General features: G+C 58.8%; 104 protein-coding genes, 2 tRNA genes and 1 pseudogene (1 of these 107 running past the window's edge). 54 read left to right on the top strand and 53 right to left on the bottom strand.

The features are described 5' to 3' along the window. Window positions 1–667, bottom strand: the 5' portion of a protein-coding gene (gene miaA, locus BMY36_RS05300; RefSeq protein ID WP_050519130.1) for a tRNA (adenosine(37)-N6)-dimethylallyltransferase MiaA. 221 nt of this gene lie to the left of the window's left edge; 667 of the gene's 888 nt are visible here — the first part of the coding sequence; the start codon lies at window positions 665–667; its stop codon lies beyond the left edge, outside the window. A 206-nt stretch (window positions 668–873) separates the two neighbouring features. Here miaA and pyrH point away from each other — a divergent pair, with 206 nt between their 5' ends. The 13 genes from pyrH to lpxB all read left to right on the top strand — a co-directional run bounded on the left by pyrH (window position 874) and on the right by lpxB (window position 13,019). Continuing rightward, on the top strand, window positions 874–1,611 hold the full coding sequence (pyrH, locus tag BMY36_RS05295; protein ID WP_082224791.1) for a UMP kinase: 738 nt from the start codon (window positions 874–876) through the stop codon (window positions 1,609–1,611). Between the two features lie 69 nt (window positions 1,612–1,680). Continuing rightward, entirely contained in the window at window positions 1,681–2,244 is a 564-nt protein-coding gene (gene frr / locus BMY36_RS05290) for a ribosome recycling factor (protein WP_050519098.1), read from the top strand. Between the two features lie 32 nt (window positions 2,245–2,276). Continuing rightward, window positions 2,277–3,002 carry a polyprenyl diphosphate synthase gene (gene uppS / locus BMY36_RS05285; protein ID WP_050519097.1) on the top strand — a complete coding sequence of 242 codons (726 nt, stop codon included), beginning with the start codon at window positions 2,277–2,279 and terminating at the stop codon, window positions 3,000–3,002. Further along, on the top strand, window positions 2,999–3,832 hold the full coding sequence (locus BMY36_RS05280) for a phosphatidate cytidylyltransferase (protein WP_050519096.1): 834 nt from the start codon (window positions 2,999–3,001) through the stop codon (window positions 3,830–3,832). The genes uppS and BMY36_RS05280 overlap by 4 nt, the downstream gene beginning before the upstream one ends. Before the next feature lie 3 nt (window positions 3,833–3,835). Continuing rightward, window positions 3,836–5,020: a 1-deoxy-D-xylulose-5-phosphate reductoisomerase gene (gene dxr, locus BMY36_RS05275; RefSeq protein ID WP_050519095.1), complete on the top strand. Its 1,185-nt coding sequence runs from the start codon at window positions 3,836–3,838 to the stop codon at window positions 5,018–5,020. Window positions 5,021–5,055: 35 nt separating this feature from the next. Further along, a complete protein-coding gene (gene rseP, locus BMY36_RS05270; RefSeq protein WP_050519094.1) occupies window positions 5,056–6,405 on the top strand; it encodes an RIP metalloprotease RseP in 1,350 nt (449 codons plus the stop codon). 157 nt (window positions 6,406–6,562) lie between these two features. Continuing rightward, window positions 6,563–6,700: a hypothetical protein gene (locus tag BMY36_RS19835; RefSeq protein ID WP_175469251.1), complete on the top strand. Its 138-nt coding sequence runs from the start codon at window positions 6,563–6,565 to the stop codon at window positions 6,698–6,700. Window positions 6,701–6,833: 133 nt separating this feature from the next. Beyond that, window positions 6,834–9,191: an outer membrane protein assembly factor BamA gene (gene bamA, locus BMY36_RS05265; protein ID WP_082224790.1), complete on the top strand. Its 2,358-nt coding sequence runs from the start codon at window positions 6,834–6,836 to the stop codon at window positions 9,189–9,191. Beyond that, a complete protein-coding gene (locus BMY36_RS05260) occupies window positions 9,191–9,760 on the top strand; it encodes an OmpH/Skp family outer membrane protein (RefSeq protein ID WP_050519093.1) in 570 nt (189 codons plus the stop codon). Before bamA ends, BMY36_RS05260 begins: the two co-directional genes overlap by 1 nt. 73 nt (window positions 9,761–9,833) lie before the next feature. Beyond that, window positions 9,834–10,304, top strand: coding sequence for a 3-hydroxyacyl-ACP dehydratase FabZ (gene fabZ / locus BMY36_RS05255; protein ID WP_050519092.1), 471 nt, complete (start codon window positions 9,834–9,836; stop codon window positions 10,302–10,304). Further along, a complete protein-coding gene (lpxA, locus tag BMY36_RS05250) occupies window positions 10,301–11,086 on the top strand; it encodes an acyl-ACP--UDP-N-acetylglucosamine O-acyltransferase (RefSeq protein ID WP_050519091.1) in 786 nt (261 codons plus the stop codon). Before fabZ ends, lpxA begins: the two co-directional genes overlap by 4 nt. Then, window positions 11,083–11,901, top strand: a complete 819-nt coding sequence (locus BMY36_RS05245) for an LpxI family protein (RefSeq protein ID WP_050519090.1) — start codon at window positions 11,083–11,085, stop codon at window positions 11,899–11,901. Before lpxA ends, BMY36_RS05245 begins: the two co-directional genes overlap by 4 nt. After that, complete coding sequence (gene lpxB, locus BMY36_RS05240) at window positions 11,898–13,019, top strand: lipid-A-disaccharide synthase (protein ID WP_050519089.1); 1,122 nt, start codon at window positions 11,898–11,900, stop codon at window positions 13,017–13,019. The genes BMY36_RS05245 and lpxB overlap by 4 nt, the downstream gene beginning before the upstream one ends. 140 nt (window positions 13,020–13,159) lie before the next feature. Here lpxB and mnmA read toward each other — a convergent pair whose 3' ends face one another. Next, a complete protein-coding gene (gene mnmA / locus BMY36_RS05235; RefSeq protein ID WP_050519088.1) occupies window positions 13,160–14,296 on the bottom strand; it encodes a tRNA 2-thiouridine(34) synthase MnmA in 1,137 nt (378 codons plus the stop codon). A 120-nt stretch (window positions 14,297–14,416) separates the two neighbouring features. Between mnmA and sciP the strand changes: the two genes are divergently transcribed. From sciP to BMY36_RS20730, 5 genes are all read left to right on the top strand, one after another. Continuing rightward, the gene (gene sciP / locus BMY36_RS05230; RefSeq protein WP_050519087.1) at window positions 14,417–14,695 is read left to right on the top strand and encodes a CtrA inhibitor SciP; all 279 of its coding nucleotides are present in this window, start codon (window positions 14,417–14,419) and stop codon (window positions 14,693–14,695) included. Between the two features lie 95 nt (window positions 14,696–14,790). Continuing rightward, window positions 14,791–15,504 (top strand): response regulator transcription factor CtrA, encoded by a 714-nt coding sequence (ctrA, locus tag BMY36_RS05225; protein ID WP_050519127.1) that lies wholly within the window; start codon window positions 14,791–14,793, stop codon window positions 15,502–15,504. Between the two features lie 76 nt (window positions 15,505–15,580). Then, window positions 15,581–17,692, top strand: coding sequence for an NAD-dependent DNA ligase LigA (gene ligA / locus BMY36_RS05220; protein WP_050519086.1), 2,112 nt, complete (start codon window positions 15,581–15,583; stop codon window positions 17,690–17,692). Further along, entirely contained in the window at window positions 17,689–19,776 is a 2,088-nt protein-coding gene (gene recG, locus BMY36_RS05215) for an ATP-dependent DNA helicase RecG (RefSeq protein ID WP_050519085.1), read from the top strand. The genes ligA and recG overlap by 4 nt, the downstream gene beginning before the upstream one ends. A gap of 87 nt (window positions 19,777–19,863) precedes the next feature. Beyond that, window positions 19,864–19,986, top strand: a complete 123-nt coding sequence (locus BMY36_RS20730; RefSeq protein WP_269430823.1) for a hypothetical protein — start codon at window positions 19,864–19,866, stop codon at window positions 19,984–19,986. Between the two features lie 143 nt (window positions 19,987–20,129). Here the strand turns inward: BMY36_RS20730 and BMY36_RS05210 are convergent, their stop codons facing one another. Then, complete coding sequence (locus BMY36_RS05210; protein WP_050519084.1) at window positions 20,130–20,561, bottom strand: iron-sulfur cluster assembly scaffold protein; 432 nt, start codon at window positions 20,559–20,561, stop codon at window positions 20,130–20,132. A 112-nt stretch (window positions 20,562–20,673) separates the two neighbouring features. Between BMY36_RS05210 and hisI the strand changes: the two genes are divergently transcribed. Continuing rightward, window positions 20,674–21,036 (top strand): phosphoribosyl-AMP cyclohydrolase, encoded by a 363-nt coding sequence (gene hisI / locus BMY36_RS05205; RefSeq protein WP_050519083.1) that lies wholly within the window; start codon window positions 20,674–20,676, stop codon window positions 21,034–21,036. Here the strand turns inward: hisI and gluQRS are convergent. The 7 genes from gluQRS to rocF form a co-directional block, all read right to left on the bottom strand. Continuing rightward, entirely contained in the window at window positions 21,031–21,870 is an 840-nt protein-coding gene (gluQRS, locus tag BMY36_RS05200) for a tRNA glutamyl-Q(34) synthetase GluQRS (protein WP_050519082.1), read from the bottom strand. The two genes, hisI and gluQRS, sit on opposite strands and share 6 nt — an antisense overlap. Beyond that, window positions 21,858–23,186: a methylenetetrahydrofolate--tRNA-(uracil(54)-C(5))-methyltransferase (FADH(2)-oxidizing) TrmFO gene (gene trmFO, locus BMY36_RS05195; protein ID WP_050519081.1), complete on the bottom strand. Its 1,329-nt coding sequence runs from the start codon at window positions 23,184–23,186 to the stop codon at window positions 21,858–21,860. The genes gluQRS and trmFO overlap by 13 nt, the downstream gene beginning before the upstream one ends. Window positions 23,187–23,213: 27 nt before the next feature. Beyond that, entirely contained in the window at window positions 23,214–23,564 is a 351-nt protein-coding gene (locus tag BMY36_RS05190) for a DUF6614 family protein (RefSeq protein ID WP_050519080.1), read from the bottom strand. 42 nt (window positions 23,565–23,606) lie between these two features. Then, window positions 23,607–23,921 (bottom strand): hypothetical protein, encoded by a 315-nt coding sequence (locus BMY36_RS05185; RefSeq protein ID WP_050519079.1) that lies wholly within the window; start codon window positions 23,919–23,921, stop codon window positions 23,607–23,609. Further along, window positions 23,918–26,647, bottom strand: coding sequence for a DNA gyrase subunit A (gene gyrA / locus BMY36_RS05180; protein ID WP_175469253.1), 2,730 nt, complete (start codon window positions 26,645–26,647; stop codon window positions 23,918–23,920). The genes BMY36_RS05185 and gyrA overlap by 4 nt, the downstream gene beginning before the upstream one ends. Window positions 26,648–26,775: 128 nt before the next feature. Further along, the gene (locus BMY36_RS05175) at window positions 26,776–27,819 is read right to left on the bottom strand and encodes an ornithine cyclodeaminase (protein ID WP_050519126.1); all 1,044 of its coding nucleotides are present in this window, start codon (window positions 27,817–27,819) and stop codon (window positions 26,776–26,778) included. A gap of 15 nt (window positions 27,820–27,834) precedes the next feature. After that, window positions 27,835–28,761: an arginase gene (rocF, locus tag BMY36_RS05170; RefSeq protein WP_082224795.1), complete on the bottom strand. Its 927-nt coding sequence runs from the start codon at window positions 28,759–28,761 to the stop codon at window positions 27,835–27,837. 113 nt (window positions 28,762–28,874) lie between these two features. Here rocF and BMY36_RS05165 point away from each other — a divergent pair, with 113 nt between their 5' ends. The 4 genes from BMY36_RS05165 (at window position 28,875) to BMY36_RS05150 (ending at window position 32,728) form a co-directional block, all read left to right on the top strand. After that, window positions 28,875–29,315: an Lrp/AsnC family transcriptional regulator gene (locus tag BMY36_RS05165; RefSeq protein ID WP_050519076.1), complete on the top strand. Its 441-nt coding sequence runs from the start codon at window positions 28,875–28,877 to the stop codon at window positions 29,313–29,315. A 122-nt stretch (window positions 29,316–29,437) separates the two neighbouring features. After that, a complete protein-coding gene (locus BMY36_RS05160) occupies window positions 29,438–31,414 on the top strand; it encodes a heme lyase CcmF/NrfE family subunit (RefSeq protein ID WP_050519075.1) in 1,977 nt (658 codons plus the stop codon). After that, on the top strand, window positions 31,414–31,881 hold the full coding sequence (locus BMY36_RS05155; protein ID WP_050519125.1) for a cytochrome c-type biogenesis protein: 468 nt from the start codon (window positions 31,414–31,416) through the stop codon (window positions 31,879–31,881). Before BMY36_RS05160 ends, BMY36_RS05155 begins: the two co-directional genes overlap by 1 nt. Before the next feature lie 70 nt (window positions 31,882–31,951). Continuing rightward, entirely contained in the window at window positions 31,952–32,728 is a 777-nt protein-coding gene (locus tag BMY36_RS05150; RefSeq protein WP_050519074.1) for an enoyl-CoA hydratase-related protein, read from the top strand. 54 nt (window positions 32,729–32,782) lie between these two features. Here BMY36_RS05150 and ilvN read toward each other — a convergent pair whose 3' ends face one another. From ilvN to BMY36_RS05130, 4 genes are all read right to left on the bottom strand, one after another. Further along, the gene (ilvN, locus tag BMY36_RS05145) at window positions 32,783–33,343 is read right to left on the bottom strand and encodes an acetolactate synthase small subunit (RefSeq protein ID WP_050519073.1); all 561 of its coding nucleotides are present in this window, start codon (window positions 33,341–33,343) and stop codon (window positions 32,783–32,785) included. An 89-nt stretch (window positions 33,344–33,432) separates the two neighbouring features. Beyond that, complete coding sequence (locus BMY36_RS05140) at window positions 33,433–35,184, bottom strand: acetolactate synthase 3 large subunit (RefSeq protein WP_050519072.1); 1,752 nt, start codon at window positions 35,182–35,184, stop codon at window positions 33,433–33,435. A gap of 376 nt (window positions 35,185–35,560) precedes the next feature. Further along, the gene (locus BMY36_RS05135; protein ID WP_050519071.1) at window positions 35,561–36,214 is read right to left on the bottom strand and encodes a response regulator transcription factor; all 654 of its coding nucleotides are present in this window, start codon (window positions 36,212–36,214) and stop codon (window positions 35,561–35,563) included. Further along, window positions 36,211–37,548 carry a cache domain-containing protein gene (locus BMY36_RS05130; protein WP_082224794.1) on the bottom strand — a complete coding sequence of 446 codons (1,338 nt, stop codon included), beginning with the start codon at window positions 37,546–37,548 and terminating at the stop codon, window positions 36,211–36,213. Before BMY36_RS05130 ends, BMY36_RS05135 begins: the two co-directional genes overlap by 4 nt. A 341-nt stretch (window positions 37,549–37,889) precedes the next feature. On the opposite strand from BMY36_RS05130, the gene BMY36_RS05125 reads away from it, so the two are divergent. The 3 genes from BMY36_RS05125 (at window position 37,890) to BMY36_RS05115 (ending at window position 42,389) form a co-directional block, all read left to right on the top strand. After that, the gene (locus BMY36_RS05125; protein WP_050519070.1) at window positions 37,890–38,978 is read left to right on the top strand and encodes a TRAP transporter substrate-binding protein; all 1,089 of its coding nucleotides are present in this window, start codon (window positions 37,890–37,892) and stop codon (window positions 38,976–38,978) included. A 94-nt stretch (window positions 38,979–39,072) separates the two neighbouring features. Beyond that, window positions 39,073–40,020 (top strand): TRAP transporter small permease subunit, encoded by a 948-nt coding sequence (locus BMY36_RS05120; protein ID WP_050519069.1) that lies wholly within the window; start codon window positions 39,073–39,075, stop codon window positions 40,018–40,020. Window positions 40,021–40,034: 14 nt separating this feature from the next. Then, window positions 40,035–42,389 (top strand): TRAP transporter large permease, encoded by a 2,355-nt coding sequence (locus BMY36_RS05115; RefSeq protein ID WP_050519068.1) that lies wholly within the window; start codon window positions 40,035–40,037, stop codon window positions 42,387–42,389. 81 nt (window positions 42,390–42,470) lie between these two features. Here the strand turns inward: BMY36_RS05115 and BMY36_RS05110 are convergent, their stop codons facing one another. The 4 genes from BMY36_RS05110 to BMY36_RS05095 all read right to left on the bottom strand — a co-directional run bounded on the left by BMY36_RS05110 (window position 42,471) and on the right by BMY36_RS05095 (window position 46,180). Beyond that, window positions 42,471–44,063 (bottom strand): FMN-binding glutamate synthase family protein, encoded by a 1,593-nt coding sequence (locus tag BMY36_RS05110; protein WP_050519123.1) that lies wholly within the window; start codon window positions 44,061–44,063, stop codon window positions 42,471–42,473. A 123-nt stretch (window positions 44,064–44,186) separates the two neighbouring features. Further along, entirely contained in the window at window positions 44,187–45,053 is an 867-nt protein-coding gene (locus BMY36_RS05105; RefSeq protein WP_050519067.1) for an arginyltransferase, read from the bottom strand. A gap of 156 nt (window positions 45,054–45,209) precedes the next feature. Further along, complete coding sequence (locus tag BMY36_RS05100; RefSeq protein WP_050519066.1) at window positions 45,210–45,656, bottom strand: RDD family protein; 447 nt, start codon at window positions 45,654–45,656, stop codon at window positions 45,210–45,212. A 68-nt stretch (window positions 45,657–45,724) separates the two neighbouring features. Continuing rightward, window positions 45,725–46,180, bottom strand: coding sequence for a DUF2852 domain-containing protein (locus BMY36_RS05095; RefSeq protein WP_082224793.1), 456 nt, complete (start codon window positions 46,178–46,180; stop codon window positions 45,725–45,727). A 239-nt stretch (window positions 46,181–46,419) separates the two neighbouring features. Between BMY36_RS05095 and BMY36_RS05090 the strand changes: the two genes are divergently transcribed. Further along, window positions 46,420–49,221: a bifunctional [glutamate--ammonia ligase]-adenylyl-L-tyrosine phosphorylase/[glutamate--ammonia-ligase] adenylyltransferase gene (locus BMY36_RS05090; RefSeq protein WP_050519065.1), complete on the top strand. Its 2,802-nt coding sequence runs from the start codon at window positions 46,420–46,422 to the stop codon at window positions 49,219–49,221. After that, window positions 49,221–49,505, top strand: coding sequence for a hypothetical protein (locus BMY36_RS05085; RefSeq protein WP_050519064.1), 285 nt, complete (start codon window positions 49,221–49,223; stop codon window positions 49,503–49,505). The genes BMY36_RS05090 and BMY36_RS05085 overlap by 1 nt, the downstream gene beginning before the upstream one ends. Here BMY36_RS05085 and eda read toward each other — a convergent pair. After that, window positions 49,502–50,140 (bottom strand): bifunctional 4-hydroxy-2-oxoglutarate aldolase/2-dehydro-3-deoxy-phosphogluconate aldolase, encoded by a 639-nt coding sequence (gene eda / locus BMY36_RS05080; RefSeq protein WP_050519063.1) that lies wholly within the window; start codon window positions 50,138–50,140, stop codon window positions 49,502–49,504. The two genes, BMY36_RS05085 and eda, sit on opposite strands and share 4 nt — an antisense overlap. A 40-nt stretch (window positions 50,141–50,180) precedes the next feature. Then, window positions 50,181–51,983, bottom strand: coding sequence for a phosphogluconate dehydratase (gene edd / locus BMY36_RS05075; protein WP_050519062.1), 1,803 nt, complete (start codon window positions 51,981–51,983; stop codon window positions 50,181–50,183). Window positions 51,984–52,213: 230 nt separating this feature from the next. On the opposite strand from edd, the gene BMY36_RS05070 reads away from it, so the two are divergent. The 3 genes from BMY36_RS05070 to BMY36_RS05060 are packed head-to-tail and all read left to right on the top strand — an operon-like array spanning window position 52,214 to window position 54,726. Continuing rightward, on the top strand, window positions 52,214–52,885 hold the full coding sequence (locus BMY36_RS05070) for a DUF6778 family protein (RefSeq protein ID WP_050519061.1): 672 nt from the start codon (window positions 52,214–52,216) through the stop codon (window positions 52,883–52,885). Between the two features lie 59 nt (window positions 52,886–52,944). Further along, window positions 52,945–54,180: an RSP_2647 family RNA methyltransferase gene (locus tag BMY36_RS05065; RefSeq protein WP_050519060.1), complete on the top strand. Its 1,236-nt coding sequence runs from the start codon at window positions 52,945–52,947 to the stop codon at window positions 54,178–54,180. Between the two features lie 6 nt (window positions 54,181–54,186). After that, window positions 54,187–54,726 carry an RSP_2648 family PIN domain-containing protein gene (locus BMY36_RS05060; protein WP_050519059.1) on the top strand — a complete coding sequence of 180 codons (540 nt, stop codon included), beginning with the start codon at window positions 54,187–54,189 and terminating at the stop codon, window positions 54,724–54,726. A 41-nt stretch (window positions 54,727–54,767) separates the two neighbouring features. Here BMY36_RS05060 and BMY36_RS05055 read toward each other — a convergent pair. Continuing rightward, a tRNA-Cys gene (locus BMY36_RS05055) sits at window positions 54,768–54,841 on the bottom strand. A gap of 88 nt (window positions 54,842–54,929) precedes the next feature. Further along, complete coding sequence (locus BMY36_RS05050) at window positions 54,930–55,568, bottom strand: J domain-containing protein (protein ID WP_050519058.1); 639 nt, start codon at window positions 55,566–55,568, stop codon at window positions 54,930–54,932. A 72-nt stretch (window positions 55,569–55,640) separates the two neighbouring features. On the opposite strand from BMY36_RS05050, the gene BMY36_RS05045 reads away from it, so the two are divergent. Beyond that, window positions 55,641–55,895, top strand: a complete 255-nt coding sequence (locus BMY36_RS05045) for a BolA family protein (protein ID WP_050519057.1) — start codon at window positions 55,641–55,643, stop codon at window positions 55,893–55,895. Window positions 55,896–56,092: 197 nt separating this feature from the next. Here the strand turns inward: BMY36_RS05045 and BMY36_RS05040 are convergent, their stop codons facing one another. The 4 genes from BMY36_RS05040 to BMY36_RS05025 all read right to left on the bottom strand — a co-directional run bounded on the left by BMY36_RS05040 (window position 56,093) and on the right by BMY36_RS05025 (window position 60,266). Further along, complete coding sequence (locus BMY36_RS05040; protein ID WP_050519056.1) at window positions 56,093–58,240, bottom strand: malate synthase G; 2,148 nt, start codon at window positions 58,238–58,240, stop codon at window positions 56,093–56,095. Between the two features lie 122 nt (window positions 58,241–58,362). Next, on the bottom strand, window positions 58,363–58,512 hold the full coding sequence (locus BMY36_RS05035; RefSeq protein WP_074818461.1) for a DUF2256 domain-containing protein: 150 nt from the start codon (window positions 58,510–58,512) through the stop codon (window positions 58,363–58,365). Beyond that, a complete protein-coding gene (locus BMY36_RS05030) occupies window positions 58,512–60,029 on the bottom strand; it encodes an FAD-binding domain-containing protein (protein ID WP_050519055.1) in 1,518 nt (505 codons plus the stop codon). Before BMY36_RS05030 ends, BMY36_RS05035 begins: the two co-directional genes overlap by 1 nt. Before the next feature lie 42 nt (window positions 60,030–60,071). Continuing rightward, the gene (locus tag BMY36_RS05025; RefSeq protein WP_050519054.1) at window positions 60,072–60,266 is read right to left on the bottom strand and encodes a hypothetical protein; all 195 of its coding nucleotides are present in this window, start codon (window positions 60,264–60,266) and stop codon (window positions 60,072–60,074) included. Between the two features lie 104 nt (window positions 60,267–60,370). On the opposite strand from BMY36_RS05025, the gene pepN reads away from it, so the two are divergent. From pepN to BMY36_RS05010, 3 genes are all read left to right on the top strand, one after another. Then, on the top strand, window positions 60,371–62,923 hold the full coding sequence (gene pepN / locus BMY36_RS05020; RefSeq protein ID WP_074818459.1) for an aminopeptidase N: 2,553 nt from the start codon (window positions 60,371–60,373) through the stop codon (window positions 62,921–62,923). A 67-nt stretch (window positions 62,924–62,990) separates the two neighbouring features. Next, the gene (gene gatB / locus BMY36_RS05015; RefSeq protein ID WP_050519049.1) at window positions 62,991–64,526 is read left to right on the top strand and encodes an Asp-tRNA(Asn)/Glu-tRNA(Gln) amidotransferase subunit GatB; all 1,536 of its coding nucleotides are present in this window, start codon (window positions 62,991–62,993) and stop codon (window positions 64,524–64,526) included. Window positions 64,527–64,664: 138 nt separating this feature from the next. Then, on the top strand, window positions 64,665–65,042 hold the full coding sequence (locus BMY36_RS05010; RefSeq protein ID WP_050519048.1) for a DUF4177 domain-containing protein: 378 nt from the start codon (window positions 64,665–64,667) through the stop codon (window positions 65,040–65,042). Here BMY36_RS05010 and BMY36_RS05005 read toward each other — a convergent pair whose 3' ends face one another. From BMY36_RS05005 to BMY36_RS04995, 3 genes are all read right to left on the bottom strand, one after another. After that, window positions 65,043–66,143: a pyridoxal phosphate-dependent aminotransferase gene (locus tag BMY36_RS05005; RefSeq protein WP_050519047.1), complete on the bottom strand. Its 1,101-nt coding sequence runs from the start codon at window positions 66,141–66,143 to the stop codon at window positions 65,043–65,045. A gap of 100 nt (window positions 66,144–66,243) precedes the next feature. After that, window positions 66,244–69,282 (bottom strand): valine--tRNA ligase, encoded by a 3,039-nt coding sequence (locus BMY36_RS05000; protein WP_050519046.1) that lies wholly within the window; start codon window positions 69,280–69,282, stop codon window positions 66,244–66,246. 83 nt (window positions 69,283–69,365) lie between these two features. After that, window positions 69,366–69,797 (bottom strand): Lrp/AsnC family transcriptional regulator, encoded by a 432-nt coding sequence (locus BMY36_RS04995; protein ID WP_050519045.1) that lies wholly within the window; start codon window positions 69,795–69,797, stop codon window positions 69,366–69,368. Between the two features lie 136 nt (window positions 69,798–69,933). On the opposite strand from BMY36_RS04995, the gene BMY36_RS04990 reads away from it, so the two are divergent. From BMY36_RS04990 to BMY36_RS04980, 3 genes are all read left to right on the top strand, one after another. Beyond that, a complete protein-coding gene (locus tag BMY36_RS04990; RefSeq protein WP_050519044.1) occupies window positions 69,934–71,079 on the top strand; it encodes a type III PLP-dependent enzyme in 1,146 nt (381 codons plus the stop codon). A 93-nt stretch (window positions 71,080–71,172) separates the two neighbouring features. Next, the gene (locus tag BMY36_RS04985; protein WP_050519043.1) at window positions 71,173–73,482 is read left to right on the top strand and encodes a xanthine dehydrogenase family protein molybdopterin-binding subunit; all 2,310 of its coding nucleotides are present in this window, start codon (window positions 71,173–71,175) and stop codon (window positions 73,480–73,482) included. Further along, window positions 73,469–74,554: a T6SS phospholipase effector Tle1-like catalytic domain-containing protein gene (locus tag BMY36_RS04980; protein ID WP_050519042.1), complete on the top strand. Its 1,086-nt coding sequence runs from the start codon at window positions 73,469–73,471 to the stop codon at window positions 74,552–74,554. Before BMY36_RS04985 ends, BMY36_RS04980 begins: the two co-directional genes overlap by 14 nt. A gap of 51 nt (window positions 74,555–74,605) precedes the next feature. Here BMY36_RS04980 and gltA read toward each other — a convergent pair whose 3' ends face one another. Next, a complete protein-coding gene (gene gltA, locus BMY36_RS04975) occupies window positions 74,606–75,901 on the bottom strand; it encodes a citrate synthase (RefSeq protein WP_050519041.1) in 1,296 nt (431 codons plus the stop codon). A gap of 104 nt (window positions 75,902–76,005) precedes the next feature. Next, window positions 76,006–77,409: a glutamate--tRNA ligase gene (gene gltX, locus BMY36_RS04970; RefSeq protein WP_050519040.1), complete on the bottom strand. Its 1,404-nt coding sequence runs from the start codon at window positions 77,407–77,409 to the stop codon at window positions 76,006–76,008. 76 nt (window positions 77,410–77,485) lie between these two features. Between gltX and BMY36_RS04965 the strand changes: the two genes are divergently transcribed. Continuing rightward, window positions 77,486–79,579, top strand: a complete 2,094-nt coding sequence (locus BMY36_RS04965; RefSeq protein ID WP_231579679.1) for a ComEC/Rec2 family competence protein — start codon at window positions 77,486–77,488, stop codon at window positions 79,577–79,579. Here the strand turns inward: BMY36_RS04965 and lexA are convergent. From lexA to BMY36_RS04935, 6 genes are all read right to left on the bottom strand, one after another. Continuing rightward, window positions 79,576–80,277, bottom strand: coding sequence for a transcriptional repressor LexA (gene lexA, locus BMY36_RS04960; RefSeq protein ID WP_050519039.1), 702 nt, complete (start codon window positions 80,275–80,277; stop codon window positions 79,576–79,578). The two genes, BMY36_RS04965 and lexA, sit on opposite strands and share 4 nt — an antisense overlap. Before the next feature lie 69 nt (window positions 80,278–80,346). Next, window positions 80,347–81,525, bottom strand: coding sequence for a molybdopterin molybdotransferase MoeA (locus BMY36_RS04955; RefSeq protein WP_050519038.1), 1,179 nt, complete (start codon window positions 81,523–81,525; stop codon window positions 80,347–80,349). Further along, window positions 81,522–82,013 (bottom strand): cyclic pyranopterin monophosphate synthase MoaC, encoded by a 492-nt coding sequence (moaC, locus tag BMY36_RS04950; protein ID WP_050519037.1) that lies wholly within the window; start codon window positions 82,011–82,013, stop codon window positions 81,522–81,524. Before moaC ends, BMY36_RS04955 begins: the two co-directional genes overlap by 4 nt. Then, complete coding sequence (trpC, locus tag BMY36_RS04945; RefSeq protein WP_050519036.1) at window positions 82,013–82,825, bottom strand: indole-3-glycerol phosphate synthase TrpC; 813 nt, start codon at window positions 82,823–82,825, stop codon at window positions 82,013–82,015. Before trpC ends, moaC begins: the two co-directional genes overlap by 1 nt. Next, window positions 82,822–83,856 (bottom strand): anthranilate phosphoribosyltransferase, encoded by a 1,035-nt coding sequence (trpD, locus tag BMY36_RS04940; protein ID WP_050519035.1) that lies wholly within the window; start codon window positions 83,854–83,856, stop codon window positions 82,822–82,824. Before trpD ends, trpC begins: the two co-directional genes overlap by 4 nt. After that, entirely contained in the window at window positions 83,853–84,434 is a 582-nt protein-coding gene (locus BMY36_RS04935) for an anthranilate synthase component II (protein WP_050519034.1), read from the bottom strand. The genes trpD and BMY36_RS04935 overlap by 4 nt, the downstream gene beginning before the upstream one ends. A gap of 145 nt (window positions 84,435–84,579) precedes the next feature. On the opposite strand from BMY36_RS04935, the gene BMY36_RS04930 reads away from it, so the two are divergent. Next, the gene (locus tag BMY36_RS04930; RefSeq protein WP_050519033.1) at window positions 84,580–86,076 is read left to right on the top strand and encodes a polysaccharide deacteylase family 2 protein; all 1,497 of its coding nucleotides are present in this window, start codon (window positions 84,580–84,582) and stop codon (window positions 86,074–86,076) included. Between the two features lie 24 nt (window positions 86,077–86,100). Here BMY36_RS04930 and trpE read toward each other — a convergent pair whose 3' ends face one another. The 7 genes from trpE to fabI all read right to left on the bottom strand — a co-directional run bounded on the left by trpE (window position 86,101) and on the right by fabI (window position 93,409). Beyond that, the gene (gene trpE, locus BMY36_RS04925) at window positions 86,101–87,609 is read right to left on the bottom strand and encodes an anthranilate synthase component I (protein WP_074818456.1); all 1,509 of its coding nucleotides are present in this window, start codon (window positions 87,607–87,609) and stop codon (window positions 86,101–86,103) included. A 9-nt stretch (window positions 87,610–87,618) separates the two neighbouring features. Continuing rightward, window positions 87,619–89,481 (bottom strand): peptidylprolyl isomerase, encoded by a 1,863-nt coding sequence (locus tag BMY36_RS04920; RefSeq protein ID WP_050519032.1) that lies wholly within the window; start codon window positions 89,479–89,481, stop codon window positions 87,619–87,621. A gap of 141 nt (window positions 89,482–89,622) precedes the next feature. After that, complete coding sequence (locus BMY36_RS04915) at window positions 89,623–90,801, bottom strand: aminotransferase (protein WP_050519031.1); 1,179 nt, start codon at window positions 90,799–90,801, stop codon at window positions 89,623–89,625. 22 nt (window positions 90,802–90,823) lie between these two features. Further along, window positions 90,824–91,327, bottom strand: a complete 504-nt coding sequence (gene gpt, locus BMY36_RS04910) for a xanthine phosphoribosyltransferase (protein WP_050519030.1) — start codon at window positions 91,325–91,327, stop codon at window positions 90,824–90,826. Between the two features lie 24 nt (window positions 91,328–91,351). Then, window positions 91,352–91,966 (bottom strand): LysE family translocator, encoded by a 615-nt coding sequence (locus BMY36_RS04905; RefSeq protein ID WP_050519029.1) that lies wholly within the window; start codon window positions 91,964–91,966, stop codon window positions 91,352–91,354. A gap of 10 nt (window positions 91,967–91,976) precedes the next feature. Beyond that, entirely contained in the window at window positions 91,977–92,582 is a 606-nt protein-coding gene (locus BMY36_RS04900; RefSeq protein ID WP_050519028.1) for a LysE family translocator, read from the bottom strand. Next, window positions 92,579–93,409 (bottom strand): enoyl-ACP reductase FabI, encoded by an 831-nt coding sequence (gene fabI, locus BMY36_RS04895; RefSeq protein ID WP_050519027.1) that lies wholly within the window; start codon window positions 93,407–93,409, stop codon window positions 92,579–92,581. Before fabI ends, BMY36_RS04900 begins: the two co-directional genes overlap by 4 nt. A gap of 146 nt (window positions 93,410–93,555) precedes the next feature. Here fabI and pdxH point away from each other — a divergent pair, with 146 nt between their 5' ends. The 7 genes from pdxH (at window position 93,556) to tdh (ending at window position 98,394) form a co-directional block, all read left to right on the top strand. Beyond that, window positions 93,556–94,158, top strand: a complete 603-nt coding sequence (pdxH, locus tag BMY36_RS04890; protein ID WP_050519052.1) for a pyridoxamine 5'-phosphate oxidase — start codon at window positions 93,556–93,558, stop codon at window positions 94,156–94,158. Window positions 94,159–94,273: 115 nt separating this feature from the next. Then, the gene (locus tag BMY36_RS04885; RefSeq protein WP_050519026.1) at window positions 94,274–94,810 is read left to right on the top strand and encodes a cold-shock protein; all 537 of its coding nucleotides are present in this window, start codon (window positions 94,274–94,276) and stop codon (window positions 94,808–94,810) included. Further along, window positions 94,807–95,280: a DUF192 domain-containing protein gene (locus tag BMY36_RS04880; RefSeq protein WP_050519025.1), complete on the top strand. Its 474-nt coding sequence runs from the start codon at window positions 94,807–94,809 to the stop codon at window positions 95,278–95,280. The genes BMY36_RS04885 and BMY36_RS04880 overlap by 4 nt, the downstream gene beginning before the upstream one ends. Window positions 95,281–95,352: 72 nt before the next feature. Next, window positions 95,353–95,429: transfer RNA gene (locus BMY36_RS04875), tRNA-Pro, on the top strand. 81 nt (window positions 95,430–95,510) lie between these two features. After that, the gene (locus tag BMY36_RS04870) at window positions 95,511–96,068 is read left to right on the top strand and encodes a type II toxin-antitoxin system RelB family anti-toxin (protein ID WP_050519024.1); all 558 of its coding nucleotides are present in this window, start codon (window positions 95,511–95,513) and stop codon (window positions 96,066–96,068) included. Window positions 96,069–96,175: 107 nt separating this feature from the next. Then, a complete protein-coding gene (locus BMY36_RS04865; protein WP_050519023.1) occupies window positions 96,176–97,357 on the top strand; it encodes a glycine C-acetyltransferase in 1,182 nt (393 codons plus the stop codon). A gap of 11 nt (window positions 97,358–97,368) precedes the next feature. Then, on the top strand, window positions 97,369–98,394 hold the full coding sequence (gene tdh / locus BMY36_RS04860) for an L-threonine 3-dehydrogenase, zinc-binding type (RefSeq protein ID WP_139193940.1): 1,026 nt from the start codon (window positions 97,369–97,371) through the stop codon (window positions 98,392–98,394). Here tdh and BMY36_RS04855 read toward each other — a convergent pair. The 3 genes from BMY36_RS04855 to mazG form a co-directional block, all read right to left on the bottom strand. Continuing rightward, on the bottom strand, window positions 98,391–99,332 hold the full coding sequence (locus BMY36_RS04855; RefSeq protein ID WP_050519021.1) for a nucleoside hydrolase: 942 nt from the start codon (window positions 99,330–99,332) through the stop codon (window positions 98,391–98,393). The genes tdh and BMY36_RS04855 overlap by 4 nt on opposite strands. 119 nt (window positions 99,333–99,451) lie before the next feature. Continuing rightward, window positions 99,452–100,459 (bottom strand): Fe(3+) ABC transporter substrate-binding protein, encoded by a 1,008-nt coding sequence (locus BMY36_RS04850; RefSeq protein ID WP_050519020.1) that lies wholly within the window; start codon window positions 100,457–100,459, stop codon window positions 99,452–99,454. Window positions 100,460–100,579: 120 nt separating this feature from the next. Beyond that, a complete protein-coding gene (gene mazG / locus BMY36_RS04845; protein WP_050519019.1) occupies window positions 100,580–101,437 on the bottom strand; it encodes a nucleoside triphosphate pyrophosphohydrolase in 858 nt (285 codons plus the stop codon). Between the two features lie 63 nt (window positions 101,438–101,500). On the opposite strand from mazG, the gene BMY36_RS04840 reads away from it, so the two are divergent. The 6 genes from BMY36_RS04840 to BMY36_RS04815 all read left to right on the top strand — a co-directional run bounded on the left by BMY36_RS04840 (window position 101,501) and on the right by BMY36_RS04815 (window position 107,278). After that, window positions 101,501–102,664: a M20 aminoacylase family protein gene (locus BMY36_RS04840; protein WP_050519018.1), complete on the top strand. Its 1,164-nt coding sequence runs from the start codon at window positions 101,501–101,503 to the stop codon at window positions 102,662–102,664. A 76-nt stretch (window positions 102,665–102,740) separates the two neighbouring features. Continuing rightward, complete coding sequence (gene speB / locus BMY36_RS04835; protein ID WP_050519017.1) at window positions 102,741–103,706, top strand: agmatinase; 966 nt, start codon at window positions 102,741–102,743, stop codon at window positions 103,704–103,706. Next, window positions 103,703–104,140: a DUF1499 domain-containing protein gene (locus tag BMY36_RS04830; protein ID WP_050519016.1), complete on the top strand. Its 438-nt coding sequence runs from the start codon at window positions 103,703–103,705 to the stop codon at window positions 104,138–104,140. The genes speB and BMY36_RS04830 overlap by 4 nt, the downstream gene beginning before the upstream one ends. A gap of 93 nt (window positions 104,141–104,233) precedes the next feature. Beyond that, window positions 104,234–105,286 (top strand): peptide chain release factor 1, encoded by a 1,053-nt coding sequence (gene prfA / locus BMY36_RS04825; RefSeq protein ID WP_050519015.1) that lies wholly within the window; start codon window positions 104,234–104,236, stop codon window positions 105,284–105,286. Then, window positions 105,283–106,131 carry a peptide chain release factor N(5)-glutamine methyltransferase gene (gene prmC, locus BMY36_RS04820; protein ID WP_050519014.1) on the top strand — a complete coding sequence of 283 codons (849 nt, stop codon included), beginning with the start codon at window positions 105,283–105,285 and terminating at the stop codon, window positions 106,129–106,131. The genes prfA and prmC overlap by 4 nt, the downstream gene beginning before the upstream one ends. Window positions 106,132–106,375: 244 nt before the next feature. Next, the gene (locus BMY36_RS04815) at window positions 106,376–107,278 is read left to right on the top strand and encodes a DUF4167 domain-containing protein (RefSeq protein WP_050519013.1); all 903 of its coding nucleotides are present in this window, start codon (window positions 106,376–106,378) and stop codon (window positions 107,276–107,278) included. Window positions 107,279–107,376: 98 nt separating this feature from the next. On the opposite strand, the gene rsmA is transcribed toward BMY36_RS04815, so the two are convergent. Genes rsmA through lptF form a run of 6 tightly spaced genes read right to left on the bottom strand, consistent with a single transcriptional unit; the run spans window position 107,377 to window position 114,876 of the window. Further along, window positions 107,377–108,213: a 16S rRNA (adenine(1518)-N(6)/adenine(1519)-N(6))-dimethyltransferase RsmA gene (gene rsmA / locus BMY36_RS04810; protein WP_050519012.1), complete on the bottom strand. Its 837-nt coding sequence runs from the start codon at window positions 108,211–108,213 to the stop codon at window positions 107,377–107,379. Beyond that, window positions 108,200–109,195, bottom strand: a complete 996-nt coding sequence (pdxA, locus tag BMY36_RS04805) for a 4-hydroxythreonine-4-phosphate dehydrogenase PdxA (protein ID WP_272867510.1) — start codon at window positions 109,193–109,195, stop codon at window positions 108,200–108,202. The genes rsmA and pdxA overlap by 14 nt, the downstream gene beginning before the upstream one ends. 4 nt (window positions 109,196–109,199) lie before the next feature. Further along, window positions 109,200–110,501, bottom strand: coding sequence for a peptidylprolyl isomerase (locus BMY36_RS04800; protein ID WP_082224785.1), 1,302 nt, complete (start codon window positions 110,499–110,501; stop codon window positions 109,200–109,202). A 9-nt stretch (window positions 110,502–110,510) separates the two neighbouring features. After that, window positions 110,511–112,652 carry an LPS-assembly protein LptD gene (locus BMY36_RS04795; RefSeq protein ID WP_050519009.1) on the bottom strand — a complete coding sequence of 714 codons (2,142 nt, stop codon included), beginning with the start codon at window positions 112,650–112,652 and terminating at the stop codon, window positions 110,511–110,513. Next, complete coding sequence (gene lptG / locus BMY36_RS04790; RefSeq protein ID WP_050519051.1) at window positions 112,652–113,746, bottom strand: LPS export ABC transporter permease LptG; 1,095 nt, start codon at window positions 113,744–113,746, stop codon at window positions 112,652–112,654. Before lptG ends, BMY36_RS04795 begins: the two co-directional genes overlap by 1 nt. Next, complete coding sequence (gene lptF, locus BMY36_RS04785; protein ID WP_050519050.1) at window positions 113,743–114,876, bottom strand: LPS export ABC transporter permease LptF; 1,134 nt, start codon at window positions 114,874–114,876, stop codon at window positions 113,743–113,745. Before lptF ends, lptG begins: the two co-directional genes overlap by 4 nt. A 322-nt stretch (window positions 114,877–115,198) precedes the next feature. Here lptF and BMY36_RS21010 point away from each other — a divergent pair. Continuing rightward, window positions 115,199–115,343, top strand: a pseudogene (locus tag BMY36_RS21010) (IS110 family transposase); the annotation flags it as partial.

Here is a 115,343-nt window from a genome sequence, read left to right as displayed (position 1 = left end):
CGCCTTCCGCCATCATCGTGTCAAACCGCTGGTCGATGCGTGCGTTCAGCCAATCCACCTGCGGGCGCAAAACAATCGCTGTCACCGCATCCAATGGTAAAACTGCAGGCCCGGTCTGGTCTTGCCACGCCGCCAACCCGCGCCCCGTGGCTGTCAACACCTCCCACGCCCGCTGCACCCGCGCCGGGTTTTGGATATCAATGCGCGCCGTTGTGGCGGCATCCAGCTCGGCCAACAGGCCCGCGACCCCTTCTGCGGCCATGCGCGCATCCGCCACCGCCCGCACCGCCGCAGGTGTCGCGGGTATTTGGGCCAACCCATCGGTCAAGGCGCTGAAATATAAACCCGTCCCGCCGACAATCACTGGGCGCAGCCCTTGCGCAATCTCGCCTTGCACCTCGCGTAACCAATGCCCCACGGAATAATCGTCGCCAGCCCCCACATGCCCATACAGCGCATGGGGCAGGGCGCGCGCCTCCGCAATCGACGGTCGCGCCGTCAAAACCCGCCAACAGCCGTACACTTGCAACGCATCCGCGTTCACAATCACCCCGCCGCCTTGCGCCACAATCGCAGCCGCCAGCGCCGACTTGCCACTCGCCGTCGGCCCCGCAATCAACACGGGCCGGGCGGCGGGGATGGACCCAATCTCAAATCCGTCATTCATCTTGGTAAAAATACCTTTGGGGGGGAATTGGCCGCAAGGCCAAGAGGGGGCAAACAGCCTCCCGCTACCCTTTTGCGCCAAAACCGCCGCTTCCTTGGTTGAACCCGCCGCCGTTTTGCGACATTTTAACCGCCAGATAAACCCCCGCAAGGCCCGCACGCCCACACTTATCGCGCGAAAGGCCACCCAGCAGTCAGGACACCAGCATGCCGATCAACCTCGCCGATACCTCCATGACCACCCACGGCCGCGTCATGCTGAAAATCTCGGGTGAGGCGTTGATGGGCGACCAAGGCTATGGCCTCCACCCGCCCACCGTGGCCCGCATCGCCCAAGAGGTGAAATCCGTCCACGATCTGGGCGTTGAAATCTGCATGGTCATCGGCGGCGGCAACATCTTTCGCGGCCTCCAAGGGTCAGCGCAAGGGATGGAACGCACCACCGCCGATTATATGGGCATGCTTGCCACCGTGATGAACGCGCTGGCCATGCAAGCAGCGCTTGAGGACCTTAAAATCCACACCCGCGTGATTTCCGCCATTCCGATGGACCAAGTCTGCGAACCCTACATCCGCCGCCGCGCTGTGCGTCACCTTGAAAAGAAACGCGTCTGCATTTTCGCCGCAGGCACCGGCAACCCCTATTTCACCACCGATACGGCAGCCACCCTGCGCGCCAATGAAATGGCCTGTGAGGCGATCTATAAAGGCACCAAGGTGGACGGCGTTTACGACAAAGACCCCAAAAAATACCCCGATGCCAAACGCTATGACACTGTCACCTACGACGAAGTGCTGCAAAAACACCTCGGCGTTATGGATGCCTCGGCCATCGCCCTTGCCCGTGACAACAACCTGCCCATCATCGTGTTTTCGCTTGATGAACCGGGCGGCTTTCGCGGCATCCTTGCGGGCCGTGGAACCTATACCAAGGTGCATGGCTAACCCGCCCTCCCTATACAGACCCCACGCCCCGCGCTATATAACCTGCAGTTTACGATAAGGAATTGACCAATGGCCGATGATTTCATGCTGGATACCGATGATCTGGAACGCCGGATGGATGGGGCCCACGCCTCCTTGCGCGTGGAATTTGGCACGCTGCGCACCGGGCGCGGCTCTGCCTCTATGGTCGACCCGATCATGGTCGATGCGTACGGCGCCATGACGCCTTTGAACCAAGTCGCCACCGTCAACGTCCCCGAACCGCGCATGGTCACCATCAACGTCTGGGACAAAGGGCTGGTTGGCAAAGTGGAAAAGGCGATCCGCGAATCCGGCCTTGGCATCAACCCGCAACTGAACGGCACCATCATCATGCTGCCCATCCCCGAGTTGAACGAGGAACGCCGCCGCAGCTTGACCAAGGTCGCGGGCCAATATGCCGAAAGCGCCAAGGTTTCCATCCGCAACATCCGCCGCGATGGGATGGACCAAATCAAAAAGGCCAAAAACGATGGGATTTCTGAAGATGATCAGAAATTCTGGGAAGGCGCTGTACAAGAGTTGACCGACAAAGCCATCACCGCCATCGACAAAGCGCTTGAGGTCAAACAGCAAGAGATTATGCAGGTCTAAACGGTCCTTTTAACCAGCAAAGGGCCGCTCCCTTGTCCGCATCAGATCTTAAATCCCATCCTGTCGAACATGTCGCCATTATCATGGACGGCAATGGCCGCTGGGCAACCAATCGCGGCTGGCCCCGCCTTGTGGGTCACCGCAAAGGTGCGGAACGGGTCAAACAAATCGTCGCGGCGGCACCCGATTTGGGCATCAAATGGCTGACCATTTATGCGTTTTCCACCGAAAACTGGAAACGCTCGACCGAGGAAGTGCTTGGCCTCATGGCGATTTTCGCCCGCTATATCCAACGCGAGGCGGAACGTATGTCGCGCGAAGGGGTGCGGATGCGCTTTATTGGCGACCGCTCCAAACTCGACCCCAAATTGCAACGTCTCATGGCGGGGATAGAGGCACGCACCGCTGGCTTTTCCCGCCTCAACCTGACGGTCGCCATCAACTACGGCGGGCGCGACGAGTTGTTGCGCGCCACCCGCGCTTTGGCGATTGAGGTCGCCGAAGGGCGGCTGGAGCCTTGCGATATCACCGAGGCCGCACTGGCCGACCGGATGGACACCCGTGACATCCCCGACCCCGATCTGGTCATTCGCACTTCGGGTGAAACCCGCACCTCCAATTTTCTGGTCTGGCAATCGGCCTATGCCGAATATGAATTTACCCCCACCTTGTGGCCCGATTTTTCGCCCGAAGAACTCGCCACCATTCTTGCCCGCTTTGGCAACCGCGAACGCCGTTTTGGCGGGGTGCCTGCATGACCGCCAACCCCAACCGCTGGTCCGATCTTCGCCCGCGCATGTTGTCGGCCCTTGTGATGGCCTCCATCGCGGCGCTGGAAATCTGGGCGGGCGGGCCAACCTTTTCCATCCTCATCGTCTTCCTCACAGGCTTTATGCTGTGGGAACTTGGCGCCATGACCCGGCCGCAAGCAGCCCCGCGCGATGACCGCCCGCGCCGCCGCCCGCCGGGCCGGGTGTCGGCCAGTCTGGGTGTGCTTGGCGCAGTTTGCTTGGCCCTCACGCTGATTTCCCCGCGTGAATATGCCTCCGCTCTGCTGCTGGTGCCCGCAATTGCTTTTGCGCTAACCGGGCGGCGCGACCGCAGGTTGGCCACGCTTTGGGCCGCCGCTGTGATGGTCGCAGGTTTTGGCCTGATTGCGCTGCGCAATGATGCAGGCACGCCTGCCATTGTTTGGTTGGTTATGGTGGTGGTGGTCAGTGATGTGATGGGCTATTTCGCCGGGCGTATCCTTGGCGGCCCAAAATTCTGGCCTGCGATCAGCCCGAAGAAAACATGGTCCGGCACGGTTGCGGGCTGGATGGGGGCAGGGGTCGTGGGCGCTGCGTTTTGGTATTTGGGCTATGCGCCTGCGGGCATTATCGTGCTGTCCGCGCTCGTATCCTTTGCAGGGCAAATGGGCGATATTGCCGAAAGCTGGATAAAACGGCGCACTGGGGTCAAAGACAGTTCTGGCCTTATCCCCGGCCACGGTGGGTTCCTTGATCGGTTTGATGCGATGACCGGGGCCGTGGTGCTGGTGATGCTGCTGTCGCTGTTCGTCCCCCTCCCGCTTCCCATGGGGGGCTAATCCGTGCGCTCCATCTCTATTTTTGGCGCGACGGGCTCGATTGGCGAAAGCACGTTTGATCTGATTATGCGCGGCGGTGGCCCTGCCGCCTACCGCACCGTGGCCCTGACAGGCGCGCGCAACATTCCCCGTCTGGCCGAAATGGCCCGCGCGCTGCAGGCCGAAATTGCGGTGACCGCGCATGATGATCTGCTGGACGCGTTGCGCGACGCCCTTGCAGGCACGGGCATCGACTGTGCCGCAGGCGCTGCCGCCATTGCCGATGCCGCCGATCGCCCCGCCGATTGGGTGATGTCGGGCATCGTGGGGGCGGCAGGTTTGGTGCCGGGTCTGCGCGCCCTGCGCCACGGCGGCACGCTGGCATTGGCCAATAAGGAAAGTCTGGTCACGGCCGGGCCTTTACTGATGGCCACCGCCGCCAAATTCGGTGCCACCTTGCTGCCCGTCGACAGCGAACATTCCGCCGTGTTCCAAGCTTTAGTGGGAGAGGATAAAGAAGCGGTCGAACGCGTCATCATCACAGCCTCAGGCGGGCCGTTCCGCAGCTTTACGATGGACCAAATGCACGCCATCACGCCTGCCCAAGCGGTCGCGCACCCCAATTGGTCCATGGGTCAGCGCATCTCTATCGACAGTGCGTCCATGTTTAACAAAGCCTTGGAACTCATTGAAACCCGTGAATTTTTCGGCTTTACCCCTGACCAGATCGAAGTGATCGTTCACCCCCAATCCATCATCCACGCGCTGGTCGGCTTTACCGATGGTGGTATCATGGCCCACCTTGGCCCCGCCGATATGCGCCACGCCATCGGCTACGCGCTGCACTGGCCGCAGCGGGGCCATGTGCCCGTCGAACGCCTCAACCTCGCCAAACTCGCCACCCTGAATTTTGAAGCCCCCGATCCCGCCCGCTTTCCCGCCCTACGCCTTGCGCGCGATGTGATGGAAACCCGTGGCCTGTCGGGGGCCGCCTTTAACGCCGCCAAAGAAATCGCGCTGGACGGCTTTATCGCGGGCCAATTGCCGTTTCTGGGCATGGCGCAGGTGGTGGAAACCACACTTTCCCAACTTTCGCGGCAAAATAGCCTTCAAATTGCCGCGACCGCCCTTGAGGATGTGCTGGCGATGGACCATCTCGCAAGAAAGACCGCCGCGGAAGCGGTCAAATCGTGGCAGGCTAAAACTTAGCAGGCCAAATCGTTGCAGTAAGGAACATAACACCCGTGGAAATCGTCAACCTGATCCCGTCCTTTGGCAATCTCGCATGGACGCTTGCGGCCTTCGTCGTCGCTTTGTCCATCATCGTCGCTGTCCATGAATATGGCCATTACATCGTCGGCCGCTGGACCGGTATCCACGCCGAAGTGTTCTCGCTTGGCTTTGGCCCCGTCCTCCTCTCTCGCGTCGATAAACGCGGCACCCGCTGGCAGTTTGCGGCCATTCCCTTTGGCGGCTACGTCAAATTCCTGGGCGACGCCGACGCTGCATCGGGCAAAGACGGCACCACCATCAGCACCATGACCGCCGCCGAACGCCGCCACACCATGCACGGCGCGCCCCTGTGGGCCCGCTCTGCCACCGTGTTCGCGGGCCCCTTGTTCAACTTCATCCTGACGATGGTCATCTATATGGGCGTCATCCTGCATTTTGGCGTCGCAGGCGACCGCGCCTTGATCACCGATGTCAAACCCTTGCCCAATGCCGCGCAAACCCTGCGCCCCGGGGATGAGATTTTGGCCGTAAACGGCACCGTGACCCCCGATTTGCAAAGCTTCGTCACCACCGCCCGCGCCCTGCCAACCGCCGCCACCGTCGATTATACCGTGGCGCGGGGCGGGTCGGACGTGACCATCACCGGGCCGTTTCCGTTCCCCGCGCTTGTTGGTTCCATCGCGCTGGAATCGGCGGCAATGGACGCAGGGCTGGCCGAAGGTGACGTAATCATGGCCATTGACGGCCAACCCGTCACCGCCTTTACCGACCTTGTGGCCTATGTAAAGGAAAGCAAAGACGCACCGCTATCGTTGAAAATCTGGCGCGACAATGGCGCGGATGGCACCATCTTTGACACCACCCTGACCCCGCGCCTCACCACCAATCCCTTGCCCGAAGGCGGATTTGAAGAACGCTATCTGATCGGTCTGGGCGAGGGGCTGATGTTTCGTCCCGCCGTCTATACCCCAGGCCCAATTGAGGTGGTCACCATCAGCGCCGAACGCACTTGGGGGCTGGTCACCACCACATTCTCGGGGCTGACCCACATCATCACCGGGGCCATTTCCACCTGCAACTTGCGCGGCCCCATCGGCATCGCGCAATCCTCCTCGGCTGCTGCAACCCAAGGTATTTCCACCTTCATTATGCTGATTGCGGCACTTTCCACCGCCGTGGGCTTGATGAACCTGTTTCCCATCCCCGTGCTTGATGGCGGCCACCTTGTGTTTCACGCGTATGAGGCGATTACAGGCAAACCCCCATCTGATCGCGTTTTGCGCGTGATGATGATGGTCGGGCTTGGCCTTTTGATGTCGCTGATGGTGTTTGCCTTGGGCAATGATCTGTTTTGCCCATAACCGACCACTGGGGGCTCCGAACTGGGGCCTCCGAGCTGGGGCCTAATCATCCCACCAAAAAACACGGGGCAATCGCGCCAATCCATCGCGATTGCCCAAATCACGCCATAATCGCCCGCTATTAAGGTCGGATACCCAGCAACGAAAGGGGCGTGTGATGCAAACTGTAAAAATGGGCTATCGTGGGGTTTCCCTTTTGATCGGGTTGAACTGGGACCGCTTCTTCAGCGTGGGCACCGTTCTGGTCGGCCTGATGGCAGGCGCCATTTTTGGCAATATGATCGTTAATCCCTGATCTTGAACACCTAATCTGGCGCAGCAATTCGACATTACTGCAAGATATTGAAACAATAAGCCACTCTGCCCTTTTGACAAGCCGTTACATTCCCGCTAATCAGGGGGAAATAGTAACAAAATGGGGCAGAACAATGTATATTGCGGAACGGGGTCCAGTCTCCCGCAACATCTTGCGCCAATTTGGTCGGCACAGCGCCGCCCTTTCGGTTTTCGCAATTCTCTCAATCACTTCGCTGGGGATGGGCACGCCTGCAGCGGCGCAATCTTACAGCTTTTCCACCGTAAAGGTGGAAGGGAATGAACGCGTCGACGCAGCCACCATTCTATCTTACGCCGGAATCGGGCAGGGCCAAACGGTCAGCGCGGGCGAATTGAACGACGCATTCCAGCGTATTTCCGCCGCAGGTCTGTTTGAAAGCGTGCAAATCACGCCCCAAGGTGGCACCCTTGTGATCGCGGTCAAAGAATTTCCCACCATCAGCGTCATCAATTTCGAAGGCAACCGCCGTTTGAAAGATGAAATGCTGGCTGGCATCATCAAATCCCAATCGCGCCGCGTGTTTTCCCCCGCGCAAGCCGAGGCGGACGCCGCCGAAATCACCAAAGCGTATCAAGAGGGGGGGCGGTTCGCCGTCACCGTTGATCCGCGCATCATCCGCCGGTCCGGCAACCGCGTCGATCTGGTGTTCGACATCAAAGAAGGCAAAGTGGTCGAGGTGGAGCGTTTGTCTTTCGTCGGCAACCGCGCGTTTTCCGACCGCCGTTTGCGCCAAGTGCTGGCCACCAAACAGGCAGGGCTTTTCCGCAGCATCATCCAATCCGACACATTCATCGCCGACCGCATCGAATTTGACAAACAATTGCTGCGCGATTTCTACGCCGCGCGCGGGTATGCCGATTTCCAAGTGCTGGATGCTGTTGGCGAAGTGACCCGTGAACGTGATGGCTTTTTCGTCACGTTCAACGTGCGCGAAGGCCAAAGTTTCAAAGTGGGCCGGGTGTCTACCATTTCGGAAATCCCCGAAATTGACGCCGCCGAATTTGAAGCGGTGCAAAAACTGCGCTCGGGCGTGACCTACACCCCCACCGTGATCGAAAACAACATCACCCGTATGGAAAACCTTGCGCTGCGCAAAGGCTTGAATTTCGTCAAGTTTGAACCGCGCATCACCCGCAACCCACGCGGTTTGACGTTGGATGTGGAATTTGTGATCTCCAAAGGTGATCGCGTTTTCGTGGAACGCATTGATATCGAAGGCAACACCACAACCCTCGATTCCGTGATCCGCCGTGAATTTCGGGCCGCCGAGGGGGACCCCTTCAACCCGCGCGAAGTGCGCCGCGCCGCGGAACGCATCCGCGCGCTTGGCTTTTTCAAAGATGCCAAGGTGGATGCCGAACAAGGCAGCGCGCCTGACCAAGTCATCGTCAATGTCGATGTCGAAGAGCAGCCCACAGGCTCGCTGTCCTTTGGCGTGACCTATGGCGCGGATTCGGGTGTTGGCCTGAACGCCGCGTTTCAAGAAACCAACTTCCTTGGCCGTGGCCAAACCATCGGCCTCTCGCTTGGGACTGGAACGGATAATAAAACCGCGGCTTTCAACTTCTCTGAACCAGCGTTTTTGGGCCGGGATTTGAATTTTTCGGTCTTTGCGGGCTATACCGAAACCGACAATGCGAATGCGTTTTACAACACCCGCGACGCCAATATCGGCTTTGGCATCGGGTTCCCTGTCGGTGAAAACAGCACGCTTCAGCTGAACTATAAACTATCCGAAAGCCGCATTTCGGACGTTGGACCAAATTCCTCCGTCATTTTGCATGCCGAGGAGGCGGTGGGGGGGCAATTCTCCTCCTCCATCGGCTACGCCTTTGCCTATGATACGCGCACCACGGGGCTTGATCCAAACGGCGGCATCTTGTTGCGCTTTAGCCAGGATTTCGCTGGCTTGGGTGGGGATTTGCAATTTATCAACACCAACGCGCTCGCCTTGGCGGAACGCCGGGTGCTGAACGATGATCTAACGCTGCGCGCGGTTTTTGAAGGCGGGATGCTGAACACCAGCAAGAACAACTCCCGTGTGACGGAACGGTTCTTTTTGAACTCGAAAATTCGTGGGTTTGAAAGCAACGGCATCGGCCCGCGCGATCTGAACGCCGTAAACCAAGACGCATTGGGCGGCAATATGTACGCCGTTGCCCGGTTTGATGCAGAGTTTCCAATCGGTCTGCCCGATGAATACAACATCAAAGGCGGCGTGTTCGCAGATGTTGGCACGGTGTGGAGCCTTGATAACGTGAACGGCGGCCCCGTGGGGGGCCCAATCGGTGCCGTGGATGACAGCGCAAACCTGCGCGCCAGCATCGGTGTGTCGCTGTTTTGGGACACGCCTATCGGCCCGTTGCGCTTCAACATTGCTCGCGCGATCAAGAAAGAAAGCTACGACAAAGAACGTAAGTTCGATTTGACCATTTCGTCATCGTTCTGATGCGGCGGGTCTTGGTCCTTTTGCTGGGGGCGGTGCTATGCGCACCGCCCTTGGCTTATGCCCAGACCGCGCCTGCACCTGCACCCGCACCCGCCCTAACCGCCCCCTTCCAATCCCCGATTGTCGCCATCGACCAGCAACGCCTGTTCACCGACAGCGCTTTTGGCAAGGCATCCCTCACCGCCCTCGAAGCCGCCTCGCGCGCGCTGCAATCCGAAATTCGCCAAATCGAATCGGACCTCGAGATTGAGGAACGCCTGCTCACCGAACGCCGCGCCACTTTGCCCCCCGCCGAATTCGCCCCTCTCGCCAGCGCCTTTGACGACAAGGTCGAAGGGATCCGTGCCGCTTGGGGCATCAAAGACCGCGACCTGAAACGCCAACGCGACCTTGACCAACAAAGGTTTTTTGACGAAGCCGTGCCCATCCTTGCCGAAATGATGCAAGAAATGGGGGCTGTGATGCTGGTCGACCGCTCCACCATCATCCTCAGCCTTGACCGCGCCGACATCACCCAGGCCGCCATCGACCGCATCGACGCCCGCCTAACCCCGCCAGCCACCCCCTAACCTTGCGCCCGCAGGCCCGCTTTGATAGCCAAACCCTACCGCCCCGCGCAGTTTGTTATGATGGAGTACCCCGATGATCGATGCCGCACCCCCCATCCCCACCACCGCCGACATCGCCCTGATCCAGCGCATCCTGCCGCACCGCTACCCCTTTCTTTTGGTTGATAAAGTCCGCGATATCGTCCCCAACCAATCCGCCGTCGGCATCAAATGCGTCACAATGAACGAACCGCAATTCCAAGGGCATTTCCCCGGCAAACCCGTGTTCCCCGGCGTCCAGATTATTGAGGCGCTGGCTCAAACTTCGGGCGTTCTCGTCGGCGTCTCGCTCAACCTTGCCGATAAAAACCTGCTGGTCTATTTCATGGGGCTGGACGCGGTGAAATTCCGCCGCATGGTCGTGCCGGGCGATGTGATGGAACTGCATGTCACTGTCAAACGCGGCGGCGGCAAGGTCTGGAAATTTGAAGGCCGCGCTCTGGTCGATGGAGAATTGTGCGCCCAAGCTGAATTTACCGCCATGATGGACCTGCCAAAAGCATGACCGCCACCATCCACCCCACAGCCATTGTCGAACCGGGCGCCACCATCGGCGCAGGCTGCACCATTGGCCCGTTCTGCATCGTGGGGCCCGAAGTCACCCTTGCCGAAAACGTCACCCTCAAATCCCATGCGGTCGTGACGGGCTGGACCGACATTGGCACTGGCACCATCATTTTCCCTTTCGCCTGCGTGGGCGAGGTGCCGCAAGACCTGAAATTCAAAGGCGAACGCACCCGCCTTATCGTCGGCGCACGCTGCCGCATCCGCGAAGGTGCTACGCTGAACACCGGCACCTCGGGTGGCGGCGGCATCACCCGCGTTGGCGATGATTGCTTGCTGATGACCGGCTCGCATATCGGCCATGACGCCCAAGTGGGCAACCGCGTCATCCTTGCCAACCAAGCAGCGGTCGCGGGCCATTGCCAAATTGGCGATGATGTGATCATAGGCGGGTTGTCGGGCGTGCATCAATGGGTGCGCGTGGGGCATGGCGCGATCATCGGCGCCGTCACAATGGTCACCAATGACGTTCTGCCGCATGGCTTGGTGCAAGGGCCGCGCGGCGAACTTGATGGGTTGAACCTCGTCGGCCTCAAACGTCGCGGCGTGGAACGGTCAGAAATCACTGCCCTGCGCGCCGGATACCAAATGCTGGCCCAAGGTGATGGTACGTTCCTTGACCGCGCCCGCCGTTTGGCCGACGAATCAGACAGCCCGCATGTGCGCGAAATGACCGATTTCATCCTGTCCGCCAGCGACCGTTCGTTCCTAACGCCAAAATGACCGATATCGCGATCATCGCCGGGGCAGGGGGACTGCCCGCTATCCTCGCCGCCCAAATGCCGCAAAAACCCCTCATCGCGGCGCTTGACGGTTTCACGCCAACGGGCCTCACCCCCGATCTGCATTTCCGCATTGAACGGTTGGTCCCTTTCCTCAACCATTTGATAGATCAAGGAATAACGCGCGTCTGTTTCGCAGGGGCCGTGCAGCGCCCCGTTCTCGACCCGTCCTTGTTCGATCCTTTGACCGCGCAAATGGTCCCGCGCTTGATCGCGGCGATGCAATCGGGCGATGATGCCACATTGCGCGAAGTGCTTAACATTTTCACCGAATTTGATCTAAAAATCGTCGGCGCGACCGATATCGCCCCGCATCTTACCCCCGGTCCCGGCCTCCTTGCGGGCCAGATCACCGACCAGGATCGCAACGATGCCATGCGTGCCGCCACCATCACCGCCGCCTTGGGGGCCGTGGATGTGGGGCAGGGCGCAGTGGTGCAGGCGGGCCTTTGCCTTGCCGTGGAAACCCTGACGGGCACCGATGCGATGCTGGCAGGGGTCATGCAAATCCCCGCCAATTTGCGCCCTCGCGCCACCCGTGGCCTCTATTTCAAAACCCCCAAACCCGGCCAAGATATCCGCATTGACCAACCCACCATCGGCCCGCAAACCCTTGATATGGTTGCGCGCGCTGGCCTTGGCGGTATAGCGTTTCAAACGGGCGGCGTCATCCTCCTCGACCAACCCGCGCTCATAACCCAAGCCAATGCGCTCGGCCTGTTCCTGTGGTCGCGCGACGATCAGGGACAGCCATGAAACTCACGCTCATCGCGGGCGAACCCTCGGGGGACCGCCTCGGTGCGGCGCTGATGCAGGCTCTCAAAACCCTCGTCCCAAACCTTCAATTCCACGGTATTGGCGGACCTTTGATGCAGGCCGAAGGGCTTGCCTCGCTTTTCCCGATGGAGGAACTCTCGGTGATGGGCATCGCCGAAATTCTGCCCAAATACCGGGCCCTCAAACGCCGCATCGCCCAAAGCGCCGCAGCGACCTTGGCCGAAAACGCGGACGCCCTCATCACCATCGACAGCCCCGATTTTTGCCTGCGCGTGGCCAAAATCGTCAAAGCGGCCCGGCCCGCAATGAAAACAATCCATTACGTCGCCCCTTCTGTTTGGGCATGGCGTCCCGGCCGCGCCGCCAAAATGGCCGCCTATATCGACCATGTTCTGGCGCTTTTGCCGTTTGAACCGCCTTTGATGCAGGCCGCAGGCATGACCTGCGATTTCGTTGGCCACCCGGTTGTCAGCGAACCCTTGGCGCTCAAAACTCCACAAACCAGCCCTCTCATCCTTGCCCTCCCCGGCTCGCGGCGTGGCGAAGTGTCCCTCCTCGCCCCCATCATCGGCCAAACCCTCGCCCTCCTAAAAGCCCACCACCCCACAGCGCGCGTGGCCTTGCCAACCGTGCGCGGCGTGGCGCCTCTTGTGCGCGACCTCACCCGCGATTGGCCCATACAGCCCGATATTATTGAAGATGCGACCCATAAACGCGCAGCCTTCGCCAACGCAACTGTCGCCATCGCCGCCTCCGGCACTGTCTCCTTGGAACTCGCCGCCAACGCTTGCCCGATGGTCATTGCTTATAAAATGAACCCTATCACTCTATGGCTGATGCGCCGCGCCGCGCTGGTCGATACTGTCACCTTGGTCAATCTGGTGTCTGAAACGCGCACAATCCCCGAATTTCTCGGCCCCGATTGCACCGCGCAAAACCTCGCGCCCGCCTTGTTATCCTTGATGCAAAACGGCCCCGCCACAGCCGCCCAACATGCCGCCATGCACCTCACAATGCAACGCTTGGGGCAAGGCGGCGAACCGCCAAACCTGCGCGCCGCCCATTCGGTCCTAAAGGCCCTAAACCGCGCTTTCTAAATTCATCTTGGCAAAAATACCTGCGCCGCAGGCACCTATTTTACCGCATGAAATCGCGGTTCAATTTCTTAAAATTCTCTTAACAAAAAAACCAAACTCAAATAAAATCAACGCGCTACCAATCGCATCGCGCGCGATCCTTACCCGCGCCACACCCAGCCGCCGCCCAAAACCCGGCTGCCCTCACCTTCATAAAACACGCAGGCCTGCCCAGGCGATACGCCTTCCTCCGGGCTCAACAATTCCACCGTCGCCGTGGTCGCTGAAAGGGGCCGCAAAATCGCCCTGCGCGGCGCGCGCGTGGACCGCACCTTGACCATCACATGCCATTCCGCTCGGCTGTCCAAGGGCGCGTCCCCCAACCAATTGATCTCACGCAGCGGCACCATCCGGGTCGACAGCGCCTCCTTCGGCCCCACCACAACCCGCTTCAACTCCGCGTCCAGTTTTACCACATACAAAGGATCGTCTAACCCCCCAATCCCAAGGCCGCGCCGCTGCCCGATTGTATAGTGAATCACCCCGCGATGCTCCCCCAACACCCGGCCCTCCATATCCACAATCTCGCCCGGATCGGCCGCACCGGGCCGCAGTTTTTCAATGACAGCCGCATAATTTCCGTTCGGCACAAAACAAATATCCTGGCTGTCGGGTTTGTCCGCCACCGTCAACCCAAACTTCGCCGCCAACGCCCGCGTCTCGGCCTTGCTTTCCAGATGCCCCAAAGGAAATCGCAAATAGGCCAACTGCTCCGCCGTGGTTGAAAACAAGAAATAACTTTGGTCGCGCGCGTGGTCCGCCGCCATGTGCAATTCCGGGCCCGCCACGCCGTCCTTGCGTTGAATATAGTGCCCCGTCGCCATACAATCCGCATCTAAATCGTGCGCGGTGTTCAACAGGTCCTTAAATTTCACGCGTTCGTTGCAGCGAATGCACGGCACCGGCGTCGCCCCCGCCAGATAGGCGTCGGCAAACTCATCCATCACCGCCGCGCGAAACGTGTTTTCATAGTCCAAAACATAATGCGGGAACCCCATGGTCTCCGCCACGCGCCGCGCATCATGGATATCGCGCCCCGCACAACAGGCCCCTTTTTTCGCCAAGGCCGCCCCGTGGTCATACAGCTGCAAGGTCACGCCGACCACATCATACCCTTCTGATGCCAGTTGCGCCGCCACGGCAGAGCTGTCGACACCCCCGGACATGGCGACCACGACCCGCGTCTCGGCAGGGGGCTTGGCAAAACCAAGGGAGTTAAGGGGGTGATCAAGCGACATTTTCAAACCTCTATTCTGATGTGTTGTAATATAGGAAAATGCAACGCACTCTCCAACCCCACGTTTTACGCTTGATTAAGGGTAATCCGGCAATCTGACCCCCAAAGGTGAGGGTTGGTGATGTATTTGAAAAAAGTTGATGGTCCCCGGCAAGTCACGCTTCCAGATGGAACGGTCCTAAACCGGGCTGATCTGCCGCCTGCGGACACGCGGCGCTGGGTCGCCAGCCGAAAAGCGATTGTTGTCAAGGCGGTGGTCTATGGCCTTATCCCCGAATCAGAGGCGTTGGAACGCTATGCCCTGTCGGCTGAGGAATTCGCTTTGTGGCGCGCCGCGGTGGAGGTTCATGGCGAAAATGCCCTAAAAGTGACAGCAATTCAGAAATACAGACAACTTTAGATTGTTTTTTCAATAGGCTTTGTGACAGTAACTCTCAGTTAACCATTCGTCTGCAAAGTGGTTAATGAATGCGGCTAGATGCGGAGTTACTGAATATGCGAATCCTTTTGGTTGAAGACGATCCCACCACCTCACGCAGCATCGAATTGATGCTGACCCATGCCAACCTGAACGTGTTTTGCACGGACTTGGGCGAGGAGGGGATCGATCTTGCAAAACTGTATGATTACGATTTAATTTTGTTGGATATCAATCTGCCGGATATGAGCGGGCATGACGTGCTGCGCCAATTGCGGCTGGCACGGATCGACACGCCTATTTTGATTCTGTCGGGGGCCGATGATACCGAAAGTAAGCTGAAAGGCTTTGGCTTTGGGGCCGATGACTATATGACCAAACCGTTTCACCGCGAGGAATTGGTGGCACGGATCCATGCGATCATTCGACGCTCCAAAGGTCATTCGCAATCAATTATTAAGACCGGAAAGGTCTGCGTGAACCTTGATGCAAAAACGGTTGAGGTTGACAGCAAGACTGTGCATTTGACTGGCAAAGAGTATCAAATGCTGGAACTTTTGTCGTTGCGCAAAGGCACCACACTGACCAAGGAGATGTTCTTGAACCATCTTTATGGCGGCATGGATGAGCCTGAGTTGAAAATTATCGACGTGTTCATCTGCAAATTGCGCAAAAAACTGGCGGAGGCGACGGGTGGTGTGAACCATATCGAAACGGTCTGGGGCCGTGGGTATGTGTTGCGCGACCCAGCGCAGGGCGAGGGTGAAGCGCGTTTTGCCATTGGTGCGTGACTGGCATCTGGACGCGGGCGTGACCTGCCCCTAAACCTGTGTTGATTGCGGGCGAGGGGGGATCATGTCTCAAAAAATGCAGGATGCAGCAGTGGCCGGCCTGACACAAGCGGAGGCCAGCGCAGAGCTGGCCCGACTTGCGCAAGCGCTGAACACCGCAAACGCTGCGTATCACACGGATGATGCCCCCGAGATTTCGGATGCTGTCTATGATCTGTTAAAGCAACGCAACCTTGCGATTGAGGCGCGGTTTCCGCATCTGAAGCGCGCCGATAGCGCCACGGACCAAGTCGGTGCCCCGGTGGCAGATGGTTTTGGCAAAGTGGCGCATGAGGTGCGCATGCTTAGCCTTGAAAACGCGTTTGACGCCGCAGATGTCGTCGATTTTGAGGATAGGGTGCGTAAGTACCTGGGTCACATGGGGCCGTTGGATTTTACCGCCGAACCGAAGATCGACGGTCTTTCCCTATCCCTGCGCTATGAACAGGGACACTTGGTGCAGGCGGCCACGCGCGGTGACGGCGAAGTGGGCGAAAATGTTACAGAAAATGCGCGCACCATCGCGGATATTCCGCACACTCTGCAAGGTGCGCCCGACGTGTTAGAAGTGCGCGGCGAGGTTTACATGAGCCATGCTGATTTTGCTGACCTGAACACGCGCCAGACCGCTCGCGGGGGCAAAAGTTTTGCCAACCCGCGCAATGCCGCAGCAGGGTCGTTGCGCCAACTGGATGCGCGGATTACGGCAGAACGTCCCCTGCGGTTTTTTGCCTATGCTTGGGGTGCGCTGTCTGATCCCTTGGCGCACACGCAGATGGATGCCATTAACCAATTGAAATCGCTTGGTTTTGCGACAAACCCTTTGACTGCGATCTGCCCCTCTGCTCTTGCGTTGGAGGCGCATTACCGCATGATCGAGGCGCAGCGCGCGACGCTTGGCTATGATATTGATGGCGTGGTCTACAAGGTTAACGATTTGGCCCTTCAACGCCGCCTTGGGTTCCGGTCCAGCACCCCCCGTTGGGCGATTGCACATAAATTTGCGGCGGAAGTGGCTTGGACGCGTCTGCAGTCTATCGACATTCAAGTTGGGCGGACGGGCGCATTGTCACCCGTGGCGCGTCTGCAACCTGTGACCGTGGGCGGCGTTGTGGTGTCCAACGCAACCTTGCACAATGAAGATTATATCGCGGGGCGTGATAGCAAAGGGGCGGAAATTCGCGGCGGTAAAGATATTCGGATCGGCGATTGGGTGCAGGTATATCGCGCGGGTGATGTCATTCCGAAAATTGCGGATGTTGATGTGTTCAAACGCCCTGATGATGTGCAACCCTTTGATTTTCCAACTGTTTGCCCTGAATGTCGCTCGCGTGCCTTGCGTGAGGATGGCGATGCTGTGCGCCGCTGTACGGGCGGTTTGATCTGTCCCGCCCAAGCCGTCGAACGGTTGCGCCATTTCGTAAGCCGTGCCGCTTTTGACATCGAAGGCCTTGGTGCAAAGCAGGTGGAGGCGTTTTACCGCGATGGTTGGGTCAAGACGCCCGCAGATATTTTTACGCTGCGGGCGCGGTTTGGGTCGGGTTTGCAGCAGGTGAAAAACCGTGAAGGTTGGGGGGATAAATCGGCGCAGAACTTGTTTGAGGCGATTGATGAAAAACGCAAAATCCCTTTGAACCGCGTGATTTTTGCCTTGGGTATCCGCCATATTGGCGAAAATTCAGCCAATTTGTTGGCCAATCGCTACAGCACTTGGCCCGCGTTTGAGGCGGCGATGACCCAAGCCGACATCGGTCAAGGTGCGGCTTGGGAGGAGCTGTTGGCCATTGATGGTGTGGGGGCGGTGTTGGCCGCGTCCGCCGTTGCAACCTTTCAAAATACTGGGGAACGGGCTGCGATTGATGCGCTGATCCGCGAACTTGACGTGCAGCCTGTCATGGCCCGCGCATCGGTTGACAGCCCTGTTGTTGGAAAAACGGTCGTGTTCACCGGGTCGTTGGAAAAAATGACCCGCGCCGAAGCAAAGGCCCGCGCCGAAAGTCTAGGTGCAAAAGTGTCCGGCTCGGTTTCGGCCAAGACGGATTTACTGGTCGCAGGTCCGGGTGCTGGGTCAAAAGCCAAAGCCGCAGCGGCCTTGGGTATTGAAATCATGGATGAAGATGGCTGGCTTGCCCTGATAGGCGATGCATGAGCCGGCCTGAAATCCTGTTCCCGCTGTTTGCAGATCTAGAAACTTTGGATGGAATTGGCCCAAAAACGGCGCGGGCCTTTGCCGCACTTGGGGTCGAACGCCCCAAGGATTTGTTGTTTTTGCTGCCACATTCGGGCGTGGACCGGGCGCGCCGCGCCTCGGTTCGCGATGTCGTGCCGCCTGTCACTGTGACCGTCGAGGTGACGGTGGGCCAGCACATGGCACCGCACAGCAAAGGTCGCCCGTACCGGATTTTGGTTGCGGACGCGGCATTAGATTTTCAGCTGGTGTTTTTCCATGCGCGCGGGGAATATCTGCAAAAATTGCTGCCAACTGGAGAAAAGCGCCTTATTTCGGGCCGTGTCGAAGCGTTCGATGGCATTGTGCAAATGGTCCATCCCGATCATGTTTTGCGACTGGAGGAGGCGGGGGAGCTGCCACCCTTTGAACCCGTGTACCCCCTGACGGCAGGGATTACCCAAAAAATGGTGGCAAAGGCTGTCGGTTCAACCCTTGGGCGCTTGCCAGATTTGGCGGAATGGATTGATTCGGGCCAAAAAGCGCTGGAAAACTGGCCCGACTGGGCGGATGCCATCCGGTCTGGCCACAGCCCCAGCAGCAACGCGGATTTTGCGCCGACGGCCTCGGCCCGGTTGCGGCTTGCCTATGATGAATTTTTTGCGCATCAGGTCACGCTGTCTTTGGCGCGCGCCTCGCAGCGCCGTGCCAAAGGGCGCGCAACGGTGGCCGCAGGCGCATTGCAACAGACGGTTTTGGCCGCTTTGCCCTATGCGCCAACGGGCGCACAATCGCGTGCGGTGGCTGAAATTATGGCCGACATGGCGTTGCCGGTGCGGATGAACCGATTGCTGCAAGGCGATGTGGGGTCTGGCAAAACGCTGGTCGCCTTTCTGGCGCTTTTGGTCGCGGTTGAGGCAGGCGGTCAAGGCGTGATGATGGCCCCAACCGAGATTTTGGCGCGTCAGCACCTGACCGGATTGCAAGATTTGGCTGCCTTAGCGGGGGTACGGCTGGAGTTGTTGACGGGCCGCGACAAGGGGGCTGAGCGTGTGCGCAAACTGGCCGATCTTGCCGCTGGGCGAATCCAGATACTGGTTGGCACCCACGCGGTTTTTCAAAAAGACGTTGTTTTTCATGATCTTCGTCTGTCGATCATAGACGAACAGCACCGCTTTGGTGTTGCCCAGCGGATGGAATTGGGGGCCAAGGGGCAGTCGGTTGATGTGCTGGTCATGACCGCTACGCCGATTCCGCGCAGCCTTGCCTTGGCCAGTTACGGCGATATGGATGTGTCGGTACTGGATGAAAAACCAGCGGGGCGCAAACCGATTCAAACCGCGTTGGTCCCGACAGTGCGCATTGATGAAGTGGTTGAAAAACTGCGCCGCGCTGTGGCCGAAGGGCGGCAGGCCTATTGGGTTTGCCCTTTGGTGGAGGATAGCGAGGTCCTTGATTACGCATCGGCGCAAGCGCGGTTTGAGCAGTTGCGCGCCACGCTGGGCGAGGGGGTGGTGGCGATGGTGCATGGCCAAATGCCAGCCGCAGAAAAAGACGCTGCAATGGCCGGGTTTGTGGCTGGGCGCGCCAAAGTTTTGGTGGCAACCACGGTGATTGAGGTTGGCGTGAACGTGCCCAACGCGTCGATCATGGTGATCGAGCGGGCGGAAACCTTTGGTCTGGCACAATTGCACCAATTGCGGGGCAGGGTTGGGCGTGGGTCGGCACATTCCACTTGCTTGCTGTTGTACCAAGCCCCCTTAAGCGAGACAGGGGAGCGCCGTCTGAAGATCCTGCGCGATACCGAGGACGGCTTTCGGATTGCCGAAGAAGACCTTGCCATGCGGGGGGCTGGCGACCTGATCGGCACCGCGCAATCTGGCCTGCCACGGTTTCGGGTGGCTGATATGGAACGTCAGACCGCCTTGATGGCGGTTGCGCAATCGGACGCGCGCAAATTGCTGCATGATGATCCTGATCTAACCTCAGTACGCGGGCAGGCGGTGCGCATGTTGCTATGGTTGTTGGACCAAGATCGCGCAATTCGGTTGATTGCGGTCGGTTAACCCTTTTTGTTCTAAGATGTTCTCATAAAGTTCTTTACAGCCCGTGAAGAATGTGAGAACAATGTAAGAACAAATAAGGAGGTTCCAATGATCACCGAAATCAAAGCCGTCGCCGCCCGTTCGTCCGCAACCCTGTGGGAGGATGCATTTGGGGTGTTGTCGCTGTTTGCCGTGCTGGTCGCAGGCCTGTCCTTGCCGTCCCTAATTTAAGTTTACTGCCCGCGATCTGTTGCCTCGGGCGTGCGCACCTGTCCCAAACCTGTGCCACGCATTTTATGGGGGTGTCCCTCCCCAGCTGCGCCCGTCAGATACGCCCCTTGCCGCCGCCACCCTTGGGGTGCGCGGCGGTTTTTTTATGCAGTTTCAGCGGCTTCTGTCGCCGCTTCCAGCGCCAGAAGGATCGATGCGTGCCTGTTCTTGAAGTCTCGTGCGGGCGCAAGCGCAGCAAACCCATCAAAAGGTGCGCTTGGCACCGGGCCATCCGCCGCCAGCATCTCGCGTAATGCGTCGCGTGCTATGGCAAGGCCCGCCGCTGTTTGCCCGATCACCGCAGACCCCACTACGGCAGCTGCCGCCTGGCCCAAGGCGCAGGCCTTTACATCTTGGGCAAATTCCACCACCCGGCCATTTTGCATCACCACGTCCACGGTCACAACCGAACCGCACAATGGCGACCGTTTGCGCGACGTACTTTGCGGGGCGGGCAGGCGGCCCACATGCGGAATATGTGCTGCAAGTTCCAAAATGCGCCCAGAATAAAGCTTCATCATCTCGGCGTCGCTCATGGAACCCCTCCTTTTGCCGGTTTGCGGTCGTTGATGGGTCAAAACCCGTTTCAATCATCCAGCCGTTGCGCATAGATAGGGGGCGTGTGCGCTGTTGCAAAGGAAAACTCTGATGTCATTTGACCCGTCTACGCTAAAGTTCAATGCGCAAGGCCTGATTCCGGCGATTGCTCAGGATCATATCAGTGGCGAGGTGCTGATGTTCGCGTGGATGAACACCGAGGCGATCGCCCGAACGCTTGCCACGCGGCAGGTCACCTATTGGTCGCGGTCGCGGCAGGCGTTTTGGGCAAAAGGCAAAACCTCTGGCCATGTACAGAAATTGGTGGAATTGCGCATCGATTGTGACCGTGATTGTCTGTTGCTGCGGGTCGATCAAGCGGGCCCGGCCTGTCATACGTTGCGCCGGTCTTGTTTTTACACCGTGGTCCGCGATGGGGATGAGGTGATCACCGCTGATCCGATGTTATCATAGGCCGATCATGCGCCGAATATTGGCAGGGGTGGTGCCCTCTGCCCGATATTTCGCTATTGCGCGGGCGTCATCACGTTTTGCCAACCGCTTGCCCGCCGCGTCACGGATCAGGGGGTGGTGGTGATATATCGGCGTGGCAAGGTTCAACAATCGTTGCAAAACCACATGTATTGCGGTCGCTTCAAACAAATCCTCACCACGCAGCACATGTGTGACCCCCTGCGCTGCATCGTCCAAAACCACAGATAAATGATATGAGGTGCCCATATCGCGCCGCGCCAGCACGATATCGCCAATCCCATCCAAATAATCCGCCCGTGTCCGGATTATGGTGCCAGTATGACATGGCCCCGTTTCGATAAAGTTAACATCAGCCACCAAATCCATCGCCGCCGCCATGTTTAGGCGGAAAACCCCATTTTTACCATCGCGGTGCTGTGCCGCGCGACAGGTCCCGGGATAGATCGGCCCGTCTGGTCCCACAGTCACGCCCTCTTGCGGCGCACTTAGGGCCATGTCGATATCGCGGCGCGAACAGGTGCAGATGTAAATCAGGCCACGCGCCAAAAGCCTATCAAGGGCTGTGCGATATACAGGCAAACGATCCGATTGGCGCATCACGGGTCGTGGCCAATTCAGGCCAAGCCATTGAAGGTCATCATAAATCTGTGTTTCCCATTTGGGCCTGCTGCGGCTTTGGTCAATATCCTCAATCCGCAGCAAGACTGTGCCACCCGCGGCCTGCGCCATATCTTGTGCCAAAAGCGCTGAATACGCGTGGCCCAAGTGCAAAGGGCCAGTCGGGGAGGGCGCAAAGCGCGTTAGGAAAGCCATTCCGTAAATGCCTGCTTGGCCCGGTCCGTATAGGCTTTGTACCGATCTTTGCGCCCGCGTCGCCCACCTTTTGCGTCAATCGGCGGGAAAAGACCAAAATTCACGTTCATCGGCTGAAAGGTTTTCGCTTCGGCCCCGCCGGTGATGTGGGTGATCAACGCGCCCATCGCCGTATCTGGCGGGGGGGCTGATAATGTTCCGCCCAAAATCTCGGTCGCGGCCATACGCCCGGCGATAAGGCCCATCGCAGCACTTTCAACATACCCTTCGACGCCCGTGATCTGCCCAGCAAAGCGGATATTGGGCTGGCTGCGTAGGCGCATCTGATCGTCCAGCAAGGTGGGGGAATTGATAAACGTGTTACGGTGAATACCACCAAGCCGTGCAAAGCTTGCATCCTGCAAGCCGGGAATCATTTTAAAAACAGCGGTTTGCGCGCCGTACTTCATCTTGGTTTGAAAACCGACGATATTGTAAAGCGTCCCCAGCTTGTTATCGCGGCGCAACTGCACTACGGCATAGGGCTTCATTGGATTGTGCGGATTGGTCAGGCCCACAGGCTTCATCGGGCCAAACCGCAACGTTTCGCGGCCGCGCTCCGCCATCACCTCAATCGGCAAGCATCCGTCGAAATATCCTGCGGTTTCACCTTCATGAAACTCGGTTTTTTCAGCCGCCAAAAGGGCGTCGATGAACCCTTCATACTGCTCTTTGGTCATCGGGCAGTTCATATAGGCGACTTGTTCTTCGGCCGTTTCGCCCTTGTCATAGCGCGACTGCATCCAGGCCACCGACATGTCCACGCTTTCGGCGTAAACGATAGGGGCGATGGCATCAAAAAACGCCAATGCATCGGCCCCGGTCGCTGCGCGAATACTCTCTGCCAGCGCCCCAGATGTCAGCGGGCCCGTCGCGATAATCCAATGACCAGATGAGGGAAGTTCTGTAACCTCCTCATAAGACACCGAAATCAAAGGGTGCGCCAACAGTTTTTCCGTAACCGCCGCCGCAAAGGGATCGCGGTCCACCGCCAACGCGCCACCCGCAGGCAATCTGTGCGCGCGCGCGGTCTGCATAATTATACCGTCCGCTGCCCCCATTTCCCAATGCAACAGGCCCACGGCATTTTGCTCATCATCATCCGACCGGAAAGAGTTTGAACACACCATTTCCGCCAAATTGCCCGTACGATGGGCAAAAGTACCAACCTTTGGCCGCATTTCGTGGATGACCACGCGCACGCCCACTTGGGCCGCTTGCCAAGCCGCCTCTGATCCGGCCATTCCGCCGCCGATGATGTTTAAAACCTGTTCCATAGGCGGTCATGTAGCCCGCCTTATCGCCTAGATCAATGCAATCCGTTCTTGTTGTTGCTGATCGGGGTAGGGGCGGTACAACCCTACCTCAGACCGGGCGATCATTTGATGCATCTGTTCGTATCGCCGCGCCATTTCGGCGTCTTGTTTGCTCAACGTATCAAAGAAGGTATCAAGCTGCCCCAGGCTTTCCAGCTCCACCTCCAACAGAAAATCCGTCAGACTGCCAGAGGCAAGGCCCAGTTTGCGCCGCATTAAACGCCACCGCACAATCAAGCCCTTTTCTTGCAGCCCATTCATCCACACCTCCACCACCGCTGCAAAGGCCAGCGCGCGTGCGCCGTCTTTCAACTCAATCATACAGTGATACAGGTTCATTATGGCCCCCAGTTTGCTTTGGGGCAGGTTAGCAGGCAGGGGTTACGAAGCCGTGAACAGCTTTTCGCGCTGCGCCGCGACAAAGGCCGCTGGTTCGGGCCCAAAATCCACCCCCAAATGGCGCGCCGTTTCGAAAAACCCTTTTGCAGGCAAATCGCTGCCCCGCGCATAGCAAAGGGCGGCTCGTAACGGCCGCCCTTGTGCTGTATCTTGCGCCATCGTTGCCTCCAGCGCAGCGGTCAGTCTCGCAATGCTGGCAGGGCCAACAATCTCCAGCTGCCGGGCCAGCGCGCCATAGGAAATAATCTCCCTCCGTCGCGCCAATTCCTCTAATGCCCGCGCCAAAGCGTCGATCATTCGGCGCTGGTTGTGTCAACGCTGTCCAAAACCTCTGCCTCGACCACGTCATCGGCTTGTTCGGCCACGCGTGCAACCGAAACGACCACTTCCGCGGCCCCTGTGTTGAACACTTTGACCCCACCCGCCGCCCGCGAACGGAACGAAATCTGATCCACCGGCACCCGAATCGACTGCCCGGTAGAGGTGGCAAGCATCACCTGATCGGTCCGATCCACAGGGAAGCATGCGACTAGCGCGCCATTGCGGCCCGCCATCGCCTTTACCCCTTGGCCCCCACGTCCGCGCACTGGATAATCATGACTGGACGACAGTTTGCCCGACCCACCTTGCGTAATGGTTAAAATCAGATCTTCATATGCCTGCATTTCGGCGAACCGTTCCGGTGGCAATTCGCCCACAACCGCGACGTCCTCCTCCTCGGCGTCCACGTCATCCATCACGCCCTCTTGCTGGCGGCGCATCTTCAAATAGGCGGCACGTTCGTCTGGCGTGGCGTCAAAATGCCGGATCACGGACATGGACACCACGCTGTCGCCTTCTGCCAGCCTAATGCCGCGCACCCCCGTCGACCCGCGGCTTTTGAAAACCCGCACCTCGGTCGTTGGAAAGCGGATGGCCCTCCCGCCCGAAGTCACCAGCATAATATCGTCATTTTCATCGCAAATACGGGCGTTTACCAGCGATACCCCTTCAGGCAAACGCATCGCGATTTTGCCATTGCGCATCACATTGGTGAAATCCGAAAGTGCGTTTTGCCGCACATCGCCATCTGACGTGGCAAAGAAAATCTGCAAATCATCCCATTCGGTGTCCGGCACATCCACCGGCAAAATCGCCGCGATCGAAACGCCCGCCACGATTGGCAGAATGTTGACCATCGCCTTGCCGCGCGCATTGCGCCCCGACAGCGGCAAACGCCAGCATTTCAGCTTGTAAACCATGCCATCGGTTGTGAAAAACAGCAGTTGCGTATGCGTGTTGGCCACAAATAGCGTCGTCACCACGTCATCTTCTTTGGTCGACATCGACGACAACCCCTTGCCACCGCGGCGTTGCGCCCGGAATTCATGCAAAGGTGTGCGCTTGATGTACCCGCCCGAGGTGATGGTCACGACCATATCCTCACGCTCGATCAGGTCCTCATCCTCCATATCGCCGGACCAATCCGAGATTTCGGTCCGGCGCGGCACGGCGAACAGCTCGCGCACTTCGGTCAATTCGGCGGCGATAATGGCCATGATACGCTCACGGCTGCCCAGAATTTCAAGGTAGTCTTTGATCTTGCCCGCCAGTTCCGCCAACTCATCCGTGATTTCGCCGACGCCAAAGGCGGTCAAACGCTGCAACCGCAGGTCCAAAATCGCGCGGGCCTGAATTTCCGACAGATTATAGGTGCCGTCGTCGTTCACTTTGTGGCTCGGGTCGTCAATTAATTGAATAAAGGGGATAATTTCTCCCGCAGGCCAGCGCCGCGTCATCAACCGCTCGCGCGCCTCACCCGCATCGGCGGATGATCTAATGGTTGCGACCACCTCATCCACATTCGACACGGCCACGGCCAAACCACACAAAATGTGACTGCGTTCCCGCGCTTTGCGCAATTCAAACGCGGTGCGCCGGGCCACCACCTCCTCGCGGAAGGTGATGAAGTTGGTCAGAAAATCGCGCAGCGTCAACTGTTCGGGCCGCCCGCCATTCAGCGCCAACATATTGCAGCCAAAATGGATTTGCATGGGCGAGAACCGGAACAGCTGGTTCAGCACCACATCCGCCGTCGCATCGCGCTTCAATTCGATCACCACGCGCACGCCGGTCCGGTCCGATTCGTCTTGCACATGCGCAATGCCCTCAACCCGCTTTTCGCGGACCAATTCGGCGATCTTCTCGATCATCGACGATTTGTTTACCTGATACGGGATTTCATCAATGATAATCGCCCAGCGGTCTTTGCGAATCTCCTCCACCCGGGTTTTTGCACGAATAACAACCGACCCACGCCCTTCTAGATAGGCTTTTCGCGCGCCGGACCGGCCCAATATCACACCGCCCGTTGGAAAATCTGGGGCAGGGATAATCTCCATCAACCCTTCGGTCGACAGGTCCGGGTCGGCGATCAGCGCCAGCGTGCCGTCAATCACCTCGCCCAAATTATGCGGCGGAATGTTGGTCGCCATGCCCACCGCAATGCCGCCCGCGCCATTGACCAGCATGTTGGGATAGCGGGCTGGCAATACCGTTGGTTCACGGTCCTTACCGTCATAATTGTCTTGAAAATCAACAGTGTCCTTGTCGATATCCGCCAGCAAAAAGTTCGCAGTTTTCGCCATGCGCACTTCGGTATAGCGAAACGCCGCCGCCCGATCGCCGTCCATCGAGCCGAAATTGCCCTGACCGTCCAGCAGCACCAAGGACATCGAAAAATCCTGCGCCATCCGCACCAGCGCATCGTAAATCGCGCTGTCGCCATGCGGGTGGTATTTGCCCATCGTATCCGCCACCGGGCGCGACGATTTGCGATACGGCTTGTCAATCGTGTTGCCGACCTCATTCATTGCATACAAAATGCGGCGGTGAACCGGTTTCAACCCATCGCGCAGGTCCGGAATCGCGCGGCTGACAATCACGCTCATCGCGTAATCCAGATAGGCCGTTTTCATCTCATCAATGATGCTGACCTGCGGGCCGGCATGGGCCATACGTTCCAGCCCTTCGCGCTCTGGCATTTCATCAGGGATATCAGTGTCTTCCGGACGGTCTGTCACGTCTGCCGCTCTTTCTGTTTCTGCCCCGTACCTTGGGGCTATATCTAGTTGCCCTGACTATAGACCATCCCCCACATGCGGTGCAACGCCTATGCCGATCGAAGCAGCATCCCGAACAAATCCCTTGGGTCATCTGGGTCCGCGATCATGTCCAACTGCTCACAAAACCCGGTTTGTGCCACCTTGCCGTGGACATAGCGCAGGGCTGCAAAATCCTCGATCGCAAAGCCGACAGAATCGAACAAAGTCACCTCCGCCGCCGCAGTGCGCCCTGCCGCCACCCCTGTAATCACTTGCCACAACTCCGTCACCGGATGGTCGGGGTCCAACGCTTGTATTTCTCCCTCCACCCGCGTTTGGGGCGGATATTCGACAAAGATCGACGACCGCAGCAAAATGTCACGGTGCAACTCCGTCTTGCCGGGGCAGTCGCCGCCAACCCCGTTGATATGCACGCCCGTGCCAACCATGTTATCGCTTAATATCGTCGCATATTGCTTGTCCGCCGTGACCGTTGTGATGATCTGCGCCCCTTCAATTGCCGCCTCTGCTGTTGCGCACGCGATCAGCCTAATCCCCGAACCCTTAAGATTTTCCAAACATTTGGCGGTGGCAGCGGGGTCAATGTCATAAAACCGCACCTCCTCAATCCCGCAGATCGCTTTGAACGCCAGCGCTTGAAACTCCGCCTGCGCGCCATTGCCGATCAGCGCCATCACGCGGGCATTTTTCGGGGCCAACCACTTTGCCGCCATCGCCGATGTCGCCGCCGTGCGCAACGCTGTCAGCAATGTCATTTCTGACACCAAGATTGGATAACCCGTCTGCACATCGGCCAAAAGTCCAAAGGCTGTAACGGTTTGCAGTCCGTTCTTCATGTTGCCCGGATGCCCGTTTACATATTTGAACCCATAGGTTTCCCCGTCTGATGTGGGCATCAGTTCGATCACACCCACGTCGGAATGACTGGCCACGCGCGGGGTTTTGTCAAACTCCCCCCAACGGCGAAAATCATCCTCAATTTCGGCGCATAAATCGGTCAAAACGCGCTCCAATCCAACATAAAGAACTAGCTTCATCATATTGGCAACGCTAACAAAAGGCACATATGCCTGTTTTGAAGGGGCGGTCATCATAGTCTCCAAAAATCAACCAAAGCTGCGGGTCGGGCGGTCAAACACTTTGCGCCCCATAAGCGATGCCACAAGGTCCACCATCAGCCGCGCTGTGCGGCCACGTTCATCCAAAAAGGGGTTCAGTTCTACCAAATCCAGCGATGTCACCAACCCAGATTCGTGCAGCAATTCCATGACCAGATGCGCCTCGCGAATGGTGGTGCCGCCTGGAACGGTTGTGCCCACCGCAGGCGCCACTGACGGGTCCAAAAAGTCCACGTCCAGCGACACATGCAACATGCCGCCCGCCGCCACGACCTTGTCCAGAAAATCGCGCAGGGGTTTGACGATGCCATATTCGTCCAAAACCCGCATATCGTTGATTTCCAGATCATGGATCAACAGGGCTGCATGTTCCGCCGGATCAACCGACCTAATCCCAAACAGGCAGATGTTTTCGGGCGGCACCGGGGCAGGGAAGGCGCCAAACGCATCAAACCCGTCGCGCCCGATGATATAGGCAACAGGGGTGCCGTGCAGGTTGCCACTTGTGGTGGTCAGCGGCGTGTGAAAATCGGAATGGGCATCCAGCCACAGCAAAAACAACGGCTTGCCCTTATCCGCCGCATGTTTGGCCGCCCCCGCAACCGACCCTAGTGCCAGCGAATGATCGCCGCCCATGATGATCGGAAACCCGGTTTCCAGCGCCGCATCCGTGGCCTCGCGCAGTGCATTCGCCATGCCCACCACCTCTGGCAGCGAATGAACGGCCGGGTTGGCGCAGGTGGCGTCCAGTGCCAGCGTCACCTCAACATCGCCGCGATCTTGCACGCCATGCCCCAAATCGCACAGCGTTTGCGCCAGCCCCGCCACCCGGTAGGCGGCTGGCCCCATCAGGCAACCGGGGCGGCGCTGCCCCGCATCAATGGGCGCACCGATCAGAATACAGGTTTTGGCCATCGGACCCTCCATTACTGCGTCCCTCTTTTTGCTTGATGAAAACGGCAGATTGAAGCTAATATTTTGCCAATATGACCAATGATTAGACCAAATAGCAAAGCAAAGGTGCCAAATTGGACGATACCGATCACGCCATAATCGCAGAATTGCGCCGTGATGGCCGCGCCAGCCTGTCCGAACTCGCGGGTCGTTTGAACATCGCCCGCGCCACCATCCGCGCGCGGATGGAACGACTGCAGGCGTCCGGCGACATTGCGGGCTATACGGTCGTCACGCGCGGCGATGTGTCGGCCACGCCCGTGCGCGCGCTGATGATGATCGCGATTGAAGGGCGCGGGGCGGAACGCACGATGGCGCGCTTGTCGGGCCTGCCCGCGGTGCAAGCGGTCCATTCCACCAATGGTCGGTGGGATTTGATCGCGGAAATTGGCACCGCTTCGCTTTTAGACTTGGATGAGGTGATGTTTCGCGTGCGCGAGATTGATGGCGTGGTCACCTCGGAAACCAATCTGCTCCTCTCCACCCGCCGCGCAGGCCCGCGCCGCAACACTTAACGCCCCGCAACACCGAACCCGGTGCAGCACGTCACCCGCACCTGCGACGGCTTAACGCATCCCCATTGGCCCCGGGCGCAATTCAGGTTAGGTTTATAACAACCAGAACAGGAAACGCCCCGATGATCATCGAACTCGGCCATTTTGCCCTTATCCTCGCGCTGTTTGTTGCCATCATCCAAACGGTCGTGCCGTTGGTTGGGGCGCACAAACGTTGGGCCGGCTGGATGGCGGTGGGTGAGGCGGCGGCAAGCGCACAATTTGTGCTGGTTGCCTTCAGCTTTGCCGCCCTCACCTATGCTTTTGTTGTGTCAGATTTTTCTGTCAGCTTGGTCGTCGCAAACTCCCACACGCTTAAACCCATGCTGTACAAAGTGTCCGGCGTTTGGGGCAACCACGAAGGGTCGCTTTTGCTGTGGTCCTTGATGCTTGCGCTGTTTGGCGGCTCGGTCGCGTGGTTCGGCTCCAACCTGCCGCCGACGTTGCGCGCCCGCGTGCTCTCGGTCCAAGGCAGCATTGGTGTGGCGTTTTTTCTCTTCATGCTGCTCACCTCCAACCCTTTTTTACGCCTTGAGGTGCCACCTTTCGACGGTCGCGACCTTAATCCGCTGCTCCAAGACCCCGGTTTGGCCTTCCACCCGCCCTTCCTCTACCTCGGTTATGTAGGCCTCTCCGTCGCCTTTTCATTCGCTGTTGCCGCCCTGATCGAAGGGCGCGTCGACGCCGCTTGGGGCCGCTGGGTGCGCCCTTGGGCGCTTGCTGCTTGGGTGTTTTTGACCATCGGCATCGCGCTCGGTTCATGGTGGGCCTATTACGAGCTTGGTTGGGGCGGGTTTTGGTTCTGGGATCCGGTCGAAAACGCAAGCTTTATGCCGTGGCTGATCGGTGCAGCCCTTTTGCACTCGGCCATCGTGGTGGAAAAGCGCGAGTCGCTGAAAGCATGGACCATCCTTCTTGCCATCCTCGCGTTCGGCTTTTCGCTGATCGGCACGTTCATTGTGCGCTCTGGCGTCATCACCTCGGTCCACGCTTTTGCCAATGATCCAGAACGCGGCGTGTTCATCCTGATGATCCTTGGCTTTTTCATGGGCGGCGCGCTCCTCCTTTTCGCCTTCCGCGCCAGCGCGATGGAGGCAAAAGGCCTCTTCGCTCCCGTCAGCCGCGAATCCGCGATTGTCGCCAATAACCTACTGCTCTCCGTGTCTTGCTTTGTCGTGTTCGTTGGCACCATTTGGCCCCTCGTCGCTGAACTGCTTTGGGACCGTAAACTCAGCGTGGGCGAGCCGTTTTTTAATGCGGCCTTCACCCCTTTTATGGTGGTCCTCGCCCTATTGCTGCCCATCGGCGCAATCATGCCGTGGAAACGCGCGGTTGTCGGGCGGTCGTTCAAAGTGATGATCCCAGCCTTGGTGCTGGCGGTATCCTTGGGCCTTCTTGGCTATGCGATGCAAACCGGACGCACGGCCCTTGGCCCCATTGGCCTTGGCCTTGGCGCTTGGGTTCTCTTTGGTGCGCTGACCGAACTTTGGCAACGTGCCGGGCGTGGGCCTGTGCTGGGCCGCCTTGCGCGTCTCACCCGGCTGCCGCGCGCCGATTGGGGCAAGGCGACGGCGCATGGTGGCTTTGGCGTCACCGTCTTTGCTGTGGCCGCCATGATGGCGTGGCAGGTCGAAGATATTCGCACCATGAATATCGGTGAAAGCTATGATCTGGAAGGGTATTCCGTCAAGCTTGCCTCCGTCGACGAAACCACTGGCCCCAATTACTTCACCACAATGGCTCGGTTTGAAGTGACCAAAAACGGCCGCGATATCGCAACGGTTTTCCCAGAAAAACGCGTGTACCCCGTGGCCGCCATGCCCACGACCGAGGCGGGCATTGATTACGGCTTCACCCGCGACCTCTATTTCGTCATCGGTGATTTGCAGCAAAACGGCTCTTGGGCGGTGCGCAGCTATTTCAAACCTTTTGCAAATTGGATTTGGGGCGGGGCCATGCTGATGGCGCTTGGCGGTTTCATCAGCTTGGCAGATCGTCGTTACCGCGTCGCCGCAGGCAGCCGCGCCCCCAAAACACCAGCAGCGGTGCCAGCCGAATGATGCGTGCCACTGTCCTCGCTTTGGCCCTTGCCACCGGGGCGCTGATGCCCGCCCCGGTCATGGCCGTGCAACCCAACGAGGTGCTGTCAGACCCCGCATTGGAATCTCGCGCGCGCGCCTTGTCCAAGGATTTGCGCTGCCTTGTGTGCCGCAACGAAAATATCGACGACAGCAACGCTGATCTGGCCCGCGATCTGCGTTTGCTGGTGCGCGAACGCCTTGTTGCGGGCGACAGCGACAGCGCCGCAATGGATTATATCGTGGCCCGTTATGGCGAATATGTGCTGCTAAACCCCACCTCCACCGGGGCAAACCTTTTGTTGTGGTACGCTGGTCCCTTGATGCTGCTAGTCGGTGGTGGCATCGCTTTCACCTATGTCCGTCGGCGCCGCACGCTTACGGAAACCGCGCCCGCAACCCTGTCCACCGATGAAGAAAAGCGGCTGGCAGAAATTATGCGCGAGTGACGTATCGTTCCCCTCGCCAAGGCGGGGCAGGTTTGGCTATGTTCCGGCCAAACCCAAAAGGACGTCAGCCATGATTTACGACACGATCACTTACACCGAAACAGGCGGCCTTGGCATCATAACGCTGAACCGTCCTGCGGTGATGAATGCGCTGTCCACCCAAATGCGGGCGGAGCTGTTGTTCGCGGTCAAGGCGGCAGGCAAATCTGCCCGTGCTTTGGTCATCACTGGGGCAGGGCGCGCCTTTTGCTCTGGCCAAGACCTTGGGGACGCGGCCAAAATCGCCAACATCGACCTCGAACGCACTTTGCGTGACGAATACGAACCTTTGCTCCGCGCCATTTATGATTGCCCGATACCCACAATTTCGGCGGTAAATGGCCCCGCCGCAGGGGCCGGGGCCAATCTTGCGCTTGCCGCCGATGTGGTGATCGCGGCGCAATCGGCCAGCTTTATCCAAGTGTTCACCCGCATCGGCCTTATCCCCGATGCTGGCGGCACCTACTGGCTGCCGCGTCAAATCGGGGCTGCCCGCGCGATGGGGGCTGCCCTGTTTGCCGATAAAATCAGTGCCGATCAGGCCGCAAATTGGGGCATGATCTACGAATCCTTGCCCGATGCCGATTTTGACACCCACTGGCGCGCGCGTGCCACGCAATTGGCCACGGGTCCGACCGCCGCCTATCACAGCGTCAAAACGGCCATCCGCGCCAGCTTTGAAAACACCCTCGATCAACAACTGACGCTGGAGGCGCAGCTGCAAGGCAAATGCGGCCAAACCCATGATTTCAAAGAGGGCGTGATCGCCTTCCTCGAAAAACGTCCCGCGAAATTCGAAGGCCGCTAAACAAAACGGGGGGTGCCACCACAGCGCCCCCCTTAAATCCGCAATACCTGAAAGTTACGCCCCGCGCGACAATGCGGCAACCCCGGTACGCGCAATCTCACGCAGGCCCAAAGGCCGCATCAAATCGGCAAAAGCATCAATTTTCTCCGGCGTGCCCGTCATTTCAAACACAAAGCTTTCCAACGTGCTGTCCACCACATTGGCCCGGAAAATCTCGGCCAACCGCAACGCTTCAATCCGCGCATCACCCTTACCCGCCACCTTGAACAGCGCCAATTCGCGCTGCACAGATGGCCCGTCCACGGTCAAATCATGCACCTCATGCACCGGCACAATCCGCCCCAGCTGCGCTTTAATTTGCACAATCACCTGCGGCGTGCCACGCGTCACAATGGTAATGCGCGACCGGTGCCCCTCATGGTCCACCTCTGCCACGGTCAGGCTGTCGATGTTATACCCGCGCCCCGAAAATAGCCCAATAACCCGCGCCAAAACGCCGCTTTCATTGTCCACCAACACCGCCAATGTGTGCTGTTCAATCACATCTCCATTGGGGTCACGCAAATCATAGGCCGAATGGCTGGTAGACCCTTGTTTGATATTGAGCGGCGACATCAGCCTGCTCCCTTCTTTTTTCTGTTTAAAAATATCCCACGGGAGTCCGGGGGTTTGAAACCCCCGGCGTTGATCACAAAAACCGCGCTTTAAACCAAAACCGCGCCCTTTTCCCCAATAACCCCCTGCGTGTCTGCATCACCCAACAACATCTCATTATGCGGCTTGCCAGATGGAATCATCGGGAAACAGTTTTCATGCTTTTCCACCAAACAATCAAAAATCACCGGCCCGTCATAGCGCAGCATCTCCATAATCGCATCGTCCAAATCCTTCGGGTCCGACACCCGGATGCCCTTGCACCCAAACGCCTCGGCAAGTTTCACAAAATCCGGCAAGCTTTCGGACCAACTTTGGGAATAGCGCTCGCCATGCAGCAACTCTTGCCATTGGCGCACCATGCCCAACCGTTCGTTGTTCAGGATGAACTGCTTGGCAGGCGCGCGAAATTGAATGGCCGTGCCCATTTCTTGCATGTTCATCAACCATGACGCCTCGCCCGCCACGTTGATCACCAACGCATCAGGATGCGCAATCTGCACCCCAATCGACGCGGGCAAGCCGTATCCCATCGTGCCCAATCCGCCGCTGGTCATCCAACGGTTCGGCCCTTCAAACCCAAGGTATTGCGCGGCCCACATCTGGTGCTGGCCTACTTCGGTGGTGATGTAACGGTCCATCCCCTTGGTCAACGCCTCCAGCCGTTGCAACGCATATTGCGGCTTGATGATCGTGTCCGACCCTTTGTAATCAAGACAATTGATCGACCGCCATTCCGCAATCTGCTTCCACCACTTGGCAAGTGCTGGCTTGTTCACCTTGCGCCCGCGCGCTTTCCACAGGCGCAGCGCATCTTCTAACACATGGCCCACATCGCCCAAAATCGGCACTTCCACACGGATCACCTTATTCAAGGATGACGCGTCAATATCCACATGCACTTTGCGGCTGTTTGGCGAAAAATCTGCAATCCGCCCGGTAATCCGGTCATCAAACCGCGCACCGATGTTCAACATCAAATCGCAGCCATGCATCGACAGATTGGCCTCATAGGTGCCGTGCATGCCCAACATGCCCAACCACTTGTCGCCCGATGCCGGATAACACCCCAAACCCATCAGGGTCGATGTGATGGGAAACCCTGTCGCTTCCACAAATTCGCGCAGCAATTGGCTGGCAGCGGGACCAGAGTTGATGACACCCCCGCCGGTGTAGAACAACGGCCGCTCTGCGGTTTCCATCATTTCCACCATGCGGGTGATCGCCTCAATGTCGCCTTTCAGACGTGGCTGGTAATGCGACACCTTTGCCTTTTGCGGCGGCATGTATTCGCCGGTGGCAAACTGCACATCCTTGGGAATATCAATCAACACTGGGCCGGGGCGGCCGTTGGTGGCCACATGAAACGCCTGATGCAAAGTTTCGGCCAGCTTATCGGTGTCTTTCACCAACCAATTGTGCTTGGTGCAAGGCCGGGTGATGCCCACCGTATCCGCCTCTTGGAACCCATCGGTGCCAATCATAAACGTCGGCACTTGGCCCGTCAAAACCACCAAGGGGATGCTGTCCATCAGCGCATCGGTCAAACCTGTCACCGCATTGGTCGCACCGGGGCCCGATGTCACCAAAACCACGCCGGGCTTTCCGGTGGACCGCGCATAGCCTTCGGCCATGTGAACAGCACCTTGTTCATGGCGAACCAGAATGTGGCGAATGTCGTTTTGCCGGAAAATCGCATCATAAATCGGCAGCACGGCCCCACCGGGATAGCCAAAGATCACTTCAACCCCTTGATCCTTCAAGGCCTGAACCACCATTTCCGCGCCAGTCATCTGTGCCATCGTATCTATCCTTTTTTGCCGCCCTTGCGGGCCGCCTTAACGCAACAAAAAGCCCCCGAGGGTCAATCGGGGGCGCATGGGGTGAAAGGGGAAAACCTACCCGCCCATACGCCTTTTCAAAATGCCGACGACAAGATCATCCATCTGTCAAACCCTTTGCCAACCCATTCAAACTTGAGCGACCTTATGGCGGGCCAAAAGGCGCGTCAACACCCAAAGGGCGGAATAAAGTGTCGCAGGCGTGAATAAAACGTATCGAAAGTTTCAATATGACGGGTTATGACGTAAGAAGCGGAATTTGACCCGGTGCAATGCCCAGCTGTTGCGCTTGGGTGCCGATGGGGTTTAGGTATTTAAGCCAAGATGAATGGCAAGATCAGTTTCCTGTGCCCTGCAAAACCCCATGTTCCATCGCATAGCGCGTCAGCCCGGCGGTGGAGGCGATGCCCAGCTTTCGTTTGATGTTTTTGCGGTGCGTTTCTACCGTGCGCACCGAAATGTCCAAGCTGGCGGCGACATTCTTGTTCGATTTGCCCTGCGCCAGTTCCAGCAAAATCGTCTGTTCGCGGTTGGTCAACGCTTCGCGCGCGCCGTCATGTGTGGGTTTGATCGCACTCGCCGCCCCGGCGCAAAGGTAGCGTTGACCCGCCATTACAGTGTCAATCGCCAGCTTCACCTCCTCGGTCGGGACATCCTTTAGCAAATACCCCATCGCGCCGTGGCTAAGGGCTGTGGTGATATATTCGGGACTGTCATGCATCGACAGGATCAAAATTCGTGTGTCGGGACGTTTTTCCAAAATAATCTCACACGCCGTCAACCCATTGACCTGCGGCATGTTCAAATCCAGCAGCATCACATCAGGGTCAAGTGCTGCGATCTGGTCAATCGCCGCGCGGCCGTTACACAACGTGCCAATCACCGCGATATCGTCATAGGTTTCCAAAATCGCGCTGATGCCTTGGGCGACCATGGGGTGGTCATCGACGATTAACACTCGAATGGGCAAAACGGGATTGGGCTGGGTCATGGGGTGGCCTTTGTCTGGGGGGGCGGTGGTCCGGCGGGGGGCAGCATATGGGTTAGCGGCACCTGCGCCTCAATCACTACACCCGGTTTGTTGGGTAAAATGCGCAAAGTACCGTCCAAACGTTCCATCCGTTCGGCCATATTGCGCAGGCCAAGGCCGGGGGTGTCGCTGCGTTGCGCAGGCATCCCGCGCCCATTGTCGGCAATGCGCACCAAAGCGCCGGATTTGGTGCCACGCACCAGCATTGTCACCTCAGTCGCGCCGGAATGGCGTTCGATATTCGTAAACGCCTCTTGGGCAATACGGTACAATGCGATTTTACTGTTTTGATCCAATCGGTTGCGAAATGGGTTGGTTTCATAGGTCACTTTTATGCCCGTACGCTTGCCAAACTCCTCGGCCAGCGATTGCAGGGCAGGGCCAAGGCCAAGGTCATCCAGCACGCCGGGGCGCAGATCGCGGCTGATGCGGCGCACCTCTTGGATGGCGCCGTTCAGATGGTCGATGCCGGAATTCAGGCTTTCGCCCGCGCGGTCGTCGCCCGTGGCTTGCCGCCGCCGCGCCAGTTCCAAGATATAGCGCACGCCGACCAAAATCTGGCTGATGCTGTCGTGCAATTCACGCGCCACGCGCCCGCGCTCTTCCTCTTGGGTTTCGAACACGCGCTGGGTCAACGCTTTCAGCTTATCCTCGGCCAGCCTGCGTTCGCGCAGGTTCAGCATCAACCCCGACAAAAACACAGCCAGCACCGATGCCAGCGTGATCGCCGCGATATAGCGAAACGTGCGCTGCACCCGCGCCTCTGTCTCTGCCCGCGCCGCCGCGACAGAGGCCAGAACATCATCAATGAAAATCCCAGAACCGATCGCCCACCGCCAATCTTGCAACCCGATCACATATGATACCATCGCAGCAGGCTGCCCCGAACTCGGTTTGGGCCAAGTATAGCTGTGATACCCCGATCCTTGCCGCGCGAGCCGGATGACCTCATCTACCACAGGCACACCGTTTTCATCATGCAGCCCCGCCCAATTGCGTTCAATCAGCCAAGTCTGGCGCGGGCTAACCAGATTTTTCCCATCGTAATCATAGGCAAAGAAAAACCCCTCAGACCCGTAAGTCATGGCGGCAAGAATTTGCATCACAGCACGCTTGGCCGCTTCATCATCGGGCAGGGCGTTGCCATAAATCGGGCCAAACGCCGTGCGTGCAATCGACAGGTAATTGCGCAGCTCCGCCTTTTTCGCGGCGATCAATTGCGCCTCCAACCCTGCAATCTCGCGGTCAGCCATCTGGCGCGACTCGCGCAGCACCAAAAATCCCACCGTGATCATTGCCACCACAAGCGGCACCGTGGCCAAAAGAAAAATCTTTTGACCATAGGTCAGCTTGCCTGCAAAAAACTGGGCGATGCGCTGGCGCACATATTCCTTTCCAAAATCAAGGCCCGCACAGAATCGTAAGGCAAGGGCGTTGCGTCAAGCCATAGGCATAACGAGCGCCCCTTGCACCCATGACAGCGCTAACAGCCCCAATTGGTTAAAGTGACTGCCAATATAACCCGCGATCTACGCAGTATTAGGTATTTCATGCGCAGATTTCCGCCGCTAAGGTTTTTCACGTTCAAATCCGCCCCGCCGCAAAGGCAGGGTCATTCTCTCTGGGAGGAGACTTTATGGATCGTCGTTCATTCTTGACCAAAGCCACCATCGGTGGTGCCACCGCCGCCGCCGCAAGCACGCTGGCAGCCCCAATGTATGCCCAAGGCAACCGCACCCTGACCATGGTGACCACATGGGGCCGTGGCCTTGCTGGCGTGCACGATTCGGCGCAGCGCGATGCCGATATGATCACCGCAATGACCGATGGCCAGTTGACTGTCGACCTTAAGGCCGCGGGCGAACTCGTCGGCGCGTTTGAGGTGTTTGACGCTGTAACCTCCGGTCAGGCCGATATGTATCACGGCGCCGATTACTACTTTGTGGGTCAACACCCTGCCTATGCCTTCTTTACCTGCGTGCCGATGGGCATGACCGCGCAAGAATTGGTAAACTGGTACTATCAGGGCGGCGGCCATGAATTCCACGACGAATTGGGCAAAACCTTTGGCCTCAAGTCGTTCCTTGGTGGCAACACGGGCGCGCAAGCCGGCGGTTGGTTCCGCAAAGAAATCACTTCGGCAGATGACTTTAACGGTTTGAAATTCCGTATGCCCGGCCTTGGTGGTCTTGCGTTGGGCAAGCTGGGCGCATCCGTGCAAAACCTGCCCGGCGGCGAAGTGTACCAAGCGCTGGCATCTGGTGCTATTGATGGCACCGAATGGATTGGTCCTTGGGCCGATGAAAAGGCCGGTTTCCAAGAAATCACCAAATTCTATTACACCGCAGGCTTCCATGAGCCGGGCGCAGGTCTGTCGCTTGCAATGAACCGCGACGTGTTCGAAAGCTTGACCCCATCCCAGCAAAAAATCGTCGAAGTTGCGGCAGGCGAAGGCCATCAGTGGAGCCTGTCTCAGTTCCTCGCCAACAACGGTTCGGCATTGACCCGTTTGCAGGCGGCTGGCGTGAAAACGCTGGAATTTCCGGACAGCGTTTGGGATGCATTTGCCAAGGCAAGCCAGGAAGTGCATGACGAAAACATGGGCGACGAGCTGTATAAGCGCGTCTATGACAGCTACATGCCGTCGATGAAATCTTCGGCCGCGTGGATCGACAAATCTGACGGAGCCTATACCCGTCAGCGGACCCGCACACAAACCATGTAAGCCATATCGGCCACGACACTTACCCCCCGGCCACGCGCTGGGGGAAAACTCTTGCGCATAAAAATCAGCAAGACACCTCAGGGGGAGGGTAGAAATGCTCAGCAGCATTTCCTTATTTTTCACGAACATCGGCCTGTCGGTCCTTCACTTCTTCCATGCGATCACGCATCCGGGGGAATGGTTGTCATGGTTGGGTGAATTGGGTGGCCTCGCCACACCCGAAGCGAAACAAGCGCTTGGCCGTTTCGTGTATTACGGTGGCAGCTCTGAATTCTTCTTTGTTGTGTTCACGATATTCCTTTGTCTCACGGGCCTTGGCATTTGGCGCAAATCCATCATGTGGGGCGTGGTGCGCGGGCTGGAATGGTTCGCCAACACGCTGGGCCGTGCGGTCGCATGGTTTGGCCTGCTTATGGTGTTGCAGCAAATCATCATCGTGTTTTTGCAGCGTATTTTCCGCGTGGCCGCCATTGAAATCGGCCCGTTTTCGCCCTTTGGCTATCCGCTTTGGCCCGGCTATAGCTTCGTTTCCCACGATCTCAGCTGGTGGTCAGAGGAGCTGAAGCTTTATAACTCCCTCATCGTTTGCCTTTGCGTCACCTACACATTTGTCCAAGGTGGCCATGTCCGCGTCGACCTTATCTATGCCCGCATCAGCTACCGCGCGCGGCGCGTGGTCGATATGATGGGCGCATTGTTTTTCATGATGTCCACCGCCATCCTCACTTGGATGTTCGCGTGGTATTTCATGTGGCGCAGCTTGATCACGCCCAAAGTGTCCGCCTCTGACAGCTTGGAACAAATCCTGCGCAAATCGAATGTGATGAAATGGAACGTAGAAACCATTGGCTTTTCGCCCAACGGGTTTGACGCCTACTATCTGTTCAAACTCCTGATGCTGTCGTTTTGCGCCTTGGTGTTTCTCCACGCTATCGCCTTTTTCTATCGCTCCATGCTCGAATGGCGCGAGGGTGAGGCGGAGGCGAATAAGTACCTCGATCTGGATTCTGCGGTGGATACCTCTGCCAACAACGCTCATTAAAGGACAAAACCCCCATGTTATTTGGACTGGACGGGATTGAGGTTGGCCTCATCATTGTATTCTTGTGCCTGTTTTCGGGCATTATTTCCGGCTTTCCGGTGGCGTTTTCCATCGGTGGGGCAGGGATTATCGCCTTTGGCATCATCGCATCATTGGACACGGCGGGGCTGCTGATCCACCAAGCCGTCGATACCAGATCGGACGCTTACCGCGCCTTGCAGGCCGTAGGCATCAGCCAGATCGACATCACCCATTTCCGATATCCCGAACTGCCCTTGATAGCGCAACCGCTGTTCCCCCAAGGCTGGGAAGTGGCGATGGACCGCAACCTGTCGTTCATCGTCAACCGGATGAACGAACGCGTTATCGCTGGCGCGTCGATTGAAACGCTGCTGGCGGTTTTGATGTTCGTCATGATGGGCATCACGCTGGAACGCTCCAAAATCGCCAATGATCTGCTGACAACAATGGCCCGCGTTTTTGGCCCGCTGCCGGGTGGTCTGGCCGTGGCCGTGGTTGTGGTCGGCGCGTTTTTGGCCGCCTCCACCGGGATTGTGGGCGCGACTGTGGTCACGATGGGCCTGCTGTCCTTGCCCACCATGCTGCGCGCGGGCTACTCGCCGCAGCTTGCCACCGGGGTTATCGCCGCCTCTGGCACGCTGGGCCAAATCATCCCCCCGTCCATCGTGATCGTGCTTTTGGGCACGATGGCGGGCGATCTTTACGCCGCAGGTCAGGAAATTCGGGCGCAAACCGCAGGCTGTTCTGATGCGCTGACCTATCTTGGCACCGCCGCCGTTGTCTCGGTCGGGACGCTGTTTCAAGCCGCCATTCTGCCGGGCGTTATGCTGGCTGTGCTCTACGCCGCCTATGCTTTTGGCTTTGCGATGCTGAACCCGTCCAAGGCGCCCGCCGTTCGCTTCGACGCCGCCGCCCGTGGCGAGGTGATCACTCGTTCGGACGCAACAACGTGGTTCCTTGGCGTCCCCGTGGCGCTGATTGGGGGTCTGTTTTTGGCGATGCAGGTCAACCTGATCGGCAACCAAGACCTGACCGTGGACAGCTTTTCGGATGCGGGTCAAACCGCAGATCTGCGCACACGCGTGTCCGATCAGTGCAAAGCCTCGATGATCGAACTGCACGGCCAAGCCCGCTGGGACGCCGCTGTGCAGCAACAAGCCGACATTGATGCCTCGGGCGGCGTGGCCAAATCCATCGCGCTGACAGATGCGGAACTTGACATCGCACGAGCTGAAAAACTTGACAGCCGCGCGCCCGTTGGCACCGGAATTGGCGTGATTTTCTTGCTGCTTGCGCTGATTTTGACCACCGCACGCGGGGTGGCCCCCTCCGCCGATCATCGTCCTTTGTGGATCGGTCTGGGCGGGGTGGCCCTTGGGCTGCTTGTCGATACGCTTCTCATCTCCCCGCTCGCCACCCCCGGCACGACGGTTGTGCTGCTGGCGCTTCCCTTGGCGCTGGCCTTTTACGGGGCGTATTTCGCCACGGGCATGCTGGCCCGCAATGAACTCATTCGCGTGGTTTTCCCGCCGCTGATCTTGATCATCGCAGTCCTCGGCTCCATCCTTGGCGGTATCACCAACCCAACGCCTGCAGCCGGACTGGGGGCAGGGGGCGCAATCTTGCTCGCCGCTTACCGCAAGCTGGGCGATCTGAACAAAGCGGGCACCATCATCTTGATGACCGCGTTTTCAATCGTCGTCATGATCCTTGTCGGCGTCAATTTTGATCTGCGCGTCGGCGTCGGCGTCACCACAACCGAACAATGGATCGCGTGGGGCGTTGCCCAAGCCACCTATTCCTTTGCGATGTTTGGCCTGCTTTATGCCTGCTGGGTTTTGTGGCGCAACCGGGTGTTGACCCCGATTGTCCGCGAAACCGCCAAAGTCACCTCGATGGTGTTTGCCATCCTGATTGGCAGCCAGATCCTGAACCTCGTCCTCATCTCCTTTGGCGGCGAACACTACATCCAAAGTTTCCTGCGCAGCTTTGACAATGAACTTACCGTTTTCCTGATCGTGATGCTGGTGCTGTTCATCCTTGGCTTTGTGTTGGATTTCTTGGAAATCATCTACATCGTGGTGCCCATCGTGGGGCCTGTCATCTATGGTGGCACGTTCGATCCGTCTTGGGTTACCATCATGATCACGGTCAACTTGCAAACCTCCTTCCTCACGCCGCCTTTTGGCTTTGCGCTGTTCTATCTGCGCGGCGTCGCCCCGAAAGAGGTGACAACAGGCCATATCTACCGCGGTGTGATCCCCTTTGTGTTGATCCAAGTGGGTGCGCTTTTGCTCCTCTATATGTTCCCTTGGATCGTCACCATTGTGCCTAACTTGCTCAGCTAAGCGGCACATATCACCAAAAAGGCCGCCCCTAACTTGGGCGGCCTTTTTTATGCTCTGCAATCAGCGCTTTGGCAAACCACCCTAAATCGCAATGGCAAAACTGTCTGCGCGCACATGGTCCCAATATTTGGCAAAGGCCGGGTGGCTAACATCTGCGCCCAGCAATTCCCCTTGTTCCAGCCAATGATATTGGCTGGCCGCAGATCGCACCTCGCGGCTGTTCACCCGAATCATCAAGTGATGCGCGGTCAAATCGCGTGGATGTTGCAACCCGCTGGCCTCAATCGCCTCTTTCAGCGTGTGCATTGTGTTGGCGTGAAACTTGGCAACCCGTTGATATTTATCATCCACCACCAGCGCGCGGTACCGCCCGGGGTCTTGGGTTGTCACCCCCGTCGGGCATTTGCCGGAATGGCAGGCCTGCGCTTGAATACAGCCAATGGCAAACATGAACCCGCGCGCCATGTTGCACGCATCCGCCCCCAACGCGAACATGCGGCAAATATCAAAGGCCGAAATCAGCTTGCCCGACACGATAATCCGGGTCCGGTCGCGTATGCCAAGGCCCTGCAGCGTGTTATGCACCAGCATCAACCCCTCGCGCAGCGGTGCGCCGTAATGGTCGGCAAATTCCGCAGGGGCAGCGCCCGTGCCGCCTTCAGCCCCGTCCACGGTGATGAAATCCGGCGATTGCCCCGTTTGCGCAAAGGCCTTTGCCAGCGCAAACCATTCCCACGGGTGCCCCACACACAGCTTTATCCCCACGGGCTTGCCGCCCGACAATTCGCGCAGCTGCTGCAAAAACGCGCACAGCTCCAACGGGGTGGAAAACGCCGAATGGGACGATGGGCTGATGCAATCTTCGCCCACCTCAACCCCGCGCGCTTCCGCAATCGCCTCTGTCACTTTGGCGCCCGGCAATATCCCGCCATGCCCCGGTTTTGCCCCTTGGCTCAACTTCACCTCAATCATTTTGACTTGGTCAGACGCGGCATTGGCGGTAAATTTTTCCTCAGAAAAGCTGCCATCGGGGGTGCGACAGCCAAAATATCCAGACGCGACTTGCCAAACCAAATCGCCGCCCCCCGCCCGGTGAAAGGGTGAAATCGACCCTTCGCCCGTGGTGTGGGCAAACCCACCCGCGGCAGCGCCCTTGTTCAATGCCTCAATCGCGGTGGGTGACAGCGCGCCATAAGACATGCCAGAAATGTTCAACACCGATGCGCTGTAGGGCTGCGTACAATGCGCCCCCCCAATTTTCACCCTGAAATCATGGCTCGCCAAATGCGAAGGCTGCATCGAATGGTTGATCCATTCATGCCCCAGCTTTTCCACATCCAATTGCGTGCCAAACGGGCGCAACCCGTCAATCCCTTTGGCCCGGCGATACACCAGCGCGCGCTGTTCGCGCGAAAACGGCGTCGCATCCTGATCACTTTCCACAAAATACTGCCGAATTTCGGGGCGAAATGTTTCCAGCAAAAACCGCAACCGCGCCGAAATTGGATAGTTGCGCAGCACCGAACTGTGCGGTTGCGTCAAATCAAACAGCCCCAACGCCGACAGCGACATCGCGGAGATCAAAATCAACCCGCCCCAAATCGGGTGATAGGCGGACACCAAAAAACCCACGGGCACCGCCAACAGCACCAATGCCAAAGGGGGATATCGCATCGGAAACATAAACGCCTCTTTCTTCGCCAGACTATGCGCATCATGCGCGCGCCCGCTTAAAACGAGGTTAACGCTACCGGCTCCCCGCCCCGCGTGCAAATTTTTCTTGAAAAAGGGATGGTCTTAGCGGTTGCGCGGCAGGTCCGGAAACTCTGACACGCTGTCTTTGCGCACGCGCCCATCGGGCAAACTGATGCGCGCGACTTGCTCGGCAATCGGGTCCACCGACAAAGGGTGCAATTCCGCGCGGTGATCGGCAGGGTCGCCCACAGGCTGCCACGCGCCCGCTTTGTAAATTTCCAACCCCGAAAACCCAGCCTTATAGCCCATTTTCTTACTGCCCGGCACCCAATAGCCCAGATAAACAAAAGGCAAACCAGCAGCGCGCGCAATTTCAACATGGTCCAAAATCAAGAAAGTCCCCAAGGACCGTGGCGCCAAATCGGGGTCATAAAACGAATAGACCATGCTTAACCCGTCATCGAACACATCCGTCAGGCACACCGCCGACAAATCGCCGGGCGCGCGCCCCCCGATTTCGGAATATTCAATCACCCGGCTGCGAATGGGCGTTTCTTCAATCATCGCGGCGAATTCAAAAATGTCCATATCCGCCATCCCACCTTCGGCATGGCGAAAATCCAGATACCGGCGGAACAGCGCGTATTGATCTTCGGTGGCCCAAGGGCTGGTGGCGTTGCGCACCAACCCCGAATTGCGCCGCAACACTTTGGCTTGCGTGCGGGACGGTACAAAATCGGCCACCCGGATCCGCGCCGACAAACAGGCCGAACATTCCGCACAAGACGGGCGGTACAGCACATTCTGCGACCGGCGAAACCCTTGCTTTGACAGCGAATCGTTCAACTTTTGCGCATGCTCGCCTTGCAGGGCCGTAAACAACTTACGCTCCATCCGGCCCTCCAGATAGGGGCAGGGCTGCGGGGCCGTCACATAAAACTGTGGCGCAAGGGGAAGGGTGTGGCGCATGTGTACCGACATATTCAAAAATTATTGACGGCAGGTTAGCAAGACCAACCCGCGCCGCCAAGGCAAGACTTTCGCTTTTATGCCCGCTGAATGCGGTTTTTATGGGGCCTGGGCAGGGCATTGCCACGACCAAACCCATTTCCTCAAAACCGGCGCTTAAAACCGCGCGCTGCGGTTCACCGCCACGCTGCCCAGCACCATATCCGTTAATCCTTGGCCCCGCGCGCCCAGCAGCATCATCGCCACCGACAACAGTTGCGGCAGCACAAATGCCACGCTTAACGAATATCCCAGACTGTGCATCAAGGCCGTGCCCGTATCAAACCTCTTGCCATCCGTGCGGCGAAATTCAATCGCAACCAACCGCATCCCCCATGTCGCGGACCCGCCCGAAATCGTCAGCCAGCGATAGGTCACATTCACCACCAAATACAAAAGCGGCAGGAAAAACAGCGCTGTAAAGGCCGTGAACGGCACAATCAGCACCGTGATTAAAGTGATCAGCACTGTATCCACGACCCAAGCGATGCCGCGTTTCACCGCAACACCATCGTAAAACTCCGCCTGATATTGCGGGTCGGGCAGGGGGCTTGTGTAACTCATCTTATCTGTCCTTTGGCGGATCGTCTGCAAGGGGGCGGGCGGCCCAAACATCGGGCCGCCCCACTTGGTTAATAGGCTGCAATCTCTTTGGCGGCGCCCAGATCTGCCTCCGTGCTGCGGTTCGCTTTCGCACGATCATCCATAAAGCTGTCGAATTCCTGCTTATCTTTCGCATCGCGCAGCCGCTTCAAAAACGCTTCAAACGCTGCCTGCTCCTCTTCCAACCGCTTAATCGTATCGGTGCGGTAGGCGTCAAAGGCGCTGTTGCCGGTGCTGGGCTGCATGCCAAAGCGAAAGCTCGTATACCCAGCGCGATCCCGGCGCGCCGCCCCACAGCCCGAGAATTTTTTGGTCCACAGCATATAGGCCAGAATACCAAGGCCCAGCGGCCCGGCAATCACAAATCCAACCACCATCACCGCAATCCAAGCCAAGCGACCGCGCGCATCCAACCAGCCTTCAACGCGGCGTGGCCAGGTCATAATCCCAGTGGTGGGGTAGCTGTCAGAGGGCGAGGTGTACATAAATATCTCCATGATCGGGTTGATGTTTACTCAGTTTACATAACCAAGATTGCCCTTCGCGCCCTCCAATTCAAGCCCTCATGTTAAAGTTTTTTACATTTTCGCGTAAAAAGGGTGTCTGCCCCCATTAAACCCCTGAAATACATCATTTTTAATTAAACTGACCGCCACCATCCAAACAGCCGCGCCTTCCTACAATCCCCGTTGACCATCCCCCGCGCAGCCGCCATCCTGCGCCTATGTCACACAGCTTTGCCGCCCGCATCACCCGTCACCCTATCCCCTTCGATCCCGCTGCCGGGGCCGATTCGGCAGCGCCCTTTGCGGCCCTTGGCCCGGCCATAACCCAGCTTTTGTCGGGTGCAGCCGGGTGCAGCCCCTTTCTTGCCGATCTGATGGGCCGCGAAGGGGAATGGCTGTGCCACGCGCTCACCTTGCCACCCGAAACGGCCCTGCAAACCGAACTTGCCACCGTTGACGCGCTGACGCTCGACCAACTTGGCCCCGGCCTGCGCTGCGCCAAACGCCGCATCGCTTTGTTGTCCGCCTTGGCCGATCTGGGGGGCGTCTGGCCTTTGGAACAGGTCACAGGTGCTTTGACCGACCTTGCCGACCGCGCCGTGGATATTTCCCTGAACCGCCTTGTTGCCGATGAAATCCGGCGCGGCAAAATCCCCGGCGCCACGCCCGATGATGCCAAAACCGCTGCAGGCATGGTGGTGTTTGCGATGGGCAAAATGGGCGCGCGCGAACTCAACTATTCCTCCGATATCGACTTGATCTGTTTGTTCGACGAATCCCAGCACGCCGACCCAGCCCTCGCGCGGGCCGCCTTCATCCGCGTCACCCGCAAAATGGCCGCCCTTGTGGGCGATCGCACCAGTGAAGGCTATGTGTTTCGCACCGATCTGCGCTTGCGCCCGGATGCCGCCGTGACTCCTGTTTGTTTGTCCTTTGCTGCCGCCGAAAGCTATTATGAAAGCGTCGGCCGCACATGGGAACGCGCCGCGTGGATAAAGGCGCGCCCCTGCGCGGGCGACATCGCGGCGGGCGAAAAATTCCTCAAAACCCTTACGCCCTTCGTGTGGCGCAAACATCTCGACTTTGCCGCGATCCAAGATGCGCATGACATGCGCCTGCGCATCCGCGACCACCGCGGCCTGCACGGCCCCATTGTGGTCGAAGGGCATAATATGAAACTGGGTGTCGGCGGCATCCGTGAAATTGAATTTTTCACCCAAACCCGCCAGTTGATCGCGGGTGGACGCGACCCCGACCTGCGCGGTCGCCAAACTGTGCCCAGCCTGCTGGCCCTCGCGGAAAAAGGCTGGATTCCGCAGGCTCATGCCAGGGACCTTATCACCTTGTACCGCGCCCACCGGGAGGTGGAACACCGCTTGCAAATGGTCCAAGATCAGCAAATCCACGACATGCCCACCACCCCGGAAGGTGTCGCGCGCATCGCCGCCTTTTGCGGTCAAACCGACCCCGATTTTCGCACCCAACTGATCGACCGCCTGCAACGCACCGACCATTTGACCGAAGGGTTCTTTGCCCCCGCCGAGGTGGAAGAAACCCCAGACCTGTCCGACACCGCCCGCGACATCGTGAGCGGCTGGGACGCTTATCCCGCCCTACGCTCTGAACGCGCGGGCACCATCTTTCGCCGCGTCCGCCCTGGCCTTCTCAAACGCTTGCAACGCGCCGCCAACCCGGATGAGGCGCTTATCGCCTTTGACGGCTTTCTTGCGGGCCTGCCCGCAGGCGTGCAAATCTTCTCGTTGTTTGAGGCGAACCCACAGTTGATCGACCTGATCGTTGATATCGCCGCCACGTCCCCCGCGCTCGCCTTGTACCTATCGCGCAACGCGGGCGTACTGGACGGCGTCCTTGGCGGCAGCTTTTTTGCGCCTTGGCCCAGCACCAACGCCCTCAGCGCCATGCTCACAACCGCCCTTTCCAACACCCCCGATTATGAACGCAAACTCGACACCGCGCGCCGCTGGATGAAGGAATGGCACTTTCGCATCGGTGTGCATCACCTGCGCGGCCTCATCGACGCGTTTGAAGCGGGCAAACATTACGCCGATCTGGCCGAGGCGTGCTTGGCCGCCCTCTGGCCCGTGGTCCACGCCGAATTTGCCGCCAAACACGGGCTGCCCCCGGGGCGCGGTGCAATTTTGGTGGGCATGGGCAGCTTGGGCGCGGGCCGCCTCAACGCCACCTCCGACCTTGACCTAATCGTGATCTATGACGCCGCCGAGGCTGAGGCCAGCGATGGCCGCAAACCCCTTGCCATCCGCCCCTATTTCGCCCGCCTGACCCAAGCCATGGTCACCGCCGTCACCGCCCAACTTCCCGAAGGGCGGTTATACGAGGTGGACATGCGCCTGCGCCCTTCGGGCCGCCAAGGCCCCGTGGCCACCTCCCTGCAATCCTTCACCGATTACCAAATGTCCGAGGCGTGGACATGGGAACACCTCGCCCTGACCCGCGCGCGTCCCATGGCAGGTGACCCAGCACTCGCCGCCGAATTTGAAACCCTGCGCCGCGCGGTCCTTACCGCCAAAGGGCCGGGGGACGCGGTGCGCGCCGATGTGGCCGACATGCGCGCGCGCCTTGCCACCGCCAAACCCGCCGCCAATGATTGGGATGCCAAAAACGGCCCCGGCCGCCTGATGGATATCGAACTGCTGGCCGAAACCGGGGCCTTGATCGCCACAGACCCCGCCCGGCGGGTGGAGGCGCAGCTGCGCGCTGGCGTAAAATGCGGATTCTTGTCGCATCAAGAGGAGCAGGCGGTGCTGGATGCCTACAGGCTGTGCTGGCGTCTGCAAGCCGCCTCGCGCTTGCTGACAGACAAACCCTTGGATATGGACGGGCTTGGAATCGGCGCGCGCGCTTTCTTGTTGCGCGAAACCGGCCAAGCCGATGTGGCGGCGCTGTTGCCGCAATTGACCACTTGCCACGCAGCTGCGGCAAAGGCGATCGACCGCGCCCTTGGGCCAACAACACGCCCGGATGCGGCAAAGGATATATGATGGACCACGCAACCGCCGACCCAAAGGGCCTTATCCGCGAAAGCTACCGCATCGACGGCATCACCCCCGGCGAATGTCGCTCCATCTTCATGGATTGGGCGCTCAGCTTGCCGGTGGACACCAACACCACCCCCGCGTTGCAATTCCTCATGGCCGCCTACGCGCCCACAATCCCCAACCACCCGATGACCACGGTGATGACAGACGCGCTGACCGCCCCCGCCAAACCGACCCGCAAAGGCGGTCGCGGTGCGCGGCTTGGCTACATCCCAGATCCGGCTTAACGCAGCTTTGCGGCCTCAGTTGCCAGCGCCGTAATCCCCGCCCAATCGCCACTTGCGACCATGGCCGCAGGCGCGACCCAAGATCCGCCCACGCACATCACATTCGGCAACCCCAAATAATCACGCGCGTTTTTCAAACTTACGCCGCCCGTGGGGCAAAACGTCACTTGCGGAATCGGCGCGCCAATCGCCTTCAGCGCAGGGGCACCGCCAGACGCCTCGGCCGGGAAAAACTTTTGCACCGTATATCCCATTTCCAACAGCAACATCACTTCGGTTGCGGTGGCCGCACCGGGCAACAGCGGCAATTCATGTTCCGCACAAGCGTCCAGCAAGCGCTGTGTCGCCCCCGGTGCCACTCCAAAACTGGCACCCGCCGCCTTGGCCGCCTTCACATCGGCCAGCGTCAACAGCGTGCCAGCCCCCACCACACCGCCTTCAACATCGGCCATGGCGCGGATAACGTCCAGCGCGCAAGGCGTGCGCAGCGTCACCTCCAACGCAGGCAACCCACCCGCCACCAATGCGCGGGCAAGACCCGCCGCATGGGCCACATCATCAACCACCAAAACCGGAATAACCGGGGCCAGTTTGCAAATTTCCAACGCGCGCAGGGATTGTTCAGCAGGGGTCATGATGCGTCCTTAAATGAATAAATGTAACAGGGCAGGGTAGTTATACCACCCGCGCCCCTTCGGTTGCAGGGCCCACGGTGGCGCGAAACACGTCAAACAACTCGCGCCCGATGCCAAACCCGTTGGCAGTCAAATCCACCTCAACGGCCACGCGCGCGTCCAAATCAACGCCAATCACCTCCAGCGTGCCGCGGGTCGCATCCAGCCGCACCACATCACCGTCCACCAGTTTCGCCAACGCGCCACCACACGCCGCCTCAGGCGAGACATGGATCGCCGCAGGCACCTTGCCACTGGCCCCCGACATCCGACCATCGGTCACCATGGCAACCTTCAGCCCCCGGTCTTGCAACACCGACAGGATTGGCGTCAGCGAATGCAACTCCGGCATCCCATTGGCGCGCGGGCCCTGAAACCGCAGCACCACAATCGTGTCGCTCGTAAATTCCCCCGCCGCAAACGCTGCCTTAACCGCGCCTTGCGTGTGGAAAATCCGCACAGGTGCCTCCACCACATGCCGTTCGGGTGCCACGGCGGAAATCTTGATCACTCCGCGCCCCAAATTCCCCGACAGTTGCTTCAAGCCCCCAATCGCCGCAAAAGGCGTGGCCACGGGGCGCAAAATCTTCTCATTCAAACTCGCCCGGGGGCCGGGTTCAAACACCAACGCGCCCTCCACCAGCTTCGGCTCCGCGCAATACGCAGCCAAGCCTTTGCCCATAATCGTCTGTGTGTCAGGGTGCAGCATCCCCGCGTCCAGCAACTCGCCAATCATAAACCCAAGGCCGCCCGCCGCGTGAAAATGGTTCACATCCGCCAACCCGTTCGGGTACACTTTGGCCATCAACGGCACCGCGTCCGAGATATCGGCAAAATCCTCAAGGTCCAACAACACGCCCGCCGCCCGCGCCATCGCAGGCAAATGCAGCACCAGGTTGGTGGACCCGCCCGTTGCCATCAAGCCTACCATGCCATTCACAAACGTCCGCTCATCCAAAATATGCCCGGCAGGCGTAAACTCTGTCCCCAAATGGGTGATCGCCGCCGCGCGTGTCACAGCGCCTGCTGTCAACGCATCGCGCAACCCATTGCCGGGGTTTACAAAGGACGCGCCGGGCAAATGCAGCCCCATAAATTCCATCAACATCTGGTTGGTGTTGGCCGTGCCATAAAACGTACAAGTGCCGGGCCCGTGATAGCTGGCCATTTCCGCCGCCATCAATTCCGCGCGCCCCACTTTGCCTTCGGCAAACGCGTTGCGCACCGCCGATTTTTCATCATTCGGAATGCCGCTTGGCATCGGCCCTGCGGGGATAAACACCGCCGGAATATGCCCAAACGTGGCCGCCGCAATGATCAGGCCGGGCACAATCTTGTCGCAAACCCCCAAATACACCGCCGCGTCAAACACGTTGTGCGACAGCGACACGCCTGCCGCCAACGCAATCACATCGCGCGAAAACAGCGACAACTCCATCCCCGGCTGGCCTTGCGTTACCCCGTCACACATCGCAGGCACGCCGCCCGCCACTTGCGCCGTGGCCCCCGCCTTGCGCGCCGCCTCCCGGATCAAATCGGGATAGCGTTCATAGGGTTGATGCGCCGACAGCATGTCATTATACGCCGTCACCACGCCTAAATTCGGCGCACGGTCCGCGACCAGCGCGTCCTTATCGCCCCCCATCGCCGCATAGGCATGGGCCTGATTGCCACAAGACAGATGTGCCCGCGCCGGACCCTGCGCCACCGCCGCCGCCACCCGCGCCAAATAATCCCCGCGCAAACCCGCCGATCTGGCCCGTATCCGGTCTGTCACGCGGTCAATGGTGCTGTTCAGGGTCATCGCGGGCCTCACTTGTTTGGTTTGGGCGATTAGGGCTGGCCAATCTCGGTTGCAAAACTGTTAGCGCTAACCAGCCCAAAAGAAAAGGGGATATATCGCCACTATGCCCCAGACCGTCCCTCATAAAAACCAAAATACCACCCCAAGATTGCCCAATCCAGCGCCTATTTGCGCCACATTTCCCCGTCAAACACCGAACTCAGGGACAGAACGGACCAAAAGGAAACGCCATGAAGGCCACACGCATCATCATCGCACTTGGGTTGGCCTTTGGCCTTTCGGCTTGCGGCACCTCTGATCTGGCATCGCGCAACGTCAGCATGAACACAACCGATCTTGCCGCCGCCAATGTCGAAGGGGCCAAACGCCTTTACCTTGCCGCCCAATATGACGTGCGCGAAATTCGCATCGAGGTGCCGCGCGATCTGAAAGTGTCGGAGGCGAATATGTTCTACCCCAGCGCCGACATTGTCTGGCGCGGCGAACCGCGGGGCGATCGCTACCAGCAAGTCCACTCCATCTTTACCGACGCATTCGGCATGGCCACCGCCAAGATGAAAGACGGCCCACCCGTGATGATCGTGGCCACCGTCACCCGCTTTCACGGCGTGACCGAAAAAACCCGCTATACCGTGGGCGGCGTGTTCAACATGAAATTTGACCTCAGCGTGATCAACGCCGAAACCGGCGAAGTGATTGAGGCGACGCGCCCGGTAGAGGTGAACGCCGCCGCCGCCGGTGGCAGCGCCGCGATTGCCGAAGAACAGGCCGGCCGCACCCAGCGCGTTGTGGTGATCGAGGCATTGCGCCAAGGCGTGCGCCAAGAAGTTTCCCGCAAGTATGAGGAATCAGCAACCAGCCGTGGCGCAATTGACCCCACCACCCTTGCCGCCATCCGCTAATCGCAAAACCCTACACAGACAGGCTTTCACAAGCCCATAAAACCGGATATTGGGGGGGCATGAACAGCACCCCCCTTTCGCATGACAGCGACCCCGCCCTCACCAACAGCCGCCCGGTTGTCCGCCTGAAACCAAAGGCCGAAGCCCGCGCCATTCGCCACGGCTTTCCTTGGATTTATGCCGATGAATTGGTCACCGACCGGCGCACGCAAAACCTGACACCGGGCACGCTGGCGCTGCTGGAAGATGGCGATCGCCGCCCGATGGGTGTGGTCACCGTCAATCCCAATTCCAAAATCATCGGCCGCATGCTCGATCAAAACCCAGATGCGGTGATTGACCAAGCATGGCTCACCGCGCGCATCACCCGCGCCCACGCCATGCGCGCCCGCCTCTATGCCGCCCCCTATTACCGCTTGGTGCATGCCGAGGCGGACGGGCTGCCCGGCGTCATCATCGACCGTTTTGGCGATACCGCCGTCATCCAACCCAACGCCGCCTGGGCCGAGGCGCATCTTGACGCCCTCACCGCCGCCCTTATCGCTGTGACCGGCGTGAAAAACGTGTTGAAAAACGGCACTGGCCGCGCCCGCAGCATGGAAGGGCTTTCGGATGAAACCGTCACCTTGCACGGCACCATCGACGCCGCAATCCCGGTGCCGATGAACGGTGCCACCTATATGGCCGACCTGATTGGTGGCCAAAAAACCGGCCTCTTCTTCGACCAGCGCCCCAACCACGCTTTTGCCGCCACGCTGTCTAACGGCGCGCGGGTGCTTGATCTCTTTTCTCATGTCGGCGGCTTTGGCCTCGCGGCCCTCGCAGGCGGTGCGCAATCCGTGCTGGCGGTTGATGGCTCCGTCCCCGCGCTCGCACTCGCCGACCAAGGTGCCGCGGCCTCCGGCTTTGCCGACCAGTTCACCACCCGCCAAGGCGACGCTTTCGCGGTGCTAGAGGCGCTGGCAGGTGAAGGCGCGCAATTTGATGTCATCATCTGCGACCCGCCCGCCTTCGCTCCCGCCAAACCTGCGTTGGAGGCGGGCTTGCGCGCCTACGAACGCATCGCGCGCCTCGCAGCCCCGTTGGTGGCACCGGGTGGCTACCTTGGCCTCTGCTCTTGCTCTCATGCCGCTGATCTTACCGCCTTTCGCAACGCTTGCGGGCGCGGCATCGGGCGGGGCGGGCGGCGGGGCCAACTCATCCACACCGGCCACGCAGGCCCCGATCACCCCATGCTGCCGCAACTGGCGGAATCGGGTTACCTCAAGGCGCTGTTTTACCGCCTCGATGGTTAATCCCGCGTGAAACTCGTTCTCGACGCTTGCGTTCTCTTTCCAACGGTCATGCGCGAATCCCTGCTTGCGGTCGCGGCCACAGGGCTGTTCCAGCCTCTGTGGTCCAACCGCATCCTTGGCGAATGGCACCGCGCCGCCCAACGCTACGGCACCGACGCCGACCATGACGCGGCAGCTGCCATCACCCGCGCCCGCGCAGGCTTTCCCCACGCCACCATCAAACCGCAGCCGGGTCTCGAATCCCGCCTGCATTTGCCCGATGAAAACGATCTGCACGTGCTCGCCGTGGCCATCGCCAGCAGCGCCGATGCCATTATCACCCTGAATGCCAAAGATTTCCCCCGCGCGATCCTGTCAGCCGAGGGGCTGGACCGCCGCGACCCCGACAGCCTCTTGTGGGAGCTGTGGTCGCACCACCCCACCCAAATCACCGCCGCATTGGAACAGGTCCGCACCCGCGCCTCCGAACTTTCAGGCAGCCAAAAATCCCTTGCCCCCATGCTCAAACGCGCCAAACTCACACGCCTCGCGCGCGCTGTCGCATAACGACAAAGACGGGCGGCAACATCAAAGATTTTAAGTAAATCTGGAGGCGGGTACCGGAATCGAACCGGTCTACTCGGATTTGCAATCCGGTGCATAGCCTGCCTGCCCACCCGCCAACAGCGCCTTGATTAGTCAGGCCAGCGCGCGGCGTCAAGGGCAAAGGGGCGGGTTTCACAGCCAAATCGCGCAAAACCCTGCGCCCCTCAATCGCGGAAAAACCGGCTCTCCTTGATCTGCTCCCAAGCCCAGACCACCTCCTGCAACCGCTCCTCGTCCGATCTATCCCCACCATTCATATCTGGATGAAGATCCTTCACCAAGCTCTTGTATTGCTTGCGAATCTCCGGTTTCGTCCAGCTATCGCGCGCGTCCAAAATCTCCAAGGCCTTGCGCTCGGTTGGTGGCAATTTGCGGGATGCCGCCGCCGGATTGACCTTGCCGGGGTTCTGCGTCGCCTTCTCGCCCAAAATCTCCATCGGGTCATTCACGCCCAACCGTGACCACACGCGGCCTTCATCGGGCCGTTTGTTGAACGGCTTGGTTTCACGCCCCCACACCCGGTCCTTGTCCAAAAACGCCTCAAACGCGTCCTCGGTGCTGCCCTGAAAGAAATTCCACTTCAGGTTGTATTCGCGCACATGATCTTTGCAAAACCACAGGAATTCATCCAACAAATCCGGGCTTTTGGGCGCACGGTACACCCCCGGCTCATTGCATCCGCCAAACTCACAGGTCTTGGTCGACGTCTCAAACGCCCCCGACATCCCCCGACGCCCGGTTTTGCGCTTCTTCTTATCCGAAGAAACCCGCATATCAAATTCAAAGGGCGGACGTGTTGTCATGATGTGGCCTTTCCTGTTCGAAGGCGAGAGTTTAGACTATTACGCAACGGATTGAAGGGGGTTGACAGAAATATGCCAGTCGCAGACGAGATTTACCACAAATTGACCGATGCTTTCACCCCTGATCGGCTGGAGGTGGTCAATGACAGCCACCGCCACGCAGGCCACGCAGGCGATGATGGCACCGGAGAGACTCATTTCAACGTCATCCTGCGCGCCCCCGCCTTTGCGCCCATGGGCCGCGTCCAACGCCACCGCGCCGTCCACGCCGCCTTGGGCCCCGACCTCATCGCGCGCATCCACGCGCTCGCCCTCGACATCGGCTAAACCGCGCCTGAATTCGTCTTGGCTTAAATACCTAAAAAACCCCCGGTCCAAACGAACCGGGGGTAAATTATTATGCACCAAATCAGGTGGGTCAAATCAGCGCGGGCCAAACTGAGTGGGCCAAATCATTGGGGCCAAAGCATCGCGGGGTAGGGTAGGGTGGGTGCAACCCACCGCCCCCTGCGCCACGCTCCCTTTTACGAATTGCGCTGCGCTTTCAACTGCAAACGGCGCGCATGCAAAACGGGTTCCGTGTAGCCCGATGGTTGCTCGCGGCCCTTGAACACCAAATCACACGCCGCCTCAAACGCAATGCCGTCAAATCCCGGCGCCATGGGCCGGTACGCCGCATCGCTCGCATTCTGGCGGTCGACCACGGCGGCCATTTTGCGCATGGCGTCCATCACTTGGGTTTCTGATACCACGCCATTGTGCATCCAATTGGCCAGCGCTTGGCTAGAAATCCGGCAGGTCGCCCGGTCCTCCATCAACCCCACATCGTGAATGTCGGGCACTTTGGAACAGCCCACTCCTTGGTCAATCCAGCGCACAACATAGCCCAAAATCCCTTGGGCGTTGTTCTCCACCTCTTGCGTGACCTGCTCCACAGGCCATTTGCGATACGCCGCCAGCGGAATGTCCAGCACCGCGTTCACATGCGCCCGCCGCCCGCCCGCCGCCAAACGCTTTTGCACGGCAAACACATCAATCTTGTGGTAATGCAACGCATGCAGCACTGCCGCGGTGGGCGATGGCACCCAAGCACAATTAGCGCCCGCCTTGGGGTGGTCAATCTTTTGCTCCAGCATTGCGGCCATGCGGTCGGGCATCGCCCACATGCCTTTGCCAATCTGCGCGCGCCCCGACAGCCCACATTCCAGACCAATATCGACGTTCATATTCTCATACGCGCCAATCCAGCCTTTGCGCTTGATGAAATCCTTGCGGCTGAACGGCCCGGCCTCCATGCTAGTGTGAATCTCATCCCCCGTGCGGTCCAAGAACCCGGTGTTGATAAAACACACCCGATGTTTGGCCGCGCGGATACATTCCTTCAGGTTCACCGTTGTCCGGCGCTCCTCATCCATAATCCCCAGCTTCACCGTGTATTGCGGCAAGCCCAGCATCGCTTCAACCGCCGTGAAAATCTCATCCGCAAAGGCCACTTCTTCGGGCCCATGCATCTTCGGCTTCACCACATAAACCGACCCTGTGACCGAATTTCCGCCCGCGCGCTGCAAATCATGCATCGCAATCAGCGTGGTGATGCAAGCATCCATCAGCCCCTCAAACCCCTCATGGCCCTCCTTGTCCAAAACGGCCGGGTTTGTCATCAAATGCCCAACGTTGCGCACCAACATCAACGCGCGCCCTTTGACCGAAAACGCGGTGCCATCCGGCCCCATATACTCGCGGTCCGCGGCCAATGCGCGCGTCACCGTCTGCCCGCCTTTGACAAAATTCTCGCTCAAATCGCCCTTCATCAGGCCCAGCCAGTTGCCGTAAGCCTGCACCTTATCCTCGGCGTCCACGCAAGCGACCGAATCCTCACAATCCATGATCGCCGATACCGCCGCTTCCATCCGCACATCGGCCAGCAACGCATGGTCGCGGCTGCCAATCGGGTGCGCACGGTCAAACACCAATTCCACATGCAAGCCATTGTTTTTCAACAGCACCGCATCGGGTGCCTTTGGATTGCCGCGATAGCCCACGAATTTCGCGGGCTCCATCAGTGGCATATCATCCACCAACAACTGCCCGCCTTGCACATAATACCGCCGCACATCCGAATGGCTGGCCCCCGCAACCGGAAACGCCTCATCCAAAAACATCCGCGCGCGCGCCACAACCCGCGCGCCATGCCCACGCTCATAAGCCCCGGCAGGTGGCTGGACCCCCATCGCATCGGTGCCATAAAGCGCATCATACAGACTGCCCCAACGCGCATTGGCCGCGTTCAACGCAAACCGCGCATTGGTGATCGGCACCACCAATTGCGGGCCGGGAATTTTCGCAATTTCCGGGTCCACATTCGCGGTTTGGATGGTGAAATCGCCGCCTTCGGGCACCAAATACCCAATCTCGCGCAAAAATGCCATATAGGCTTCGGCATCATGGGGCGCATCGCGGTGCGCAATATGCCACGCATCAATCTGCGCTTGAATATCCGCACGCTTGGCCAGCAACGCCCGGTTTTTCGGCCCCAGCGTGTTGATAACCCCCGCAAACCCTGCCCAGAAATCGGCCGCCGCAACCCCGGTCCCCGGCAATGCGCGGTCTTCAAGGAACGTCACCAGTTCCGCGTCAACCTTGATCCCCGCCTTGTCCAACATCTGTGCCATCGGCCTACGTCTCCTTTTGCATACAACGGCACACAAGTAGGGGTGCCACCGGGAAAACGCAACGAGAATGCCCCGCATCCCCTGCAGATTTTCCGAAATAACCTATTCGAAATTTTTGATAATCATCCGGGTTTTCGCGTGCTGCGGCAGCGGTCCGAACAGTACCGCACCTCCTCCCAAACCTTTGCCCAGGCCTTGCGCCAAGTGAACGGCCGCCCGCAAGTGGCACAAATTTTCTGCGGCAAATCCCGCTTTTCAATCCGTTTTGGCATCACAAATCCCAACTCAGCTGCGCCACCGGGGCCGCAACCGCAACCCGCCGCCGCGCTTGGCGGTCATTCACAAACCGCGCGTCACGGTCGGGGCTGGCATGGCGCGCCACAATCTGCGCGGCGTCACCGCGATATTCCGCCGCTTTGCGCAAACCCCCGATCGCATCTTTTGCCGCCCGCGCGGCCGATGTCAAATCCACAATCGGCTCGGGGTATCTGCGCCCCAAATCGTGCGCGCTTGGCCATTTCCACGGCATTTGCAAAAATCCGTCCGGCACATGCGCCAATTCCGGCACCCAGCGCCGGGTAAACACGCCTGTCGGGTCCTGTTCCAACCCTTGTTTGACCGGGTTGTACACCCGCAATTGGTTGATCCCCGACATCCCCGATTGCATCTGAATTTGCGGCCAATGGATGCCCGGATCATAATCGGTAAAGCGCCGCGCCATCACATGCCCGACCACCCGCCAATCCAACCACAGATGATAGCAGGCCACCGACACCACCATCGCGCGCGCCCGAAAATTCAACCAGCCGCTGGCGTTCAAATAGCGCATGCAGGCGTCCAAAAACGGCAATCCCGTCTCGCCGCGCACCCAAGCGTCCATCCGCGCGCCCGCCGCCTCGCGCCCCGGCAAATTGCCCGCCGCCCGGTGCAGCGCCCGCCATTCCAGCGCGGGCTCATCCTCCAGCTTTTGGGTGAAATGGTCGCGCCATGCCAAACGGCTTTCAAAACTGCGCAGGTTTGGTGCCCAGCCCGCGCCCGGTTTTTCCTCCAACCGCTGCGCCACCGTTTGCTCCACCATCCGCCCCGACATCACGCCCACCGCCAGATAAGGCGACAGCCGCGAACAGGCCCGCTCGCCCCCAATCGGCGACGACATGCCGCGCCTGTACGCCAACCCGCGCTGGTCCAGAAAACTGGCCAACAATGCCTCAGCAGGGGCGCGGCCCCCGGTCTGACGATGGGGGCAGGGATCATCCGCCAAACGCAGCGCGCGGGCAGGGGGAATGATCCCCGGCTCCACCCCTGCCACCCCCGCAATCGCAGGCACAACCAAGGCCGGGGTCGCGGCAAACGCATTGCGCCGTCCGGCCCATCCAGCACGGCCCCGACCACCGCGCGACACCCCGCATTGCTGCAGTTCCACCCAATCAATCCCCGCCGCGCGCGCCCAGGCCTTCACCCGCTTGTCGCGCGCAAACGTCCAGTCATTGCCAATTTCTTCGTGACTCACGATGCGGGTGATCGCGTTTTGGCGGCACATCCGCGTCAACACCTCCAGCGCGTCGCCAACCCGCACCACCAACGGCGCGCCCGCATCCGCCAAATCGCGGCGCAAACCCGCCAGCGCTTCGGCCACAAACTCCCATTGCCGGGCCGATGTGTCGCGCTGCGCCCAATAGTCCGGCTCCACAATATACAGCGGAAAAACGGGGCCAATGCTGGCCGCAAGGGTCAGGGCAGGGTGGTCGGCTACCCGTAAATCGCGCTTATACCAAACTAGAACATTCATAGAACATGTATCGGATGCCCGTTCAGATTCGGCAAGCGCAAATCAATACGTTGGCGTCACATCCGCAGGAACGGTCCCCGCCGCCCCTTCGCCCAGCAAACTGGTGTCGGGCGACGTCTCATTACCCAAAAACAGCACAAAGATCAGGCTTACCGCGATCAACAGCGCAGCTAACCCCAGCAACGGCCCTTTGTGGCGGCGTTTTTGGCGTTCAATATTCGTGTTTGGTGCGGACATATCGACTCCCTTTCCATTCCGGCACAGCGCAGGTTGAACCCCGCCCCGTCCCACACTAACGTCTCGCAAAACCTATCGGTTCCCCCAAATCAAAAAAGGCCGCCATGACCGCGCACATTGCCCCCACCGCCATCCTGCTGTCTGATTACACGCCTTTTTCGCATTTGATCGACCATGTGACACTGCATTTCACCCTGCACCCTTTGCAAACCCGCGTCAGCGCCCGCCTGTCGCTGCGCCCCAACCCCGCCGCCGTGCAGGGGCAGGATTTGCGGCTGGACGGTGAAAACCTAAGCTTGCTGTCGCTTGCGCTGAACGGCAAACCCCTCGCCCACGCGCCCGACGAAACCGGCCTCACCATCCCCGCGGCTGATCTGCCGAATGGTCCTTTCACGCTGGAAACCGAAGTCGAAATCTCCCCCCAAACCAACACCTCCCTCGACGGCCTTTATATGTCCAACGGCATGTATTGCACCCAGTGTGAGGCGCAGGGGTTTCGCAAAATCACCTTCTATCCCGACCGCCCCGATGTCATGGCCCGCTTTGATGTGACCATGGATACCGACCTGCCCACCCAACTGTCCAACGGCAACCCCACAGGCCCCGGCGCGTGGCATGACCCATGGCCCAAACCCGCCTATTTGTTCGCGCTGGTCGCGGGCGATCTGGTGGCCCACACCGATCATTTCACCACGCTGTCCGGCCGCCGCGTTACCCTCAACATCTACACCCGCGCAGGCGACGCGCATAAATGCGCCTATGCGATGGACAGCCTGATACGGTCGATGCGGTGGGATGAACAGGTTTACGGCCGCGAATACGACCTTGATATCTTTAACATTGTCGCCGTCGATGATTTCAACATGGGCGCGATGGAAAACAAGGGCCTCAACATCTTCAACTCCAAACTCGTCCTTGCCACCCCCGACACCGCCACCGATGATGATTATGCAAGGATTGAGGCGGTGATCGCCCATGAATATTTCCACAACTGGACCGGCAACCGCATCACCTGCCGCGACTGGTTTCAACTGTGCTTGAAAGAAGGCCTCACCGTCTACCGCGACCAGCAATTTTCCGGCGACATGCGCAGCGCGCCCGTGAAACGCATCGAAGACGTGCTGGCCCTACGCGCCCGCCAATTCCGAGAGGACGGCGGCCCACTCGCCCACGCCGTCCGCCCCGACAGCTATGTGGAAATCAACAATTTCTACACCGCCACCATCTATGAAAAGGGCGCGGAGGTGATCGGGATGCTGAAAACCCTTGTCGGTGACGCCGCCTATGCCGACGCGTTGAACCTCTATTTCACCCGCCACGACGGCCACGCCGCCACGATCGAAGATTGGCTACAGGTCTTCACCGATGCCACCGGCCACGACCTGACCCAATTCAAACACTGGTACACCCAAGCCGGCACACCGCATCTGACCTTAACAGATGACTTTAAGAACGGCACATACACCCTTTATATCAAACAAAATAACCCTACCACGCCCGGCCAGCCGCACAAAGATCCCAAGGTCATTCCCATCGCCCTCGGCCTCCTCTCCACATCTGGTGCGGAAGTCCTGCCCACCACCATCCTCACCCTCACGCAAGCCGAACACTCTTTCGAATTCCCCAACCTCACAGCCAAACCCATCCCCTCCGCCTTACGCGGTTTTTCCGCCCCCGTGGTGCTGCACCAAACCCAATCCAACACCGACCGCGCAATCCTGCTGGCCCATGACACCGACGCGTTCAATAAATGCGAGGCCGGCCGCGCCCTCGCCAAATCCGCGCTCACGGACCATATCCTGCACCAAACCCCGACCCCGCACGACTGGCTCGCCGCCATCACCGCCGTCACGCGCGAAACCACGCTCGACCCCGCTTTTCGCGCCCTCACCCTGCGCTTGCCCAGCGATGATGACATCGCCCAAACCCTGCACGCAAGCGGCCACATCCCCGACCCGGCAGCGATCCACGCGGCCCGCCGCACCCTGCAAACCGACCTCGCCAATCACCTGAAACCCCACTTGCCCAGCCTCATCGCCGCCCATCAAACCCCCGGCGATTTTTCCCCCAGCGCCATCGCTGCGGGCCACCGCGCTTTCCGCTTGGGCCTCTTGTCGCTCATGGCCCGCATCGACACAGCACCCGCCACCCATGCCTACCAAAATGCCAAATCCATGACCGAACAACTCGGCGCGCTCGCCATCCTTTTGGACAACGGCATGGGCCAACCCGAACTCGCCCAGTTCCACGCCCAATGGCAAAACGACCGCCTCGTGATGGACAAATGGTTCGGCCTGCAAATCAGCATGGCCGCCCCCGATCATGCCGCGCACATCACCAAGTTCCTTACCGAACACGCTGATTTTGATTGGAAAAACCCCAACCGCTTTCGCGCCGTCATCGCCTCGCTCGCCGCCAATCACGCAGGCTTTCACCACGCCTCGGGCCAAGGCTACGCGCTGCTGGCTGATTGGCTGATCAAACTTGACCCCGTCAACCCGCAAACCGCCGCGCGCATGTCCACCGCCTTTGAAACATGGCCGCGCTACGACCAAACCCGCCAAACTCTCATCCGCAACGAACTCTCCCGCATCCGCCAAACCCCAAACCTCAGCCGCAATCTGGGCGAAATGTTGGACCGGATGCTGGGCGCATAACCCAAACGCGCTTGAACCACCGCCGCCTCTGCATTAAACCAGCGTCAAGCCACCAAGGAACGCCAAAATGCTCGATCTGACCTATGAAAACCCCAAACCCAAAGTCATTTCGGGCGCAAAATACGATTGGGAATTGGTGATCGGCATGGAAATCCACGCCCAAGTCGCCTCCAACGCCAAACTGTTTTCGGGCGCCTCCACCCAAGTCGGCGCGGAACCCAATTCCAACGTCGCGTTCGTCGATGCCGCGATGCCGGGAATGTTGCCTGTTATCAATGACTTCTGCGTCGAACAGGCCGTGCGCTCCGGTCTGGGCCTAAAGGCGAAAATCAACCTTACCTCCGCGTTTGACCGCAAAAACTACTTCTACCCCGATCTGCCGCAGGGCTATCAAATCAGCCAACTCTACCACCCCATCGTGGGCGAAGGCGAAGTTTTGGTCGAACTCGCGCCCCAATCTGATGGAACCCGCATCGCGCGGCTCGTGCGCGTCGAACGCATCCATCTGGAACAGGACGCGGGCAAATCCATCCATGATATGGATCCCACAATGTCCTTTGTGGATTTCAACCGCACGGGTGTCGCCCTGATGGAAATCGTCAGCCGCCCCGATATTCGCAGCGCCGAAGAAGCCACGGCTTACGTCACCAAACTGCGCCAAATCCTGCGCTATTTGGGCACCTGTGATGGCAATATGCAAAACGGCAACTTGCGCGCCGATGTCAACGTCTCCGTCTGCCGCGCGGGCCAATACGAAAAATTCGCCGCCACGATGGACTTTTCCCACCTCGGCACCCGCTGCGAAATCAAAAACATGAACTCGCTGCGCTTCATGACCCAAGCCATTGATTATGAGGCGCGCCGCCAAATCGCGATTTTGGAGGATGGCGGCAGCGTGCATCAAGAAACCCGCCTCTATGACCCGGACAAGGGCGAAACTCGGTCGATGCGCAGCAAGGAAGAGGCGCATGATTACCGCTATTTCCCATGCCCCGACCTGCTGCCTTTGGAAATTGACCAAGCTTGGGTTGATGATATCGCAGCCACCATGCCCGAACTGCCCGACGCGAAAAAATCGCGCTTCATGGCCGATTTCGGCCTGACCGATTATGACGCGAATGTGCTGACCGCCGATCTCGACAGTGCCGCCTATTTTGAAACCGTGGCGCAGGGCCGCGATGGCAAAATCACCGCCAATTGGGTTATCAATGACCTCTTTGGTCGCCTGAACAAACAGGGCCTTACGTTTCATCAATCGCCTATGTCCCAAACCCAACTCGGCGGCATCATTGACCTGATCGGCTCTGGTGAAATCTCCGGCAAAATGGCCAAGGATTTGTTCGATCTGATCTGGACCAACGGTGGCGACCCGGCCACGGTTGCCGCTGAAAACGGTATGAAACAAGTCACCGATACGGGCGCAATTGAAGCGGCGGTGGATGAAATTATCGCCGCCAACCCCGATCAAGTCGAAAAGGCCCGCGCCAACCCAAAACTCGCTGGCTGGTTCGTCGGCCAAGCCATCAAGGCCACTGGCGGCAAGGCAGCGCCTGCGATGGTCCAAGCTTTGGTGGCGCAAAAACTGGGGCTGTGGCGTCTTTGAACCGCGCCACATCGCGCGGTTCAAAGGTAAATATTTGGTAAATTATTTTTGCGATTCTGTTGAAAATCAAGAACTTACTGTGCGCATCGCGCGCGATGCTTGGCGCGCATCGCACCAATTATCGCCTCAGGAGGGCCCATGCAGCGTTTCGAATATCAGGTCGTGCCCGCCCCCAAAAAGGGTGAAAAATCCAAAACAGCCAAAACCACCGCCGACCGTTTTGCCGTGGCCCTGACCAGCCTGATGAACAAAATGGGGGCAGACGGCTGGGAATATCAGCGCGCCGATACCCTACCCTGTGAGGAACGGGTCGGCTTCACTGGCTCCAAAACTGCCTTTCAAAACATGCTGATTTTTCGTCGTGAAATAAAGGCAGACACGGCCACCGCCCCACGCAGCACCCCCATTTTCGCCCCCATCCCGGCAGAGCTGTTCACTGACCCCGACCCCGTAGAAACCGAAGTGAAGGAAGATCTGCCCACCCGCGCCCAACTGCGCGCCAGCCGGGCCTATTGATCACTCCCGCGCGGCTTTCAACGCCTCCGGCAGTGCCGCCTCAAACGCGGCCAACGCCGCCGCATCGCCAAGGCTGACCCGGATACAGCGGTCCATCGGGGCCACGCCGGGCATGCGCACAAAAATCCCCCGCAGGCCCAATTCTTGCAAAACCCGCCGCGCAAACGCCCCATCCTGCCCGCAATTCAGACAGATAAAATTCGTGGCCGACGCCAAGGGCACCAGCCCATTTGCCCGCCCCACCGCGCCAAAACTGTCCCGCGCCGCAACCACCTGTGCCCGCACAAATGTCACCCAATCCTGATCGGCCAGCGCTGCCAGCGCACCCGCCTGCGCGATGCGGCCCACCCCAAAATGATTGCGAACCTTGTTGAACGCCTGCACCAATTCGGGCGCGCCAATCCCGTACCCAACCCGCAGCCCCGCCATGCCGTACCCTTTTGAAAAGGTCCGGAACCGGATGACGCGGGGATCATCATGCGCCACCTTCGGCGCGGTCCCTTGCGGTGCAAGGTCCGCATAGGCCTGATCCAAGATCAAAAGGCACCCATCCGGCAGGCCTTCAATCATCGCTTCAACGGTCGCGGCATCCAAATAACTGCCCATCGGATTGTCTGGGTTCGACAGATAGATCAGCTTGGCCCCAACAGCGTGCGCCCGGTCCAGCAGGGCTGTCGGATCCTCAAAATCGCCACGATAAGGGACCTTGTGCAGCACCCCGCCAAAGCCCGTGACGTGAAAGTTAAACGTCGGATACGCCCCATCAGAGGTGACCACCGCATCCCCGGGCCCAACAATCAACCGCACCAAATAGCCTAGCAGACCGTCAATCCCTTCGCCCACGACGATGTTTTCAAGGTCCGCACCGTGATGGGCGGCCAAAGCGGTGCGCAATTCAAACACCTCCGGGTCGCCATACATCCACACATCCTGCGCCCCCCTTGCCATCGCCGCGATGGCAAGGGGGGAGGGACCAAACATGCTTTCATTTGCCCCCAGCCGCGCGACAAAGCCTTTTCCCATCGTCCGTTCTTGGGTTTCAGGTCCCACAAAGGGAACGGTGGCAGGCAGGCTGGCGGCAAGCGGAGTATAGCGGATCATAATAGAGCCTTTTAAGTTGGCGGCGGCGGGGGGTATTCATACCCCCCCTTTGCCTGACGGCAAATTCCCCCCCGAAGGTATTTTTCCCAAGACGAAGGGGTCAAGACATCTCCGCCAATCGGGTCAAAGCGGCTTTAATTTTGGCGATTTCATCTTCGCCCAAGGCCAGCTTTTCGCGAGTTTCCGCGACCACTTCCGGTTTGGCGCTGCCCACGAATTTGGGGTTGTTCAACCGGCCGCGCAGCCCCCCCATATCCTTGTCCAGCTTTTCCAGCGCTTTGGTCAGGCGCGATTTTTCCTCTGCCACGTCGATCAAACCTTCTAGTGGAATTGCGAAGGTGGCGCCTTCGGTGGCGACGGTGATGGACCCTTTTGGCACCTCATTGGCCCCGGTGGCGGTTTCGATACGGGCGAGACGGAAGATCAGCGCCTCATTCGCAGCAAAGGCGGATTTTGCGGCATCATCCAGCCCCACACATAACAGATCGACCTTGAGGCCCGCGGGCACATGCATTTGCGCACGCGCCGACCGGATGCCGTCGATCAGCCCCGTGACCCAGTTCATTTCGCGCAGCGCGTCCGCGTCGATCAGCGCATCGCCATAGGTGGGCCAATCGGTATGGGCCAGCGATTTGGCGCGGGTGCCAGTGGTATTCCACAATTCTTCGGTGATGAAAGGCATAATGGGGTGCAACAGGATCATGCATTGATCCAGCACCCAAGCCATGGTTTTGCGGGTTTCATCGGCTTGGTCGCCGTCGAAAAGCGGTTTGGCGAATTCAACATACCAGTCGCAGACCTTGCCCCAGACAAAGGCATAAAGTGCGTTGGCGGCGTCGTTGAATTTGTACGCCTCCAACGCGGCGTCCACTTCGGCGCGGGTTTTGGCGGCCTCACTGATGATCCAGCGGTTGACGCGGGCGTCTGCGTGCGGGGCTTCGCTGGTCGCGTGGCCTTCCCAAACTCCGTTTATTTCGGCGAAACGGCAGGCGTTCCAAAGTTTGGTGGTGAAGTTGCGGTAGCCTTTGATGCGGTCCTCGGACAGTTTCAAAACACCGCCAAGAGAGGCCATTTGCGCCATGGTAAAGCGCAGCGCGTCTGCGCCGTATTCGTCGATAATCACCAGCGGGTCGATAACGTTCCCGCGGGTTTTCGACATCTTCTCGCCCTTCTCATCCCGCACCAGTTGGTGGAGGTAGACGGTGTCAAAAGGTTCTTTGCCCACCACGGCCAGTTGCATCATCATCATGCGGGCGACCCAGAAGAAGAGGATATCTTGGCCCGTGACGAGGACGTTGGTAGGGAAATATTTTTGCAGTTCCGGGGTGTTATTGGGCCATCCTAATGTGCCTATGGGCCAGAGGCCGGAGGAGAACCATGTGTCGAGGACGTCGGGGTCGCGGAAGATTGGGACGGCTTGGCTTGACGATGACATACGAAGTACGGATGGGATCAAACCACTTTCAACGGTTACGTCGGTGCCATAGTGGGCGCGTGCCATTTCAAGCGCAGCTGCTTCCGTCGGTGCGCAGAACACATCAAACTCATTTTCTTTTAAGCTCTTTGATTTATCGTAGACTATACCACCAGTCTTAACGACCCCATCTTTCCTAGTTTGGAGCTTTGGACCGTACCAAACTGGAATCTGATGACCCCACCAAAGCTGGCGGGAAATGCACCAAGGCTCGATATTTTCCAGCCAGTGGAAATACACTTTTTCGCCCGACTCCGGCATGATCTTGGTACGGCCTTCACGCACGGCATCTAGGGCAGGCTGCACAATTGCGGCGGTGTCGACGAACCACTGGTCAGTCAGCATGGGTTCAATCACCACGCCGGAACGGTCGCCGAAAGGCTGCATGATGGCTTTATCCTCCACATACGGCACAAGCTGTAGATGTTCGGAGTTGGTTTCAACGTCAATGGTTTTGACCAAGTTGGTGACGGCTAGCCCTTCGTGCGTGATGTCGGCCACGACCTTTTTGCGCGCCTCAAACCGGTCCAGTCCGCGATATTCGTCGGGAACGAGGTTCATGGTGGCGATTTTCGCCTCGTCAAAGCCTTCCACGCCCGCTGCAATGGCTTGGGCGGTGTCGGCTTCTTCGGCGTAGGGGCGACCGTCGGCGCGCATAGCACCTTTTGTGTCCATCAGGGAATACATCGGAATGTTGTTGCGCTTGGCTACTTGGTAGTCGTTGAAATCATGCGCGCCGGTGATTTTCACGGCACCTGAGCCGAAATTTTTATCAGGATATTCATCGGTGATGATGGGGATAAGGCGGCGCTGTGCCTTTGGGCCAACAGGAATTTCACATAGTTTTCCGAGGATTGGCGTGTAACGCTCATCTGATGGATGAACGGCCACGGCCCCATCGCCCAGCATGGTTTCGGGGCGGGTGGTGGCGATGGAGATGTAATCGCGCACTTCGCGCAGGGTTACATTGCCATCCTCATCGCGTTCGACATATTCATAAGTCTCGCCGCCAGCGAGGGGGTATTTGAAGTGCCACATATGGCCCGCCACTTCGATATTTTCGACCTCTAGATCCGAAATGGCGGTTTCAAAATGGGGGTCCCAGTTGACCAAACGCTTGCCACGGTAAATCTGGCCTTTGTTGTACATCTCCACAAAGACCTTGATCACGGCATCGTGGAACCCTCCTTTTTCCGTTTCTGGCGCATTAGGCGCGCCGGACATGGTAAACGCGTTGCGCGACCAATCGCAGGACGCGCCGAGCCGTTGCAATTGGTTGATGATGGTGCCGCCGGATTCCTCTTTCCATTCCCACACTTTTTCAAGGAAGGCGGGGCGGCCCATGTCGACGCGTTTGGGCAGGCCTGCGGCGGCCATTTGACGCTCCACCACCAGCTGCGTGGCGATGCCCGCGTGATCTTGGCCGGGCTGCCACAGGGTGTCATAGCCCTGCATGCGTTTCCAGCGGATCAAGATGTCTTGGATGGTGTTGTTGAACGCGTGGCCGACGTGCAGGGATCCCGTGACGTTTGGCGGCGGGATCATGATGCAAAACGTCTCATCTCGGCTGGCGTTTGCGCCGGCGCGAAAGGCGCCATCGGCCTCCCATTTGGCGGAAATGCGGGCCTCTGCCTCAGCAGCGTTGAAGGTTTTTTCCATCGGCATCTTTTGGCTTCCTTTTCGGCGTTTGCACGGGTTCTAACGCGGGCGCGCGGCAAGGGGAAGCGGGGTTCGCAGCCGTGGCCCCCTTAAACCGCGCGGTCGATTTTGGTGGAGAGGTGGATCAAGCTTTCGGAGGATCGCACGCCGGGCATGGCGCCGATTTGATCTAGAACCGCGTCTAGCGATTGGGTGGTGGCCGCGCTGATTTCCAGCAGCAAATCGAAGCGGCCGGAGGTAGTAAAAACACGCTCCACCTCGGGGATGGATTTTAGGCGGGTCAGGCAGGGCGCTTGGGCGCGGGTTTCAATCGACAAAAGGACCGAGGCACGCAGGCGGCCCATGCGGCCCGCCGTGCCCAGTTTTAAGGTATAGCCCGCGATGGTGCCGTTGGATTCAAGCCGTTCCAGCCTGGCTTGCAAGGTGGACCTTGCCACTTGCAGCCTGCGCGCCAGCGTGGCGATGGAAATGCGTGCATCTGCCCCCAACAGGGCAAGGATGTGTTTGTCGAGGTCATCCATCAGATATGCCTTGTTTTTTCGTCATTATAACCAAAGTTTCCTGCGGATATACCGAAATTTTCGGTGAAACTGTTATGCAGCGCCGCGACGATTGAAAGGCAGGCAAAAGGTCGCGCATGTTTGAAGGGAAACGGGGATGGAGATGTCGCAAAGCGTTTGGAACAATCCGGCGGCGTGTTTGTCGAGCGTTGACCCAGAGAACCCGATTTTGTTCTTTGCGCCAAAGGTGTTGCAGGCCACGGCACGCCGGTTCATCGACGGGTTTCCGGGCATGGTGACCTATGCGGTCAAGGCCAATCCGATGGATGCGGTGATCGAAAACCTGTCGGCGGCGGGGGTGTGTGGGTTTGATGTGGCATCCCCGGTTGAGATGCGGTTGATCAAAGCTTTGGTGCCGGGGGCAGTGCTGCATTACAACAACCCGGTGCGGTCGCTGGCCGAAATTGCGGTGGCGGTGTCATTGGGTGTCGCCTCATATTCGGTTGATTCCATGTCGGAATTGGCAAAATTGATCGCCGCAGTTCCGCCTGAAGGGGTTGAGATTGCGGTGCGGTTCAAACTGTCTGTGACCGGTGCAGCCTATGATTTTGGGGAAAAGTTTGGGGCTAATGCACAGGCGGCCGTCGTGTTGCTGCGGCACGTGGCCGATGCTGGGTTTATGCCGGCGCTGTCGTTTCATCCAGGTACGCAGTGCCATGCGGCGCAGGCCTGGGGCAGCTATATTCGCACGGCAGCACAGATTGCAGATGCGGCGGGTGTGGTGATTGTGCGCGTGAATGTGGGGGGCGGATTTCCAAGCCACCGCACGGTTGGGTCAGCCCCCGATCTGGCGATGATTTTTGCCACGATTGACCAAGTGGCGACCGAAGCTTTTGGCGATGCGCGCCCTGTTTTGGTGTGTGAACCGGGGCGGGGACTGTGTGCGGATGCGTTTTGCGTGGCCACGCGGGTGAAAGCGGTGCGTGACGGCGTGCATGTGTTTTTGAACGATGGGGTTTATGGCACCTTGACCGAAATGCCGCAAATTGGGGTGATTGACCGGGTGGAGGTGATTGCGGCCAGTGGATTGGTGCGCAAGGGTGCGCCGCTGCCGCGTGTTGTGTTTGGGCCGACCTGCGATTCGCTTGATCGTTTGCCCGGGCAAGTGATGCTGCCGGATGATCTGGCCGAGGGGGATTTTGTGATTTTCCACGGGATGGGCGCGTATTCGACCGTGACCAACACCCGGTTCAATGGCTTTGGCGCGTTGAGCGTTGAGACGGTTTTGCATTTGACCGCCTGAAGGTTCGCGCGTGATCGCAAAAACTTGGACCCTGTGACTGGACAAACCCGGTCGCGGGGTTAGTGTTTGGTGCAAAGGGTCACGGGGGAACTGATGCAGAAATTCGGAAAAGCGCAAGGTGTGGGCCGGCTGGAGGATGTGCGGTTTTTGACCGGTCAGGGGCGCTATGTCGATGATTTGGTGCCGCAAAAGGCGCTGCATGCAGTTTTCCTACGCTCGCCCGTGGCGCATGGGGTGGTGAAGGGCTTGGACGTGTCGGCGGCGCAGGCGGTGCCCGGTGTACGCTTGGTGGTGACGGCGGACAGCCTTTTGGCGGCGGGCGTGCAGATTGGCATGAAAGGGGCTGCGGTGTTGAACACGGACGGCACGCGCGGCACGATGCCTGTGCGGCCCGTGCTGGCGCAAGGGCATCTGCGTTTCGTTGGCGAAGCGGTGGCGATGGTGGTTGCGGACAGTTTGGCCGCGGCGCGGGATGGGGTTGAGGCGATTGCGCTGGATTACGACGACAGGCCTGTGAAGTTGGATTTGGCGCCGGGCGGTGCGGTGGTGCATGATGTGGCCCCGGACAACCGCGCCTATGATTGGGCGATGGGCGATGCGGCTGTGGTGGCGACAGCGATGGCGGGCGCTGTGCATCGCATTCGTCACAAGGTGGTCCACAACCGTGTGATTGTGAATGCGATGGAACCGCGCGCGGCGTTTGCCGAATGGGACACCGCAGATCACGGCGCGCGGCTGCATTTATGCGTGAACGGGCAGGGGGTTTGGACCCAAAAGGCCGAGTTGGCGCGGATGCTGGGGTTGGATTTGGGCGATGTGCGCGTGACCAACCCCGATGTTGGCGGCGGGTTTGGGATGAAGGCGATGACGTATCCAGAGTATGTGTGCATCGCGCAGGCGGCGCGCATGCTGGGGCTGCCCGTGCGATGGGCGTCGGAGCGGACGGAGGCGATGCTGTCGGACAATGGCGCGCGCGATTTGGTGGTGGAGACGGAGTTGGGATTTGATGCGGACCACCGTATCGTTGCGTACCGGGCGGATGTGCGGTCAAATTTGGGGGCGTATAATTCGCAGTTTGGCCAGCCGATTCAGTCGGAGCTGTTTTCCAAGGTGTTCACCGGGTGCTATGACATTCAGGCCGCATATTTGGGCGCGCGGGGGTTTTACACCCATACAACGCCGATGGATGCCTATCGCGGTGCGGGGCGGCCCGAGGCGATTATGACGCTGGAATGTGCGATGGACAACGCCAGTGCGGTGCTTGGAATTGACCCATTTACCTTGCGCGAGCGGAGTTTCGTGCGCGATTTCCCTTATAAGATGGTCAATGGATTGACGATTGATGTTGGCGATTTTAGGCGCGTTTTGAATATGTTGCAGGTCGAAGCTGATGTTGCAGGCTTTGCTCTGCGGGCGGCTGCGTCGGCGCAAAAAGGGCTGGTGCGAGGCATGGGGATTGCCACCTATATTGAAAGTATCTTGGGCAGCCTAGAGGAAACCGCGCGGGTTGAGTTTGATGCCGATGGCGGCGTGTCGATGTATGTGGGCACCCAATCGAACGGGCAAGGGCATGAGACGGTTTACACCGACATGCTGGCCGCACAAACTGGGATTGACGCGGGCTTAATCCGGATTGTGCAGGGCGACAGCGACCGAATTGCCAAGGGTGGTGGGACGGGTGGGTCACGGTCGGTCACGGTGCAAGGGACAGCGATCAAGGCGGTGGTGGGGGCGATGATCCCGGCCTTTGCGGCGTTTTTGGAAGCGGAGTTGGGGGAAGGTGTGGCCTTTGCCGACGGGCGTTTTGGCGCGCCGGGGTCGAATTTGCGGCTAACGATGGTGGAGGCGGCAGAGCGGGCGCGGGCGCAGGGGCGCGATAATGTGTTAACGCACAGCCAGACCATCACTTTGCCTGCGGGCAGTTTTCCCAATGGTGCGCATTTGGCAGAGGTGGAGGTGGACGTGGAAACGGGCCACATCCGGTTGGACCGTTACAGCGTGGTGGATGATTTCGGGGTTATGATCAACCCGGCGATGGTCGAGGGGCAGGTGCATGGCGGCATTGCCCAAGGGTTTGGCCAAGCGGTTCTGGAACATGCGCGGTTTGACGACCACGGGCAGTTGTTAAGCGCGAGTTTCATGGACTATGCGATGCCGCGTGCCAGTGACCTGCCGATGATACAATTTGCGACGGAACCTGTGCCGTCGGTCACCAACCCTTTGGGGATGAAAGGCTGCGGCGAGGCGGGGACGGTGGGGTCACTGGGGGCGGTGTCCAATGCGGTGCGCCACGCCCTGTCCCAGCGTGGTGTGACGCAGATTGAAATGCCGTTTACGCCCGCGCGGGTATGGTCATGGTTAAGGGACGCTGACGTGGAACAGGCGCGCGCTGCTGGTGTTTGAGCGCCTAAAGTCTTGGTTTCGCAAACCCGCGCCGAGTGTCGCACATTGTGGTGCTACGGGAAGCGCTGTGCGCGGCATGGTCGATCACATCATCATTTTGGATGGCACTTTGTCATCGCTGAAACCGGGGTATGAAACAAACGCGGGGCTGGTTTTCAAGCTGCTGGCGGAAATCGGGCCGCATGCGGAGCGGCGCCTGTATTATGAACCCGGCGTGCAATGGGTCGATTGGGGGCAAATTGCAGATGTGGCGCAAGGACGGGGGATAAACCCGCAAATACAGCGGGCGTATGGATTTTTGGCCAGCCATTACGAACTTGGCGACCGGATTTTCCTGTTGGGGTATTCGCGCGGGGCCTATGCGGTGCGGTCGCTGGCGGGCGCGATTGACCAAGTGGGGTTGCTGCGGCGCGAACATGCGACCGAACGCAATGTCCAAGCGGCGTATCGCCATTATCAACTGGATCCGGGTAGCCACGGGGCAAGGGCGTTTGCGCAAGCGTTTTGCCATGATGTGGTGCCGATTGAGATGGTCGGCGTGTGGGATACGGTGAAAGCATTGGGGATACGATTGCCGTTCTTGTGGATGATGACAGAGCATGAACATGCTTTCCACAACCACGCGCTGGGTCATTCGATCAAGCATGGGTTCCATGCGCTGGCCTTGCATGAAACGCGCGTGGTGTTTGACCCGGTGTTGTGGACTTGTCCCCCAAACTGGGCGGGCAACATCGAACAGGTTTGGTTTCGCGGGGCGCATGCCGATATTGGCGGACAAATTGGTGGGTTTCAGGCGGCGCGCCCGTTGGCAAACATCCCTTTGGTTTGGATGTTGGAGCGGGCGGAGGCGTGCGGCGTAACCTTGCCAAGCGGATGGAAAGACCGCATTCCTTGCGATGCCGCGGCCCCGATGGTGGGGACGTGGCGCGGTTTTGGCGCTGTGTTTTTGTTGCGCAAACGTCGGCAAGTTGGGCGGGATGCGACCGAACAGATCCACCCCTCGGCGCTGCTGCGCAGATCACGTTTTGGATGGGAGCCGAAAATAGTGCCGGGGCATTTGCGCCAGCCTTAGGGGGGAGATTGTTTTGAAAAACGGCGGCCTTTGGGGGCCGCCGTTTTGGGATTAACGATTTGCGACGGGAACGTAGTCGCGGTGTGCTTTGCCAATATACAACTGGCGGGGGCGACCGATTTTCTGGGTCGGGTCCGCAATCATTTCGCGCCACTGCGAAATCCAGCCCACGGTGCGCGACAGTGCGAAAATGGGCGTAAACATAGATGTCGGAAAGCCCATCGCATCAAGGATAATGCCCGAATAAAAATCGACGTTCGGATAGAGTTTTTTGGAGATGAAATAATCATCCTCTAGCGCGATCCGTTCCAATTCTTTGGCCACTTGCAAAGTGGGGTTGTTGTGGATGCCCATCAGCTCCAACACCTCATCCGCGGATTCCTTCATCACCGTCGCGCGGGGATCGAAGTTTTTATAGACGCGGTGGCCAAAGCCCATCAGGCGGAACGGATCATCCTTGTCCTTGGCGCGGGCAATATATTCTGGAATCCGGTCTACGGTACCAATTTCGCGCAGCATTTCAAGACAAGCTTGGTTTGCGCCGCCATGTGCCGGACCCCACAGGCACGCAATGCCCGCTGCAATACACGCAAACGGGTTGGCGCCAGACGAGCCCGCCAAACGCACGGTGCTGGTCGAGGCGTTTTGTTCATGATCGGCGTGCAGCATCATGATCCGGTCCATCGCTTTGGACAAGATAGGGTTTACGACATAATCCTCGGCAGGGACAGCAAAGCACATGTGCAGGAAGTTGCCAGCGTAGTTCAGCGAATTCTTTGGATAAACAAAGGGTTGGCCGACCGAGTATTTATAGGCCATCGCCGCAATGGTGGGCAATTTGGCGATCATGCGAATGGCGGCCACTTCGCGCTGCCACGGGTCGTTGATGTCCAAGCTGTCATGATAAAACGCCGACATCGCGCCCACAACGCCGACCATTGTGGCCATTGGGTGGCTGTCGCGGCGGAACCCACGGAAAAAATTATGCATTTGTTCATGCACCATCGTGTGATTGGTCACGCGGTGTTCAAAATCCACCATTTCTGCCTTGGTGGGCAGTTCGCCGAACAAGAGCAGATAGCACGCTTCAAGGAAATGCGATTTCGCGGCCAATTGTTCGATCGGATAGCCACGATACAGCAATTCGCCCTTGTCGCCGTCGATATAGGTGATCGCGCTTTCGCACGCGGCGGTGGAAGTGAAGCCGGGATCATAGGTGAACACATCCGCTTGCGCGTAAAGTTTTCCAATATCAACAACATCCGGCCCGAGGGTGGGCGAATAGATGGGGAGATCAAAGGTTTTTTCACCAATTGTAAGCTGCGCCGTTCCCGTTGTTTTAGCCATCTATCGTCCCTCATCTACGGTTTGGGTCGCACGCGGTGCGCCGACCTTTTGCATCAAGCCCCGTCACAAGGGGCGCATATCCAGATCCGAACAACGCGCAGGTATTAGGTGGCGGCATCATTCAATCGGGCAATCGTCTCATCTTTGCCCAAGACCAGCATCATGTCGTAAACACTGGGCGTCGCGGTGCGGCCAGCAAGTGCGGCACGCAAGGGGCCAGCCAATTTGCCAAAACCGATGCCATGGGCGGCGGCAGCATCGGTCAAAAAAGGCTCCAACGTTTCTTTGGTCCATGTACCAGTTTGCAACTGCGGCGTCAATGTTTTCAGTATACTACGGGATACCGGGTCGAGCGTTTTGGCGGCGGCATCATCGGGGATAACGGGGCGTGCGTTCAGCGAAAATTCTGCCTTTTCAATAAGATCAGGGAATGTCTTTGCGCGATCTTTCAGGCAATACAGCGCGCGCGACAGGGTGTCACGTTGAACATCGTTTAAGGGTGGTGCGTCGGTAACCGCCAAATATGCCTCTAATTCATGCAGCAGTGCAGCATCGTCGCTGGCGGCGATATGCTGACCACATAGATTTTCCAGTTTTTTGAAATCAAGCCGCGCGGGGGCGCGACCGATTCCCTCCAAGTTGAACCACTCTTTTGCCTGATCAGTGGTAAAGAATTCGTCATCACCATGCGACCAGCCCAGCCGTGTCAAATAATTGCGCATGCCCGCCGCAGGGTAGCCCATGGCCTGATATTCCTCTACGCCCGTGGCGCCGTGGCGTTTGGACAGTTTTTTGCCATCGGGGCCAAAGATCAAAGGGATATGCGCCCAAACCGGGATGTCCCAGCCCATCGCATCATAAACCATTGTTTGGCGCGCGGCGTTTTGCAGATGGTCGTCGCCCCGGATCACATGGGTCACACCCATGTCGTGATCATCGACCACCACAGCCAGCATATAGGTTGGCGTGCCGTCTGACCGCAGCACAATCATATCATCCAGCAGGTCGTTGCGGAATGTCACGCGGCCTTGCACGGCGTCATCAATCACCGTGTCGCCAGTTTGTGGCGCTTTCATGCGGATCACATAGCGCGCATCGGGGTGAGTGGCGGGGGCGGCATCGCGCCACGGGCTGCGGTAAAGGGTGGACCGTTTTTCGGCTGTGGCCGCTTCGCGAAACACCTCAATCTCGTCTTGGCTGGCGAAACATTTATAGGCGGCGCCGCGCGCCAGCATTTCATGCGCAACTGCCGCGTGGCGGTCTTTTTGGTCAAATTGGCTAACCGCCTCGCCATCCCAATCAAGGCCAAGCCATGTCATGCCGCGCAAAATAGCCGCAGTCGCCTGAGAGGTGGAGCGTTCGCGGTCCGTATCTTCAATCCGTAGCAAAAATGTGCCGCCGTGGTGGCGCGCAAACAGCCAGTTAAAGAGCGCGGTGCGCGCCGTGCCAATGTGCATATAGCCCGTGGGCGAGGGGGCAATACGGGTGACAACGGGGCGATGAGACATGCGAAATTAACCTTTCAGAAACCATAAGGGAGGTAGGCTGGCCCCGTGTTTAGGCAATCATAGGAGTAAGGACAAGGTGGACAGGCTGCGCGGTCTGGTCTTGATGCCGTTTGCAGCCCTTGCGGGCGCGCGGGGGTATTTGTTTGTCTGGGTGCCTGTGATGATGGGGATTGGCATCGGGGTTTGGTTTGGTTTGCCGCAGGAACCGGGGCTGATTTCATATGGCGTTGCGGTTGGTTTGATTGCTGTGGGATGGGGGGTGCATCGCTGGGGGCCGGACGCGACGCAACCGATTGTTGTGGCGATGATTTGTGTGATCTCGGGCGGGATTGTCGCAGGTGTGCGGGCGCATTTGGTGGACGCGCCGGTGCTTGGCTTTCGGTATTACGGCGCTGTGGAGGGGCGGGTGGTGTTGATCGACCGCTCGCAATCTGACCATATTCGTTTGACCTTGGACCAAGTTGTGTTGGAACGGACATCGCCGCGCCGCACGCCGTTGCGGGCGCGGATTTCCTTGCACGGCGCGCAAGAGTTTTTGGCGTTGGAACCGGGGCAAACCATCATCGCAACGGCCCATTTGTCCGGCCCCGATGGCCCGGTGGAGCCGGGGGCGTTTGATTTTCGCCGTATGGCGTTTTTTGACCAATTGGGGGCGGTTGGGTATACGCGCGTGCCTGTCTTGCTGCTGGCCCCCCCTGCGCCGGGGGCGCAATGGATTAACCGCGTACGCGCGCAGTTGCGCACAGGGGTGGAGCGTGCGGTGCTAGGCGATCCGGGGGCGTTTGCTGCGGCCTTGGTGACGGGGGACCGCGCGGGCATAAGCCGGGCTGCGCAAGACGATTTGCGCGGGGCCAACCTGTCGCATTTGCTGGCAATTTCGGGGCTGCATATGGCGTTGCTGACGGGCTTTGTCTTTGCCACGCTGCGCTATGGTTTGGCTTTGGTGCCGCCTTTGGCGTTGCGGGTGTCGTCGAAAAAGGTGGCGGCGGGCGTGGCCTTGGTGGCAGGGGCGATTTATTTGGCGCTGTCGGGGGGAAATGTGGCGACAGAGCGCGCCTTTGTGATGGTCGCTGTGATGCTGGGCGCGGTGCTGTTTGACAGGCGGGCGCTGTCGATGCGGTCGGTGGCGTTGGCGGCCTGCGTTTTACTGACTTTGCAGCCCGAAACCTTGATGGAGCCGGGGTTTCAGATGTCGTTTGCGGCGACTGTTGCGTTGATCGCGGGCTATGCCGCGATGCGTGATCGGGGAACGCTGGCGCGCGGTAAGGTGCCATTTTGGTTGATGCCTTTAGTGACGGTCGTGTTCACGTCTTTGCTGGCCGGGTTGGCGACGGCACCGATTGCGGCGGCCCATTTCAACCGTGTTGCGGGGTATGGATTGGTGGCAAATGTGCTGGCGGTGCCTGTGATGGGGTTTGCGGTGATGCCCGCAGCGGTATTGGCGGGGGTGTTGGCACCCTTTGGGCTGGAAGGGCCTGCGCTGTTGGTGATGGGCAAAGGAACGGCGTGGATTTTGGCAGTGGCGCAGATGGTTGCGGGTTGGGATGGGGCGGTTCGGGCGGTGCCGACGCCATCAGGGGTGGTTCTTCCTGTGATGGTTTTGGGCGCGCTTTGGGTGGTTTTATGGCGCGGGCCTGCCCGGTTTGCGGGTATGGTGCCGATGATCGTGGCCTTTGGATTGTGGGGGCAAGTGACTCGCCCCCCTTTGTTGATCAGCGCGGATGGCGCATTGATTGGCCTTGCGGGGCCAGAAGGGCGCGTTTTGTCCACCCCAAAGGGGGCGGGGTTCACCGCACGACAATGGTTGGAAAATGACGGGGAAATGGGCGATCAAGAAGGGGCTGCAGCGCGTGCAGGGTTTAGGGGCGATGCCAAGATGCGCCAGTTTGATTTTGGCGGTTGGCGCATGGTGCAGATCAAAGGCAAAGCTGCCGATGGGTTGGTTTCTGAGGCCTGCAAATCGGCTGATTTGGTTATATCCGCCGTGCGTATTACAGACAACAGGCCCACGGGTTGTCAGCTATTTGATACCTCAAAGCTCCGCGAAACGGGCACGCTGGCGCTTTGGCCGCAACCGGATGGCAGTTTGCGTGTAGAACCCACCAAAGTACAAAACAGATTATGGACCAGAACTGCCCGCGCTGCCCAGTTCACGTTAACCTTGCCTTAATAGCTGCGGATCAACCCAACCAATCGGCCTTGCACCTTTACTTGGTGATCTGGCAAAACGCGAGTTTCATAGGCGGGGTTTGCCGCCTCCAGCGCGATCATGTTGCCACGACGGCGAAAGCGTTTCAGCGTCGCCTCAGCATCCTCGACCAAGGCGACGACGATATCGCCATTTTCGGCAGTGGTCTGTTCACGAATGACCACGATATCCCCATCGTTGATCCCGGCATCGATCATCGAATCGCCTTTCACCTCCAGCGCGTAGTGCTGGCCTTTGCCCGACAGCATTGAACCGGGCACCGCAACGTGATGCGAGATTTCTTGAATAGCTTCAATCGGGACGCCGGCCGCGATACGACCCATCACAGGCAATTCGACCGCGTGAACGGTTTCGATTTGCAAGGCTGCGCGGGGTTGTTTTGGTCGGTCCCCTTCAATCACTTGGGGGGTGAACCCTTTAGTCGTGAAACCAGGGCGTTCCATCGCTTCAGGCAGTTTTACGATTTCAATCGCGCGGGCGCGGTGGGCGAGGCGGCGGATAAAGCCACGCTCCTCCAGCGCTGTGATCAAACGGTGGATGCCAGATTTGGATTTCAAATCCAGCGCCTCTTTCATTTCATCGAATGATGGTGGAACACCGTCAGTGTCCATCCGTATACGAATGAAATCCAGCAGTTCCAACTGTTTGCGCGTCAGCATTGGCGATCCCTTCCCGAGAGGTTGCCGTGCTGTTCTGCCCTTGTTCTTGCTTTGTGTCAAGTGGTTTGCTTAGATCGGCAGATAACCCACCAGATCGCCTGTGTTGCGGGGCGGATCATCGACGGGGCGCACCAACAAGGCATTGGCATCAGCCAGCACGGTCAGCAATGCAGAATCTTGGCGGTCAAACCCTGTGATCAGCGGGCCGTCCGTGCCCTGTTTCACCTGCGCGCGCATATAATGGGCGCGAGGGCCATTGGCGGGCAAGGGGGCGGTCAGTCGGGCGGGTTGCAAAACTGGTGCAGGCGTGGGATCGCCCAGCATCGCGCGGATCATCGGTAACATGAAGATATGGCCGCAAACGATTGAAGAAACTGGATTTCCCGGTAATCCCAACATTGCAGTGCCATTAATTTTCCCTGCCATTAAAGGTTTGCCGGGGCGCATCGCGATTTTGTAGAACGCGCGGTCCATCCCCAGATCAGCCGCGACTTTTCCAACCATATCATGGTCGCCGACGGATGCACCGCCAATGGTCACGATCAAATCGGCCCCTGCGGCGAGGTCGAACACGGCGCGTAGGCTGGCCTCATCATCGCGGGCGATGGGCAGCAGGCGCGCGATTGCCCCTGCATTTTTGGCCAAGGCTTGCAGGGCAAAGCTGTTGGAGGCAATGATTTGGTCGTCGCGCGGCACCTCGCCGGGCATCACCAATTCGTCACCGGTGGCAATGATCGCGACGATGGGGCGGCGGGTGACGGAGACGTTTGCCACGTTCATCGACGCCAAAAGCGCAAGATCAGCGGGGCGCAGTAAGCGGGCGGACAGGGTATCGCCCGCTTTGAAATCTTGGCCTTTGGGACGGATATGGGGGCCGCCGCTGAACGCATCGGTGAGGGTGATCTGATCGCCGCTGCGGGTCACGTCCTCTTGGATCACCACGCGGTCGGCACCGGGGGGAACGGGCGCGCCGGTGAAAATGCGCAAGGCTTGGCCGGGGTGCAACGTGCCGTGCCAAGCGTGGCCTGCGGCAGCTTCGCCCACCACCACAAACTGCGCGCCGGGATGGGCGGGACCAACTGTGGCGTAACCGTCCATCGCCGCGACGGCAAAGGGCGGCTGGTCGCGTGCCGCGGTGGCGGGGTGTGGCATGAAGCGGTTTGCGGCGCGGGCCAAAGGCAGGATTTCGGTGCCAAGCGGGCGCACGAGGGCCAAAGCCAGTGCAAGCGCCGCGTCGACCGATATCATGGCGCGGCCTCATACCGGCCGGATTTGCCGCCCTCTTTCAAAATCAGCTTGATAGCGGTGATTTCCATCGCCTTATCAACCGCTTTGACCATGTCATAGATGGCGAGGGCGGCGATGGATACGGCGGTTAGCGCCTCCATCTCTACCCCGGTTTGGCCGCCGGTTTTGACGGTCGCCTCAATCACGATGCCCGGCAAGGTGGGGTCCGGGGTTAGGTCAATCGCGACTTTGGTCAGCGGCAGGGGGTGGCACAGCGGGATTAGGGCGGCGGTCTGTTTTGCCCCCATGATGCCAGCAAGGCGCGCTACGCCCAGCACATCGCCCTTGGCCGCCGCACCGCTGGTGATCATTGCCAAGGTGGTGGCGGACATTTTCACAGTGCCCCGCGCCACGGCCACGCGGGCGGTAACCGCTTTGCCGGATACATCGACCATATGGGCGTTTCCGGCCCTGTCAAAATGGCTAAGGCCGGGTGTTGTGCCTGCCATCACACGCCCCGCTGTGCAGTGTTGGGTTGGGCCAGCAGCGCGCGGGTCGCAGCCTCCACATCATCTTGGCGCATCAGGCTTTCGCCAATCAAGAAACAGCGCGCGCCAAAGCGGGCGACATCGGCCAGATCGGCGGGGGTGAACAGGCCGGATTCAGAGATAATCAGGCGATCTTCGGGCACGCGGCGCGCAAGGTCGCGGGTGGTTTGCAGGTCCAATTCGAAACTGTGCAAATTGCGGTTGTTGATGCCCATCAGGGGCGATTTTAGCAATGCAGCGCGCTCCAATTCGGCGGCGTCATGCACTTCGATCAGCACATCCATTCCAAGGCTGAAGGCGGCATCTTCCAGCTCTGCCGCTTGGGCATCGGACACGCTGGCCATGATGATCAGGATGCAATCGGCGGACAGCGCGCGCGCCTCGACCACTTGATAGGGGTCGTACATGAAATCTTTGCGCAGGCAGGGCAGGTCGGTTGCGTCATGCGCGGCGGTGAGAAACGCATCCGCCCCTTGGAACGAAGGTGTATCGGTCAACACCGAAAGGCAAGTGGCCCCGCCGCGCTCATAAGCGCTGGCAAGGGCTGCGGGATCAAAGTCCGCGCGGATCAAACCTTTGGAGGGGCTCGCTTTTTTGATCTCTGCGATCAGGCCATATCCGGTGCTGGCGGCGGAGCTGAGGGCCTGTGCAAAGCCGCGCGGGGCGGGGGCGGCATCGGCCAGCGCTTGGACATCTGCAAGGGGTGTGGCGGCTTTGCGGGCTGCCACCTCCTCCAGCTTGTAGGCTTTGATACGGTCTAGGATGGTGGTCATGTTTTGGGTCCTTGTGGGGCGGCGGTGGTGATGCGGGCAAGGGCATCAAGCCGCGCGCGGGCGGCCCCGCTGTCAATACTGGTGCGGGCCATATCGACCCCGGTTTTCAAAATGTCCACGCGGCCTGCCACAAGCAATGCGGCGGCAGAGTTAAGGAGGACGGCGTCGCGGTACGCATTTTTGGCACCATCAAGCAGGGCCCGAAAGGCGATGGCGTTGTCAGCGGGGCTGCCGCCCATAATCGCCTCAAACGGATGCACGGGCAGGCCCGCATCCTCGGGGTGGACGATGAATTCGGTTATGGTTCCATCCTTGAGGGCGGCCACCTGCGACGGCGCTGCGATTGACAGCTCATCCGTGCCATCGCCGCCATGCACCAGCCACGCGGCGGTGGAGCCGAGCGCGCGCAGTACCTCGGCCATAGGGCGGATCAGGGCGGCATCATAAGCGCCTGTCAGTTGCAGTTTTACGCCCGCCGGGTTGGTTAAGGGGCCAAGAATGTTGAACAATGTGCGCGTGCCCAGTTCAAGCCGCACCGGGGCCACATGGCGGGTGGCGGGGTGGTGCATGGGGGCCATCATGAAGCCGATGCCAGCATCCGCAAGGCAGGTTTCCACCACCGCAGGGGGCACCATCACATTGACGCCCATTTCGGTTAGCGCATCTGCCGCACCGGATTTCGACGACAGGTTGCGGTTGCCATGTTTGGCCACGACCACGCCTGCGCCCGCCACGACAAAGGCCGTGGCGGTGGAGATGTTCAGCGTGCCTTTGCCATCGCCGCCGGTGCCGACAATATCCATCGCCCCTTGCGGCGCGCGCACCGGGTTGCATTTGGCGCGCATCACGCTGGCAGCGGCGGCGATTTCATCGACCGTTTCGCCGCGCGTGCGCAGGGCCATCAACAAACCGCCCATTTGCGCAGGCGTTGCGTCACCCTCAAACAGGGCGGTAAAGGCCACTTCCGCCTCTGCCCGCGTTAGGGGGCGGTTTGCTGCGGCGTGGATAAGGGGTTTGAGGCGGTCGCTCATGCGGTTTCCTTTGCGCGGGTCAGGAAATTGCGCAGCATTTGGTGACCATGTTCAGAGCGGATGCTTTCGGGGTGAAACTGTACGCCCTCAATGGGCAGGGTTTTGTGGCGCAGGCCCATGATGGTGCCATCCTCTAGCCATGCGGTGATTTCCAAACAATCGGGCAGGGTGGCGCGGTCCACGACCAAGGAGTGATAGCGGGTAGCAAGGAACGGCGACGGCAGATCGCGGAAAACGCCAGCGCCGTTGTGATGCATCGCGCCCATTTTGCCGTGAACGATTTCGTGGCAGCGCACGACTTGGCCGCCGAACGCCTCACCAATCGTTTGATGCCCAAGGCAAACGCCCAACAGGGGGATGCCCGTATCGGCGGCAGCAAGCGTGAGGGGCAAACAAATACCCGCTTGGGCAGGCGCGCGAGGGCCGGGTGACAGTACGATCATTTGAGGATTCAACGCCAATGCTGCCTGCACATCCAGCGCATCGTTGCGCACAACGCGGACATCCGCGCCCAATTCACCTAAATAATGCACCAAATTATAGGTGAAGCTGTCATAATTGTCGATCAATAGCAGCATTTTGCTTGGCCCGTCACTGTGATGTCTGTTTGGGGGTGAACCCACTTGCGTGTCGCGCTATACATGGGCCGAGCGGTGCGTGGGCGTCAAGGGAAACCCTCCCTTTTTGCAGCGGACCGCGACAAGACAAGCAGGAGGGTTGCGGGTGAGCCGTGGGTTTTTGGTAGGGGCAGGTTGGGGCACCGCTGCGGCGGCAGTTGGCCTTGTGGTAGCGTCACAAGTCGCGGATTTGCCGCTGTCCGGTGCGGGTGGGCCGCACGTTGCAGTTGAGGTTGCGCAGCCGCCCGTGGGCGCAGCGCAGATGCAGGTTGCAGATGAGAAAGCAGTGGACGCGGCACCAAACGCGCCTGATGCGGCCGTGCCTGCGATGTCTTTGCAAGGGGCCGCCGAAGCCGTGCCTGATGTTGGCGCACCAACTGGGGGCGACGCCGCCCCAGTGGTCGCATTGCCCCCCATTGAAATGCCGCCCGTTGCAGGCAGTGACAGGGCCGCAACACCAGAAACTGCCCGTGATGCAGTGCCCGATATTGTGAGCGAGACGCAAACAGCCATGCTCGCCCCGACATCCGTGGGTGCTGCGGCAACTGTGCCCGTTGCACCCGCCACACAAGCAACTGCGCCAAACCTTGCCGCACCCGCCCAAAGCCTGCCCGAAACTCCGGTTGCCGAAAGCGCCCCATCCGCAGACATGGTGCCAAGGAATGAGCCTGCGTTTGCGCCCACAGTTGACCCTGCGCCAGTGGCTGTTGCGCCCGAAACTGCGCCCGAATCTGCTCTCGAATTTGCGCCAGAACCCGAACCAATGCCTGAGGTGGCTGTGGTTGACGCCGCACGCCCCGCGCCGGGTTTTGCTGGCAAGGTGGAAGGCGTCAAAACTGGGCGCTTGCCCTCTATTGGTGCAGCCCCGGACCAAGTTGCGGATGAACCTGCGGAGGCGGCCACGGTTGTTTTGGTAGATGATCCGTCGTTGCCCGCGATCGAACGTTTTGCGGCAGGGTTTCAAAACCCCGACAACAAACCGCTGTTTGCCATTTTGCTGCAAGATACGGGCGGCCCAGACATTGACCGCGAGGCGCTGGCAAAACTTGATTTTCCCGTATCTTTCGTGATTGATCCCACGTTGCCAGATGCGGCAACCGCAGCGCAGATTTACCGCGCGGGCGGCAAAGAAGTTTTGATGTTGGCCACGGGCTTGCCCGTTGGGGCCACCGCGTCTGATCTGTCGGTCAGCATGGGGGTGACCAGTGCCGTGTTGCCCGAAGCGGTTGGTGTGGTTGATTTGGAAACGGGTGGATTTCAAGGCAATCGCAGCCTTGCCACCCAAGTTCTGGCGCTGATTGAGGATGAGGGGCGCGGCGTTGTGTCATGGGACAAAGGCCTGAATGCGGCGGCCCAAGTGGCGCAGCGCGAAGGGGTCCGTCATGCCGTGATCTTTCGCAGTCTGGACAGTGAGGGAGAGGCGAGCCCGCTGATCCGCCGCTATTTGGACCGCGCGGCTTTTAAGGCAGCGCAGGACGGGCGCGTTGTAGTGGCTGGCAAAACCCGGCCCGAAACGGTGGCGGCCTTGCTGGAATGGGCGCTGGAAGGGCGGGCGGCAACCGTGGCGCTGGCCCCATCAACGGCCGTGATGATTACACAGTAAAAAGGGCCGATGGGCCCTTTTTACCTAACGGTTGCCACTAGAAAATAGCCCAGCATCCTCCGCCGCTTTGCGTAGGGCGTTGGATTTATTCACCGTTTCTTCATATTCCGACTGCGGGTCGCTGTCATAGACCACGCCACCGCCTGCTTGGATATAAAGCTGTTCGTCTTTCAGCACCGCAGTGCGCAGCGCAATGCAAAAATCCATTTCGCCATTTGCCGCGAAATAGCCAACACCGCCGCCGTAAACGCCGCGCTTTTCAGGTTCCAATTCGTCGATAATTTCCATGGCGCGGACCTTTGGCGCGCCCGACACTGTGCCTGCGGGCAGGCCCGCAAGCAGCGCTGAAAGCGCATCTTCACCATCTGCGATCTGGCCCACTACGTTGGACACGATGTGCATGACGTGGCTGTAGCGTTCAATTATAAATTCTTCGGTCGGGCGCACTGTGCCGATTTTGGCGACCCGGCCCACGTCGTTGCGACCAAGATCCAGCAGCATCAAGTGTTCGGCCAATTCTTTTTGGTCTGAAATCAGGTCCAACTCATTCGCGCGGTCCTCCTCAGGGGTGGCGCCGCGTTTGCGGGTGCCTGCGATCGGGCGCACAGTCACCTCGCCATCGCGCAAGCGCACCAGGATTTCTGGGCTGGCACCGATGACTTGAAAGCCACCAAAGTTGAAAAAGAACATGAAGGGTGATGGATTGGTGCGGCGCAAACTGCGGTACAGCGCGAAAGGGGGCGCCTCAAACCGTTGCGTCCAGCGTTGCGAGGGCACAACTTGAAAGATATCGCCCGCGCGGATGTAATCCTTGGCCTTTTCCACGGCTTGCAAATACGCGGCGTGGGTGAAGTTGGAAACAGCCGCGCCCACGGGGGCGGCTTGGCCAAAGTCGCGTTCAGCGCGGGGGGCGCGGTCAAGGTCGCGCAGCGCGTCCATCACGCGTTCCGCCGCTTGGGCATATGCCGCGCGGGCCGAGATGCCGGGGGTAGCCCATGCGGGGGCGACGACCGTCACCTCACCTTTGACGCCATCAAGGACCGCCACGACCGAAGGGCGCATCAGCACGGCATCGGGCAGGCCCAAAGGGTCGGGGTTCACGTTGGGCAAATGTTCAATCAACCGGATCATGTCATAGCCAAGATAGCCAAACAGCCCCGCCGCGATAGCAGGCAAGCCCTGGGGCATGTCAATCGCGCTTGCAGCAATCAGGGCGCGCAGACTGTCGAGCGGGGCGGTGGGATCTGGCGTGAAGGCTAAGGGATCAAAGCGGGCCTCGCGGTTGATATCCACTTTCGTGCCCCGGCAGCGCCAGATCAGATCGGGTTTCAGGCCCACCACCGAATAGCGACCGCGGATTTCACCGCCTGTCACGGATTCCAGCATGAAAGTATCGCCGCGCGCCTCCCCCAATTTCAGCATCAAGGACACGGGCGTGTCCAGATCGGCGGGGATGCGGGCAAACACCACTTGGCTGCGGCCACTGGCCCAACCCTGTTCAAACGTGGCGAAATCGGGGGTGAGCTGTGCCATTTCGCCCCCTTACGGAAACTGCGCGTGAACAGAGTTAATTGCAGCATTGTCCAGCGTTATGCCTGCGGCACTGGTCAGCGCGTTGGTATAAAGCGCAAAGGCATCTTGGGCCAAGGCCTGTTCGGCCTGCGCGGCAATCGCCGCTTTCAGCGCCTCGGCGTCGGGGCCATCGGTGGCACCGGGGGTGACGGTATCAAGCTGCATCACGGCGACAAATGTGCCTTCCTCCAACACGCGAATTTGTCCCGCGTCCATTTCAAACACCGTTTGCAGCAAAGATGCGGGCGTGTCCGCAATTGTGCTGGAACGTGTGATGTCTGTCAGGATTTCGGTGATACCAAACGCCCCAAGCGCCGCCCCGCCTTCGATTTGTGATTTGATAGTTGTTGCCAAGTCCGACAGCGATTTGGTCACGGCTTGCGCGGTCCAACTGTCGGTGACGGCTGTGCGCGCATCGGCGAATGGAACAGGGGTCGGGGGGATGATTGCGTCCAAACGCAGTGCGAAAATGCCGCCATCATCCAACTGAATAATGGCTGGGAAATCACCATCAACGGCATCTGCTGCGGCTTGGCGGAAAGCGGGATAGGCGGCCATCGCCTCACTTGATGTGGCGGTGAAATCAATTTGACCAAGGGTCATATCGGTTTCATTTGCCAGATCCTCTAGCGTGGCGCCACTGGCCAAACGATCGTCGAACCCTTCGACCATATCATCAATCGCGCGGCGGGCAGAATCAGCGGCGAGTTCGGCGGCCAAATCATCGCGCGCCTCGTCTAGCGTGGTGTTTTGCGCGGCCAAAATACCGTTCATGCGAAACAGGGCCGGGCCAAGATCACTGTCAAAGGGGCCGACCACGCCGGGTTCGGTCAAGGCGAAAATGGCGGGGCCAGCGGTGCCCAATTCTTCGGCAGATTTGTCACCAAGGTCGATATCGGACAGGGCCACGCCACGTTGCTCCACTAGGGATTCGAACGTGGTGCCCGCGTCAAACGCTGTTTTGGCCGCAGTGGCCGCATCCAATGTCGGGAACACAAGGCGTTCGACAAGGCGGCGTTCGGGCTGCACAAATTCTGCAATGCGGTCTTGGTACAGTTTTGCCAACAAGGTTTCATCAATCGGCATGTTGGCTGCGATATTTTCGGGCAAAAGGGCGGCATAGGTGATGCGGCGCGCCTCGGATGCTGTGAATTCAGCTATATTTGCGTCGTAATGCGCTGTCAGTTCGGCATCGGTCGGTGCGGCAGGCGGAGCTGCGACATCAGCCGCGGTCAAGCGCAAAAGCGACAGACTGCGCCGTTCGGAGACGTAGGCGTAAAGCGTGTCTGTGACCACCGCAGGTGCAGCAAAGCCGCCTGCAACGGCGCCTTGCAACAAGGCGCGGGCCAGATCGGCGCGCATTTTGCTTTCATACTCTGCCTCGCTTAACCGATTGTTTTGCAAGGTCAGGCGATAGGTTTCGCGGTTAAACTGGCCCGATGCATCCTGAAATGCGCTGGAATTTGTGATTTCATTCACAATGCGCCCATCGCCTGCAGACAGCCCGATCCTGTCAGCTTCATTATCGAGCGCTGCGGTGTTGACCAATTGTTGGCGTACTTGTTGATCAATCCCAAAGGTTTGCGCCTGTTGCAGCGTCAATTGAGCGCCAAATTGCTGGGACAACGCGCGCATTTCGGTTTGCAAAGCGCGTTGATAATCGTTGATCGTGATTTCACGATCGCCGACCTTGCCGATGGCACCAAGGCCGCCGCCGAAGTTGGTGATCCCAAAGCCACCAAGCCCAAGGACAAGCATGCCCATCAGCACCCACACCACGATGCTGGTGCCTTTGCCTTTTTTGCGGCGGGTGTCGTCGGTCGGGTTTGCCATGGTTCTGCCTTTGGGAAACGGGTTTTGGACTGTTTAGGGGGTTAGGTTGGTGGGGGCAAGGGTGTGGGATGTTCGGAGTGGCCAGAGCTGGGGGGCTACGCGCCCCCCAGACCCCGGCGAGGTATTTCTGCCAATACGAAATCAAAGAGTGAGGTGTTTGAGGCGGTGGAAGAATTCGGTGATGCCTGCGGTGTCGATGTTGGCAAAAGCGATACGGATTTGGCGTTTGCCGTCTGGCGAGCCGTGCGGCTGAAACATGGTGCCGGGCAGAGTGAGGAGGGAGGCGCGGGTGACCAGCGCCTTGGCGAATTCATCGGATGGTAGGGCGTAGGGGTGTTCGACATAAGCGAAATAAGCGCCGCAACCAAGGAGGGTCCAATCGGGGAGATTTTTGAACCCATGGGACATGGCATTACGGCGCAAAAGGATCTCGGCGCGTTCGCCTTGCACCCAGTCGCCCAGATTGCGCATGCCCCAGAGGGCTGCGATTTGGCCCAGTTGGTTGGGGCAGATTGCGACGGTGTCGAGGAATTTCTCCACCTCTGCCAAGCGGTTTTCATGGGCCACGATCGCGCCGACGCGGTGGCCGGTGAGGCGGTAGGCCTTGGAAAAGCTGTAAAGGTGGATCAGCGTGTTGGCCCACTTGGGGTCGGTGAAAAGGTGATGTGGCGCGCCTGTGCGGCTGTCAAAATCACGGTAGGTTTCATCGACGATCAGGGCGATGCCGTGGGCACGGGCGAGGTCCATGAAAGCGGTGAGGGTTTGTGCCGGATATTCAGCACCGCCGGGGTTATTGGGGCTGACCAGCACAATAGCCCGAGTGCGCGGGGTGATGAGTTTTGCGGCGTCAGTGGCATCTGGGATAAGGCCCGGGCCGCACGCGAGGGGGATGCAGCGCACCGCCTGCATATCCAGCCACATTTTATGATTGAAATACCAAGGGGTTGGCAGGATAACTTCATCGCCTGCAACCGCCAATGTGGACATGACGGCGGTAAATGCTTGGTTGCAGCCTTGGGTGATGGCGACGTGATGCGCCTCAATTTGGCCGCCGTAAGCCGCAGTCCATTGATGTGCGATTTCCGTGCGCAGGGCGGGCAGGCCCAGCACCGGGCCATAAAGATGGGCGGCGGGGTCGTTGATCGCGGCGTCTGCAATTGCTTGGCGCAGGGCCAAGGGGGGCATGTCCACCGGGGCCGCTTGGGACACGTTGATCAGGGGACGATCTGCAGGAAAGGTCACCCCATCCAGCCAGCGCCGCGCCTCCATCACCGGGGGGGCATCGGTTTGGGCCATCGCGGAAGAGAGGGGGCGGATCATTGCAGGCTCCGTGCGTTAGGGGTCAATCGGTGCCACGGTAGGGCTGGACGTATTGCAACGCCATATCCCAAGGAAAGAAAATCCAAGTGTCTTGGCTGACTTCGGTGATGAAGGTTTCCACCATTGGGCGGCCATGGGGTTTGGCGTAAACAGTGGCAAAATGCGCCTTTGGATACAAAGCGCGCACCAGTTCCAGCGTTTTGCCGGTATCGACCAGATCATCCACGATCAAAATGCCGGTCCCGTCGCCCATCACGTCGGCCTGCGGTGCTTTGATAACCCTCGCCTCCGAGCGGTCTTGATGGCTGTAGCTTTTCACCGAAATCGTATCGACCACGCGGATGTCGAGTTCGCGCGCCACGATCATCGCGGGCACCATGCCGCCGCGGGTGATGCCCACAACGGCCTTCCACGCGCCATTGTCGGGGCCTTTGCCATCCAGCCGCCACGCCAGCGCGCGCGCATCGCGGTGCATTTGATCCCACGAAATGTGGAAGCCTTTTTCATGGGGCAAACGGTCGGTCATGGTCGTATCCCTTTTGGTGGCGGATCAGGTTGCGGCAATTTTCAAGCCCAGAAGGGCAAGCATATCGCCGAACACGCGGTCCAGAATGGTTTTAAGCGTGATATAGCCGCTGCGCGTGCGTTCAAAGGAAAAGATGCGTGCGACAAAGATATTCCACAACGCCTCATTCAAAAACACAACGATCAAAAGGGCGGCATAAACCCAAAGCGGGGTTTGCGGTGGCACGGTGCCAATGAAAATGGCGGAAAACAGCACGGCAGGTTTTGGGTTTGCAAGCTGGGTGACAAGCCCTAGGCGAAAGGGCGAAAGGGCCGCGCGGGGCAGGGCGCTGCGCTGCGTCATATCCAAGGGTTGGGCCGCATCGCGCCACATGACCCACGCCATGTGCAAGAGGTAGGCCGCCCCGACCAGTTTGAGGGCCCACAAAAGAGCAGGTGCCGCCTGAAACACCAAAGCCAGCCCAAACAGGGCGGCCATGGCCCAAATCACAGCGCCCGCACCAATGCCAAAGGCAAGGAATGTGCCCGTGCGCATCCCTTCGGTCACGCCTGTGCGCGCGGCCATGAGGACGGCGGGGCCGGGGCTGATGGCGGCCATCAGGTGCAGAAAGGCGACGGCGAGAAAGGCGGTCAGGGTCATAACGTGGCCTTTAGAGGTTAAAGATGAGCATCACCGCGAGGGCCATCATGGCAAGGGCGGCCGTGGTATCGATCCAGACTTTTGCGGCAAGATAGCGTTTTCGCATCAGGTTTGTCGACATCGACAATGTGACGGCGGAATACCAAAACAATTCGGTGGCAAGGGCCGTCGCATAGATCAGCGCGATGTTTGCTACGCCCTGTGGGTTGGGGAAAATCGACAGCACCACAGCAGAGTAAAACAGCGCTGGTTTTGGGTTGGACAATGACAGGATTATCCCGCCGCCAAAGCCTGTACCAAAACGGCGTTCTGCTGCGGCAGGCAAAGGCGCGCGTGCGCCGCGAAACAGGCCAATCGCCATGTACAGTAGGTAAGTGCCGCCCAACACCTTTGCTGCGATGAAAAGTGGCGGATACAGTTTGAACACCACTGCCAACCCAAACAGCGCGAACAAGCACCAAAGGGAGGCTCCAAACGCCAGGCCAATCCCGTAAGGCAAGGCCTTTTCGCGGCCCTGCGAGAGGGCAAGTTGGATGGCCGCGATAATGCTTGGCCCCGGCGACAGGATCGCCGGGGTCAGCACTGCCACCAGTGTCAGCAGTGCTTCAAGCGTCATTCAGCGCCTTTTTGCGCTTTTGCGGTGACCACGTCGATATCGGGCGCGTCGACCGCCTTCATCCCCACCACATGATAGCCCGCATCGACATGCAGGTTTTCGCCCGTGGTGCCGGAGCCGAGATCGGACAGAAGGTAAAGGGCCGCCTTGCCCACCTCCTCTTGCGTTACGTTGCGGCGCAGGGGCGAGTTCAACTCATTCCAACGCATGATATAGCGGAAATCGCCAATACCGCTGGACGCGAGGGTTTTGATAGGGCCTGCCGAGATTGCGTTGCAGCGGATGCCGTCTTTGCCTAAATCCTCGGCGATGTATTTCACCGACGCTTCCAGTGCTGCCTTGCACAGGCCCATCACGTTGTAATGCGGCATCACCTTTTCCGCGCCGTAATAGGTCAGCGTTAGCAAGCTGCCACCGGGTTTCATAATAGCGGCGGCGCGGCGGCACACGGCGGTAAAGGAATAGACTGAGATATCCATCGACATCAGGAAATTGTCGCGCCCTGTATCAACATAGCGGCCTCGCAATTCGGCCTTGTCGGAAAACCCAATGGCGTGAACGACGAAATCAATCGTGCCCCAGACCGATTTGATATGGTCGAAAACCCGATCCAGCGACGCCTCATCACTGACGTCACATTCAATCATCTCTGTCGCGCCGATGGACGCTGCAAGCGGTTCAACCCGCTTTTTCAACTGCTCGCCTTGGTACGAGAATGCGAGTTCCGCGCCTTGGTCCGCGCAGGCCTTGGCGATGCCCCATGCGATGGACTTGTCATTGGCAAGCCCCATGATCAGCCCGCGCTTGCCTGCCAAAAGTCCTGCCATGAAAGTATCCCCCTGATTTTCTCTCTGTGTTGTCGCAGGGTTTAGGCGATAGACTTGGCCGCATCAAGCCTTGCGGTGTTTTGCGCCTTGCTCTTGGCACACCGAGGCCTAGTGTGCAGATTGGTTTAATACTGATGGGGATTGACATGGACCGGGGTGGAATATTTGCGGGCGACGACCCTTTTGCATTGGCCAAAGCGTGGTTGAGCGAGGCGGAGGCAAGCGAGCCAAATGATCCCAATGCCATTGCACTGGCCACGGTTGACGCGGACGGCATGCCCAACACCCGCATGGTTTTGCTGAAAGAGATCGAGCCTGCGGCCTTTGTGTTTTACACCAATTACACCAGCCGCAAAGGGCGCGAGATAGAAGCATCGGGCAAAGCGGCCTTTGTTATGCATTGGAAATCGTTGCATCGCCAAATCCGTGTGCGTGGGATGACAGAACGCGAGGATGGCCCTATTGCCGACGCTTATTACGCGTCGCGTTCACTGAAAAGTCGGTTGGGCGCATGGGCATCGGCGCAATCACAGCCGTTGTCGTCGCGTACGGCACTTGTGGCAGAGGTGGCGAAAATTACGGCCACCCACGGAACCAACCCGGCCCGCCCGCCGTTTTGGGGCGGGATACGAATCATCCCGACTGAAATTGAATTTTGGGCCGATGGTGCCTTTAGGTTGCATGACCGGTTTCGCTGGACACTCAGCGGTAGTGATGGGGCTTGGATGACGCAACGTTTGAACCCGTAACCGTGCGTAGCTGCAGAGAAGAATGTGCGCATTTGTGGTGAATTGCCCTTGTACCTTATGCCAACTTCAAACAGAACGTAGGAATTAGGGCTAAATCTGGGGAAGAGGCTCTGCCATGAATGAAGATGACGAAATGCCGCTGCTGGTTCTATCTGGCCGTGTGAAATGGTTCGATCCGGTCAAAGGGTTCGGCTTTATTCTGTCCGAAACGACGGGATCTGACGTGCTGCTGCACGCTAATGTTTTGCGCAACTTTGGGCAAAACACGGTTGCCGATGGAGCGGATATCACCGTCAAATGCCAACAAACCAAACGCGGTGTTCAAGCGGTTGAGGTGGTTTCGATCACCCCGCCGGAAGGCAGCGGGTTTTTGATGGCGGGCGAAAGTAATACGTTCAGCGCCGAAGATATTGCGGCGTGCCCAATGGAACCTGCGCGAGTCAAATGGTTCGATAAAGGCAAAGGATTTGGCTTTGCCAACGTGTTTGGCCGCAATGAAGATGTGTTTGTTCATGTAGAGGTGCTGCGCATGTCTGGCTTTGCAGACCTTACTGCGGGCGAGGCGATTTGTTTGCGCATCATTGAAGGCAAGCGGGGCCGCATGGCCGCCCAAGTGCTTGCATGGGATTCTGCCTTGCGAGAGGCGAAATGAAACGGCTGCTGCTGGCGCTTTTGTTGGCAGCGACCCCTTTGGCAGCATGGGCAGATTGCGCGCCTGGTCAGGTTGATTTGCGCCTGACCAACGGCGGCATGGCCCGATTTTCGGTAGAGGTGGTGGACAGCCCCGAAACCCGCGCGAAAGGGTTGATGTTTCGTGAAAACATGCCGAAATCATCGGGCATGCTGTTTATCTATGAACGGCCGCAACGTGCGGTTTTTTGGATGAAAAACACGTTGATTCCGCTGGATATGATCTTTGCCGATGCGACAGGTCTGGTGCAGCATGTCCACGCCAATGCCATTCCGCATGATGAAACAGGTATTGATGGCGGCGAGGGTATTTTGACCATTCTGGAAATCAACGGCGGGCTGGCCGAACGGCTGGGGATTACCCCCGGTGCCGTAATCCGCCACCCAGATTTGGAACAATCGACAGCCCAATGGCGTTGTGTGTCGCAATAAGGCTTTTCAATCCGAATGTGTTGTCTTATGTAACGCGTATCAGGTCCAGACGGTGGACCAGACGCTGAAAGTCGGGGCGTAGCGCAGTCTGGTAGCGCGCCAGTTTTGGGAACTGGATGTCGTAGGTTCGAATCCTATCGCCCCGACCATTTCAGCAAATACCCACTCAGAAATCCCATTGACCTAAAGATGCTCGTCGGGGCAATCTTCGTTTATTAAAGGGATTTGGCATGACCGAGACGATTACCGACAGATTGGCAGAACGCCTGCGTGCGGCGCGCAAGGCCAAGGGGTTAAGCCTTGATGCTGTTGCGGGCATTTCGGGGGTCAGCCGGTCGATGGTCAGCCAGATCGAGCGGGGCGAATCAAGCCCAACCGTAGCGACCCTGTGGAACCTGACCCAAGCGCTGGGTGTTGATTTTGCCGGGTTGTTGGAGGCGCGGCCAGAACCGGGCATAGACGTCACCGCCGCCGCTGCCGCCCCGGTGATGACGGGCCACGGCACAGGGCTGCGCATCCGTATCCTGTCACCCGCCGAAACCGTTGGCGCACATGAGGTGTATGACCTCGACTTTCAGCCAGGCGGCAGCCTTGTCTCTGCGCCCCATTCTGTGGGGTGCCGGGAACATTTGACTGTAATTGCGGGCCGTTTGCGGGTGGTGTCTGGCGCTGACATTGTCGAAATTGGGCTGGGTGATACCGCCCGGTACTGCGCTGATCGGGTGCATGAGATTGCGGAATGTGGGACCGCCCCAGCACGGGCAATTTTAATTGTGCAGGGCAGTTGAAAGGGCGCGGTGTGATGGGGATATCCGGTATAGCGGAATTTAATCCTGCATATTGACGCGTTCATGTGCTTATGGCATATTTCCGTTAACACGGAGGGATATCTGTAATGTCGGAATTCTTAACGCATATCAAAACCGAACTCGCCGCGATTGATGCCGATGGCATGACCAAGCGCGAACGAATGATCTCTGGCCCGCAGGGCACGCATGTGTCGATGGCGGGTGCGCGGATGTTGAACTTATGCGCCAACAACTATCTTGGGTTGGCGAACCATCCAAATTTGACCGCTGCGGCCCATCGTGCGCTGGATACGGATGGGTATGGCATGGCGTCGGTCCGTTTTATTTGCGGCACCCAAGATTTGCACCGCAAGCTGGAAACGCGCTTGGCGGCCTATCTGGGTCAAGATGATTCCATTTTGTTTGCGGCGTGTTTTGACGCGAATGGCGGGTTGTTTGAACCGCTGCTGGGGACAGAGGATGCGGTGATTTCCGACAGCCTGAACCATGCGTCAATCATTGATGGTATCCGGCTGTGCAAGGCCCGCCGCTTTCGTTACGCCAACTCTGATATGACCGACCTAGAGGCGCAGTTGCAGGCCGCCCGCGCAGGCGGCGCGCGGTTCATCATGATTGCAACGGATGGTGTGTTTTCTATGGATGGCTTTCTGGCCAAGTTGCCGGAAATTCGAGCGCTGGCAGATGCTTATGGCGCGTTGTTAATGGTGGATGATTGCCATGCAACGGGCTTTATGGGGCCGCAAGGGCGCGGCACGCCGGCGCATTTTGGCATCAAGGCGGATGTTATCACGGGCACCTTGGGCAAGGCGCTGGGTGGTGCGTTGGGCGGCTATATCGCGGGACCGCAAGCGGTGGTGGACCTACTGCGCCAACGCGCGCGGCCCTATCTGTTTTCCAACGCGCTGCCCCCGATGATTGTGGCGGCAGGGCTTGCCGCGCTGGATTTGGTTGAAAGTGCCGATGATCTGCGCGCGCAGCTGTTTGCCAATGCCGCCTATTGGCGTGCGGGCCTGACCGATACCGGTTTTGATGTGTTGCCGGGCGAGCATCCGATCATTCCCGTGATGTTGGGGGAAGCAAAAGTGGCGCAGGCGATGGCGCAGGATTTGGGCAAGCGTGGCGTGCATGTGGCGGGTTTCTTTTTTCCCGTGGTGCCAAAGGGCCGGGCGCGGATTCGCACGCAGATAAATGCGGCGTTAACCCGCGATGATTTGGATTTTGGCCTTGACGCATTTCGCGCTGCGGGCCGCGCTGTGGGGGTCATCTGATGCACAATGATATGAAAGCACTGGTCAAGGCCCGCGCCGAATCTGGCCTGTGGATGGAACGCCGCCCGGTGCCTGAAATTGGCCCTGATGATGTGTTGATCCGTATCCGTCAAACCGGGATTTGCGGCACGGATATTCATATCTGGAATTGGGATGAATGGGCGGCGCGCACTGTGCCCGTGCCTTTGATCACTGGACATGAATTTGCGGGCGAAATTGTGGAAATGGGCCGTAATGTTGAGGGCTTGTCGATTGGCCAACGCTGTTCGGGTGAGGGGCATTTGATCGGCAAACAAAGCCGCCAAAGTCGCGCGGGCAAGTTTCACCTTGACCCTGCCACGCGGGGCATTGGCGTCAATGAACCGGGTGCCTTTGCGCAATACCTGCGCTTGCCCGCCTTTAACGTGGTGCCGCTGCCCGACACAATTGATGATGAAATTGGTGCGATTTTGGACCCGCTGGGCAATGCGGTTCACACAGCGCTGTCGTTTGATTTGGTGGGTGAGGATGTTTTGATCACCGGGGCAGGGCCGATTGGCATCATGGCAGCCGCGGTTGCGCGCCACGTTGGCGCGCGCCATGTGGTGATCACGGATGTGAACCCAGCCCGATTGGAATTGGCCGCGTCAGTTGCCGATGTGGTGCCCGTCAATGTCGCGTCTGAGGATTTGCGTGATGTGATAGCCCGGCTGAAAATGAAGCAAGGCTTTGATATTGGGATGGAAATGTCGGGCAACCAACACGCGCTGGACCAGATGATTGAAGCGATGACCATGGGCGGTCGCATCGCCATGCTGGGTATTCCCCCGGGTAAATCCCCTGTGGATTGGTCGCGCATCGTGTTCAAAGCGATCACCATCAAAGGTGTCTACGGACGAGAGATTTTTGAAACATGGTACAAGATGATCGCGCTGTTAGAAAACGGTCTAGACGTGCGCCGCGTCATCACCCACCGCTTTAAGGTGGATGATTTTGACGCAGGCTTTGCCGCGATGCGGTCGGGGCAATCAGGAAAAGTTGTTCTGGATTGGGGTTAAAGCCGGGCGATGCGGTCAGTTAGCAGCTTGAAAAACCCAGTCGCATCCATATCCCCGATGAAAAACGCATTGGCAGGCCGATTGGTGACCCCCCACCAATCAGCCACCGTCATCCCCAGTGTCAATTCTGACGTGGTTTCAATTTCAACGTTGATTTTGCGGCCTGTGAACAGACCCGGCTGCAACAGCCACGCGATCACACAAGGATCATGCAAGGGCGCCCCTTCGGATCCGTATTTCTCTTTGTCATAGCGTTCAAAGAAGTCGGTCCATTCTGCCACCATGCGGCCGGGTTCGGTGCCCATATCACGAAACGCTTGCACGCGTGCGGCGCTGGTCAATGCTTTATGCGTCACATCAAGCGGCAGAACCGTGATGGGAATTCCAGATTTGAAAACGATTTCAGCGGCTTCTGGGTCGACGTAAATGTTAAACTCTGCGGCGGGGGTGATGTTGCCAACTTCAAAATAAGCGCCGCCCATCAACACAATTTCTTGCACGCGATCAATCACATCAGGCGCGCGGGTCAGTGCGGTGGCGATGTTGGTTAGGGGGCCCAAAGGACACAATGTGACTGTGCCGGGGGGATAGCTGCGCAGGGTTTCGATCATAAAATCGACGCCGTGCTGCGGTTGCAGTGCCATTGTGGGGGTGGGCAATTGCGGCCCATCCAGCCCGGTTTTGCCATGCACATGTTCAGCCGTGACCAACTTGCGTTTTAACGGCGCATCGCAGCCCGCAAACACGCGCATATCGGGCCGCCCAGCCAATTCACAAATGATCCGTGCGTTCTTTTCCGTCAGCGGCAACGGAACGTTTCCAGCAACGGCCGTAATGCCCAAAACGTCCAACGCCTCCGGGCTGGCAAGGGCCAGCAAAATCGCCACAGCATCATCTTGGCCGGGGTCCGTGTCGATAATGATTTTGCGCGGTGTCATGAGGTGTCTCCTACTGTTTGGCCCACAAAACCGCATGGGCGCGGATTTGTCGAGATGCAAAAGGCCGGAGGCAATGTTGCCCCCGGCTTGATGGTTTTCAGCGCGATAAAGACGCGGTTTCAGCCGTCAAAATCAATCTCTTCCATGATGCGCAAGGCGGCGGGGCGCGCGGCGGCAACCGTAGCAAGATCGATGCTATCGGCGGTAAATTCGCCCCAGCTTTGCACCAATGCCGATCGCTCAACCCCCAGCTTTACGGGAAATTCATGATTGGTTTCAGCGTAGATTTTCTGCGCCTCATCCCCTGACAGCCATTCCATGAACTGCAAGGCCGCGTCGCGGTTCGGGGCCGCTTTGGTCATCGCCACGCCAGAAATGTTCAAATGCGTTCCGTCGCCTTCGAATACCGGAAACACGATGCGCACTGAATCTGCCCAGGCTTTTTGGTCTGGGTCATTGACCATTTGGCCCATGTAATAGGTGTTCCCAATGGCGATATCACATTCCCCGGCCCAAATGGCCTTGGCTTGGTCGCGGTCACCGCCAGCGGGTTTGCGCGCCAGATTTGCTTTCAACCCCTCAGCCCATGTTTTCGCCGCTGCCTCGCCGTGATGTGCGATCACTGCGCCCAGCAGGGCCACGTTGTAATCATTGGTGCCAGACCGCGAACAGATGCGCCCTTTCCATTTGTCGGATTCCAGATCTTCATAGGTCGTCACCTCGCCGTCCGCGACCCGATCCTTTGACGCATAGATAATCCGCGCGCGTGATGTCAGGCCAAACCACTGGTTCCCCGCATCGCGCAAAGTGGCGGGAATGTTCGCGGTCAGCACGTCCGATTGTACCGCTTGCGTTACGCCCGCCTCGACCACTTGGGCCAGCCGCGCGATATCGACGGTCAGCACCAAATCGGCAGGGCTGCGATCGCCTTCTGCAACAAGACGTTCTGCCATGCCCTTGTCAACAAAGGCGATGTTCACATCAATGCCCGTTTCGGCAGTAAATGCGTTTGCCAAAGGCTGGATCAATTCGGGTTGGCGGTGGGAATAGATATTTACCTCTGTGGCCAGCACGGGAAGTGCAGTCGACAAAAGCGCCAAGGCGGCGGTGGAAAGACGTTGAAACATTGTTGACCTCTTTAGTCGGTTATCATGGGATGATCTAAACCTGAGTATTTTACTCAGGTCAATACCTGACTTTATCTATCGGGAATGTTTTTGGGATTCGTCTTGGCTTAAATACCTTAATCAGTGCCGGCCCAGCGGCGATGCTTTTGCCATTTTCTCTTGCGCTTTGGCGTCATCCCACAGCGCATCCATTTCTGCTAAATCACTTTGGGCAGGCGTGCGGCCTTTGGCTGCCAAAGCATCTTCAATGTGGCCAAAGCGGTGGGTGAACTTTTGGTTTGCCCCGCGTAAGGCGGCCTCTGGGTCGATGTCCAGATGCCGTGCTAGATTGGCCATGACGAACAGCAAATCGCCAAATTCCTCCGTTTGTTCGGTGGCCGTCATGGTGTCGCGGGCCTCGACCAACTCGCGCGCTTCCTCTAACATTTTGTCCAGGACTTGCGTGGTCTGCGGCCAATCAAACCCAACCCGTGCCGCGCGGTTTTGCAGCTTTACTGCGCGCATCAATGCGGGCAGGCCATGCGCTACCCCGTCCAACACGCGCGCAGGCCCGCGCTCTGCTGCCTTGATCGCTTCCCAATCGGCGGTTTGTTGCGCGGGTGTTTTGTTCCGGTGTTCGGATCCAAAAACATGCGGGTGACGTGCGACCATTTTATCGGCGATCAATCGGACGATACTGTCAAAATCAAACAAACCCACCTCTGCGCCGATCTGCGCGTGATACACGGTTTGCAGCAGCAGATCGCCCAATTCCCCTTCCAATTCGGGCCAGGCCGCGCGGTCTATCGCGTCTGCCACCTCATAAGCCTCTTCAATCGTATAGGGGGCTATGGTCGCAAACGTGTGGGCGATGTCCCATGGGCAGCCCGTTTCCGGGTCGCGCAACCGGGCCATGATTTCCAGCAAGCGTGGCAAACCGCCATCGGGATCTGCGATCAACTGATCACTTGTGGCGCGCGGCAGGGGGGGCTTTGGCATTGCGGTTCCTTGGGAATTGGGATTGTGTGGCGGGCAACAAACCCACGCCAAAAGGAATAACCCATGCCCGTTCTGAACGCCATTGCCGGATACGCCGAGGAGATGACGGGTTGGCGGCGTCATTTGCACCAGCACCCCGAATTGCGGTTTGAATGTTATGAAACGGCGGCCTTTATCGCGGACCGGTTGCGCGAATTTGGGGTGGATGAAGTGCATGAAGGGATCGCCACGACAGGCATCGTCGCTATCATAAACGGGCAGGGGGGAGGCCCGACGATTGGCCTGCGCGCAGATATGGATGCACTACCAATATTAGAGGCAACTGGACTAGATTACGCCTCTACCATTCCGGGCAAAATGCATGCCTGCGGTCATGATGGGCATGTGACCATGCTGCTGGGGGCTGCAAAGTATCTGTGCGAAACACGCCGCTTTGCGGGCCGCGTTGCGCTGATCTTTCAACCTGCCGAGGAAGATGGTGGCGGCGGCGAGGTGATGGTCCAAGAGGGCATCATGGACCGCTTTGATATTGCCCAAGTGTACGGCATTCATAACGCGCCGGGTGTGCCTTTTGGGCATTTCACGACCACACCGGGGGCGTTGATGGCATCGGTCGATACAGCCACGGTGGTGGTCACAGGCAAAGGCGGGCATGGGGCCACGCCGCATGATTGCGTGGACCCCGTTGTCGCGATTGTTGGCATGGTTCAAGCTGTCCAAACTATCATTCCGCGCAACACCTATGCGCTGGATGAGGTGGTGATCTCCGTCACGCAAATCCACACCGGCTCTGCCAGCAACATCATCCCCGGCGATGGTTGGTTTTGCGCCACCATCCGCTGTTTTGACCCAAATGTGCGTACCTTATTGAAACGTCGTTTCGTTGAAATTGTCGAAGGTCACGCGCTGGCATATGGCGTGACCGCTGCGGTGGATTACGATTGGGGCTATCCCGCCACCATCAACCACGCCGATCAAGCCGCCTTTGCGGCCGAGGTGGCAATCGAGGTGTCGGGCGCAAACGCAGTAGAAGCAAATGGACGCCGCGAAATGGGGTCTGAGGATTTTAGCTATATGCTAGACGCGCGGCCCGGAGCTTATTTGTTCATGGGCATCGGGGATGGCGCAGGCCTGCACCACGCCGCTTATAACTTCAACGATGATGCGGCCCCTGTGGGCGCAAGTTTCTTTGCCCGCTTGGTGGAACGTGCGCAGCCTTTGGCTTAACATTTTGGCCATTGGCGGTCTGCATTGACAGGCGCGCCTCATCGCTGTTTTCTGCATGAAAAGGAAGGATAAACCAATGGCCCTTGAAGATGCCAAAACCGATGCAGACGGTGCTTTTACCCGCCCGGACCTGCGCGGGCTTGCCTTTGAAAATGCGTTTGCCGGGGCCACATCCTTTCTGCGCCGCCGCTACACCAAGGATTTGACGGGTGTTGATCTTGCGATCACCGGCGTGCCCTTTGACCAAGCGGTGACACACCGCCCCGGGGCGCGCTTTGGCCCCCGCGCCATCCGCGAGGCAAGCAGTTTACAACCCTTTGATCCGCCCTACGGCTGGCCCACCAGCCCGCTGGAGGATATGGCAATCATTGACTACGGCGATGTCGCGTTTGATTACGCCCACACACCCAGCTTTCCGGGGTTGGTCACCGATCATATCCGTAAGATTCTAGGCGCAGGGCCGGGCACCATTACACTGGGCGGTGATCATTTCATCACCTTGCCCATTCTGCGCGCTTATGCCGAAAAATACGGGCCCATGTCCGTCATCCATTTTGATGCCCATTCCGACCTGTGGGCGGATGATGATATGGACCGGATCGACCACGGCACGTTTTTCTACAAGGCGGTGAAATCGGGGGTCATTGATCCCAAAACAAGCGTGCAAATCGGCATCCGCACCCATTGCGATGATTATCTGGGTGTCGAATATATTGACGCGCGCACAGTGCATGAAAAAGGCACGGCCTGTGCGGTTGCGCGGGTCAAAGACATCGTGGGGCAAAACCCAACCTATGTGACCTTCGATATTGATTGTCTTGACCCCTCCGCAGCACCCGGCACTGGAACGCCGGTTTGGGGCGGTCTGCACTCATGGCAAGTGGCGGCATGTTTGCGCGATCTTGCTGGTATCAATATGGTCGGCGGCGATGTCGTAGAGGTGTCACCTGCTTACGATACCACAGGTGCCACCGCGATTGCAGGCGCCCATGTCGCGCATGAATTGATCTGCCTCTATCATTGGGTGCATCATCGCAAATGAAAGTGAAATCTGTGTCCTTTTTCGCCCTTGTCATCGCCGCAGCAGTTGTCGTTCTAATGGCATATATCCGCCTTTCCCCATCTGACCTTGTGCGCTGGAATGTTGATCCCTCCGCGGCGTTTGCGCCATCCGACAGCGTGGGGCAAGTGATCACCCAAACAGGCGGTGCCACCCTGCGTTTGGAAGGGTCCGACGATCTGCTGGTCCGGTTGGATGCAATCGCTGTGGCCTCCCCCCGCACGCAGCGCCTTGCGGGCAGCGTGGCCGATGGGCGCATCACTTGGATCACGCGATCCGCGCTTTGGGGCTTTCCCGATTACACCACTGCCGCGCTAAAGCCAGATGGCCTCTACATCAACGCGCGGCTGCGGTTTGGCAAATCCGATCTTGGCGTCAACGCAGCCCGTCTGCGCGATTGGCAAACCAAACTTTGATACATTCATCTTGGTTCCAATACCTCGGGGTCCGGGGCAGCGCCCCGGCGCTCGTGGCTTGACCAAGCGGCGTTCATAGGACAAACCACCCGAATGGTCCCACTCGATACCCTCGCCCAAATCACCCAACGCTTTGAGTTTATCGAGGCGAAACTGTCCGCTGGCGCGCCCCCTGCGGAAATCGCCAAACTCAGCCGTGAATATGGCGACCTTAAACCTGTTGTCACCGAAATCACCGCCTACCGCCGCGCGCTGGATGATCTGGCCGAGGCAGAGATCATGCTGCGCGACCCTGAAATGCGCGGCTTGGCTGAGGAGGAGCTTCCCAGCCTGCGCGCTGCAATCGCGGCAATGGAAATCGCTCTGCAGCTGGCCTTGCTGCCCAAAGACGCCGCCGACGCGCGCCCCGCCATCTTAGAGATACGCCCCGGCACGGGCGGAGAGGAAGCGGCGCTGTTTGCAGGTGATCTTTTGAACATGTACCGCCGTTATGCCGAAAACCGCGGCTGGACGTTTGAGATTTTGGAAATGCAGGAAAGCGATTTGGGTGGCATCCGCGAACTTTCAGCCCATATCCAAGGGCAGGGGGTTTTTGCCCGCATGAAATACGAATCGGGCGTTCACCGCGTGCAGCGCGTGCCCGAAACCGAAAGTGGCGGTCGGGTCCATACATCTGCCGCCACAGTGGCCGTTCTGCCCGAGGCGGAGGAGGTGGACATCGACATCCCCGCCTCTGACATCCGCATTGACACCATGCGCGCGTCCGGTGCAGGCGGCCAGCACGTCAACACCACCGACAGCGCCGTGCGCATCACCCATATCCCCACGGGCATCATTGTGGTGTCGGCGATGAAATCGCAGCACCAAAACCGCGTCGCCGCGATGCAAGTCCTGCGAGCGCGTTTGTTTGAGATTGAGCGCGAGCGCGTGGACGCGGAACGCTCTGCCAACCGCAAGTCGCAAGTCGGGTCTGGCGATCGGTCCGAACGCATCCGCACTTACAACTTTCCGCAAGGCCGCATGACCGACCATCGCATCAACTTGACCCTGTATTCACTTGGTCAAATTATGGCGGGCGATTTGGACACGACCATCGACGCGCTGATTTCCGATGATCAGGCCCGCAAACTGGCCGAAATGGAATGACCACACTGTTGGCGGCCCGGCGTGCAGGGCTTGAACGGCTGTTGGCGGCGGGCGTCCCGGGTGCTGCGCAAGATATGGCGTTGCTTCTGGCCCATGTTTTGGGATTGACGCGGGCCGATCTGGCGCTGTTGTCCCCGCAAATTGAATTGACCGAGTCGCAAGTTGCCGCATTGGAGGCGGCGCTGACCGCCCGCACATCCCGCAAACCGATGTCACATATCACGGGCCACCGCATGTTCTGGGGCCGCAGCTTTGCAGTGACGCCCGCTGTGCTGGACCCGCGCCCCGAAACTGAAACCCTAATCGCCGCCGCCCTCACCGTGCCCTTTGCATCGGTGTTAGACCTTGGCACCGGGTCTGGCTGCATTTTGTTGACCCTAATGGCCGAACGTGCAGCGGCAAACGGCGTGGGGGTGGACCTGTCAGACGCGGCCCTGGTCGTGGCGCGGGCCAATCACGCGCGGTTTGGCGGTTATGCGCATTTTGTGCAGGGCAGTTGGTTTGATCCCGTGCAGGGTACGTTCGATTTGATCGTTTCAAACCCGCCCTATATTGCTGCGGATGAAATGGCGGGGCTGTCGCCCGAGGTGCGCAATTGGGAACCACATTTGGCGCTGACCCCCGGCGGCGATGGGCTGGCTGCATACCGGCATATCTGTGCGGGGGCTGCGGCCCATTTGACCCCCAATGGGTGGCTGATGGTGGAGATTGGGCCACGCCAAGGCGCGCATGTATCGACCCTTTTTGCCCTTGCTGGATTTGAATCAGTGGGGATTCTGCCCGATCTGGATGGGCGTGACCGGGTTGTTATTGGACAGATTGCGTGCCGGGAACCCGTGATTTAAGCCTTTTTTGGCGACCCTTTGCCTCTTTTTCGGGGATAACTGCGGCAATGCGCAATTTTTACTTGTCATGGGGCATATCACATGGTTACACCGTGCATGTTAATGGGCTGGTTTAGGGGTAACCCGGTTTCCCGCCCTGCACGCAATGCCAAAAATGCCTCATGCGCCCGACACTGGGCAAGACGTGTCCTCCGTGGCCGCCGGCGCATAGTCAAAGCCAGATAGATCTGGATCAAAGGACAAGATGAGATCTTCCAAGTCCCGCTCGCGTTCGAAATCGAACCGCCCGCGCACCCTCGGCAACATCACCAACCGTGTCTTCGAAAGCTCCGGCCCCGAAGGCAAAGTGCGTGGTACGCCGCAGCAAATCATTGATAAATACAATCAATTGGCACGCGATGCGCAGCTGTCAAATGACCGCGTCAATGCTGAGAATTTTTTGCAACACGCCGAACATTACACCCGCCTGTTAGGCGAAGCGATGCGTGAGATGCAGGCAGAGCAAGATCAGCGCCGTCAGAATGAAGGACCAAATCAAGGGTCAAATCAGGGTGGCAACCAAAGCAACACCCCGCCGCGCGAATACCAATCGCGCGACCGTGGTGATGGCCAGCAGCCTGATCCGCGCGATGATCGCAGCGATAATGCGCGCAACGACAATGGTCGTGACGACAATGGTCGTGACGACAATGGTCGTGACGATCGCAGCTACACCCCACGCGAGGACCGCAGCAACGCGCCACGCGAGGACCGTAACAACGCGCCACGCGAGGACCGCAGCAACGCGCCACGCGAGGACCGCAACAACGCGCCACGCGAGGACCGCAACAACGCGCCACGCGAGGAGCGCAATAACGAGCGTCGCAACCGGCATGTGCAACGATCTGAGGAGGTGAAACCTCAAGCGATCCCAGAAGCGCGCAGTGATGACGGCGATTCTGGCTTGGTGGAAACACCAGAACAGCGGCGCCCGCGTCCGTTTCGGCAGCCAAAAGCACAGCCCGCTCCCGACGCTGGAAATGCACCTCAAGTTCTGTCGCAGCCGCAACCCGCGGCCCCTACCGAGGCGGCACAAGTTGATAAGCCACGAAAAACACGCGTGGCGCGCAAGCCCAAGCCCGATGCGGGTCATGAGGCCGCAGAGTAAACCACCATCAAAAAGGCCGGGCACTGTGCCCGGCCTTTGTCAATCGATCCTGGCCAGTGGCTTTAATCCGGCCTGTGGCCTAGATCCCGCCTGCGGCCTTAGTCGTAGCCACGTGACAGAGCGCAGAATTTCTCCAGCGATATTTCCTCAGCCCGTGCGGTGGGCGCAATCCCAACCGCTTCCAGCCGCGCTTCAATATCCGGCCCCATCCCTTTCAGACTGGATCGCAACATCTTGCGCCGCTGGTTGAACCCCATTGCGGTGATGCGTGACAAGGCAGCCGCATTGGCAGGAAAGCGCGGCTCCGCCAGCCGGGTCAAATGCACCACGGCGGAATGGACCTTTGGTGCGGGCGTGAACGCCTCGGGGGGCAGGGTCAATACGATGCGCGGATCGGTGCGCCATTGCGCCAGCAGCGCCAAACGGCCATACGCCTTGTCGCCCGGTTTGGCGACGATCCGCTGCGCCACCTCTTTTTGGAACATCAAGGTTAGGCTGGTCCAGAACGGCGGCCATTGATCGGGCGACAGCCAGCGGATTAACAGTTCCGTCCCGATATTGTAGGGCAGGTTGGCCACAACGCGCACGGGGGCGGTCAAATGCGCCGCCACATCAAGCCCCAACGCATCGGCGTTCAGCACCTCCAACCGCCCCGGATAGGCGGCGGCGATTTCGGCCAGCGCGGGCATGCAGCGCGCATCTTTTTCAATTGCCAACACGCGGCGCGCCCCTTCGGCCAACAAACCGCGCGTCAGGCCACCCGGGCCGGGGCCCACCTCTAACACGTCACAAGCGGTCAAATCCCCAGCGCTGCGGGCGATTTTTGATGTCAGGTTCAAATCCAACAAGAAATTCTGGCCCAACTGCTTTTTCGCGACCAGATCATGGGTGCGAATGACGGTTGCAAGGCTGGGCAAGCCATCAATCGCAGCCATGGTGCCCCCTGCGCGCGGCAGCCATATCTTGCGCCATCCGCAACGCGGCGATCAGGCTGGTTGCATCAGCGATGCCGCGCCCGGCAATATCAAAAGCTGTCCCATGATCGGGCGAGGTGCGGATAAAAGGCAGGCCCAAGGTCAAGTTCACACCCCCCGCAAAATCAATCGTTTTGATCGGGATCAAGGCCTGATCGTGGTACATGCAGATCGCCACATCATAGCGCGCGCGGGCGGCGGCATGAAACATCGTGTCAGCGGGCAGGGGGCCGGAAATATCCATGCCTTGCGCGCGCAACTGGTCCAGAACCGGAGTGATCAGGGTGATTTCCATATCGCCCATCGCGCCACCTTCGCCCGCGTGGGGGTTCAAACCTGCCACCGCAATGCGCGGGGCAAGAAGCCCGAAATCACGGATCAGGCCCGCATGGGTGATGCGAATCGTCGCCTCTAACCCTTTGGCGGTTAAGGCGTTTGGCACATCGGCCAACGGAATATGAATGGTCGCGGGCACCACGCGCAAATCGGGGCAGGCCAGCATCATCACCACTTGGTCCACACGGCCAAGCGATGCCAAATATTCAGTATGGCCCGGAAAGGCAAAACCAGCCCCATCTTTCAGCACTTTTTTGTTGATCGGCGATGTACAGACGGCACTGGCCGCACCTGTTGTCACCAAATCCACCGCGCGGGCGATCACCGCGATCACATCGGCTGCATGGGTGGCTTGTGCAATGCCGGGCGTGGCGGTACTGAAAAAATCATAGGCCAAAACGGGCAGCACATCGGCGGCGATGCCATGTGCCTGTGCAGGGTTCGTTATCAGCGCGAACTTGCTGGCACTGGGCAAATGACGCGCGTCACCAATCCAAAAAAACGGCACGTCGTGACCCAGCAAGGTGCGTGCTTTCATCGCGACCTCTGGCCCGATGCCAGCAGGTTCGCCGCAGGTTAGGGCGATGGGGGGCAGGGCGGGTGACACGGGTTTACGGTTCGCGAATGATCGCGTTAAACCGCAATTCTTCCAGATAACTATCGGCCAGGATGCCAAGGCGCTGGTTCAACAACTGCTCGCGCACCGCCGATTGATTGGCTGGAGTCTCCAATACGGGATTGCGCGCGCATAGCATCAAGAACACATGCGCCGCCCCACTGGGAAAATCGACGCTTTCATTCGGGTCCAGATCGGCCAAAGCCCGACCAACATTGGCGGACAAGGCGCTGGCCGCCTTGGTTTCGCGGATCAAACGGTCCGCGGGCAGGCCTTTGGCCACGCCATAAAGGTCATCGCAAGTATCGATCTTGGCGCGCAAGGCCGCAGCCTCAGCAGGTCCATTGGTTGCGGGCAGGATAAACTGCGCATAATCGACATCAATGGCTTTTGGGCCAGCGCCCTCAATCTGTTCAATCTGTTCAATCGCGCGCAATTGGAACAGGCCAACGGCCCCACCAAGTGGAACGGGCGCAGACACTTCGCCCGGTGCCAACCCCAAAATGATACCAGACAATGCGGCAGGCAGATTTGCCAAGGGCATCCAGTCCAGCCGCCCACCGCGTCCTGCGGTGGCGGAGGCCGAAAATTGGCGCGCTGCGGCGGCAAAACCACCTTCGGATGTGATGCCAGCGCGCAGACGTTCCGCGCGCGCGATCACGGCGGCTTCTTGGCCTTCGGGTGCGGGAAGGACCAATTCAGAAATCAGCACGCGCAGCGCAGCACCTTGGTCGCCTGCGGCAATCGCTTTGGCCACCTCGGCGTCCGAAATAACCACCTTGCCGGCATAGCGTTGACGGATCACCTCGCGCCAAACCAGCCCCGCCTCCACAAAATCGCGAAAGCTTTGGGACGACACGCCAGATTGTTCCAACGCACCGATAAACTGTTCGGCCGTCATTTGGGCGCGCCCTGCAAACTCTTCCATCCCGGCCATAATCTGGTCCGGTGTGGCGGAAATCTTCAGCGCTTTTGCCTCTGCCATCCGCAAGCGATCTTCGATCAACGCTTTGGTCGCCTCCGCCTCCAGATCACCGGGGGTGCGGAACAGTTGCAACATTTGCACGCGCTGCTGCACCTCAAATTCGGTAACGGCGCGATCATTCACATAAAGGCGCGGCGCAAACAGGTTTTGCGCGCTGATCGGTGCCGCCACCACAAAAAGGGCCATCGCGGCGATCACAAAGACAGAAGGGCGTAATGCGGAGAGGCGGGTCATCGTATTCTTCTCATGGCTTGGATCAAGGGCATGGGCGGCGATCTTATGTGACTGTGGTACTCTGACCATTGGGGTCATGGCAACACCTTAACCGCGACAGGCGGCGGCGGGTCCGCGATTGGCTTTGCCACCAAAGCCCAGCAAATCCACCGAAAGACCGAAATCGGTCGTTGGTTTGACACTGGCCGAGGAGGTAAAGCGGCGCGACACGGCAAAATCAACCTTCAAACACTCGTTGCGAAACCCAAGGTTCAAGCCCCCCGATGCCGCGCGGTTCGCCACAAAATCATAGCGGCTGCTGATGCTGCCTTCCCATGATGGGGTAAATCGGTACCGTCCGTCCAGCGTCAACTCTGACACAGCGCTTGTGCGTTTTTCCTGCACATCGGCCTGCAACCGAACATAAGACGAACTGATCCCAAGCTTTTCGCGTGCCAAATCCAACCGCATTTCTCCCTTGGTCAGTTTGAAGTTGTCATCAAACACAAAGCGGTTGGTCACCGTTACCCCGTTTGCAACCGAAACCTGCACAGCGCCCAACCAGTCGGAGGTTTTGTCTTGCAACCCGCTGGATGCGGTGAATTGGCCAAAATCTTGCTGGCGAAACACGCGGCCCATGGTCAAGCCCAAGGACCAACCTGCAGGATCAACCCGCGTGTAGCCAAGCCCGATATTGGCAAAGCGCCCTTGTTCAACCGCATCGGCACCCGGAAAGCGGTTCATTGAAAACAGGTTGCCTTCGTCAAATTCAACCAAGGCACTGTCTTCATTTGGAATATTCGTGCGATTGCGGCCAGTCCAGATCACTTGAACCACCGGTTCAATTACATGGCTCACCCCGTTCTGGCTGGCGCGCACCCAAGGCCAGCGCAGTTCAACACCCGCGCCTGCAGTCCCACGAAAACTGTTTCCTGCAAAAGCTGTGTCCTGCGCTACGCGGTAAAAATCGCCATTCACTTCAGTCATGACAGCGGCCAAAACGCCGGATGGTAGCACCCAGTTGCGCCGCCAATCTGCGGTCGCCGACAAGCGTGCCATGTCGCGGCCATCGCTGATACCATCCAGGTCGCTGTCTGTCGCAATGTTGGAACTGCGGGCATGGCTGTGGGTTTGCAACCTAAACCCGCCTTCACCGCCAATGGTCCCAGGCGAAAAGCGACGCTGGTAGGTTAAATCCGTTACGATAGAGGGCAGGGTGCTGTTCACATCCCCTGCCCGGATCGACCGATAGTTGATGATCCGCGCCGATATATGTTCATTGCGCCGCGTGCGCGCCACTTCTGCGCGGCTGTCCAAACGGTCAGAATAGGGGATGCCATAATCCACCAAATAGGCATCATCCGTCACATAGATCCCCGAAAAGCTAAGGGTAAAGTCGCTGGGCAAGGCAAAACGCCCCGTTGTGGTCAGGTATCCACGGGTCTGCCCCGGCACCAGCAAATCGCGGCTGATGGCGCCTGTTGTTTCCACACTGCCGGTCCGAAACGCTTGGCGATATCGCAGTTCGACCGATTGCGCGGCCTTGCTGGACAGATAGGGGGTGACAGTCAAATCCTTATCATCGCCGATGCGGATGAAATAAGGAATTTTTGCCCCAAACCCCAAACCACTGGTGGTGCGGAAAGATGGTGCCAATAATCCAGTTTGACGCTTCAGCGTCGGGTCGGGAATACGCAAGTGCGGTATCCAAAACACCGGAACGCCAGCCACCCGAAACGTCGCACTGTTGAAAAAGATTTGCCGTTCCACCCCGTCATGGACCACGCGCTTGGCACGAATTTCCCACAGGGGTGTCGGGTTGCTGGCACAAACCTTGCACGACGACACAACGGTGTTGTTCAGGCTGGTGTAACGCCCGCCAATGCGCATCATCTCGGACGCGGCCAGTTGCAATTGCTGGTCCAAAACCAAGCGCGCGCTTTGCAGCACCCCTTCGGTAAAATCGGCTGAAAGTGCGGCCTGATCGGCCAAAATAAGCGTGCCCGCATTATCGGTCAGCACGATGGGCCCCGCGATGGTCAGCAGATCGGCCGCGCGATCATAGGTGATCTGCGAGGCTTTCAGGCGGGTGCCCTTGTGAAAAATCTCTACATTTCCGTCTGCAACCAGCGTATCATTTCCCGCAATCGACACGCGATCTGCAACCAAGGATGCAAGGTCCATCGCTGGGGCTTGCGCCGCCATCGGCCCCATCAACAACACGCACAATAAAAGTGCAAAACGCCGCATCAGCCATCCTCCAGATGCAATAACAGTCCCAGTGACAGCAAAACCGCCGCGACAGGCGGGGTCCACGCTGCAAGAGGAACAGGGATTTGGCCATTAACGCCCAAAACCTGCGCAAAATTACGCAGAAAGAAAATCGCAAAACCGCCCGCCAGCGCCAAAAGCACCATTTGCCCGGTTTTGCCAAACCGCGCATGACGCATGGTGAACCCCGCCGCAACAAGGATCATCGCCGCCAAAAGCAGCGGCAAGGCCAGTTCCATTTGCAACCAAACCCGATGTGCGCGGGCTGAAAACCCGGCCTGTTCCAATTTGGTAATATAACTGGGCAGCGCCCAAATTGAGATTGCCGATGGGTCGCCAAAACTGTCACGGATGCGGTCGCGCGTCAGTTCTGATGCCACGGTGGCCTCAGCCTGAGCCTGCGCCACCACCTCTGGGTTGGGCGCTGTCAAATCCCAGTATTTCGCGGATGTTAGCACCCATTGGCCGGGTTGCAGCACCGCTTCGGCCGCCTCAATCCGTTGAATGGGCGTGCCTTCAGGATCAAAAATCAGAAAGGTAACAGCAAACAAGTGCGTGCCTTCGCTGTCGGCCCGCACTGCCTTTATCACGGTTTGCCCCGCAGCCCCGCCTTGGCGCAACCACAACCCATTTTCACTGAGCGACAACACATTTTCAACGCCGCTGGCCTGCTTTGTATACAACAAATCATATTCTTTGGACGTGGCGGCAACCAAAGGATTGATCACGGCAACAATCAAAACTCCCAACATCAATGCGGCCATCACAGGTGCCAATAAAAACCGCAGGCCCGACCGGCCCGCCGCGCGCACCACAACCAATTCACTGCTTTTGGCAAGCGATAGAAACAGCGCAATCGCCGCCAGAATAAACACCAAAGGCAGAATGCGGTACAAATTGGCGGGCACATTCAACAAGGCCAATGTCGCGGCCCCCTGCATGCTAATGCCTTGCCCCGAAAAACGGCGCAACTGTTCCACCATATCGGTCAGCATCAAAATGCCGAAAAATATCAGCGTTACCTGCAAAACTACCTTCAAAAATCGCGTGACAAAATAAAGGCTAAGAGTCACGCGCCAACCCCCATAGCCATGCGGGCCCTTCGGGTGCGTCGTGGGCGTTGCGCCAACCATAGCATCCCAATGGCAGAGATAATCCCAAACCCAGGGGCCAAATAAACCAAAGGCCATGCCTGCGAAGATCGCAACGCGGCAGATGTCCCGGCGTTGTTGATCATCTGGATAATGATCAAGAACACCACCGCCCCGATGATTTGGCGCCACAGGCCAAAGCGGCTGAACGCGCCCAACAGCAAGGCCGCAAACCCCAGCATCGCCGTGGCCAGCGCCAAAAACGGTTGCGCCAAACGCGCGTGCCCATCGGCCATAAAGGCAGCGCGTTTTGCGCCCGTTTCGGCCAAAAGCGTATCTGTTGGCCACAAAAGTTCAAACGTCGACAGCTCATCCAGCGACCGAACAGGAACATCACCCGACGTCAACAACCCGCCCAAATCATAAGTGAAATCAAGAAAATGGGTCACAGATAACCGCTTTTTCAAACTGTCATAGGTCTGGCTCATCCCGTCGAACATAATCAACTTCGGCTCGGTGTCTCCGCGCACCAACAGCGCGCGCTGCGCCGTATAGGTCGTGGTGCCGCCGGGCGCGCGATCATCGGTCAAATACACATCGCGCAATTCGCCAGTTTCACTTATCTCACGGATATAAAACGTAATCCCCGTGGTGGGATGCATAAACTTACCGTCGACCAACAGGCGCGCGGTCAAATTCGCACTGATTTCCGCGGTCCGTTCCGCCAACACCGTGCGGCTGGCGGGCACAATCACATTGTACAACAGCACCAACATCAACGTCACACACAGCCCGAAATAAACCACCGGGCGCGCCAGCCGAAACGCCGAAAACCCTGTCGCCTGCATCACCACCAATTCGCCGTCTTGGGTCAGCCGGTTCGTGGTATAAACGGCAGCGGCAAAGGCCGACACAGGCAAAACCACGCGGATCACATTTGGCAAGGTCAACAGCGAGATTTCAAGGAAAACCAGCGCCGACTGCCCATCCCCAATGATCTGGTCAAACAACCCCACCGCGCGGTTGATCCAATAGATCAATACCAGAATTAGTGAGAAAAACCCAAAAAGCGCAAGAAATTGCGACAGCAGGTATCTGTCGAATTTTGTCACGCGCCCCATGCTCCTGCTTTTGGTTTGGGCAACCGTAGCTGAGTTTACCTTTGGAGAAAACTGATATTTGGGCAAAAAGGTCTTTGGGTTGGGCGAAAAACGGCCTGATGTGCGGCAAGGTCTGCTTGTCTTATGAAGGTCCCAGCTTTTGTGCGAAACAAGAGCCACAGACAAGCATTTTGAAATGCTTGTCTGTGGTGGTGGTTGGATCGTTTAGAGCTTGGTCTTTGAGGACCGTATCAGAGTAAGATCAACCACCACCTTCGCCACAGGCCTGAACGGATACAGAGCGGCACGAAGCCCTCTAGGACAAGCATAGGATATGACGAAGATGCCCGATGATACCATTGGTATAGATATTTCCAAAGCCACTTTAGACATTCACCGGCTGAGCGACGGGAAGATGATGTCGTTTAGCAATTGCCCTGCAGGATTTAAGGCGCTTTCCAAGTTCTGCGCACAGACGA

This window comes from Pseudorhodobacter antarcticus, assembly GCF_900110135.1.
Taxonomy (GTDB): Bacteria; Pseudomonadota; Alphaproteobacteria; order Rhodobacterales; family Rhodobacteraceae; genus Pseudorhodobacter; species Pseudorhodobacter antarcticus.
Note: the sequence above shows the minus strand (reverse complement) of the source record. Positions and strands in the feature narration are given on the sequence as shown.

Excerpts from the sequence above, each read along its gene's own strand:
- pyrH (WP_082224791.1), top strand. The coding sequence starts at position 874 with ATGCCGATCAACCTCGCCGATACCTCCATGACCACCCACGGCCGCGTC.
- frr (WP_050519098.1), top strand. The coding sequence starts at position 1,681 with ATGGCCGATGATTTCATGCTGGATACCGATGATCTGGAACGCCGGATG.
- BMY36_RS05280 (WP_050519096.1), top strand. The coding sequence starts at position 2,999 with ATGACCGCCAACCCCAACCGCTGGTCCGATCTTCGCCCGCGCATGTTG.
- BMY36_RS19835 (WP_175469251.1), top strand. The coding sequence starts at position 6,563 with ATGCAAACTGTAAAAATGGGCTATCGTGGGGTTTCCCTTTTGATCGGG.
- bamA (WP_082224790.1), top strand. The coding sequence starts at position 6,834 with ATGTATATTGCGGAACGGGGTCCAGTCTCCCGCAACATCTTGCGCCAA.
- BMY36_RS05260 (WP_050519093.1), top strand. The coding sequence starts at position 9,191 with ATGCGGCGGGTCTTGGTCCTTTTGCTGGGGGCGGTGCTATGCGCACCG.
- fabZ (WP_050519092.1), top strand. The coding sequence starts at position 9,834 with ATGATCGATGCCGCACCCCCCATCCCCACCACCGCCGACATCGCCCTG.
- lpxA (WP_050519091.1), top strand. The coding sequence starts at position 10,301 with ATGACCGCCACCATCCACCCCACAGCCATTGTCGAACCGGGCGCCACC.
- BMY36_RS05245 (WP_050519090.1), top strand. The coding sequence starts at position 11,083 with ATGACCGATATCGCGATCATCGCCGGGGCAGGGGGACTGCCCGCTATC.
- lpxB (WP_050519089.1), top strand. The coding sequence starts at position 11,898 with ATGAAACTCACGCTCATCGCGGGCGAACCCTCGGGGGACCGCCTCGGT.
- mnmA (WP_050519088.1), bottom strand. The coding sequence starts at position 14,296 with ATGTCGCTTGATCACCCCCTTAACTCCCTTGGTTTTGCCAAGCCCCCT.
- sciP (WP_050519087.1), top strand. The coding sequence starts at position 14,417 with ATGTATTTGAAAAAAGTTGATGGTCCCCGGCAAGTCACGCTTCCAGAT.
- ctrA (WP_050519127.1), top strand. The coding sequence starts at position 14,791 with ATGCGAATCCTTTTGGTTGAAGACGATCCCACCACCTCACGCAGCATC.
- ligA (WP_050519086.1), top strand. The coding sequence starts at position 15,581 with ATGCAGGATGCAGCAGTGGCCGGCCTGACACAAGCGGAGGCCAGCGCA.
- recG (WP_050519085.1), top strand. The coding sequence starts at position 17,689 with ATGAGCCGGCCTGAAATCCTGTTCCCGCTGTTTGCAGATCTAGAAACT.
- BMY36_RS20730 (WP_269430823.1), top strand. The coding sequence starts at position 19,864 with ATGATCACCGAAATCAAAGCCGTCGCCGCCCGTTCGTCCGCAACCCTG.
- BMY36_RS05210 (WP_050519084.1), bottom strand. The coding sequence starts at position 20,561 with ATGAGCGACGCCGAGATGATGAAGCTTTATTCTGGGCGCATTTTGGAA.
- hisI (WP_050519083.1), top strand. The coding sequence starts at position 20,674 with ATGTCATTTGACCCGTCTACGCTAAAGTTCAATGCGCAAGGCCTGATT.
- gluQRS (WP_050519082.1), bottom strand. The coding sequence starts at position 21,870 with ATGGCTTTCCTAACGCGCTTTGCGCCCTCCCCGACTGGCCCTTTGCAC.
- trmFO (WP_050519081.1), bottom strand. The coding sequence starts at position 23,186 with ATGGAACAGGTTTTAAACATCATCGGCGGCGGAATGGCCGGATCAGAG.
- BMY36_RS05190 (WP_050519080.1), bottom strand. The coding sequence starts at position 23,564 with ATGAACCTGTATCACTGTATGATTGAGTTGAAAGACGGCGCACGCGCG.
- BMY36_RS05185 (WP_050519079.1), bottom strand. The coding sequence starts at position 23,921 with ATGATCGACGCTTTGGCGCGGGCATTAGAGGAATTGGCGCGACGGAGG.
- gyrA (WP_175469253.1), bottom strand. The coding sequence starts at position 26,647 with ATGCCAGAGCGCGAAGGGCTGGAACGTATGGCCCATGCCGGCCCGCAG.
- BMY36_RS05175 (WP_050519126.1), bottom strand. The coding sequence starts at position 27,819 with ATGACCGCCCCTTCAAAACAGGCATATGTGCCTTTTGTTAGCGTTGCC.
- rocF (WP_082224795.1), bottom strand. The coding sequence starts at position 28,761 with ATGGCCAAAACCTGTATTCTGATCGGTGCGCCCATTGATGCGGGGCAG.
- BMY36_RS05160 (WP_050519075.1), top strand. The coding sequence starts at position 29,438 with ATGATCATCGAACTCGGCCATTTTGCCCTTATCCTCGCGCTGTTTGTT.
- BMY36_RS05155 (WP_050519125.1), top strand. The coding sequence starts at position 31,414 with ATGCGTGCCACTGTCCTCGCTTTGGCCCTTGCCACCGGGGCGCTGATG.
- BMY36_RS05150 (WP_050519074.1), top strand. The coding sequence starts at position 31,952 with ATGATTTACGACACGATCACTTACACCGAAACAGGCGGCCTTGGCATC.
- ilvN (WP_050519073.1), bottom strand. The coding sequence starts at position 33,343 with ATGTCGCCGCTCAATATCAAACAAGGGTCTACCAGCCATTCGGCCTAT.
- BMY36_RS05140 (WP_050519072.1), bottom strand. The coding sequence starts at position 35,184 with ATGGCACAGATGACTGGCGCGGAAATGGTGGTTCAGGCCTTGAAGGAT.
- BMY36_RS05135 (WP_050519071.1), bottom strand. The coding sequence starts at position 36,214 with ATGACCCAGCCCAATCCCGTTTTGCCCATTCGAGTGTTAATCGTCGAT.
- BMY36_RS05130 (WP_082224794.1), bottom strand. The coding sequence starts at position 37,548 with ATGATCACGGTGGGATTTTTGGTGCTGCGCGAGTCGCGCCAGATGGCT.
- BMY36_RS05125 (WP_050519070.1), top strand. The coding sequence starts at position 37,890 with ATGGATCGTCGTTCATTCTTGACCAAAGCCACCATCGGTGGTGCCACC.
- BMY36_RS05120 (WP_050519069.1), top strand. The coding sequence starts at position 39,073 with ATGCTCAGCAGCATTTCCTTATTTTTCACGAACATCGGCCTGTCGGTC.
- BMY36_RS05115 (WP_050519068.1), top strand. The coding sequence starts at position 40,035 with ATGTTATTTGGACTGGACGGGATTGAGGTTGGCCTCATCATTGTATTC.
- BMY36_RS05110 (WP_050519123.1), bottom strand. The coding sequence starts at position 44,063 with ATGCGATATCCCCCTTTGGCATTGGTGCTGTTGGCGGTGCCCGTGGGT.
- BMY36_RS05105 (WP_050519067.1), bottom strand. The coding sequence starts at position 45,053 with ATGCGCCACACCCTTCCCCTTGCGCCACAGTTTTATGTGACGGCCCCG.
- BMY36_RS05100 (WP_050519066.1), bottom strand. The coding sequence starts at position 45,656 with ATGAGTTACACAAGCCCCCTGCCCGACCCGCAATATCAGGCGGAGTTT.
- BMY36_RS05095 (WP_082224793.1), bottom strand. The coding sequence starts at position 46,180 with ATGTACACCTCGCCCTCTGACAGCTACCCCACCACTGGGATTATGACC.
- BMY36_RS05090 (WP_050519065.1), top strand. The coding sequence starts at position 46,420 with ATGTCACACAGCTTTGCCGCCCGCATCACCCGTCACCCTATCCCCTTC.
- BMY36_RS05085 (WP_050519064.1), top strand. The coding sequence starts at position 49,221 with ATGGACCACGCAACCGCCGACCCAAAGGGCCTTATCCGCGAAAGCTAC.
- eda (WP_050519063.1), bottom strand. The coding sequence starts at position 50,140 with ATGACCCCTGCTGAACAATCCCTGCGCGCGTTGGAAATTTGCAAACTG.
- edd (WP_050519062.1), bottom strand. The coding sequence starts at position 51,983 with ATGACCCTGAACAGCACCATTGACCGCGTGACAGACCGGATACGGGCC.
- BMY36_RS05070 (WP_050519061.1), top strand. The coding sequence starts at position 52,214 with ATGAAGGCCACACGCATCATCATCGCACTTGGGTTGGCCTTTGGCCTT.
- BMY36_RS05065 (WP_050519060.1), top strand. The coding sequence starts at position 52,945 with ATGAACAGCACCCCCCTTTCGCATGACAGCGACCCCGCCCTCACCAAC.
- BMY36_RS05050 (WP_050519058.1), bottom strand. The coding sequence starts at position 55,568 with ATGACAACACGTCCGCCCTTTGAATTTGATATGCGGGTTTCTTCGGAT.
- BMY36_RS05045 (WP_050519057.1), top strand. The coding sequence starts at position 55,641 with ATGCCAGTCGCAGACGAGATTTACCACAAATTGACCGATGCTTTCACC.
- BMY36_RS05040 (WP_050519056.1), bottom strand. The coding sequence starts at position 58,240 with ATGGCACAGATGTTGGACAAGGCGGGGATCAAGGTTGACGCGGAACTG.
- BMY36_RS05035 (WP_074818461.1), bottom strand. The coding sequence starts at position 58,512 with ATGCCAAAACGGATTGAAAAGCGGGATTTGCCGCAGAAAATTTGTGCC.
- BMY36_RS05030 (WP_050519055.1), bottom strand. The coding sequence starts at position 60,029 with ATGAATGTTCTAGTTTGGTATAAGCGCGATTTACGGGTAGCCGACCAC.
- BMY36_RS05025 (WP_050519054.1), bottom strand. The coding sequence starts at position 60,266 with ATGTCCGCACCAAACACGAATATTGAACGCCAAAAACGCCGCCACAAA.
- pepN (WP_074818459.1), top strand. The coding sequence starts at position 60,371 with ATGACCGCGCACATTGCCCCCACCGCCATCCTGCTGTCTGATTACACG.
- gatB (WP_050519049.1), top strand. The coding sequence starts at position 62,991 with ATGCTCGATCTGACCTATGAAAACCCCAAACCCAAAGTCATTTCGGGC.
- BMY36_RS05010 (WP_050519048.1), top strand. The coding sequence starts at position 64,665 with ATGCAGCGTTTCGAATATCAGGTCGTGCCCGCCCCCAAAAAGGGTGAA.
- BMY36_RS05005 (WP_050519047.1), bottom strand. The coding sequence starts at position 66,143 with ATGATCCGCTATACTCCGCTTGCCGCCAGCCTGCCTGCCACCGTTCCC.
- BMY36_RS05000 (WP_050519046.1), bottom strand. The coding sequence starts at position 69,282 with ATGCCGATGGAAAAAACCTTCAACGCTGCTGAGGCAGAGGCCCGCATT.
- BMY36_RS04995 (WP_050519045.1), bottom strand. The coding sequence starts at position 69,797 with ATGGATGACCTCGACAAACACATCCTTGCCCTGTTGGGGGCAGATGCA.
- BMY36_RS04990 (WP_050519044.1), top strand. The coding sequence starts at position 69,934 with ATGGAGATGTCGCAAAGCGTTTGGAACAATCCGGCGGCGTGTTTGTCG.
- BMY36_RS04985 (WP_050519043.1), top strand. The coding sequence starts at position 71,173 with ATGCAGAAATTCGGAAAAGCGCAAGGTGTGGGCCGGCTGGAGGATGTG.
- gltA (WP_050519041.1), bottom strand. The coding sequence starts at position 75,901 with ATGGCTAAAACAACGGGAACGGCGCAGCTTACAATTGGTGAAAAAACC.
- gltX (WP_050519040.1), bottom strand. The coding sequence starts at position 77,409 with ATGTCTCATCGCCCCGTTGTCACCCGTATTGCCCCCTCGCCCACGGGC.
- lexA (WP_050519039.1), bottom strand. The coding sequence starts at position 80,277 with ATGCTGACGCGCAAACAGTTGGAACTGCTGGATTTCATTCGTATACGG.
- BMY36_RS04955 (WP_050519038.1), bottom strand. The coding sequence starts at position 81,525 with ATGATATCGGTCGACGCGGCGCTTGCACTGGCTTTGGCCCTCGTGCGC.
- moaC (WP_050519037.1), bottom strand. The coding sequence starts at position 82,013 with ATGGCAGGCACAACACCCGGCCTTAGCCATTTTGACAGGGCCGGAAAC.
- trpC (WP_050519036.1), bottom strand. The coding sequence starts at position 82,825 with ATGACCACCATCCTAGACCGTATCAAAGCCTACAAGCTGGAGGAGGTG.
- trpD (WP_050519035.1), bottom strand. The coding sequence starts at position 83,856 with ATGAGCGACCGCCTCAAACCCCTTATCCACGCCGCAGCAAACCGCCCC.
- BMY36_RS04935 (WP_050519034.1), bottom strand. The coding sequence starts at position 84,434 with ATGCTGCTATTGATCGACAATTATGACAGCTTCACCTATAATTTGGTG.
- trpE (WP_074818456.1), bottom strand. The coding sequence starts at position 87,609 with ATGGCACAGCTCACCCCCGATTTCGCCACGTTTGAACAGGGTTGGGCC.
- BMY36_RS04920 (WP_050519032.1), bottom strand. The coding sequence starts at position 89,481 with ATGGCAAACCCGACCGACGACACCCGCCGCAAAAAAGGCAAAGGCACC.
- BMY36_RS04915 (WP_050519031.1), bottom strand. The coding sequence starts at position 90,801 with ATGATCCGCCCCCTCTCTTCCGCGATGGCCCAAACCGATGCCCCCCCG.
- gpt (WP_050519030.1), bottom strand. The coding sequence starts at position 91,327 with ATGACCGACCGTTTGCCCCATGAAAAAGGCTTCCACATTTCGTGGGAT.
- BMY36_RS04905 (WP_050519029.1), bottom strand. The coding sequence starts at position 91,966 with ATGACCCTGACCGCCTTTCTCGCCGTCGCCTTTCTGCACCTGATGGCC.
- BMY36_RS04900 (WP_050519028.1), bottom strand. The coding sequence starts at position 92,582 with ATGACGCTTGAAGCACTGCTGACACTGGTGGCAGTGCTGACCCCGGCG.
- fabI (WP_050519027.1), bottom strand. The coding sequence starts at position 93,409 with ATGGCAGGACTTTTGGCAGGCAAGCGCGGGCTGATCATGGGGCTTGCC.
- pdxH (WP_050519052.1), top strand. The coding sequence starts at position 93,556 with ATGGACCGGGGTGGAATATTTGCGGGCGACGACCCTTTTGCATTGGCC.
- BMY36_RS04885 (WP_050519026.1), top strand. The coding sequence starts at position 94,274 with ATGAATGAAGATGACGAAATGCCGCTGCTGGTTCTATCTGGCCGTGTG.
- BMY36_RS04880 (WP_050519025.1), top strand. The coding sequence starts at position 94,807 with ATGAAACGGCTGCTGCTGGCGCTTTTGTTGGCAGCGACCCCTTTGGCA.
- BMY36_RS04870 (WP_050519024.1), top strand. The coding sequence starts at position 95,511 with ATGACCGAGACGATTACCGACAGATTGGCAGAACGCCTGCGTGCGGCG.
- BMY36_RS04865 (WP_050519023.1), top strand. The coding sequence starts at position 96,176 with ATGTCGGAATTCTTAACGCATATCAAAACCGAACTCGCCGCGATTGAT.
- tdh (WP_139193940.1), top strand. The coding sequence starts at position 97,369 with ATGAAAGCACTGGTCAAGGCCCGCGCCGAATCTGGCCTGTGGATGGAA.
- BMY36_RS04855 (WP_050519021.1), bottom strand. The coding sequence starts at position 99,332 with ATGACACCGCGCAAAATCATTATCGACACGGACCCCGGCCAAGATGAT.
- BMY36_RS04850 (WP_050519020.1), bottom strand. The coding sequence starts at position 100,459 with ATGTTTCAACGTCTTTCCACCGCCGCCTTGGCGCTTTTGTCGACTGCA.
- mazG (WP_050519019.1), bottom strand. The coding sequence starts at position 101,437 with ATGCCAAAGCCCCCCCTGCCGCGCGCCACAAGTGATCAGTTGATCGCA.
- BMY36_RS04840 (WP_050519018.1), top strand. The coding sequence starts at position 101,501 with ATGCCCGTTCTGAACGCCATTGCCGGATACGCCGAGGAGATGACGGGT.
- speB (WP_050519017.1), top strand. The coding sequence starts at position 102,741 with ATGGCCCTTGAAGATGCCAAAACCGATGCAGACGGTGCTTTTACCCGC.
- BMY36_RS04830 (WP_050519016.1), top strand. The coding sequence starts at position 103,703 with ATGAAAGTGAAATCTGTGTCCTTTTTCGCCCTTGTCATCGCCGCAGCA.
- prfA (WP_050519015.1), top strand. The coding sequence starts at position 104,234 with ATGGTCCCACTCGATACCCTCGCCCAAATCACCCAACGCTTTGAGTTT.
- prmC (WP_050519014.1), top strand. The coding sequence starts at position 105,283 with ATGACCACACTGTTGGCGGCCCGGCGTGCAGGGCTTGAACGGCTGTTG.
- BMY36_RS04815 (WP_050519013.1), top strand. The coding sequence starts at position 106,376 with ATGAGATCTTCCAAGTCCCGCTCGCGTTCGAAATCGAACCGCCCGCGC.
- rsmA (WP_050519012.1), bottom strand. The coding sequence starts at position 108,213 with ATGGCTGCGATTGATGGCTTGCCCAGCCTTGCAACCGTCATTCGCACC.
- BMY36_RS04800 (WP_082224785.1), bottom strand. The coding sequence starts at position 110,501 with ATGACCCCAATGGTCAGAGTACCACAGTCACATAAGATCGCCGCCCAT.
- BMY36_RS04795 (WP_050519009.1), bottom strand. The coding sequence starts at position 112,652 with ATGCGGCGTTTTGCACTTTTATTGTGCGTGTTGTTGATGGGGCCGATG.